Here is a 109812-nt window from a genome sequence, read left to right on the forward strand (position 1 = left end):
GGTTCATCCTGCGGGAGATTCTCTGCCTTGTCGTGCCGAGAAGCTCGGCGAGCTCCTTGTATGTGAGGCGAGCGTTCTTTGAGAGAAGCTTAAGGATGCGAAGGTCAACGGGATTTATTTTATCCGCCATCACAGCCACCCCCTAACGTTTGTTTGAGTTGTTTACAAATGCATATAAAAATGTTTCGTTTTTGGATGTACTTCGGCATAATCCAGTTATTGATGGGTCGCCAAAAATCGCGGTTATTGCAGCATTAAACGTTCAAAAGTGTTATAATTGCGGGAGCTTACTACAGAAATACGATAATAAAAATAAAACCATCAGCTTCGCAAATCTCTCTTTCGGTATTTAAGCACGGTACTGTCAAGGGCCTGGAAGGCGTCAATTCCATAGTGGTTGGCTATACATAGGAGGGCGTAGAGAACGTCGCCGAGCTCCTCTTCAAGTTTCTCTTTCCCCCCATGTCCCTTAATGCCCTCAAAAGCAAGCATGGCATCGGCGAGTTCACCGACCTCCTCCACCAGCGCCGCGAGCATCTGGAAAGGGGGCCAGTAGCCCCCCTGCCTCTGGATCAGCTCATCGACCTTCCTCTGAAGTTCATTCATACCCAACGAGCACCCCTTCAACTTTCTTCAAGAGCTCTTCAATCCTCTCTGTGTTGGCCTTATAGAAGCGCATCCTACCTTCTCTGCGCTCCTTCACAAGGTCGAGCGTCTTCAGGGTGCGGAGGTGGTGGCTTATGAGGGTCTGGTCCTCACCGAGGACTTCAGAGAGCAGGCACACACAGAGCCAGTTGTCGCGGGTGAGCTTCAGAATCTTGAGCCTTATCGGGTTGGACAGGGCCTTTAAGAACTCAATGATTTCTCTATCAACTTCAGGCTCAAGCTCCGCTTCCATCTCGGGAAGTCCGCATTTCTCGTAGCACTTGAAGACGCTCTTTTTGGGCCTTTCGGGGAGTTTCTCCACTATGTCCCTTACCTTCATGTTCATCACCGAGGAAAATCCGACGAATCCCTAAATAAATCTTTTTCACATGAAATATTCAATCAATGATCTCAATAAGGACCTCCTCCCCCGAGGATGTGTATGCCCTCACATCGTCCTCGGTAAAGGGCCAGGGAATTATCAGGTGGACTCCCCCGAACTTTGAAAAGAACCTCAGATCGGCCTCAGAGGGCCAGAATGCTGGAGAGGGATGGGAGTGAACGGTTCCCTTTATGCTCTCGTCCAGAGGGAGCATCCAGTGGTTAAAAAATACCGAGTTTCTGCCGGGATACTGGTTGGGAGCTATCAGAACCTCCTCAAAAATTCCGTCCTTCTCCCTCAAAAAGCCAGCAAACTCGTTAGGATAGGCACTCCTGGCCAACTGAAGAAGGTATTCCAGAAGCTCCCTGCGGATTTTTATCGTTCTCATGGACGGCACCTCAAAAGGGAAAAGGTCAGCGAAGCGAAGAGTCATCACCGCTCAGGTGTCCTCGGCGTCATCACGCCTTCTCAAGGTACTTCTCGAGGCTCTTGGACGGGACGTCCAGAGGAAGTCCTATCTTCTCAAGGGCCACGCGAAGAGCGTAGACCCTCGCGTGCTCAAGGAACGGTTCATCGGCGTAGGCGGAAGGCTCGAACGCCTCGTAGGCTTCCACAACCTTCGGGATGTCGGACTTTTTAACCTTTTTGAACGCCGAGAACTCACCCTCTATACCCTCAACGTCTATGTGCGCATACGCGGGAAGCTTTAGGGTGACCGTCTCGTTGATGCTGGCCAAAAGCCTCGCAACGTCAAGCAGGGGCGTTTTCTCATCTATGATGAGCCTCTTGACGACTATCCACTTTCCGTGCTTGGCAGTAAAGTTCACGTGGTCTTCTTCATACGGAAATTCTACCTCAACTCCAGTAAGCTCACCTTCAGGGTAGTTGATGGGAACAACACCTTCGAGCGTCATCCTGACGAGAACTGCCTTTGCAGCATCAACCAAGAGCTTTTTCAGCTTTTTGTCGTTCTCTCTGACCAGTCCGCCCAGTTTCCTCGATGTTCCAGGGGACTTGAGCGCGACTATTGTGTCGCTGAGGGTGTCTTTCCTGACTTCTTCTGCCAGTTTTCTTATGCCATCTATGTCTATCTTTTCCCCCATGTAGCCGGGTATCCTGGAGTTCACAGAGTTCGCTATTCCTGCAAGGAAGTGGGCAACGTTCTCATCCTCAAGCTCCGTGAGCTTCTTGGCGACCCGCCAGTCGTTATGCTTTGCTGTGAATGCAACGTGCTCCTCTATCCTCATGCTCTCACCGAAGGGAGTTTTGACGTTGGGCTTTTAGCTTTTTTGTGGCGCTGCCCATACCCTCAAAAAAGGTTATAAATCGGGTCAATCCACTCAGTCCTAGAGCTGAGAGAGGGAAGAAAGATGGACGAGGAGTCCACCAAGGAGAGGCTGATTCCCCGCGAGTACGGAGAAAGTCTTGATCTAGGAATCGATTTCAAGACCACCGAAGAAATCCCGGTACCGGAAAAGCTCATCGATCAGGTCATCGGTCAGGAACACGCAGTTGAGGTCATAAAGACGGCCGCAAACCAGAGGAGGCACGTTCTCCTCATAGGCGAGCCTGGAACTGGTAAGTCAATGCTCGGCCAAGCAATGGCGGAGCTCCTTCCAACGGAGAACCTTGAGGACATCCTGGTCTTTCCGAATCCCGAAGACGAGAACATGCCAAAAATAAAGACTGTTCCAGCATGCCAGGGAAGGCGTATCGTGGAGAACTACCGCAGAAAAGCAAAGGAACAGGAAGGAATCAAGAACTACCTCCTCATGTTCGTCATATTCACGGTGATACTGGCAATCATCATGGAGCCAACGGCCACCACACTCCTAATGGGAATGTTCGTGGTGCTCCTCAGCATGATGGTGCTCTCCAACATGCGCTTCAGGAACACGGTTCTTGTGCCAAAGTTACTCGTTGACAACTGTGGAAGGAAGAAGGCTCCCTTCGTTGACGCCACAGGAGCGCACGCTGGAGCACTGCTCGGTGACGTCAGGCACGACCCCTTCCAGAGCGGTGGTCTGGGAACGCCCGCCCACGAGCGCGTTGAGCCGGGCATGATACACCGCGCCCACAAAGGCGTCCTGTTCATAGACGAGATAGCAACGCTCTCACTCAAAATGCAGCAGAGCCTCCTCACGGCGATGCAGGAGAAGAAGTTCCCAATAACCGGTCAGAGCGAGATGTCGAGCGGTGCGATGGTGAGGACGGAGCCTGTCCCATGTGACTTCATCCTAGTTGCCGCCGGAAACCTGGACACCATAGACAAGATGCACCCGGCTTTACGCTCCCGTATCAGGGGCTACGGTTACGAGGTCTACATGAGGACAACGATGCCAGACACCATTGAGAACAGGAGAAAGCTCGTCCAGTTCGTCGCTCAGGAAGTCAAGAGGGACGGCAAGATACCACACTTCACAAGGGAAGCCGTTGAGGAGATAGTGAGAGAGGCCCAGAAGAGGGCGGGAAGGAAGGGCCACCTCACGCTCCGCCTCAGGGATCTCGGTGGTATAGTCAGGGCGGCTGGAGACATAGCCATCAAAAAGGGCAAGAAGTACGTTGAGAGAGAAGACGTCCTTGAGGCAATGAGAATGGCAAAACCGCTGGAGAAACAGCTCGCCGACTGGTACATAGAGAACAAGAAGGAGTACCAGGTCATAAAGACCGAGGGCGGTGAGATAGGCAGGGTAAACGGTCTCGCAGTTATAGGCGAGCAGAGCGGTATAGTCCTGCCGATAGAGGCCGTCGTTGCCCCCGCGGCCAGCAAGGAGGAGGGCAAAATCATAGTCACCGGAAAGCTCGGTGAGATAGCAAAGGAAGCTGTCCAGAACGTCTCGGCAATAATCAAGCGCTACAAGGGTGAGGACATCAGCAGGTACGACATCCACGTCCAGTTCCTCCAGACTTATGAAGGCGTCGAAGGTGACTCGGCGAGCATAAGTGTAGCAACGGCCGTTATCTCGGCCCTCGAAAACATACCGATAAGGCAGGACGTTGCGATGACAGGCTCCCTCAGTGTCCGTGGAGAAGTGCTCCCAATAGGTGGGGCGACACCGAAGATAGAGGCTGCCATAGAGGCGGGCATAAAGAAGGTCATAATACCCAAGGCCAACGAGAAGGACGTGTTCCTGAGTCCCGACAAAGCAGAGAAGATTGAAATCTACCCGGTCGAGACCATAGACCAGGTGCTGGAAATAGCACTCCAGGACGGGCCGGAGAAGGACGAGCTTCTCAGGAGAATACGCGAGGCCCTTCCGCTTTACGGGTCTTCCTAACTTCTTTGGGGTTTCATTTTCTTTCCTTGAACCTTAGAACGAAGAAGAGAACTACCATGAAAACCGTTACGACCTCGCTGACCTCAAAGGGCAGGATGCCGACGACTCCCAGTGTATAGAGAACTGCCAGAAGAATTACAATGACAAGAAGAATGCGATAGGCCTGTTTTTTCTCCACTTCAGACACCTTCCATTACTCCCTAGATAGAGTCTTTCCGAGTCTGAACAGATCAACCCTAGTTATTATGCCAACGATCTTTCCGGCCTTATCCTGAACAAGAACTGCAGGGTGATCCTCAAGGAGGTACTTGACAACCTCAAGGTCTTCATCCTCGTTAACGATTGGGAAAGGTTCTTCCATGACTTCCACAACCTTGTGCCCGTAAATGTCGTCGTACTCAAGGCTCTGGCGCACGAGCGTCCTCTCGGTGATTGAACCAACGACCTTGTTTCCAGAGATGACGGGAATCTGGGATATGTTGTGTTCATTCATAAGTCTGATAACCTTCTCCACGCTATCGTAGGGCTTGACCGATATGACTGGAGATGACATGACATCCCTGGCCTTCGGCTGGGCCTTTTTGCACTCAAGGAGGGCCTGGAGAATTCGGTTGAGGGTCGAGAGCCTCGGGTCAACCTTCCCGGCTTCAAGCTTGGCTATGTAGGCCTGAGTCACTCCAGCCTTCTTCGCAAGCTCTTCCTGTGTTATGCCAAGCTCCTTGCGGATTTTCCTGATCTCCCTGGGGTCTATGGGCCGGGGTATGGTCACCATCAATAACCACCAGTTATTGGACGGTGGTGGGTATTATAAGGCTTTCTTGAGAAGGGCATCGAAATGTGGGCCGGGTACAGAGGCCCGCGGTCACTGCTCCCGCGGGTGGATGCTCCCGGCCCTGTGGGCTCGGCGTGAGCACGCTCCGCTCACGGAACCCGATACCTTGCGGAGGCGGTTGTACCGAGCCCTGCGAGGAGACTGACTGTCCCCTCGCTGTCGGCGTTGTAATGTAGTCAGAGAAGTTTAAAAACATAGCTCAACCTGTGGAGATTAAGATAATGCCCGCAACCGCAAGGGCAAGCCCCTCGAATATTCTCCTGTTGGGTTTCTCACCGAGGAGGAGCACAGCCAGAAGTGATGATATAATCGGGTTTATCGCCGAAACGGGCGCCGCTATCGGGGAACCAACGCTTGAGACGGAGTACACAAAGAGGTACTGGCCGAGAATAAGTCCGAGCACAGCGGCACCGCTTATCGTTAGAAATTCTCCGATGGTAATGCTCCTGATTTCTCCATAGTATTTCGGAAGAAGGATTGAGATGCCAATTGCCGCAAACATCATTCTAATGCCGGCGAGTTGGAGTACGGGGACATCGGAGCTCAGGTAGTCCAGCAGGGTTATTGCCACACTCCAGGATATCGGTGCCAACAGGGCGTATATAAAACCGAGTCCATCAACTTGCTCCTCTTCTTCTGCCCTTCTGACTATTATTATGGCAGTTACAACAAGCAGGGCCCCGATAACCACCTGGGGACTGACTTTTCTGTCCAAAAAGAGAACAGCCCACAGTATTGCCCAGAGTGGGTATGTGGAGGTAATCGGTACAGTCCTCGACACTCCCATCCTTTTTAAGGCAGAGAAGTAGAAGTAATCGCCGATTACGAAACCGAACTGGGCGGAGATGAACGCCACTAGAAGAAGCCTTGGGGAAAGTCTAAAAACCCCCATATTGTTTGTAGCGAGGAAAATTACCAGGAAGGTCAGTGCCGCAACGTAGAGCCGCAGAATATTCGCACTTATAGGAGACAGCCTTTTTAAGCCCATTCTCACAAGGATAGTCGCTGACGCCCATGAAAACGCCGAAACCAGTGCCGCAAGGATTCCAATTATCAATGAGTTCATGGTGCTCACTTGAAGAGACGCCTTAAAAAATTATTGGCTTAGCGTTTAGATGTTCGTAGAAGAGATGTTTTATTAGCCCCTCCCGAAGAGCAATTTGAAGTGATGAGCCAGGCTAGGCTGACCTTAGGGATGATGAGGATCTTGAGTGCTGAACAAAAAAGGAATGAGTCAGCGGAGGATTATGTTGAGCTTCCTCAACCTGATTGAGACGCTGTACTCGCTGGACACCTCTTTGATAACCCTGTTTATGGTCTCTGCAACATCCTGCTTTATTTTTTCGTCCGAGATTCCCGAGTATGCACCGAAGAGACCTCCAACTTCTTCCTTTGCGAAGCTGGCCTCTATATCAACATACACAGTGGAACCCTGAACCTCGTGGTTGAGCTTTAACCACTTAAAGGTAGCACGGGGCACAAGTTTCAGCTCCGCGTGAATTCTGGCTTTAAGGGTTTCAATCGCCGGCTCAATCCTGCTCTTAAGAAGCGTCTGTTCCGCTTCCTTTTTCTTTTCTTCGGTGAGGAACGCGAGCTCGTCTATTCCTGCCTCCTGGAGAAGCTTTTCCACTTCTTTCTCAAGGAGTTCTTTCTTTGCCAGGATTTCTGAGGCCTTCGCTGACGTTGGTTTCACGGAGGGCTTAGTAGGCACAACACCTTCAGGACGAATCACCTCAACAGTGACGGTGTGAATTGAAATGTAGCGCTCTATGGCCTTAGAGAGCTCACGAGCATGGCGAGCCAGCACGGCTCTAACAGCTCTCTCTGCAGTGTCCTTATCGTATTCTCCCTTCACAGCAATGGAGAGGTTTATCTCAAACTCTCTTCTTCCTTTTATATCGAAGTACGCACTCTCCACCAGCATTCCCGAGGTTTCAATTTCCCTGATAACAGTCTTGGCAAAGTTACTGAAATACGGCCACATATCCTCGAGTACTGACAGCCGGATTTTCTTGCTCTTATCTATGTAGTCAGTTCTCTTTTTGTCCTTTTCAGTGATTTCCCTGGGTCTGGCTTCTTCACCGTCGAGAACTACTCTTATATCCTTGAGACGGGGTTTGTACTCAGAGACCCTGAATATTATTGGGGCGTTCTTGCTCACTATGTGGAAAATCCTTCTCTCCGAAATCTCTATATCCCTGCGGTTTTTGCTTTCCGAGCTTCCGTATACGGTAACGTTGAGATCAACAACCCCTCCCTCTGCATTGCCGGTGAATTCAATCTTTTTTATTTTGATACCGCGGATTTTTTCAGAGTCCCTCTGTATGGCCTCAGCGTATTTCATAAAGGCCTCCTCGGGGATTTTCTCACCCCTGAGCTTTATGGAAATCTCAGGCCCAGTTGTTGTCTCCGCTTTCTTGGGTGCAATCTCTGGGAGTTTCTCAGCTTTCTTGGGGGCGGTCCGTTCCCTTTCAGGAGCGGCTGCCTTTGTAGGCTGAGGCTTTTCAACTATCCCAACTTTTGGCTCCTCACTAATCTCTTCAAAGAGCTCGTTGATGGGCACTTTTGGGGTTTCTGAGTATGTCTCAAGGTTTTCCGCTATAGCAAGCTTTAGTTCAATTTCATCTAACGAATAAACATCAACGATCATTGGCTTGTCGAGGAGAGCCTTGAATAGCTCGACTGTCTTGTCACCGCTGTATCTCTCTTTTGTATCTACCACAATACCTTCAGCCGCAAGGACTTTACTGCTGTCAAGCAGGAGTGTTATGTAATATTTGTTACGGCTATCCTTAGAGAATATCTTCAAGAATACCCCACTTCCTTGAGAGAGGGCCTCTTGGATTAAATTACTCAGTTCCATTTTAGAGGTAACGACCGCGTTCTCTACCATGGGAGTCTTTGTTGGAAGCTCCATGGGCACCACCATTAGCTATATATATTGCCTCGCCAACAGAACCAAATGGCAAATTCACTTCATAGTGTACCAGGGTAACTATTTAAACATTATTGTCCGACTAGGGTGATGCTGATGAGGATACTAATACTTGGAGGGGGCATCCTGGGGCGTCTGATAGCAGAGGCACTCCGCGGTGAATTTGAGGTTACTATCATAGAGAAAGACGAGCTAAGAGCTCAAACTCTGAGCGAAGGCGGGTTAAATGTAGTCCACGGAGACTTCTCATACACTGCCACACTACTGAAGGCAGGCATCGACAAAGCGGACCTGCTCGTAATAACTACGATGGATCTCGAAACCATCAAAAAAACTGTTTATGTCGTGAGAAGCAACAGCAAGAACATCCCAATCGTTACAGTTTTACCCGATGGCACAACTATTGAGAGCATTAAAGAGGACTTAAAAGCCTCTTTCGAGGCCGATTTAAACATTGACTACGCAATAACCCCCATGGATGCCATTAGGGATGCCCTCCTGGCTGTCATACACCGCATTGGTGAAAAGAAGAACCTGAACCTTCTCCTCAAAAAGTTAAGGGAGCTTAGAGAGTCCGCCGATACACTGGGAATAATAATGCACGACAACCCGGATCCAGATTCAATAGCGAGCGCCACGGCCCTGGCAGCTATTGCCCAGACTCTCGGGTTTAAAACAAAGATTTTCCACGGTGGTGAGATAACCCACCACGAAAACAGAGCTTTCATAAACCTACTTGGAATTGAACTCACCAAAGTTTCACGGGGATCGTATGAGATAAAGAGGATGCCTTTCCTTGCCCTCGTTGACTGCCAGCCAAACGGCAATCTGACCATTCTCGAAGAAGCTGACCTTGAGAGAATCAAGATAGTGATAGACCACCACCAGGTTCTCCAGCATTTGAGTGAGTTATTGCCCGAAGATGCGTTCACGGATATCCGTCCAGAAGTAAATTCGGCATCCTCTATCCTTGTAGAGTACCTCAGGGGCATGAACTATCCTTTGACTCCGGCTTTAGCTACCGCCCTATTCTACGGAATATACGTGGACACAAAGAAGTTCTCCAAGCTCAGCCCGGTTGATTTAAAAGCTATCGAGTTCCTCGCAGGAAAGGTCGATTATGAGATTCTCGATAAAATAGAGCACCCCGACATAAGCACCGAAACAGCTGAAATACTCGCGAGGGCAATACTGAACCGCAGGATGTACAAGAACGTCGTTATCAGCAACGTTGGCTTCATAAAGAACAGAGACGCCCTGGCAGAAGCGGCGGACTTCCTCCTTAGGCTGGAAGGGATAACAACAGTTCTGGTCTTTGGCATAGTTGAGGACTACATAGAGATGTCGGCCAGGACTCGGGATGTCCGCGTTAACATAGGGAAAGTCATGAAAGAGGCATTTGGGGAAATCGGCAGCGGTGGCGGCCATGCCCGCGCAGGGGGCGCAAGAATTCCGCTCGGACTTTTCAAGCTGGCCAAAGACAAGAACTCCCTCCTTAGGCTCGCAGAGGAAGCTATAACGGAAAAATTCCTTGAGGCACTGAACATAAAGGAAGGCTAAAGGAAGAGAGAACAACCCTTTTCATTTATTTGATTCCAAGGATCACTCCTCTTTTGCCCTTACGAGTATTATATCCCCAATGGCAGTAACGCGGTCGTAGGGAACCCCAACTTTTTCACCAGGAAGCACAAGTGCCAGCACCCTGCCGCAGCCCTGGTCTATCTCTATTAGAACCTCATCAACGTAACCGACGTAGTTGCCCTTTGTATTATATATCTGCTTGCCGTATATTGCTGAAAGCCTCATCACCATTGCAATCACCAGGGCAGGTTAGCAATGGACGTATTTAAACGTTGTCTTTTGGAATGCCCCTAAACCCCATCGCATCATAGAACCCAACACCAAGAAGAGCGCCACACGTCCACTACTCTTTATCACCGAGAAGAGGCCGCCCTCGACCCCCTGAAAAGGCTCAAAACTCCTGAATAAAAAGAGAACAACCGCAAATCCGCCCGCATAATTGGAAAAACCCAACAGTGCATCGTTTAAATCGGAGGGCTTTATCACAAAGGCAGCCATCAAAGCCAGAACCGCAAGAATGTAGTCAAAGCTTTTCACTCCGCCCCCATAAGCCCAGGAAAGTACGAGCACGGCAGTGAAAACCACCCCCCATTAAGGAAGCCGCGGGAGCGACCCTAAATCCCGCTGGCCCGAGGTACATCCCAAGCACAACACCCACAGCCGCACCCAGAAGTATGGAGTAGGCCATGTAATCCCTGCTTGCAGCGTATCCAAAGAAAACAACCAAGAATCCAAAAAGGCCCCCCAACCCAGAGTAGGCCAGAACAGCGTTCAACCTTGCGTTCATTGGATTACCTCAAGTCTTACCCTGTCCCCGTCCTTAAGCTTCAGCGCCTCCCTCAAATTCACCGGTGCAATTATCTCGGCTATCCTGGGGGGATGTATGGTTCGAGAAGGAACGACTATAGCCCCCTTGATCCCACCTATCATAACGGGATACGCCTTAACATCACCAAAAGTCCGGCCATCTTTGACGAAGCCAGGGATTATTACCGGCCTAATATTGCAAACTGCATCAAGCACAGTCTTGGGAAACAGAATTTTAACGTTCAAAGTGCCTGGAAACGGCTTAAATCCAAGGTACTCCTCGATAAGGGGTTCGTACTGCCTTACATAATAAGCACCTTCCCCAAGTCCCGACACGACTTCACCCACTATCACTCCCTTTGATAGTGCGTTTGATATTTTGTCGCAGATATCCTGAAGGAAATCTAGACCCTTTGGGAGAATCTCAATATATGTTCTCCTTCCCTCCGTCTTTCGCTCTATCAGTCCCTCATCCTCAAGCTCCGCAAGGAGACGGAGAACAGTCTGGGGGGACGTATTAAGGGCATCAGCAAGTTCTCTTATCGTAATTCGAACGGGTCGTCCTATCGCGTTTCTCTCAGATAATTCGATGAGCATCAATATTTTCTTCATTCTTCTGCCACCGCCACAACCTCTGTTGTTACGTTTTAAAATGTTTCGTAACAACCTAGCTCCAAAGTTAGATGTTATCCATGAGCATGTATTTTTTCTCTGATCACATGACCATCATAGTATTCAGCAAAAAGAAAAGCGGATTTGGACTTAGATCTGAGGGTGAAAATTTAATATTCGAACTATCCTTCACCTCTTGGTGGTCTACGTGCACGAGCTCTACACGGTGCTAGCTGAATACTACGACACAATCTACAAAAGTAGAGCCGAGAGGGTTAAGGAAGAGATTGACTTCGTCGAGGAAATCTTTAGGGAGGACGCGAAGAGAGAGGTAAAGCGCGTTCTCGACCTGGCCTGCGGGACTGGGATCCCAACGCTCGAACTTGCCGAGAGGGGCTACGAGGTCCTCGGTCTCGACCTGCACGAGGAGATGTTGAGGGTTGCGAGGCGGAAGGCAGAGGCTCGGGGTTTGAACGTCAAGTTCATCCGGGGCAACGCCCTGGATATAAGCTTTGAGGAAGAGTTCGACGCTGTTACGATGTTCTTCTCTTCAATCATGTATTTCGATGATTCTGCAATTCGGGAATTATTTAATTCTGTAAGGAGGACGCTGAGGCCAGGAGGGGTCTTCATAGCTGACTTCCCATGCTGGTTCTACGGCGGGAACGATGGCCCGATAGTGTGGGACGAAAGGAGGGGAGATGAAAGGCTCGTGATAACCGACTGGCGGGAGGTTGAGCCGGCCGTTCAAAAGCTCCGCTTCAAGAGACTCGTGCAAATAATCATGCCGAACGGAGAGACAAAGGCGTTTTTCGTCGATGACGAACTCAATATCTACACGCCGAGGGAGATGAGGCTTCTGGCAGAGCAGTACTTCAGCGAGGTCAAAATCTACGGGAACCTGAGGAGGGACATCGCCCCCAGCGACAGGAGGTACTGGCTGGTGGCCGTGAAGTGACCCAAACTTTTTTAAATACGCTGGCCATTTCTATACCCTGGTGGTGCCTATCGTCCACCGTAACACCTATTTCAACCCCTGAATTCCAGGCGTTCCGCCCTTCTGGGTTAGCTCAAGCTCTGGCACCACCGCGGCTAAGGTTTTTAAAAGGCCCTTCTGAGGTTATCCCATCTTCAGAAAAACCAAAGGGTGATGCCCATGCTTCCTAAAAACTACGACCCCAACGAGATTGAGCCCAAGTGGCAGAAGTTCTGGCTCGATGAGAAGATATACAAGTACGAGCTCGACGAAAAGAAGCCGAGCTACGCGATTGATACGCCCCCACCGTTCACGAGCGGAACGCTCCACCTCGGCCACGTTCTCAGCCACACCTGGATCGACATCATAGCCAGATACAAGAGGATGACCGGCTACAACGTGCTCTTCCCGCAGGGCTTCGACAACCACGGCCTTCCAACAGAGCTGAAGGTCGAGAAGGAGTTCGGCATAAGCAAGGACCAGCCAGAGAAGTTCCTCCAGAAGTGTATCGAATGGACCTGGCAGGCCATAGAGGCGATGAGGAACCAGTTCATAAGGATAGGCTATTCCGCCGACTGGGACCTCGAGTACCACACGATGGACGACTGGTACAAGGCAGCTGTCCAGAAGTCCCTCATCGAGTTCTACAAGAAGGGAATGCTCTACCAGGCGGAGCACCCAGTCTATTGGTGCCCGCGCTGCAGGACGAGTCTTGCCAAGGCAGAGGTCGGCTATGTGGAAGAGGATGGCTTCCTCTACTACATCAAGCTCCCGCTCGCCGATGGAAGCGGTCACGTGCCGATAGCCACCACCAGGCCAGAACTCATGCCCGCCTGTGTGGCAGTTTTCGTCCACCCTGAGGACGAGCGCTACAAGCATGTTGTCGGCAAGAAAGTGAAGCTCCCGATATTCGAGAGGGAAGTTCCCGTTCTGGCCGACGAGGACGTTGACCCGAGCTTTGGAACTGGTGCTGTCTACAACTGTACCTACGGCGACGAGCAGGACGTCGTCTGGCAGAAGCGCTACAACCTTCCGGTCATCATAGCTATCAACGAGGACGGAACGATGAACGAGAACGCCGGGCCCTATGCAGGGCTTAAGACAGAGGAAGCCAGGAAGAAGATAGCCGAAGACCTTGAAAAGATGGGTCTCCTCTACAAGAAGGAGAAGATAAGGCACAGGGTCCTCCGCCACACCGAGAGGAGCTCCTGTATGGCTCCCATCGAGCTCCTGCCGAAGAAGCAGTGGTTCATCAAGGTGAAAGATTTCACGGATGAAATCGTCAAGGTTGCCGAGCAGATAAACTGGTACCCACCGGACATGTTCCTCCGCCTGAAGGACTGGGCGGAGTCAATGGACTGGGACTGGGTCATCAGCAGGCAGAGGGTCTTTGGAACGCCGATACCATTCTGGGTCTGCGATAACGGCGAGATAATCCTGCCGAACGAGGAAGATCTGCCAGTTGACCCGCGCTTTGAGAAGCCCCCGAGGAAGTGCTCCGACGGGAGCGAGCCAAAGCCTGTAACTGACGTCCTCGACTGCTGGGTCGACTCGAGCATAACCCCGCTCATAATCACCAAGTGGCACGAGGCCATTAAGGGCGACGAAGAGGGTAAGAAGTGGTTCGAGCACAACTTCCCAACGGCTCTGAGGCCGCAGGGAACGGACATCATAAGAACGTGGGCGTTCTACACAATATTCAGAACGTGGGTTCTCACCGGCGAGAAGCCCTGGCACGACATCCTCATCAACGGTATGGTCGCCGGACCGGACGGAAGGAAGATGAGCAAGAGCTATGGCAACGTGGTTGCCCCGGACGAGGTCATTCCAAAGTACGGCGCTGACGCTCTAAGGCTCTGGACGGCTTTAGCGCCGCCCGGAGAGGACCACCCGTTCAAATGGGAGACCGTTGACTACAACTACCGCTTCCTCCAGAAGGTCTGGAACATCTATCGCTTCGCCGAGAGGCACCTTGAGAACTTTGACCCGGCGAGCGCCCCAGAAGAGCTCGAACCGCTCGACCGCTGGATACTCAGCAGGCTCCACAGGCTTATCAAGTTCGCGACCGAGGAGATGGAGAAGTACCGCTTCAACCTCCTCACCAGGGAGCTGATAACCTTCGTCTGGCACGAGGTCGCGGATGACTACATTGAGATGATCAAGTACAGGCTCTACGGCGACGACGAGGAGAGCAAGCTGAAGGCGAAGGCTGCCCTCTACGAGCTGCTCTACAACGTGATGCTCCTGCTGGCCCCGTTCGTGCCGCACATCACGGAGGAGCTCTACCAGAACCTCTTCCGCGAGAGGATTGGAGCCAAGAGCGTCCACCTACTCGAGTGGCCGAAGTACAGCGAGGCCAGGATTGACGAGGAGGCTGAAAAGCTCGGAGAGCTCGCTCGCGAGATCGTCGGCGCCATGAGACGCTACAAGAACAGCCACGGCCTCTCGCTCAACGCCAAGCTCAAGCACGTGGCAATCTACACCACCGATTCCTACGAGGTGCTCAAGACCATAGAGAAAGACATAGCTGGAACCATGAACATCGAGAAGCTTGAGATAATCAAGGGCGAGCCCGAGCTTGAAGAGAGGATAATCGAGATAAAGCCGAACTTCAAGACGGTAGGACCGCGCTATGGAAAGCTCGTGCCGAAGATCACCGCCTACCTCAAAGAGAACGCGGAAGAGGTGGCAAAGGCACTCAAGGAGAGCGGAAAGATCGAGTTCGAGGTCGATGGCCAGAAGGTAGAACTTACCAAGGACGACATCGTGCTCAGGAAGGCCGTCTTCAGCGAGGGAGAAGAGGTCGAGACGGCGGTCGTTGGAGACGCTGTGATACTCTTCTTCTGAGCTTGCCTTCTTTACATTTCCTTGTTACCCAGGGTCAACCTTTTTAAAGCCATTTCCAAAGAGGGTGGAAGGTGAGAGACTATGAAGAGACTACCTGGTAGCGTGAGAAGAGCCATCCGCGCGAGATACTATGACATAGAGCCGCGAGCGTGGATTGGGAAGAAAGGGTTAGCCGAGAGTGTCATCGAGGAGATAAACACCCAGCTTGAAAAGGATGGGATCCTGAAAGTTGAGATAAGGAAGGGCGCGCTCATCTCAACCGGAATGGACAGAAAAGCCATAGCAGAGAGGGTCGCGGAGCTCACCGACAGCGAGCTTATAGACGTCAGGGGCAAAAGGTTTATATTGTTCAAACCGAGGGAAGGCTGGGAAAGGTATTTAAGGCGCCTTGAAAGAAAGGCGTCCGCTGAGAGGCGGGAGGAGAAACCCGTCCAGAAAGTCAGGCTCGATATCGCTAACTTCAGAAAGAAGTTTAAGAAGGGGAGGGATTGAAAGATGGCGACTGTCTATGACGTTCCCGGTGACCTGCTCGTCGAGAGGGTTGCCAAGGCTCTGAAGGAGGTTCCCGAGATAAAGCCGCCCGAGTGGGCCCCGTTCGTCAAGACCGGAAGGCACAAGGAGAGACTTCCCGAGCAGGAGGACTGGTGGTACTACCGCGTTGCCAGCGTCTTCAGGAAGGTCTACATTGATGGCCCGGTCGGAATCGAGAGGCTCAGGACTTGGTACGGCGGCAGGAAGAACCGCGGCCACGCTCCGGAGCACTTCTACAAGGCCGGCGGAAGCATCATCAGGAAGGCACTCCAGCAGCTTGAGGCCGCTGGCTTCGTCCAGAAGGTTCCGGGCGAGGGAAGAATCGTTACCCCGAAGGGCCAGAGCTTCCTCGACAAGATCGCCACAGAGCTCAAGAAGGAGCTTGAGGAGCAGATTCCCGAGCTCAAGAAGTACTGAGCTCTCTTCTCATATGTTTTTTGAGAGTCCAAGTACTGAATTTGGATAGCTCATGCTCATCTAGTTTCCAACCTCCAGAGAATTATGCCAACCAGAATCACAGCTACCACCGCTAGAACCGATATCTTAGGGATGTTCTCTCTCATTCCCGTGTTTAGATCTGAGCAAAGCGGGAGGCCGAGCACGCTAAGGGGTTCATAATACGGTGGGACGATGTAGGCATCTCTCCAGGTGATAAGGAGAAACGTGTTGTTACCCACGACAACGGCTTCGGTTTTATCCGCAAGGGCGTAGCTAATGGGTATCCTTCTGCCGTTGTTTATGATGAATGCAGTATTATTCTCGTGATCAATTTGAAGGGTTCCAGTTTCGTTATTCGGGATGTATTCGCCATTCACGGGAATATATCTAGGGGGGATCAGGTTCTTTCCCAGCTCCCTCTCATCCGTCGTGTTGAAGATTTTGAAGCCCTCATCGGTCAGCTCGTAGGCAGTGAAGCCCTCGGTAGTGGTCCCGTTCTGTCGTATCTCCCACAAGAAGGCAACAAGGGGGTGGTCGTTCTTTCTGTAAACTTGAACCCAAACGTGATGGTACACGTTTTCATCTTCCTGGTAGTCCAGCCAGTAGTAGGTTTTCCTCGGGGTTTCAACGGTGTAGTTTCTCCAGGAGAGGGTTCCGTTTCCCAGGAGGACGTAGGAATCGTTGTATTCAGCGATGGGGAGACCATCTATATAGAGGGCTTCTCTGCACTTTCCGCTAACCCTGTACACAACTGGAAGGTTGTACATCCTGAACGAGACCACCCACTCGTTTTTCTCCCACGACCAGAAACCGTAGAGGGACTTCAGCGGTCTCGACGAGTACGCCAACTTTAGCACTTCCTTTGTGATGTCCCTCTTCGTGCCGTTTGCGATCAAGAAATACCTCGTGGGAGTGTATTCCGGAAGGAAAGAGAGCGGCTCGTACCTGATTCCATCCTCAACCGCAATATCGAAGGGCGCTTTAACCTCAGGAATGTGGAATCCCTCAGGGGTCTCGTTTTTAAGCTCGAAGTCTCCGTTGTGGTAGAGGTAGTAAACGGTAGTGTTCGGAAAGATCATATCTACGCGGGCCCACAGGCGGTTTTTGTTGTCCAGTCCGAGGTTGACCCACGCGTAGGGGGTAATGCCCGCGTTCTCGGGGGCTATCGTGTCCCTCGCCTCCCACGAGAGGCCCCACTCCCCGGTAACGTTCAGTGTTTTTGGGTCGAGCCTGAAAACGCTGTCGCTGGCTGAGTGAGGAACACTCCCATAGTTAACAACGAGAAAAATGCTCCCGTTGTAGAACAGAAAATCGCGGGCATAGCCGACGTAATTGGGGAGCACCGGCCTTAGGGTTATGGGAACACTTCCGTTGTACACCCCCATGTAGAGTTCGTCGTACGGGTAAGAGTAGATAAGGGTTAGGTTTCCGGCATTGGCAACCTCCAGAGTGTCCACAATGGATAAAAAGTCTCCATCTTCGTATGGCAGCTCCTCCGCTTCAAGCTTCCATGTTAGATCTTGGAATTCGCTCCCATTGTACGCAAAAAGCCCGTCGTTCTCAACAAGCAACTGGTGACAGCTTTCACACCAGGCTGTACTGTAGGCACTCACGCAGGGCGATGAGAGTACAATCAAAACAGATATGAGAGCGAGTAATTTTCTATAGTGATTCATTTTAATCACCACATCAAGGGTTTATTACATTCTTGAGTTGTTATTCTCCCTTTAAGCTTTTCGTCCCAATACCTTTTTAACGGGACTTCCAATTTTAACCTGGAGGTGAGAACATGGCGGAGGACATAGAGGAGATCAGGAAGCGCAAGCTCATGGAGCTCCAGAAGAAGTACCTCGAACAGCAGAAGGCCCAGGAAGAAGCCCTTAAGCGGGAGATGGAGCTGGAAGCGCAGCTGGAGGCAATAATGAGAAAAATCCTCACACCCGAAGCAAGGGAGAGGCTTGGAAGGGTCAAACTAGTCAAACCCGAACTGGCGAGACAGGTTGAGCTTCTCCTGGTTCAGCTCTACCAGGCGGGGCAGATAAGGGAGAGAATAGACGACGCAAAGCTGAAGAGGATTCTGGCCGAGATAGACGCCAGAACGAGGAGAGACTTTAAGATCAAGTGGTAAAGGGATCGCATATGGACGCTTCCCTGATCATCAAAATCCTCGACGAAAAGGGAGAGGTAAGTCTGGACACATGGAAGGTCGTCTCCATAAAGGAGAACGACGATGGGACTGCCGATATACTCTACAAGAACAAGCACGTCGGCAGTGATGGTGATCCCGTCTTCCTGTGGATCTATGCCAACATAGTTGAGGAAGACGACGATGTTCGCGTTCTTGAGAGGATAACCTTCAAGAAGGAGGATATCCTCTGGTTGGTTAGGTACGTCTTTCCGAAGGTTAAGGTTATAAGGGGTTTGCCCAACAGCCCGCCGGCCGGGGGTGTTTGAGTGAGCGGGAAGAGAGTCTGTCCCGTGTGCGGCTCAACGGAGTTCATATACGACCCCAGCAGGGGTGAAATAGTCTGTAAGGTTTGCGGTTACGTTATCGAGGAGAACGTGGTCGATGAGGGCCCCGAGTGGAGGGCCTTTGATCCGGGCCAGAGAGAGAAGAGGGCGCGCGTCGGTGCTCCCGAGAGCATACTGCTCCACGACAAGGGACTTTCCACCGACATTGGAATAGACAGGTCGCTAACTGGCTTAATGCGCGAGAAGATGTACAGGCTGAGGAAGTGGCAGTCCCGTCTCAGGGTCAGCGACGCCGCTGAGAGAAACCTCGCCTTCGCCCTCAGCGAACTTGATAGGCTCGCGAGCAATCTAAGCCTCCCGAAGCACGTCGAGGAAGAGGCCGCAAGGCTCTACCGTGAAGCAGTGAGGAAAGGACTCATAAGGGGACGCTCCATAGAAGCCGTCATAGCCGCCTGTGTTTACGCCGCCTGCAGGCTTCTGAAGGTCCCGAGAACCCTTGATGAGATTGCCGACGTCTCTCGCGTTGATAAGAAGGAGATTGGAAGGAGCTTCCGCTTCATAGCGAGGCACCTGAACCTCACTCCAAAGAAGCTCTTCGTCAAGCCCACGGATTACGTGAACAAGTTCGCCGATGAGCTGGGTCTCAGCGAGAAGGTCAGGAGGAGGGCCATAGAGATCCTCGAAGAGGCCTACCAGAGAGGCCTCACTAGCGGAAAGAGTCCAGCAGGATTGGTGGCAGCCGCCCTCTATATCGCGAGCCTCATGGAAGGGGAGAAGAGGACCCAGAGGGAAGTGGCGGAGGTTGCCAGGGTCACCGAGGTTACCGTGAGGAACAGGTATAAAGAGCTGGTAGAAAAGCTGAACCTCAAGGTTCCGATAGCCTGACTATCGACCGAACCAGCTCTCTAGGGTTCTCTGCTTTCCCGCTTTTACCGCTTTTTTCAGCCTTTCGAGGCCGTTCTTAACGCGCTCCTCGCTGAAGTCGTGCTCGTCGCAGAGGAACTTTAGGATCCCTTCCTCGTCCGGCTCGCGCCACTTAAGCTCGTAGTCGTCAGTAACAGGGGGATTTAGGAAGAACTCCTTTATGGCGTAGAGGTCAACGTCGCTCTCCTTCTGGTACTTGGCCAGCGGGTCTTTCGTTCTCTTAACGATTGTTAAGGCTTTCTTCGGCCCTATCCCCTTTATTCCGCCAGGGTTGTAGTCAGTCCCGACCAGAATGGCCAGCTCGATGAGCTTCTCCCTGTCTATCCCGAGCTCCTTAAGAACCTCTTCCAGAACCACCAGCTCCGGCTTGACCTCGACGTAAACGTTCTTTCCGGGAAGTTTTCTCCTCCCAGTTATCGTGAGGTTCCTTACGAGCCTCGGCGCACCGAAGAGGAGTGAGTCGTAGTCCTGGCTTGCAGAGGCATAGACAGCTTTTTTGGCGGCCATGTAAGCCGCTTGAGCTTCTCCCTCACTCGGGGCCTGAACGACTGGAATACCCATGAGCTCAAGGAGCTTTTTGGCGTCGTTTATCAGCTCCTCGTTCACCCTCGTGGCGCGCATCGCGTACTTCTTGGCCTCCTCAAGGTCACCCTTCTCAAGGGCCTCGTACCACTTCTCCTCTGCTTCTTCCCTTGCCTCACGCCTCTTTTCAAGCTCCCTCTTCTTGAAATCCGGTGGCTTGCCGTCGAAGACGTAGGCCGGCTTTATACCAGCTTCCATCAGGTTGATGGTTCTGTAGAAGAAGCCGCTGAGGTGAGAAGTGATCCTGCCCTGTGAGTCCATTAGTGGAGTTCCATCGCGCTGCCTTATGGTTGAGAGGAACTGGTACATGGCGTTGAAGGCGTCTATGGCAACCTTCTTGCCGTAGAGACTTTCCAGCTCGATTTCCTTTCTCGGTATCAGCTCACCTATCTGGACTCCCATTCTCACCACCGGAAAAGATGAGAAAAAGAAGTATTTAGGCTTTGCCTCAGCCTGCCAGTTGTACAGTATCTCCAAAGTGTAGAGAGTCACCCAAACAGCGTGACCTCAACCTCTTCCCCAGCTTCGAGGATTTCAACGGTCTCTGGAACTTCTATGAATCCATCAGCATCCACAAAGCTTGTCACCGCGCCGCTGCCCTTCAAAATGGGCACTGCTTTCTCCCCTTCAATCCTGACCGGAAGGAACTGTCTCCTTCCCTTGACGGAAAATACCTTGTGGGCGAGCCTCTTCTTGACCTTTCTGACTTCAGAACTCCTTCCAATCAGCTTTCTCAGGAGCGGTGCCACGAGGAGCGTGAAGTTTGTCAGACAGCTCGTTGGGTAGCCTGGAAGCCCGAAGATCGGCTTGCCGTTGATTTCCCCAATGATAGTTGGCTTTCCGGGCTGTATTGCTATCCCGTGGATGTAAACCCTGCCAAGCTCCTCAATTATTGAGCTCGTAAGATCCCTTATTCCCCCGCTTGCCCCACCGCTGAGGAGGACGACATCACAGCACTCAAGTCCCTCGAGTATCAGGCTCTTCAAGCTCTCGCGGTCGTCCCTTGCTATGCCGAGGAAGAGCGCCTCCCCTCCAAGCTCCCTGACGGCATCGGTTATGGCCCTTCCGTTGATGTCGTATATCTTGCCCGGTTTGAGCTCTTCTCCTGGTGGGATTATCTCATTTCCGGTGCTTATCACGGCAACTTTTGGTTTTTTAAACACCGGCACTTCGGAGATACCAACCGCCGAAAGGAGGGCAGTTTCCTTGAAGCCGAGCCTGGTTCCTTTCTTCAGCAGAAGCTTGCCCTTTGGAATGTCCGCCCCTGCCTTCATAACTCCGAGGCCAGGATAGGCAGGCTTGTAGATGATGACGGTGTCCCCATCCCTGTCAACGTCCTCGAACTGAATGACCGCATCGGCGCCCTCTGGAAGGGGTGCACCAGTGGATATATAGACTGCTTCCCCTTCCTTCAGCTGGATTGAAGGGGTATCTCCCGCGTTTATCTCACCCACGACCTTCAGCTTAACAGGTTCGCTCTCGCTCGCCATGAAGGTATCCTGAGCGCGAACTGCGTAGCCATCAACGGTGGCCCTGTCAAAGGGGGGAACGTCTATTGGGGACACAACGTCCTCTGCAAGAACCCGACCAAGGGCCTGTTCAAGCGAAACTTTCTCGACTTTCGGTTCAAGGTTAAAGGACTCGATGACCTTTACTGCCTCCTCGAGCGGAACAACCTTAAGGAACGCCATTTCCACCACCGAAGTTAATGGTTCCATCGCCTATAAATCGATTGCGTAAACGGAATGGCTTAACAGAACCGCTAAAAAACGACGGCATAAGTGGAAAGAGGTGAGATGATGAAGGTATACCACCTCTACTCGGGCGGCAAGGACTCCAGCTTGGCGGCGTGGATTTTAGCAAAGCTGGGCTATGAGGTCAGGCTTGTTACCGTAACTTTCGGAACGCTCGATAACTGGAAGTACGCGGAGGAAACGGCCAGAAGACTTGGCTTCGAGCATGAAATTCTCAAGCTCTCAGGGGAGATCCTTGAGCGGGCCGCCGAAATGGCAGTTGAAGACGGAAGACCCGGAAGGGCGATTCAGTTCATCCACGAAAAGGCTCTTGAGGCCCTGGCCTCGAAACCTGATGTTGAGAGGGTTAGTGACGGAACGAGAAGGGACGACAGAGTTCCATACCTCGACCTGCCAAAGGCACGTTCACTTGAGGATCGGTTCGGGGTGGCGTACATAAGGCCTCTCCTCGGCCTCGGCTACAGGACGATAAACGAGCTCGTTGGAAGGCTCTTTGAGGTCGAGATAAGGGAGAGCGAGGAGCTTGAGAAGAGCGACTACGAGGTCGAGCTTAGGCACCTCTTAAGGAAGAGAGGAATTGACCCGCTGTCAATATTCCCGAAAATGCACTATCAGTCCAGGGTTCTTGGATGGAAGGAAGAAAAGCTGACCTCCTCCCCATCGCGAACGGCCAGGGTTCCAAAGAACTGACCCCACTACCGGCGGAAAGGTATAACAGTTCCCCACCACTTGCCTACCTGTCTTCAGTAACAGCTAAGGAAAAGAATTGAATCAGAAAGAAAAAATTCACCTAAGAAGCTTGACGAACTCTCTCATCCAGGCGTACAGGTCCCCTGGGTGCCTTGAACTGACCCAGTTTCCGTCAACGACGACCTCCGCGTCAATCCACTCGGCGCCAGCGTTCTTCACGTCGTCCCTGATGGTTACCGTGCTCGTGCCCTTCCTTCCCTTCAACACGCCGGCGGAGATGAGTATCTGCGGCCCGTGGCAGATGCTTGCAACTGGCTTTCCGTCCTCGAACATCTTCTTCGTTATCGCGACGGCCTTTTCGTTCAGCCTGACGATCTCCGGTGCCCTTCCTCCAGGGAGAACCAGCGCGTCGAACTCGTCCGGATCAACCTCGTCAAAGGCAAGGTCAACGTTGACCGTGTAGCCGTGCTTGCCCGTTATCTTGCCCCTCTGGAAGCTGGCGACATAGACTTCATGGCCCTCTTCCTTGATCCTGTGGAGAGGATATATCAGCTCAAGGTCTTCAAAACCGTCAGCACTCAGAATCAAGACCTTCATCTCAATCACCCCCATAACATTCAGATAAAGATTGAAACTCGACATTTATAACCCTTGCTGGACAGAAATGACGAACACGTGTAAACATTAAAAAGAAAGTTCAGAGCGGCAGTTCGGTGGTCTCCTTGTGAACCTTGAGGACGACCATCGTGTGCGTTGCATCAACTCCTTCAATGCTTCCCATCTTGTCGAGGAACTCGTTGAGCTCTGAGCTGCTTCTAGTCCTGATTTTCACGATCATGTCGTAGTCGCCGGTGGTCTCATAGACCTCGCATATCTCGGGGTACTTCTTAAGCTGGTCAGCGACGTGGCCGTACATCCCAGCCTTGGCCTTTATGAGGATGAACGCGAGTATGCTGAAACCTAGAGCGTTTGGATCCAGGATGACCGTGAACTTCTTTATTATTCCCTTCTCCTTAAGCTTCTTTATGCGCTCGTATATCGTGGACTCGGCAAGTCCCACTTCCTTTGATATTTCTCGAAGGGGAGTTCGGCTGTTCTTCTGGAGAATCATGAGGATTTTCTTATCGACTTCGTCAAGACCTCCTCTAGCCATAAACATCACCACACGGGGAAAATTTTTCGGAAGAGCTTATAAATTTGCCGACTATAGGATACCATACGTTTATAAAAACCCGTTCGTCTTTGCGGAAGGGGGTGACAGGAATGCCAACGAACGTAACAGCGGAATACCTTGCCGCGGAAGAGGAGTACAGGAACGCCAAGACCATTCCAGAGAAGATCCGCGCCCTGGAAAAGATGTACGCAACAGTCCCGAAGCACAAGGGTACGGAAAAGCTTAGACTCCAGATCAAGAGGAAACTCGCGGAGCTCAGGAAGGAACTTGAAAAACAGAGGCAGATGCGCAAGGGCGGTGGCGGCCCCTCAATGGCAGTAAGGAAGGAAGGTGCAGCTCAGATCGTCCTAGCCGGTCTCCCAAACGTCGGTAAGAGCTCCCTGATGAGGGCGCTGACGAACGTGGATGCCGACGTTGCCGACTACGCTTTCACAACCGTCGAGCCGATTCCGGGAATGATGCACCACAAGGACGTTCAGATACAGCTGGTCGAAGTCCCTGGATTAGTGGAGGGTGCGGCACTAGGAAAGGGAATGGGCCCCCAGCTGTTGAGCGTTATCAGGAACGCCGATGCGATAGCCATCGTTGTTGACCTTTCCCAGGACCCGGTTAAACAGATGGAGATCCTCCTGAGGGAGTTTGAGAGGGCGGGCATCAAGGTGAACAAGAGGAAGCCAAAGGTGGAGATAAAGAGGACGGCCAGCGGCGGTATCGTCATCAACGGTCAGGAGAACATAAAGGGCGACATCCAGGAAGTCATGAAGATGCTCAGAGAGGAAAGGATACACTCTGCGGAGATAACCGTTAAGGAACCTGTGACCCTAGAGGAGTTTGCTGACGCGCTCGATGAAAGCCTCGTCTGGAGAAGGGCGATCATCATAGCGAACAAGGGCGACGCTCCTGGAAGCAAGGAGAACTACGAGAAGCTTGTCAAAGCCTACGGCGACCGCTTCAAGATAGTGCCGGTCTCGGCGAGGAGAAAGATTAACCTCGACAAGCTAAAGGACGAGCTTTATGAGCTGGCTGGGATTATCAGGGTTTTCACCAAGAGCCCCGGAGAAGAGCCCGCTTATCCGCCGGTGGCGCTCAAGAAGGGTTCAACGGTTATGGATCTAGCTGAAAGAATCCACAAGGACTTCGCCAAGAACTTCCGCTACGCGAGGGTCTGGGGCAAGAGCGTCAAGTTCCCCGGTCAGCGCGTTGGGGCCGACCACGTGCTCGAAGATGGAGACATAGTGGAAATACACGCAAGGTAGTGTTGTCCATTATTTTTAGATCTTCTCTGGATATTAGCCTACCTTTCCCAAACTCCCTTTGGAAGTGATTCTAGAGGAACCAAGAACTTGGCGAACCCAACGGAACTACCGTTCCGTGCGTTGAAGCAGAGCTTCAACGTCGCGCAGGAAGCTTTTAGAAAAAGCTTCACCAATGAAACTTTGCAAGCAAAGTTTCATCAAAGTGCGTGGTTCGTGTTTGACGGAGCATTTTGGGCGGATTTTCCTTTTGAACGCTGTTGGGAGTGGCGAATTCTATTTTTAATTTGCCCGATCTGTGTGAGTTTGCTTTTTAATTGACGCCCCACGGGCGTCAAGGTGTTAGAAACTCCTTTTAGAGGGCTGAAATTGGGAATTCACTAATGCTAGCTTGTGTATCTTGAAAATCCTTTTGAATCAGCCAATTGAAAGTAAACCCCTCATAAAACGAGCCTGTTTAAAAGAGCATATCAACTTTCCGCCATCCGTTAAGGACGCTTGAACGACAGTGAAAGCGGCGCTGAAGCTTTTAGAAAAAGCTTCACCAAAAGTTTGAATGTCTTCGTGATATTGGCTGAGAATTGGAATTCTCATGACAAATTTGCAGATGAATAGGGGTTTTCTTATTTTTAACGCCTTTCGGGCGTTATACTGCGAGCAAACCCCTTGAGGATTTCCAATTTATGGTGAGAATCACTGAAAAGCTGGGCACTCAAAAAGGACATTCCATCTTTGATGAAACTTTGCCCACAAGCTTTTGGAAAAAGCTTGACCAAAAGTTTGTAGCTCTTCTTCAAGGAGAGTTTTATTTTAGGATTTTAGACTGCAAGTGCTCATTTTTGAGTGAGAACCTTTTAGGAAGCTTCTTGAAGAGGGTGTTTTCTTTTCTTTGACGCCCTTTGGGCGTCGATTTTGAGTTAAACACGCACTAACAGGAGAGTTTAGAAGTTCTCTCTTTTGAACACAATTGCTCGACGAGAAAAATCACATGAAATTGGCATTCTGGAAAAGAGCTACGAGCCTTGATCAAACTTCGCCTGCGCGAAGTTTGTACTGGTGGGCCCGGGGGGCTTTGAACCCCCGACCACGCGGTTATGAGCCGCGCGCTCTGACCAGGCTGAGCTACGGGCCCACCTGATGGCGCCGCCGCCCGGATTCGAACCGGGGACCGCCGGATTAACAGTCCGGCGCTCTACCAACTAAGCTACGGCGGCTCGACCCAATGTAGGGAATGAGAGGTTGATTTATAAATTTTGCGGTTTTGAGAAAAGAAAAATTTATAACTACTCATTCAACTCTTATCCCGTGCCCCGGTAGCCTAGCCTGGCGGGGCGGCGGACTTGTAATCCGCAGGTCGCGGGTTCAAATCCCGCCCGGGGCTCCATCTTCAAACCTTATCGGTTCTCCGAACGCTCTATCTCCGGCGTCTCCGAGGCCCGGAAGTATGTATCCGTGATCGTTGAGCTCTCTATCTATTGCCGCCACGAACATTTCGACATCCGGGTGAGCTTCCTTTATCCGGGTTATTCCCTCTGGGGCTGCTAGAACGCCGACTACCACGTAGCGCTTGGCGTTACCGTACTTTTTAACCTCATCCAGGACTTTGATGAGCGTTGAGCCGGTTGCTATCATCGGGTCGGCTATTATGACGGTGTCTTCCGCCTTTATCCTGGGCACTTTGACGTACTTCATCTCAATCTCGAACTTTGGCGCCTTTCCACGGGATGCGGAGACTATTCCAACCCTGGCGTGCTCGAAAACTTTAATGAGGCCCTCCATTAATGGAATCGCAGCCCTAAGAACGGTGATTATCACGACGTTTCTGCGGTCCTTCACGATTATGCCCTCTGTTTCTTCCAGCGGCGTTCTGATGGGGACTTTTTCGGTCGCCATAGTCTTGGTTATTTCGTATGCCATGTAACGTCCAAGTTTGACGAGGCCCTTTCTGAACGCTATCGGGCCAGTGCTTTCGTCCCTCAACTCCGTGAGAATCTCCATTATGAAGGGGCTGTCCTCAAAAGAGTACACACCTTCCCAGCGCTCGTCCCTCTTCATGGACTTCACCGTTGGGAGTTGGGGCCTGGGTTTATTAGACTTCCGTTTGCCGATTTTTGGTAAGGAAGTGCTACTCTTTTGATTCCTCCTCGATAATGCGCCTCATCCACGTTCCCCTGCTGAACCATATGAATGCCACTATCGCCGCCAAAAAGTTGCTCATGCCCATTCCGAAGAACACGCCCTTTGGGCTCATCCCGAAGAGCTCCGCGAGCGGAACTCTAAGCCCGAAAACCGTCACAGCCGCGACGTAGCCGAAGACGTAGCTCAGGGGTATCCTGAAGCCCCAGAGGCGAAGCATGCTGAGAACCATACTCTTCTTGGTGTGTCCAGCTGAGCTAAAAGTCCTCGTAACAACGACGAAGATTCCATTAAAGAACGGAACGGAAATCAGGAAGTATTTGAGGACGTACTCGCTCTGGGCTATGACCTTAGGGTCGTCAAGGAAGACCTTGAATACTGGAACCCTGAAGAGTCCGATTATCAGGATCGCTGAAGAGGCTATGAGGAAGTTTATAACCATTGCCCTCTCGGCTATCCTCTTGGCCCTCTCGTACCTCTCCGCCCCAATGTTCTGGGCTATCATGGTTCCCATAGCCATGCTGACGCCCCTTGCTATGCTCGTGATGAAGTTCACGAGGCGGGTGGTTATTGTGTAGGCCGCGTAGGTCACATCTCCGTACCCGTAGATGATCCTCGTGAGGACGACAAAGCCGAAGCTGTTGGCTGACTGGCCGACGGCTGAGGGAAGGCCAACACGAAAAATCCTCGAGTAGAACTCCATATCCGGCCTGAGCGTTTCCCTCGTGAGGTGAAGGCCGGCCCTTCCGCTCGTTAAGAGACGAGCACCTATGAGGGCTCCGGTGGCGTTTGAGAGGACAGTTGCTATGGCCGCCCCAGCAACACCCCACTCGGGGAAGGGCCCAATTCCGAAGATCAGGAGAGGGTCGAGCAGGATGTTCATGGCAACTGTGAGCATGCTTATCTTCACGGGTGTTTTTGTATCGCCAGAGGCTCTCATAAGGGCGGAGAACGCCATGAACGTGAAGGAGAAGGGAACACCAGCGAAAACGACGGTGGCGTAGGCCTTGGCGTAGGGGTAGACGTTTGGAGTGACCTTCATGAAGTGGAGCGCGTAGGGCAGGATTGCCAGGCTTATCAAAGCGGTAGCGGTGGAGAAGAAGAGCATAAGGGAGTAGAGAGCCCCCGCTGAACGGTTAGCCCTCTCGTAGTTTCCAGCCCCGATGTACTGCCCTACGAAGGCGAAGCCCGCTGTTGCAAATCCCATGCCGAGGGCCATGAGGGTTCCTATTATCGGCCAGCTCGTTCCCGGAGCGGCCAGGGCTTCCCTGCCAAGCTTGCCGAGCCAGAAGGTGTCGGTTATGTTGTAGAGAACCTGCACGAGGTTGCTGACGATTAGAGGGTAGGCTAACTTGAGGAGGGTCTTCTCTATCGGCCCGTTGAGAATTTCCTGCCTCATTGCCTGAATCTTTCCGCGCTCCATCCCTACCACAGTAAGACGGGCATCGAAGCGGGGATATAAAAAGTTAATGGATGTGGAGTTAAAACTAATGTTTCTCGATTATCGCCCTCATCCAGCTTCCCCTGAGGAACCATGCGAGCGCTATGACCGCTCCAAGAACGTTGCTCAGACCCATTCCAAGCCACATTCCTGCCGTATCTCTCATCAAAACCCCGAGGCCGTAGCTGAGCGGGAGTCTTATACCCCAGAGGCGGATCATCCCGATGACCATGCTCTTCTTTGTGTGCCCCGCGCTGTTGAACGTGTTGTTCACGGCCGAGAATATTCCGAAGAACGGAAGCGAGGCGGAGAAGTAAAGGACAACCTTCCTGCTCTCGGCTATTATTGCCGGGTCGTTAATGAAGAACCTGAATATCGGGACGCGGAAGGCTGCGAAGAGGATCGTCCCAGCGCTCAGGATAGCGAAGTTTATGAGCATCGTCTTCTCCGCTATTTTCTTAGCCCTCTCGTAGAGGCCCGCTCCAATGCTCTGGCCCACCATAGTCCCCATCGCCATGCTTATGCCGTCGGAGAAGGCGAACATGAAGTTGGTGAGCCTGTTGGTTATGCTGTATGTTGCGAAAGCCACGTCTTCATAGTGGGGAAGCCCATGTGCCTCTCCGTAGAGCCTTCCAACGGTGAAGATAACCCTCGTGAGGATGACGAAGCCGAGTGCAGTGGTTGATGAGCCGATGCTTGAAGGCAGGCCAACGCGGAAAATCCTCGAGTAGAAGTGGAAGTCGGGCTTGAGAGTCTCGGGCGTGAGGTGTATGCCCACTTTGCCCGTGAACAGGAGATAACCTCCAATGAGGGAGCCGAGGCTGTTGGAGAGCATGGTTGCCACTGCCGCACCAACGACACCAAGCTGTGGAAACGGCCCCCACCCGAATATGAAGAACGGGTCGAGGACGAGGTTGAGGAGAACCGTGCCGATGTTTATCTTAACCGGCGTCCTCGTGTCGCCAACCGCCCTCAGGAGGAAGTTGAAGGCGAAGAGCGTGAAGGAAAAGGGTATGCCCGCGAAAATTACCCTCGTGTAGCGGAGGGCGTAGGGGAATATCGTGTCGCTGACACCCATCAGGCGGAGGAGGTAGGGAGCGAGTATTACACCAGATACCCCAACAGCAGTCGCAAAGAGGAGCATGAGCGAATATAAAGCCCCAGCGTAGCGGTTGGCCCTATCGTAGTCCTTCGCCCCAACATACTGGCTCACGAAGGCGAAGCCAGCGGTGGCGAATCCCATCCCTATGCTCATGAAGAACCACACGAGGGGCCACGCCGTTCCGGGAGCCGAGAGCTCAAGCCTTCCGAGCTTCCCGAGCCAGAAAGTATCGGTGAGGTTATAGAGCACCTGGACGAGCTGGTTGATGATTAGGGGATAAGCTAGAATGAGGAGTGTCTTGACTATCGGCCCATTGAGTATCTGCTCGCGCATCCGCTCTACTTTCTCGCTCCGCATGATCGATCAGATGGAAATCTAAACGTTGGTATAAAAGGTTTATCGTGGATAAAAGAACCAGCTACTCTTCCACGATTTTGACATCGAGGTTCAGAAAGTGTCTGTCAAAGGTGTATATTTCATTTATGTCAAGTTCTCTCATTTTCAGGTAAGCTAAAGCGTCGTTCACGCTCACCCCTTTATCCCGAGCTATGAGAATAGCTTTGAGATAATCCTCAGTAGCAACGGGGAGGACAATGACGTTCTCAGCGGTTAGGAGGTCTTCAATGAATTCAAGGGCAATGGTTAGGTTTAATTTAGCCTCAAGGATGTTGGCCACCTCGCTGAGGTGGACTACTGTGGTTGCCACTTCTTCGCCGTTTTCAATTCTGGTAAGGATTTCTCTTGCCTTTTTCTTTCGTTCCAGCACCGAGGAGGGTACTTCTCCCTTTGGTTTAATGACCGCATACAAAAAGACGTTGGCATCGATGAACCTCATAGAGATCCCTCACTGAGGATTTATGTCCTTGAGAAGCTCCTTCTCGATGTCTTCTCCCTTCAGCTCGACTTCGAGGATGTCGAAGAACCTTGAAAGCCTGGGCTTCTTCCTGGGAAGTATCTCTATCCTGTCCTCGAGTTCGACGACTATAACCTCGTTTCCCCACCTCTCACGCCAGGACTTCGGCAAAACCAGCCTTCCCTGGGGATCGACTCTCTTAACTTCCACAGCACCCATAGAATCACCATTAAGGGATTTAGAATGGAACTAAATAAACCTTTTGCCAAGTGGAGAAAACGAAGTAGAAAAGAGGAGAGGACTTCAGAACTCAAGCTCGTCCTCTTCCTCGAAGAGCCTCTTCCTGGCGGCCTCGAGGAGGATCTTCTGCTCCTCCTGGGCAACGGTCTTCCTGATGAGCTCGACGGCATCCGGGTTAGCGGAGATGCTGTCGATGCCGAGCCTGACGAGGATCTTGGCCATCTTCGGGTCACTTCCGGCCTGTCCGCAGATGCTGGTTTCAACGCCGTGCTTCTTGGCGACCTTAATTACGTGCTTGATGAGCTTGAGCACGGCCGGGTGGGTCTCGTCGTAGAGGTGGGCGATCCTGTCGTTGTCCCTGTCGATGGCGAGGGTGTACTGAGTGAGGTCGTTGGTACCGAAGCTGACGAAGTCGATGCCCTCCTTGATGAGGTCCTCGATGATGAGGGCCGCTGCTGGAACCTCGATCATGATGCCCCACTCGACGTCCTTGTGCGGCTCAAGGCCGACTGAGCGGGCGATCTCCTTGGCCTTCCTGATCTGCTCTGGGTGGCCGACGAGCGGGAGCATGACGCCGATGTTGTTGTAGCCCTCCTCGACGACCTTCTTGATGGCGGTGAACTCGGCCTTGAGGAGCTCCGGCTGGTCGAGACCGCGCCTGATTCCGCGCCATCCGAGCATCGGGTTCCTCTCGTCCGGCTCGTCCTCTCCACCGGGCATCTCCTTGAACTCGTTGGTCGGGGCGTCGAGGGTCCTGTACCAGACCGGCCTCGGGTAGAAGGCAGCGGCAACGGTCCTGATACCGTCGGCGAGCTTCTCAACGAGCTCGTCGAACTTGCCCTCCTTGATGAACTTGATCGGGTGCTGGCCGATGCTGAGGATCATGTGCTCAGCCCTGAGAAGACCGACACCGTCGGCGCCGGTGGCGGCAGCCCTCTCGGCGACCTCGGGCATTGAGACGTTGACCTTGACCTTGGTCGCGGTGATGAGCGGAGCTCCAGCAACGACGACCTGACCGCCAGCGGCTCCAGCGGCCTTCTCCTCCTTCTTCTCGACGAGGCTCTTGACTATGCCCTTGTAGACGACACCGCGGGTACCGTCAACGGTGACGTAGTCGCCAGTCTTGAGCTTCTTGGTGGCCTCCTTGGTACCGACGACGGCCGGAATACCGAGCTCACGGCTGACGATGGCAGCGTGGCTGGTCCTTCCACCCTCGTCGGTGACGATAGCGGAGGCCCTCTTCATTGCCGGAACCATGTCCGGGTTGGTCATGGTAGTGACGAGGACGTCGCCCTCCTTGACCTTGTCGATCTCGCTGGCGTCGAAGATGACGACGACCCTACCGGCACCGATGCCCGGTGAGGCACCGAGACCCTTGAGGATGACCTCGGCCTCCTCAGTGCCCTCGACCTCCTCGGCCTTGGTCTCTTCCTTGAGGGTGGTGATCGGCCTGCTCTGGACGATGTAGAGCTTGCCGTCGTCCTTGTCGTAGGCCCACTCGATGTCCTGCGGCCAGCCGTAGTGCTCCTCGATCTTGGCACCCATCTTGGCGACCTCGATTATCTGCTCGTCGGTGAGAACCTGCTTCTCAACCCACTCCGGACCGAGGTAGTCGGCGACCTTGACGTAGACGGTGCCCTTGCCGGTCTCGGGGTTCCTGACGACCATGACTTCCTTCTTGGCGATGAACTTCTCCTTGATCTTCCAGGTGCCCTTCTCGACGATGTACTCGTCCGGGGTGACGCTGCCGCTGACGACGGCCTCACCGAGGCCCCAGCTGGCGTTGATCATGATCTCGTTCCTGTTGTTGGTGACCGGGTTGGCGGTGAACATAACACCGCTCTTCTCGCTGTTGACCATCTTCTGGACGACGGCTGAGAGGTAGACCTTGCTGTGGTCGAAGCCCTGCTTGGCCCTGTAGAAGGTAGCCCTGGCAGTCCAGAGTGAGGCCCAGCACTTCTTGACCTTGTCTATGACGTCATCAACGCCGTAGACGTCGAGGTAGGTCTCCTGCTGGCCGGCGAAGGAAGCCTCCGGGAGGTCCTCAGCGGTAGCGGATGAACGGACGGCGACGTAAACGGCATCCTTGTTAAAGCGGGCGCTGAGCTCCTTGTAAGCCCTCTCGATCTCCTCGGCTATCTCCGGGAGCATCGGAAGCTCGATGATCTTCTGCCTGATCTTGGCGGTGTTCTCCTGGAGCTGCTTGGAGTCGTCAACGTTGGTCTGGCTGATGATCTCCATAATCCACTCCTGGAGGGTCTTACCGTCCTCAAGCTTAACGTTCTCGACAAAGTACTTGTAGGCCTCTGCAGTCACACAGAATCCGGGCGGAACCGGAATTCCGGCCTTGGTGAGTTCACCAAGGTTGGCACCCTTTCCACCGACAAGGGGAACATCTTCCTTGCCGAGCTCCTCAAACCACTTTATAAACCTGTATTCGCTCATGGCGATCCCTCCAAATTAATTACTGCGGGTGATATATCAACCGGCCGCTTTTAAAATTAACTATCCAGACCTGTTCTTTGGTGTATAGGGATGAAAAAAGAGGAAAAAATGTCCATTAAAGCCCGTATGTCACGGAAGGAACTTTGGGAGGGGGTGCTGCTCGAGGAGGGAGTTCAGGAACTCGATTGCTTTCTCGCTTCCGTATGCGTACGTCATGTAGCGGTATATTGAAACCGCCGCATCGAGCGGGTGCGTCTCTTTGGTTGGGTCGAAGGTTTTCATGATGAAATCGAGCGTTTTCTGTGCCTGTTCTTCAAAGCCCGCCACGTGGTAAATATAAGCCATCTGAACGTAGCTTGTCCTCGAGTACGCGTAGGGGTAATTCTCTGCCTTAAGTCTACCTTCCTCGTCCTGCTGGTCTTTGAGCCATGTGGCGGCTTTTTTAACAGACTCTAACACCGTTTCGTCCCCTGTGAGCTGGTAATACCTTGCCAGAGCGGATGCTATCGCAAGTGTGGTACCGATGTTATCTCTCCAGTCTCCCGTTTTACCCTGCTCGTTCAATATCTCTCTAAGAACGTTTTTCTCCGTCGTGGCGTTCAAGATGCCGAGTTCCTTGTAGAGCGGAAGCAGCAGGGCGTTTACAACAAAGCTTCCCGATTTGTCCTTTGGGGTGGTCATGAAGTAATCTTCTTTCTCTCTGGACTTCAATAGACTGAGCGCTTTCTTGGTTCCGTTGAACTGGAACTTCCTGATGGGCTCCAGTGTGTACGCCGTGTACAGCGTGAAGTCGTTGGGAGGAACACCCCAAGGGAATGCCCCGTTCTCCATTTGCTTGTACTCTAGCCACTTTAGTAGCCAGTCTGCCCTCTCCTTAAACTTCCCATCTCCGGTTTTGTTGTACAGGTTGTAGTACAGATCAACCATCCATCCGTTTAAGTTGAAATAGGCCTTGTATCCTGTGTCGAAGTCGGCGTAGTTGTAGCCCGTCCAGAACCTCTCGAAAAAGTTCACCAGAGGGGAGTAGTCCCCATGGTACTCTATGGGGAGAGGCTGTTCTATTCTGAGTTCGGGCTCTGGGATGAACTTGTATATCACGGAACCACCATTGCAGAACTCTAGCTTAAAGTGGGTGTCATACGGGGCATATTCCATGAGGCCATACCTTATCAGTCCGTAGGAGTAGCGCGGTCTGTCAACGAATATGTAGCTCACGTTGTATTTTTTCATAAGATAGTAAACGAGACTCCTCTGGTTGGAGCTGAACATTATGACATGGTCCGTGTAAGCCCGCGCCGCTTCCTTTACCGTTGGGGCCTCACCGAAGAACCCCTGATAAACCTTTTTCCACACGACAACGTCCTTTCTGTGGGTGTTTCCAATCAAGAGGTATCCCATATCCCACCAAACGAGTATCGTGGCGTTTTCAGGGGTATTCTGAGATATCCACTCATAGGCCTCTTTGTCCGTTATGCTCGGAATCGATATATAATGGTACGCCCCATAGACCCCCTGGAATGTGGGAGTTAAGATTAAGACCGCTATTATGAGGACTTGGACTGCCCTCTTCTCAGGAAGGGTCTTTACAAGAGCGGAACCGAATCCCCGCACGTCATTTAGGACCCTCTTCAAAACGGGGCCAATTGATGGGAAAACGACATCTATAAAATAGTCCGAGGCGATTGCCGCAAGGGGAATTGTGGCGTAGGGATCCCTAAAGCGGAAGGAGACTCCACCCGCCAGCAGGAATGTCCAGGCCCACAGTACAAGTCCCCTCTGGAGGGGTCCTTTTTTGAAGTAATATGAACTCCCAAGAACCCCGAAGACGAGCTGGACAATTCCAACCCACTTGAAATATCCAAGGAAACTTACCTCGCTCCTCTGAAGCCGTAAAAATAGTTCTCCAAAAGTTGATTTTACCTGGGGCAGGCCAAGGTATGCCAGAAGTCCAGCAAGGACCAGGATGATTACATAGTGGACGTTGCGCTTTATGGTGGGCTCCAAATAAGACAGCAAGACTATCGCTGCCGCAAAGGCAAAGAATATCCATCCCCTGTGGGTTATGGTGTAGAGCCCAAAGGTCACTGCAAAGGGGATAAAGCTCGATACTGTCTTATTTTTAAGGAACCTTACACCAAAAAACATACTTAAAGAGAACAGAAGCAGCCCCATGTTTTCGGGTATGTAGAGGCTTGTTCTGTATATGAAGTTTGGGGCAAACGCCAGCAATAATGTCGCCAGGAGCGCCTTTTTTTCGTCCTCAAAGAGCTCTTTGTAGGCAAAGTAAAACCCCAGGACTGCAAACGTGCCGTAAACGGCTGGTATGGCGAGGAAGAAATAGTCCGAGTGGAATATTCTGTAGAGGAAGGCACCGACTATGTGAAAGAGGGGCGGATAACTGTAGGCACGGAGGCCGAGGAGGGACGGTAGATCCCGGGACACTGCCCCTATTCCACCTTCAGCAATTCTCAGGGTGAGGTCCCTATGAAGGTACTCATCATAAGCCGCCAGTAAGAGGTTTCTGTGCGGAATCAGTCTGATTATGAACGACACAATAATGAGCAACAATAGGTATATCATTGAAACGTATGTTCTCTTTCGCTCCACGGCCAACACCTCTAAAAGCTTTTAAGCGCAGCCATCAGCTTTTACTGGTGGTGTTGTGAGGGGGTTAAAAATATTTGGCCTTGCTTTTTTTGGATATCTATTTCTTGCACTCTACTCCAATTATTTGGATGAAGACCTTCGCGCCGTTGTCTATCAGAGGGGCTTTGAGCCCTCATCCGTCTTGCTTGGTTTCTTAGTTGCCCTGGTTTTTTTTATGGCGTTTGCCGCGGGCTATCTTTCGGGACTTCAGCTTCCACCATCATTCCTCATTGCACTGTTTCTCATACTCTCCCTTCACGACTTCCCGAATGCATTTTTAATCGCATTTGTGGCCGTGATTGGATACTATCTCAAGATTGACGTCTTTGAAAAGTTCTCCACTTTGGCCCTCTGGATCTCAATTCTCGGCCCCATCATCTTTTACTTAAGCATGGGCATTCCCCTTTTCCAGTGGGGACTCAGGTACAAAATCGTTGGTCCCCTCGTCCTTTTCGCCCTATTGGGAGCAGGGGGGCTAACATACTCGAAGTTTTCCACCAGAGCAAAAACACTCTTTCTCTTGGCTTATTCTGTCGTATACTTTCTCGGGACTTTCCGCTCCCTGCTTCTCCTCGGATACATCCCGTATCTGCTGGACTACACTCTGAGTCGTGAAAGAAAATGGCATGTTGTAATTTTTGGCTCGGCACTCCTTGGAATGGTGCTCATCATGAGCGGGAGCATCTCTGCTCTGCTTGTAAGAATTGGATTTACGTTTCTGGTTTTCCATAACCTGGTTCGCATCTCCCTTCCCTGGGGTTATTTTCACGGCTCGGTTCTCTTCAGTGAAGGCCCCAGAGCCCTGGTCTCACAGCTCTTTGGCGCATCAACTAACTACACGTACTTCTTTTTCGGTCAAGCGGTGGCTGATTTTGGCATATTTGGTCTTCTTGAGGCGTTTCTCCTCGGCCTCTTCCTTAGAGAGAGCGAAAGGGAGCATGAAACCTTTGTCTTTGTCTGTTCCCTCATGATATATGCCCTCGATTCTGGAATAGATGCGCTCATCCTGATGTTTATCATTGGAGCGTTGATTTTCCAGGATTTGAGGCTGACCATTATCGGGACGAGGACCACACCCAGAACAGGTTCAAGCTGATTCTTTTCTGCCCTAGGGACGAGGCTTTTGATAAGGAAAAGCAATGCTATCGCCGAAGTGATCCGGTTGAAGTTAATCCAACGCTAATCTTTGTTTGTTAGAGCTAAACCAATAATACCCGCATATGTCTCGGACTCACTCTGTCTTTGCGGTTTAGTGACCAATGACTATCCTGTGTAGTGTGGGCTCTTTTGATGATTATCTACCCCCAATGCCCTATATTCACCATTAGTGATAAGATGCGTTTACTCTCGGCGAAATCTTTATATCACTGCTGACATCTAGTTTCCAATGCCAAACAACGGAGGTGTTGCTATGAATCGAAAGGTGTTGAGCCTGCTAATCGTGGCAGTAATGGTGCTGTCGGTAGTGCCAGCAGTGCTTCCGGGGACGCTGGCAGCTCAGAACTCTCCAGAGAATCACAGTGTGATAAGGACACTAGAGGACACACTTGACAAGAGTCTGCTTCTTAGCTCATATAAAACGGGACTTAGATGGGTTTCGCCAGAGGAATACTCGAAAATTACGGGCATAAAATTTAAGCCCCTAACAGAGTCTGCCTTTAAAGAGGCTCTAATGAACGCTCCGTACTATCCGGGTAGGGAAACAATGGCAATATTGCCCTCTACCACAGGATACAAGGTGTCCTCAGGTTTGTCTCTTCCGCCAATGGTGTTCAACAATCTGTATCTCCCACCTATAGGGGATCAAGGTTACATTGGCTCGTGCAACGCCTGGAGTTCAACCTACTACGTCTGGACGTACATGATGAACTGGTGGAGGGACAATCCATATCCTCGCACGCCAGACGTCATCATGAACCCGAGCTTTACCTACAACCTGATTAACGGTGGCGTTGATGAAGGAAGTAACCCCTGGGATGCCATGACCCTTATATCTACAGTCGGTGCCGTTCCACTGGACGCGTTTCCACTCTATACATATCCTCCAAAGGAAGCATTTACAAATGGTACCCTTACAAATTACACTCTCTATTACGAGTGGTACAACGAAGCTATCTCCAGGTGGCCCAACATCACCCAGTGGATGATAGCACCGCGTAACAGCGGTAACGACTACATGTGGCAGGCCTCATTGTATGAGTACCAAGTTCCGGGTCAGTGGTACATAATAGACCTGTCCAACGACACCCAGTGGCAGTACCTCAAGCAACTGCTCGCTGCCGGTTACGTTGTGCAGTATGCTTATGGGGTAAGCTTTCCATTCGATGCGGTCAATATCTTTGACAGCGCGGATGAGATACTGCAGGCCCTTGATTACTGGGCAAGTTACGTCGCCACTGCGACGAACAACGAGACCTATTATCAGTGGGTCAACGAGACATATTTGAGCAACGAGACCTTCATACAGGGTCTGAAGCAGACCTTTATGCCCTACACTGAGACCAAAGCGTTTTATGACTTCACCAAGGAAACCGGCTGGTGGGAAGTTTGGTCCAAGTACATTGAGGTCAAGTATGGAAGGACATATTCGTTAATTAAAGGTGGCCACGCTGTAACCATCGTGGGCTACGATGACAGAGTCAAAACCGCAGACGGATATGGCGTTGTTAGGATAGCGAACTCTTGGGGCCAGAACTGGGGAGATGGGGGATACTTCTACATGAGCTACGAGGACATTCGGTTTGGAGAGGAATCGTTCCAACTGGCATGGGTATACGTTCCTAAGGCGGCCAACTACCAGCCGAAGCTCATGAGCGTCGTCGGCATAGCTCACCCCTTAAGAGGAGAGGTCATTGATGGGACCTACGATCCAAGCACGTATATGCCAGTTCACGAAGCTGGTATCCCGATAGTTGCAGAAGTAAATGGAACTCCAGTGTGGGGCATGAACTTTTTGGACTTCTACCATGATTACCTCCCTGAAAACGTCATTCCGTACCTTGCCAACAACCGTACTCTCCTTTATCGGAAACTTCCACAGGCTCACCCGTTCCCGAACAGCCCGATGGCATTCGACGTAAGTGGGCTTGGTGAAGGGTTAGCTTATTACATGGAAGAAACGGGTGATGCGCCAACTTACATGACTATCTACACAAACGTAAGCGATATAATCCCAGACAACATAACAGGTGAAATCTACAATTTCACACTTCTCTACCAGGGCCCGACCGGCGACTACATGCTTCTCGCCTCGGCTGATATAACCAATGGAACCATTCCCGACGGCGGATGGAAAGTTATCCCCATCGAGGTTCCGATAGTGCAGTACGGAAGCCTCACACTTTCAAATAGCTCAACAATAAACTTCGGCAACTTCAGCGTTGACGTGCTCAGCCTCGTCCCGCTCAAGGGCGCCTACGTCAGCATTGACGGAAAGGAGTACCAGCTCAGCGAGGAGAACGGTGGCTACTACTTCTACGGTACGGAAATAGACCAGAAGCTTAAGCTCCCTGCTGGAACATACAACTACACAGTCGTCGTCGTTTACCCGAATGGTAAGGAGGTCGCTCTTCCGACCAGAACAGTTACCATCGAAGGCCCAACGGTTGACATCCTATCCCCAGTTAACACAGTTTACAACACCTCAACCGTTGAGGTAGTTGTTAACGTTACCGACCCGTACGCCACCGTGACAAACGTTAAGGCCTACCTCAATGGGAAGCCCCTGAACCTGACGGCAAGCGGATCACTCTACGTTGCTACCCTCACTAACCTAACCAATGGAGAGTACAAACTAACTGTGATTGCAAACGACACGACTGGGGCATATGGAATTGCCACCAGGTTATTCGTCGTCCACACAAGCGCCAAGGTAACCGAGGTTATCGTAAACAACGAGACCAACGTTACCATCGGCGTCGTCGGCGGAAGCGCCAACGTGACGGCCGAGAACAACACCATCGTTGCTAACGTTTCCACCTCCTCCGGCGAGTTCACCGTTGAGATCCCAGTTGTGAACAACATACCCGCAGTCGTTGTGAACGCCTCCTCCGTTGACACCGTTGTAGCCGGAGGCAGCAACGCCACCCTGGTTGCCGGCTGGAACGCAACGTTGACTGAAGTTTCGACGAAGACAACCCCTGTAGATACCAAAGGCAACAAGAAGGTATACTCCGTGACCATAACAGCAAACGTTAGCATTGGCGAGAACGGTGTGGCAGTGGTGGCTCTCAGGGATGTCAACATAAGCAAGGTCTATGTTATAAAGAACGGGCAGAAGGTTCAGCTTACCACAAACAAGAGCAACTCACTCGGTTACTATTACAAGGAGGGCAATGTTATATTCGTAGTACTCAAAGAGGACCCGATCATTGTGGCGCAGGGAACAAAGGAAGTAACTGTACCATCAGAGAGCGGCATCTCCATCACGACCCTCAACTTCCTCGGCTACCGCTGGTACAACATATACCACGAGGAGTTCAACGAGACCTACCAGAAGGCCCTCGAACTCGGTGTGGACAACGAAACCCTCCAGAAGGCCCTAGAGCTCCACAAGGAGGCCGAGAAGTACTACGAAGAGGCCATTGAGATCACCGACGGCAACATACTCGCGTACCTCAGCGACCCGAGACTCATAAGGCCACTGCGCCTGGCGTACCTCAACGAGATGAAGGCAGTGAAGCTGCTCCTTGAAGCCATCGAGGAGCTTGAGGCCCAGGGCTGAAACCTTTTTAACCTCTTTTCTTCCTTTTCTCCCGGTGGTCAAATGATATATGTGAAGGTCTATCGCGTTCAGGGGGAGGTTCTTCTCGCCGCTTGCGATGAGGAGCTGCTTGGGAAGACATTCAGGGAGGGGGAGTTGAAGCTTGAGGTCAAGGAGCGCTTTTATAGGGGCGAACTCGTCGAGGAAGATCGCTTGAAAGAGCTTTTGGACGAGGCAACGATAGCAAACCTTACCGGCGAACGCTGCGTCTCGAAGGCGATAGAGCTCGGGTATGTCGATCCTGAAAGAGTCCTGAGAATCCAGGGTGTCCCGCATGCCCAGATGGCGAGGCTCTTCTTCTGAGTTAGGTTTTTAACTTCTCGTCTGGCACTCTCTCCGGTGAGAGCTGTGAGCGAGCGCTTTTGTTATAGATGTGGGATAAGCGAGAGAGAAGGTGGGCCCCTCATTGAGGGTCTCTGTCAGGTGTGCTACCGGAAGGAAAATCCCGTCCTTCTTATCGAGAACGAAATAAACACGGAGCTCTGCCAGAACTGCGGGAGCTACAAGAAGAGAGGAGTGTGGGTTGATCCCCACAGCTACGAACTTGAGGAGCTCATCTTTGAGGTTGCCGAAAACGCCCTGCTTGAAGCCCTTGAGGATTCCTTCAGCGACAAAATCCGCGAGTACGAGGTCGTATCACCTGAGGAGCTTGAAGAAACGGAGGAAATCCCCGTCGGCAGAGCAATCGTTTCATTTGAGCCCGTGGATTACCATATAGAGTACTTCCCGGCGATAATAACGTACGAAGTTCGTGTTAAGGCCAGAACCCACGAGCTTCAGCGAGAGCTACACGACGAGCGGAAGAAAGTTACAGTATACGTTCGCCAGACCGTCTGCCCGCGCTGTCAGAAGTTCCTCGGTGGTTATTTCGAGGCGATACTTCAGGTCAGGGCAGAGGACAGACCTCTAACGGAGGAAGAAAGAAAGGCCATCGGGAAGCTCGTCGAGGAGAAAGTGGATGAGATAATGCGCAAGGACAGGATGGGCTTCATACAGGACACGATAGAGAAGGAGGAAGGACTGGACTTCTATATGGGATCAACCAGCGCCGCGAGGAAGCTGGCCCAGGCCATAAAGGAGCGCTTCGGTGGAAAGATAAGCGAGGCCTACGAGCTAGTGGGCATGGACAGGCAGACGAGCAGAGAGGTTTACAGGACGAGCGTCAGCGTCAGAATACCCAAGTTCCAGAGAGGAGATATAGTCACGGACAAGCGGGGAACCGTTTACGAAGTCGAGAGGGTTGACGGCAAGGGCATGACCCTGCGCAATCTCTCCACGGGGGAGAGCGAGCACAAGGACTGGAAGACCCTCAGCAGGGAGGGAGTTGATACAGTCGAGCACGAGGAGAGCGAGGCGATGGTTACGAGCATAGGGAGGGACGAAGTCCAGCTCATGGATATGGAGAGCTATGAGACCTACGAAATTGAAAAGCCAGGAGTTGAGCTTACCGAGGGCGATGTTTACAGAGTTGTCTCTGTAAAGGGGAAGCGCTACATCCGTGGAAGAAAGGAGGGGGAGTAATGAGGGTTATAGGCGTCGACCCCGGAACCAAGAGCTTCGACGTGATAGGGCTTGAAGATGGGAGGATAAAGCTCGACCTCAGCTATCCGAGCGAGGTCGTTGCAGAGGATCCTGGAAGGATAGTGAAAGCCATTGAGGAGTTCAACGCGGACATAATCATCGGGCCGAGCGGCTACGGCGTCCCGCTCAAGCACATAAGCGAGCTCACCGATAGAGACCGCTTTGAGATGACCCTAGTTAGGGAGGAGGAGATGAAGGAAATACCCGTCCTCATCGGCCTCCAGGAGATGGTAAGCCAGATGGCCGAGAAGGGCATGAACGTCTGGTTCATCCCTGGCGTTATACACCTCCCAACGGTGCCAGAGTGGAGGAAGTACAACAAGATTGACATGGGAACAGCCGACAAGATGGCCATAACTGTCCTTGGAATCCACGACCAGGCAAAGAGGCTCGGTATCGATTACGCCGATGTCTCCTTCGTTCTTCTTGAGGTCGGCTTTGGCTACAACTACGCTGGAGCTGTTAAGGGCGGAAAGATAGTGGACGGCATTGGTGGTACAATTTTCCCGGGGCCGGCCTATGTGAACAGTGGAGCCCTCGACGGCGAGGTTGCCTATCTGATGGGCAGCATAAAGAAGTGGCATCTCTTCTGGGGCGGGGCGAGCGTAATAGCGGCCGAAAAGATACTCCCTCCAGAAGAGTTCGCCAAGAGGCTTGATGAAGAGCCCTTTGCGAAGGCCTGGGAGGCCATGAAGGACGGCTTTGTAAAGGCGGTTGCAAGCGAGCTGGCGGTCGTTGGAGATGCGAGGGAAATAATCCTCTCCGGCAGGCTGATGCGCATAGACGAGCTTAGAAAAGACGTTGAAGACCTCTTCGAGGAGCACTTTGACCTCCCAGTGGTCAAGCAGAGGGGCCTTGAGGGCAAGGCGAAGGAGGCCGCCCAGGGAAGCGCGATAATCGGAGACGGTCTGGCAGGGGGCCAGTTCAAGGAACTCGTTGAGCACGTTGAGATAAAGAAGAGCTATGGAAGCGTTCTAGACTGGGTGAAGCTCCCTCTGGCCCTTTAAGGTTTCTCTTTTCTGTCCACCAACATTTTTAACCAAAGGTTTTGAACCTTTCCCGGTGATGGTGATGGAGAGAAAGACGGTCGTTGTTATAGGTGGTGGAGCCGCTGGAATGAGTACCGCCTCGCGCGTCAAGAGGTTGAAGCCCGAATGGGACGTCAAGGTCTTCGAGGCAACGGAGTGGGTGAGCCACGCCCCATGCGGTATTCCCTACGTTGTTGAGGGCATCTCGCCCAAGGAGAAGCTCATGCACTATCCCCCCGAGGTCTTCATCAAGAAGCGCGGCATAGACCTTCACCTGAAGGCCGAGGTAATCGAGGTCGAGCAGGGCAGAGTTAGGGTGAGGGAGGAGGATGGTGAGAAGACCTATGAGTGGGACTACCTCGTCTTCGCCAACGGCGCTTCACCGCAGGTTCCCGCAATTGAGGGCATCGACCTGCCTGGAGTCTTCACGGCAGACCTGCCGCCAGATGCCGTTGCAATAACCGAGTACCTTGAGAAAAACCCCGTCGAAAACGTCGTCGTTATTGGAACCGGTTACATAGCCATTGAGATGGCCGAGGCCTTCGTCGAGAGGGGCAAGAACGTTACACTCATCGGGAGGAGCGAGAGAGTCCTCAGGAAGACCTTCGACAAGGAGATAACAGATATAGTTGAGGAAAAGCTCAGAAACCACCTCAACCTCCGCCTTGAAGAGGTCACGCTCAGGATTGAAGGAAAGGAAAGGGTTGAGAGGGTTGTTACCGATGCCGGCGAGTATCCAGCCGACCTCGTGATAGTGGCGACGGGAATAAAGCCCAACACCGAACTTGCCAGAGGGCTCGGCGTCAGAATAGGTGAGACCGGTGCCATATGGACAAATGACAGGATGCAGACGAGCGTCGAGAACGTCTATGCCGCTGGAGACGTTGCCGAGACGAAGCACCTGATAACGGGGAGGCGCGTATGGATGCCCCTCGCTCCAGCAGGAAACAAGATGGGCTACGTGGCTGGAAGCAACATCGCTGGAAAGGAGATTCACTTCCCAGGAGTTCTTGGCACAAGCATAACCAAGTTCCTCGACCTTGAGATTGGAAAGACTGGTCTCACCGAGGCGGAGGCAATGAAGGAGGGCTACGACGTCAGGACGGCCTTTATAAAGGCGGGAACGAGGCCCCACTACTATCCTGGCTCAAAGACTATATGGCTCAAGGGTGTCGTTGACAACGAAACCAACAGGCTCCTTGGAGTTCAGGCAGTTGGAGGAGATATTCTTCCGAGAATTGATACAGCGGCGGCAATGATTACGGCGGGCTTCACTACTAAGGACGTCTTCTTCACGGATTTAGCGTACGCACCGCCCTTTGCGCCGGTCTGGGACCCGCTTATAGTCCTTGCCAGGGTCCTCAAGTTCTGACTTTCTTTTTTGCTCTTCTTTTGTACGGTGATATTGAAGTGGAAAGCTTTAAAGCGAGTGGTGTCGGTTTTTCTGTGATGTGCGAGTATACCTATGAGAACGGGAAAAAGTGCAGGCTGAAACCGCTGGAAGGCTCAAAGTACTGTGCCCTCCACATCCCTAGGGAAGAGGGAGAGGCCGTATACGGTGAGAGACTGAAAGAGATCAAGAAAGAGGCCTTTGAGAAAAGGTTGAAAGTTGGCCAGACATATTTTGAGGGCGTTGATCTCTACGATGTAGCGATAAGGGACTTCACAACTGAAAAAGTTCTTGTTTTCAAAAACTCGCGGGTTACAAACCTTATCATGGATGCTTCCTCGGTTAGGGGTCTTATCCTGATTAACTCAAAAGTTGAGAGAGTTGTTATTTTCGAAAGCACCCTTGAGACGATTCTTGTAAAAAATTCCACGGTTTTCGGTCTCAACATTCTTAGGACGGAGTTTTCAAGTCACATCTCAATAAGAGACTCGGAAGTTAGGTACCTTATGATAAACTCGACGCGCTACACGCCCAAGGGGGAAGTCGGTGAAGAGAAAGCCTATGGGGAGACCGAGAGGATTGTCGGCAACATAGAGATTTCAAACCTTACAGGCGTTAGGAGGATAGGAATAAACACCCGCTACCCGCTCCTCAGGGAGATCCTTAAGGAACACGGGATAAACGTATCAGAAAGCAAGGAGCGGAGCGTTAGGGCGCGGAATCTGATAATAAGGGATGTCTCCTTTGACGTGTCCCCTCGCTATAAGAGAAGGGTGAGGCTTACCGTTGCAGGTTTTCATGGCAGGCTGCACCTTGAGAACCTCGAGGTTTTTGGCCACATTGAAATCCGGAAGAGCTACCTGGTCTCCCCGGAGTTCGTCCACGTCAAAGTTGAGAGTAACCTAGTGCTAAGGGGCACCTCGATCCACACCGACTCTACTTGGGGCATGACAGTTCTTCCCAACCTTCCGATAGAGCTTGAAGTGGGTGGTTTCATTATAGTAGAGGACTGTAGGTTCAACAATCCCCGTGCGGAGGAACTTTTCTACCGTCTCGCGAGGACGAGCTGGGAAAAGAGTGGAGACTTTGACAGGGCTGACGAGTACTACTACCTTGAGATGCTGGCGAAGAGAAAGGCCAAGCTCCAGTCGAGGAAAAAGGGGTTGAAAAGGATCATCAACACAGCAGAGGTTTGGTTTGAATGGCTCTTCGCAGATCTAACCTGCAAATATGGAACGGACTGGAAAAGACCTATTCTCCTCTGGCTGGGAGCCGTTAACGTCATTTTTCCCCTACTGTTCTGGGCGACGAAGAGTGTTGAGGGTCTCTCAAGCTCTCTCAGCTTCCTCGACTACGAGTACTTCAGCATCGTTACTGCCACAACCCTCGGCTACGGCGACTACCATCCCTTCGGCGTTGGCAGGATTATAGCGTCGGTCGAGGCACTCTTTGGAATGTTCATGTGGGCCGTCTTCCTCACAGTCTTCGCTAGGAAGTACATGAGGTAGGGCAAGCTTTAAGCACACATCCCTCTACCTTTATCGGGGGTAGAAATGAGGAAGCTCAGAGTTGGGTTCATAGTCAATCCGATAGCCGGAATGGGCGGTAGAGTAGCGCTGAAGGGGACCGATGGTGTTGTTGATGAGGCGATAAGGAGGGGGGCGAGGCCAGTAGCTCCTGAAGTTGCCCGCCTGTTCCTGAGTGAGCTGAAGCACTACAAGGAGGCTGAGAGTTTTGAATTTCTAACAGGGCCCGGCCCTCTTGGGGAGGACTACCTTAGAGAGTTTGGGTTCGTCTTTGATGTAATCAGGCACAGGGAGATTGGCTACCGTGAGATTGAAGGAGTGAAAATCCCGGACACCACTTCGGAAGACACGAAAATCCTCGCCCGTGAAATGCTCGAAAAAGTTGATATAATAGTCTTCGCCGGCGGTGACGGCACTGCGAGGGACGTTCATTCCGTCCTTGGCAAAAAAGTCCCAATCCTAGGCGTGCCCACTGGCGTGAAGATGTTCTCCGGTGTTTTCGCGGCCTCGCCTGAAAGTGCCGCCAGAGTTCTCGTAGAATTTGCCAGCGGGAGGGCCAGACTGGAAGAGAGGGACGTCATGGACCTCGACGAAGACGCATATAGGAGGGATGAGGTCAGGCCAAAGCACTACGGGAAGGCCCTGACGCCCGTCGTTGAGCTGCTTGTCCAGGGGGCAAAGGAGCCGCAGAAAGTCGATGAGAGCGAGACCCTTGAGGCCATAGCCGATGCGGTGGCTGAGGAGATTTTGAGCGGGGACGGAATCTACTTTCTTGGGGCAGGTTCGACAATAAAAAGAATAAAGGACAGGCTGGGGGTAAACGGGACGTTGCTCGGGGTTGACGTTGTGGAAGTAAAGGACGGAAAGGCCAGGCTCCTCGTGAAGGACGCGGCTGAAAAAGACCTCCTACGCTTTGTCGATAAAAACCCGAGGATAGTCGTTACGGTGATAGGCGGTCTTAACTTCCTCTTCGGCAGGGGAAACCAGCAGTTCTCCGCTGAGGTTTTGAGAAGGATTCCGAAGGAGAACATCATCGTCGTTGCTACTCCATCGAAGGTGGAAAACGGAGTTATCCGTGTGTACACGGGAGATAAAGAGGTTGATGAAAAACTCAGGGGCTACATCAGGGTCAGGGTCTCTCCCTGGATGGAGAAGATGGTAAAGGTTATCTGACCTTTTAATTTTCTTGCTGGAATGTGTTTGAGAATATGAGTCCCTCTTGATTAAAATTCTCACGAAAACATTTTAAAGCACTTCTTATCGAAAGTTTTACCGGGTGGTAAATGTGGTTTACTTCGAACATGCAACTGACCCGGTGACATTTGGCCTCTTCATGGTGCTCTACTACGCATCGATTCCCCTTGCGATCATCGTGTGGGCCTTTAAGTACTACCCGTATATACAGAAAAGAGAATACCATCTCAAAGAGCTTGGAGCTTTCCTCCTCCTTGCCTTTATGGTGACGTCTTTCTCCGGGTACTCTCTCCTTAACCAGTACCTATACCTCCACTCGCCTTTCGATTCAATATCCTGCTACACCTCCTCATGTGTACTGTCATCCGCACTAACTAGTGAGTACGGCTTCTCTGAGGAGGAGCTCAAAAGCTACGGCCTCCCCTCAGTGGGAGTGATGACTGTCTTCAGGATATCTGACGTTGTAGTCAGCAAAAGTTTGCTTAAGCCCAAGAGATTAAACAACATTGTAATTACGAGGGCATGGCTCATACTGCCGGTCGTTGATGTTTACGTGTACCACGTGTCGACTGGTCCCACCAAGAGAATAGTGGGAAAAGAGAGGTTTTACTTTGTGTGGCCATTATCTCCAGGGTCTTTCCTGAGCGAGAAATTTGACGCGGACTTCACCGTTTTGATCACAGGAAATAGTGGAGCCGGGGCATGACTGCTTTTGTCTCTTTTCTCTGCATCATCTTTGTCCCCCTCAGCTCTTTTACCAGTTCTTCCATAACGCCCAGGAACGTCTCTACTTCTTCGATGCTGTTGTAGACGTGGAAGGATCCCTCAACCTGAAAATCCGTGCCCCCGCACAGGGAACACCTAAGCTGCCTTCTCTCCATGAGAATCACCGATGTTACCATCTGCTTGGAGTATAAATATGTTGCGCCTGGTAAAATGATCGAAGTTGCCATACAGTCCGGACTTGTTTTTAAGCAAAATTTAAAAATCTCGTTTATTACTCTTATTGGTGATGGGGTTATGGTGAAAAGAGTATCAAAGCTAAAACGTATTGATGGAATAACTCACGGGAGCCATATAGACACGGTTTATCCCGACCCTGCTGTGGCTCTGAACTTGCTGATGGAGGGAATTAAAGATAATGAGCCTCGGATTGCGACTGTGGAGTTAAATGTTGGTAAAATCCTGCCCCGCAAAAAGACCGTCAATGTGTGGATATACGACGTGTCCTTTGGCGACGATGTGTTCATGAGATCACTTCTGATTGAGGATTCCAAGAAGAAGATCCTCCAGTTTGCAACGGCTTTTCCCGTTCTCAACTCGGAAACGAGTGTTGAGTTTGAGGTGAACGAGATTCTCGAGTGGGCTAACAGGCTGGAAGCGAACGTCTCGGGTAAGGTCATCGGAGAGGAGACTCCCTATGTGAGCTTCTTTGCAGTTGATTACATCGAGAGAAAAGCCGACTACCTGGAGCTTGACACTGCCAGGGCAAAGCTGGCCTTCCTCGCTTACTGGGCCAAGGTTGGGCCGATAGGGGATAAAATCTCCGTCAGCCCGCAGAATGGAGAGCCTGTGCAGATTAACTTGGAAGATGCCGAGCTGCTCCTCCCAGCCTCGTTCAAGGGCGCATTCATGGACGACTACGCCATAACCGGCAGGGTGCTGAGGGTCAAGCCCAGCAGGACGTTATACGGCGATGGATACCTTATAAGACTGAAGAGTCTCCCCTTGGGCGAGATAGACCTCTTCGTTCTCAGAGAACACCTGAAAGGAGAGAACAAGGAGATAAAAGAAGGGGAAATGCTTACCGCCGTTGGATGGCTCCAGGGAGGGCTCGTTTAGACCGCCCTCCAGAACGGGTCTTCTTTCGCCTTTACCTTTGCCGTCATCTTGAGGGCCTTTATGTCTGTCTCTTCAAGCTCGTCCTTGAGCTGCTTGGCGAGAATTATGACGTCGTTCTTGCTGAGGTCAACGTAGAGGGTCTCCCCGGGGTGTATGTGCCTGCCGACTATCGCGCCCTCGATGGCTATTGCCACCGCGTCCCCCTTCTTCGCCTCCTGGACGAAGTCGTTCTTGTTCTTTATCGACTTGATGACGCCGACCTTCTCGCCGGTCTCCTTGATCAGAGTCACACCCGGCCTTATCCTGCCCTCGAGGACTTCGACGCCGACTATGGCCGGCTTGCTCCTTCTGAAGACGTAGCGCTCGTCCGGGTAGAGCCTGATAACGCCTGGGAAGGTGACGTTCTTGAGGAGCTCGCGCTTCCTCTTCTCCTCCTCTTCCTTCACCCAGGCCTCGTAGTCCTCGATGAGCTTGTAGATAATGTTGCCAACGAAGATTGGGACGCCCTTTGCGTTCGCAACCTCTTCTGCATCTTCGTTGACCTTGACGTTAAAGCCGAGGACGACCCCGTACTTCGGCTCCTCCTCCTTAACGCTCAGGGCCTCCATAACGTCGGTCTTGCTGATGTTGCCAACATCTGCCTTTCTGATGGGGATTCCCTTCTCCTGGAGCTCCTTGCTGAGGGCCTCAAGGCTTCCAAGTGTGTCGGCCTTGACTATGACACCGATCTTGCCGGTGTTTATGACGACGCTCTGAATCTGGCTGAGTATCTCCTGCTTTGCCTTTTCAATCTCCTCCTCGGAGCGCGCCGCTATGACTGGTGAACCAGCTAACGCCTCCTCAAGGCCCGGAGCCGCTATCTTGACACCCGCCGCCGCTGTTACCTCATCAACCTGGTCGAAGCGGAACCTCGGGTCCCTGATCTCGTCGAGGGGTTTTGGCTTCAGGAGCGCGCGGATTTTGGTAACTATCGCCTTGTCCTTTCCGCCAACCACTATCGTGTCGTCCTTTCTCAGAGTTCCATCGTAGATGATGACGTCGATGGTTGTCCCGAGGCCAACCTCTTCTCTGACCTCGAGGATGGTACCGCGTGCGGGGCCTTCAACCTCTATCTTCAGCTTCTCCTCAAGGTACTTCTGGGAGAGGCCTGCTATGAGGACGAGAAGTTCTGGAATGCCTATGCCGTACTTGGCTGAGATTGGGACGATCGCAAGCTCCCTGGTGAAGTCCTGAACGCGGTCGAAGCGGTTGGCGTTGAATCCCATCTCGTAGAACTTTCCTATCAGTTCCCAGAGCTTGGTTTCCAGCTCCTGTATTGCTCTCTGATCCTGCTTCTTAATGTTGACGAGGAAAGGCTCGTCCTCCTCGATGACCCAGCCCTTTATCCTGTCTATCTTGTTGGCGGCAACTATAAAGGGCGTTCTATACCGCCTCAGGATTTCGATGCTCTCTATCGTCTGCGGCTGGAAGCCCTCGTTTATGTCAACAACGAGGACCGCCAAATCGGCGAGGCTTCCTCCCCTAGCCCTGAGGCTCGTAAAGGCCTCGTGGCCGGGAGTGTCGATGAAGAGCAGTCCGGGGAGCTTTATCTCGCCCTTCCAGAGCTTGATGAGCGGGCCGGCGAGCTGTTTGACAACATCTATCGGAACCTCAGTTGCACCTATGTGCTGGGTTATTCCCCCCGCTTCCTTTCCAGCCACGTTCGTGTGCCTGATGCGGTCGAGGAGGGTGGTGTTGTGGACGAGGATGCCGTTGGCCACGAAGTTGTGGGTCTCAGTTGTGACATCATAGACGTAACCCTCGTATTCGAACTCTTCTATGTCCTCAACCGGAATGAACACGAGGTTTTCAGCGAGGTTCCTGATGTAGTCAACGTCACTTGAGTCAAACTCCCTGTTGCGCCAGACTTCGAGGAGCTCTCTTCCAAGCTCTGTGAGCTTTCCGTCCTTTATCAGCCCATCCTTTTCGAAGGCTTTAATGTAGTTGTGATCCCTTATCCTACCCTCGAGGACGGCGATTTTTTTGTCGAGGTTAATTGAGCCTTTCTCGATGGCGTCGAGAATTCTCATTAGAGTCTCGTAGCTCGGGGCTTCTTCGGATTCGTATTTTCCGTAGAACGGAACGTTTGAGTTAAGCTCCGTCCTTGTGAAGCCGAAGAGGAGCCTCAGGCGCTTCAGTTCCTCGAAAATCGGATAGCTTTCGCTCCTCCTGCTCTTTTTAATTGCCTTTTCAAGAGCCTCCGCCTTGTTCTTCACCGAGAAACCTATGTACCTTCTGAATAGGTCGAGGTTTCTCCTGCCAGATATAACGAGGGTCGTGTAGTCCGAGCGGTAGATCTTTGAGACTATTCCAAAGCGGAGAAGGAGCAATGAAAGGTCCTCAAGGAACTCCTGGGATGCGCTCGTCACTTCAATCCTCGCGTCCTTAAGGCTGACGTGCCCGTCGGCATCAAAGTACCCCCTGAGGAAGCGGGAGACGTACTTTCTGGGGGCAATGAAGAGTATCCTTGGGACTCTAATGCTCTTCGCCTTCTGTCTCTCGGGGTATTCAAACAGGACTCTGAGAAGCCTCAGCAGGGCGTTTTTGCCGTTGGTGAGTTCAATCTCGTAAGATGTGGTGCGCTCCACTCTCTTCACTGCCACCCCGAGGACTGAAAGCTTCTTCAGCTCCTCGTAGACCTCAACATCGTTGTTGGCTATCTTGTCCTGGCTTCCGTCTCCGAACATAACGCCCGCGAAGTAGAAGAACGCCTCCCATTCCTCCGGAGAGCGCGGAAGCTTTACGTAGTGGAGCGGCTTCCCTGAGCGGTGCATCCTTGGGGTGAAGGCCACCCTTTCCACTTCGTCCCACAGGTTGAGCCTCTCTATGTCCTCCCACCTGAAAACGTTCCTCTCAACTTTGTACGCCCTGTCGCCCTTAAACTCGCTGGAGATTTTGCTGAGTACTTCTCCCCTGAGCTTTGCGATTAGCTCATCGTTCTTGAGCTTCTCATAAACGAAGGAGACGAATCTCTCATCACTCTCGTTCCCGTGGATTACCCTCGGAACGGCGACGTAGTCCCCCGGCTTGAGCTGGTCTGCGCGTACCCATCCCCTCGTTGTCAGGAAAGGATGTTCTGGCGTAACCGAAACCGAGTGCCAGTTCTTGAGCTTGACTCTGAGCATTTTGCCCCTATGCCTCACCTTCCAGACGTACGGGCTTTCGAGAACTCTTAACCTTCCATCTTCGCCCACTATTGTGAGTTTCGCTCCGAGCTTTCTGATTTCCTTCTCGTTGTCAGCGACTACGGTTTCTTTAGCTAAATCGAACAGTCCCTTAAGTGTTATCGGGCCGTGCTCGGGCAGTATCACTTTCTCATCTGGCAACAGGCACTTGCCGTGGTCAACGTGGCCGAGAACCGCGATGATTGGCTGTCTAATTCTCTTCGTCATTTTTCTCACCTGAGCTAAAGTCCGGCGTGGGCTTTTAAAGGTTAGCCGGGGGAAGGATTAAAAATCCATGCAGTAAATCCTGACGGTGGTGAGATGATAGGACTTGTGGTTGGAACTCTACTCGGCATTCTATTGGCTCTCATCGCGGGCAGACTGAGGGGAAGGGGTAGCGAGATCTTCATGTCGCTGCTGGGAATACCGGTCTTTACCTACGCATTCTCGGTTCCGTTTGCGGAGACTTGGCCGCGGAATACCTACATCTGCGCTGGAACGTGCCTCACTCCTACCCAATGGGCGGGGGTATGGGTGTTTTTGTCGTTTCTGGTTGCGGTTGTCTATTCCTACTTCCGGGCGAGGGAGAGCCTGAGCATTGACGAGTACGTTCAGGTCTCGTACCTGGCGTTGGGGATATTTGCGGGGGCGGTCGTACTTTCGTCAACACTGCTTCCCGCTTTGATCGTTCCGGGCATTCTGGCCTACGCCCTCCTTGTCTGGCCGAGGGAAGAAAGTTCTATAAAGTTCCTTAAAGTTGAAAGGACGGACTTCCTTGAAGGAGCTGAGGTTTACACCGACGAGAATAGCATGATGGCCTTTAAGAATGGTAGAACGCTCTTCATCGGGGGAGCAGTCCTCAAAGAATTTCCTCGCTCCAGGGAGCTTGCGGAATGCACTTTGAAGGCTCCAAATCCAAGTCCAGGGATGAAGCTTGCGATTTTAATCGTTGGGTTCCTCCCGGCAACGCTTCTCTTCCTTGTTCCAAGGGGTGTTCTTGCAATAGCCGCCTACGGTATCGTTGTCTTGATGACCTTCCTGCTACTCGGAAAGGTTGCAGTCAGCAGAACGAATAAAAGGCTTCCCGAGGAATGTCGCGAGGTTCTGAAGGAGTACTCGGACTTCATAAGGAAAAAGAAGGGGAAGCTCGACATTGTAATAGACTAAATCAGCGCTCCAGACAGTCCATGCTGTCCAGGTATTCCTTCTTTGACCTCGCGTGGGTGTGGTAGAACCAGTCTGCGGCCTTGCAGTACTCGAAGAGTTCCTCGGGCTTGAAGTAGAGGTTTATCTCCCTCTCGGCGCTCTCCGGGCTGTCGCTGGCGTGGATCACGTTGTAGATTGCATCTCCAACGTCGAGGCCGTAGTCGCCCCTTATACTCCCTGGCTCGGCGTCCTTCGGGTCGGTGGCTCCTGCCATCTTCCTGACGACGCTTATGGCGTATCTTCCCTCAACGACCATAACGACGCTCGGAGCCTTGGTTATGTAGTCGATGAGCGGCTCGAAGAAGGGCTTACCCTTGTGCTCCGCGTAGTGCTTCTCGGCAAGCTTCCTGTCAATCCATATCATCTTCATTCCGACGATCTTGAGACCGCGCTTCTCAAAACGGCTGATGATTTCCCCCATGAGGCCCCTAACGACGGCGTCGGGCTTCAAAATAATGAGGGTTCTTTCAATCTGTTTGTCTGCCATTGGCAACACCGAAGTTGATACTCGGGGGGGTTAATAGGTTTTGTGTAATGGTGGATGGGAATAAAAAATATTGAGAAACAGCACAAACCATCAGCCGACTTTTACATACCAGGTGACGGCCCCCCAGGTATCGTGTTTGTACGGGGTGGATGACCATTCTATATGAGGCCCTGAATATGAGTAAGTGCCCCCTCCCACGTCATAGTACTTGAATGTCGCTTGGAACTTTACATTTACTATGGCATGCCATTGTCCATCGTGGAGTGCATTTTCATTCACGTGTCCTTCGGATGCAACGTTGGTTTTAAACGAATACTTAGCGTCCTCAGAGTACATGTTGAAATCCAAGAGCCATGTGGCTGTTTCAGTTGATCTGTCAACGGCAGGAAGTATTTTCGAATCTGGTATTGTCACGGTAAACGTAACAGCAGGTGGATAACCCACGGTGACTTGAGTGGTTGTATGACCACCTAAAGACCCCACGGGATCGGCTCTATCCAACTGTGGATCAAGATTGGGTTCGAGGTTCCAATTGTGGATTATCTTAGAGGAATCAGCCACATAACGCTTGTAGTTTTTATTTCCCTCAACTTCCAAAAGCCCATATCCTGGATCTATTTCGTATCGTCCCTCCCCGTTTTCATCAGGAGCAACTAGAAAGTACTCCCTGCTGGGGTCATCGTCATTCCAGAGACCGTATGCATAGAATTTTGCATAGATGTTTCCGTATGGGGGATCGTTGACTTCAATAGTTAAGGCGCCGAAGTTGTGCCAGTATGGCGAGCTCTCACCACTGTAAACCTTCACATTGCCGTTGCTGTCCACTGCTTTAACTTTCCATCCTTCTGGAACGCCAATCTTCTCTTTGGGGATTATGTCTGGCTTGAACTTTGGTGCCTTTTTGCTCCACTGCAGAAGCTCGTCCTTAATTTTGTCAGATAGTATTGGAGCTCCACTTCTTGTTGCAGTGATAAGAATATCTACTCTCCCCTCTTCGGTTACCTTTATCCCATAACCGGTTATGACTAAGCTTTTTGGCAGTTCTGGAACCGCGTAGACGTGCCACTTGGCGTTTGGAGCGCTCTCTTCGACAAGCGTCTGGACAGTGCTTTTGAGAACATCACTGTCCAGTGGAAAACTGTTCTCGCTATAAAGGAGGTATGCAGTGTAGTTGCTTTCTGTGATCTTCTGTATCGCTGGGATACTGTACTGGACGCTCTCGTTCGTTGGGTATGCCGAAGCAACAAACAGACTCCCAACCAAAACTCCAAGTAGGAACCATACCATCTTCTGTCGCATCTGAGCCCCCCAACGGGGTTGTCAATTAAGAAAACGCATTCATGACATTTAACTGTTTCGCTCTCCCAAAATTAGAGATTGTCAAGGAATAGCATTGAACCAAAATTACTAAAGAAAAATGGAAAAGTTCACTTCCTCTTGGCCCTCTGGAGCCTGGCCTCCTGGAAGGCCTTGGTCCACTTGAGCTTTCTGGGATTTCTACCCATGAAGTAGTACTTCTCGCACTTGCTTGAGCAGAAGAACAGGACTCTGCCATCGTTCCTGACGAACATCTTGCCCGTTCCCGGCTCGAACTCCCTTCCGCAGTAGGAGCAGACGTTCCAGCGGGCCATCTTCATCTCCTCCTCCTGATCTCTCTGGCCTCACGCTCGGTTTCTCTGAGTATGACTATGTCACCGACGCGGACCGGCCCCTTAACGTTCCTCCTTATGACCCTACCCTTGTCGCGGCCTTCGAGGATTCTGACCTTGACCTGGGTAACGCCACCGGTAACGCCGGTCCTGCCGACGATCTCAATAACCTCAGCAGGGTATCCTTCGTCGCTCATACCTCACACCCCTAAATCTAAAATCCCCTCGCAGAGATGACCTTAAACATTTCGTGAATGTTAAGGAAGGAAAAGGAGCTCACTTCATGAGCTCCTTGACCTTCATGGCGATGTCCTCAACGAGCTCGCGGGCCTTGCCCGGCTCGATGATAGCAACGCTGGCAGCTGGGACTTCAAGGCCAGCGGCCGCTCCAAGCTCCTTCTTGCTCGGGACGTAGACGTACGGGATCTCCTTCTCCTCGCAGAGCGGCGGGAGGTGGGCAACGATCTCTTCAGGGTCAACGTCCTCGGCTATGATAACGAGCTTGGCCTGGCCCCTCTCGACGGCCTTGGTGGTCTCGTTGGTGCCCTTCCTTATCCTTCCGGTGTCCCTTGCGATCTCAACGGCCTCAAGGGCCTTCTCGGCAAGCTCCTGTGGAACCTCAAACTTCACGTAGCTCGGCTTCGCCATCTTCATCCCTCCGAAACCTCATCGTTCATCTGTTTGCACCACCGACTCGGGCTGACCGCTTAAAAGGGTTTCGCTACTCAACTGGCCAGAACACAAACTCGCAGTGATCTGCGCCCATGGCCTCGCACTTGGTTTCCTTGCCCTCCCATCTCTTTCCCGTGAACTCCGTTAGGAACTGGGCTATTGAACCCGCGTAGTGGACATGATATGGCAGGGATGAACCCTTCCCTCCTGGAAAGAGGTTTTTGCCCGTTATCAATATTAGGTCGTCTTTGATGTCCACGATCTCCAGGGTGCCGCCCCCACTGGAGCGCGTTAGGAGCGCTATTTCTTCGAGTGCGGCCCTCAGGCTGTCGGTGCGCATTCTCGCGTCTTTTCCGAGCCCAATAAACTGCTTCTTGCCCCAGAGATAAAGGAACTCTTTGCCCTTCTCAGGCCCTAGGAACTCATAAGCAGTCTCTATAGTAGCCCTTTCGCTGTCTTCGGTGATTATTTCCACCCTATCCCAGTCAAGCCACAGAGTTCCATCGGATTCTGCTCTAAGCCTCTTTTTGATACCTTCCAAGGTAGCGTATTCTTCAAGTACGAGTTTTATCCCCTCTGAAGACCTTACGTATGGAAAGATCAGGTTTGCAGTCTTTAGTGGCTGAATGGAGCGTGCTATGTGAATCCTTCCACGGGACACTTCAAAGACATAGTCAAATGGTATCAAAGTAGCAGCTAGATCAACTTTCTCAAACACATTCCCGCAGAGAGCGGCCATGGCGGTTACTCCAGTTGACTTCACGGAGTTTATCAGACGTACCAGCGTTTTTATGTAGCCCTTTGGATTGGGCTGGAGGGTGTACTGGGCCGTTAAATCATCCACAACAAGAACGTCAAAATCTCCTTTTGAGAGGCGATCCCTAATTACGGCCGTTGTGATTCCTATATCGAGGGGGTTGGAGAGGATGTTCTCACCCTGCTTCTGGTCGGGAGCGTAGAGGTTGGTGTACCCGTCCAGGATAACCAGAGAACCGTTCTCTATGAAGGGGAGGTAGTTGATCCCATTGTGCTCAGCTTCTTTGATGAGAGTGTCAGGTGCTTCTCTAAACGCTACTAGAAGGACTTTTTTCCCGTCTTTAAGAGCGTTTAGAGCGACCTGATGCATGAGAATTATGTTGTCGTATTCGAGTGAACCAACGAAGGCAACGGCGGAACTCTCTATTATGCCGCCGTCAAGGGCATCGTCAACCTGCCTTATTCCCGTCTTTAGCATTTTTCTCACCCTCGCGGAGTTTGTTTGTAGAACTTATAATCTTTTGGTTAACGCTTGAGACATTTTGGGAAAACTATCAAATTAAATTGGATAAAAAATTTCAAAGCTCAGGAGCGGCCAAGCTCATCATCCAACTCAGGTTAAGACTCCTCATCATAGCCCCGATATATCTCGAGGCTCCTTCTGGCTCTCGCCTTCGGAATCTGGTGGCCCATTATGGCCACGATTTCATCTGCCCTGGCCTTCCCGTGGTGGAGCATTTTTCTTTCCGTCTTTATCTTCTCCACCCTGAAGGTGTAGCCCCCGACCTCGATGACTTCCCCAACGACGAACTCCTCGCTCCTTGGTACCTTCACCTTAAAGGCCTGGGTGATGCCCTTTGGAAGGTAGATAGAGACCTTTATGACCTTCGGGTAAGTTAAGCTCTCGCCCCAGAGGGTCTTGACTTCTTCCACCTTAGCCTTGTTGACCCTCTTGTCCCCCTCCAGCTCTATCCCTGTTATTCTGACCTCATCGTCCTCCGTCTCGACGATGTCCCCCACTTTTATTTCTTCACCCTCCGGAAGCTCGGCTTCGCTCTTGAAGCTCCTCTCGTGCTTGCTGACAATGAGAGGAACCTTCCTGAACTTCGGAAGGGTAACGTGCCAGACGTGGCCGCAGTCGTTACAGCGAAGGGTAAGCTCTCTCCCCCTCTCCCTGATGACCTCAACGTTCTCGCTACCACATTCAGGACATACGAACAGCTCTTCCATTTCTCTCACCGGAATGGGAGAAGGGAAAACGGTTTATAAACCTGCCCCAAGGAGCCACTTCCAAAGGGGTATGAATTCAATATTCTTTCCATCAACGGTTTCCGCGGCCTCGTAATCCCACGTGATCGCCTTTAGATTCCCGCATCTAAGATGCCTGGAAGCAGAGATCAGAGCCTTTACTTCACGTCTCATCGTCTCTGGGTCGTCAACGCTCCAGCTGACCTGGATCAGCTCAGAAACCTTTGGCCCCCTCGAAACCACGAAGTCAACTTCTCCTTCACGTCCTTCCCAGTAATGAACCTCGATTAATGGGTCGGAGTAGTGCTTTCTCCTCAAGAGCTCAACAGCAACGATGTTCTCCAATCTGAAGCCGAAGTCCTCCACACCCAGAGCCTCCGCGAATCCAATATCAGCCAGATAGAGCTTTGGAGCGCTCCGAAGGGATTCAACGGTGTTGCCATGATACTTCCGAACGGGAACGACGAACCCGACGTCCTCAAGGTAGGAGAAGTACTCGTAGACGGTCGGCTTACTTAGTTTAACCCCCATGGATGACAGAAATCCGTGGAGCTTTCTAACCGAGGTTTTCCTGGCGAAGTTCCTTGTTATGACCCGTATTAGGGCCTTCATAGCGGAGCTTTTTTCAACACCATATCTCTCGATCAAGTCCTTGTAGACTATCAGGTCGAGGTACTCCTGGAGCGTTCTGATCTTGAGGAGGGGAGGGTAGTCCACTATTCCTGGGAAACCTCCGTATCTGACGTATTCGTCGAGGAAAGCAAAAAGCCGGCCCCTTCTGGCTTCGGTTAACGGAGAGGTCAGCTTAAACTCCTTGAACTCCAGGAATTCTCTAAAAGACAGTGGAAAGAGCTGAAACGACAGCGTTCTTCCCCTAAGGGAAGTTGCAATCTCCTTCGAGAGTAGTTTTGAAGAGGAGCCCGTTAGAAAAACTCTGGCGTTTCCCCTCTCCACCATCCGTCTCACGAATTTTTCCCATCCCTCTACAGCCTGCACCTCGTCAAGGAAAAGGTAGAGAACCCTGGCTCCGGGGTTGTGCTTATGATAGAGCTCAACTATGCTGGAGAGATCTTTGGCCGTCATTCCAACAAGCCTCTCGTCCTCGAAGTTAACGTAAAAAAGCCTTCTGAAGGGGAGCCCAGAACCCATGAGTCTCTTCATCGTCGCATAGAGGAAGTGAGTTTTGCCAACCCTCCTGAGGCCAAAGATAGAGAGGGCAGTGTCAAGGTTCGTGGGCAGGGCGAGCTCCCTCTCCTTCACCTCTGGGAGTCCAAGCTCCCAAAACTCTGCTATGACCTCTTCGAGCACCTCTCTCATCATATGTACAACTCAATTTTACCATATTTAAGTGTTTTTGTCAAACTCAACTTTACCATCAGAGCTGGCTACCCTCCTCGGGGTTCTTGATCTTCAACAGCGGGCAGACGTCCATGCACTCGCGACAGTGGACGCAGGAGTCCCAGTCAACGACTATCTTCTTGCTCCTTTCGTCGATGCTCAGCGCGTTCTCTGGGCATTTGCCGACGCAGAACCCGCAGCCAAAGCACTCGTAGGCCCTCTTGACGAGGTAGTAGGCGCTCCAGGCCTCTTCCTCATTCGGAGCTCTGGCGGTTCTTGTGCCGGTTAGGAACTCAACCTGCCCCGCCTTGATAACGTCGCCATCGACTTCTACCTCACCGAGGATTGGGGCCACCTCAAGGAGCCTCTTCTTGTTGAGGACGGTGTTGAAGGTCAGCTCGTAGCCATCGTCGGTCTCTTCAATCTGGACTTTTACCGGCTCCCATGAGCGCTCCTCTGGAATATCAACACCCAGCTTCCGCGCTATTGACTTTTCACCCTTGCTGAGCTTCTTCCAGCGCCAGAAGCCGTAGGTTACCCACTCCTCTGGAAGGTCAAAGCGCTCCCTCCAGTACTCCAGCGCCTTCTTCCACTTCTCCCAGAGTTCGGGCTTCTCCCTCTTCAGCCTCTCGAACTCAGCCAGAGAAGCGCTTGGACAGAGGAAACAGCCTATTCTATCAAAACCGCGAGCGTAGAGCGGGTTGTACTTCAGCTTCCTGCTGAATATGTAGAGCCAGACCTCTATGGCCCTCCAGTGGAAGATTGGCGATGCGCCTATCTCGTTCGGCACCCACTCGTTCCTCCACACGCGCGGCTGCTTGAACCTCTTTATGCTCTCGTACTTCCTCTGGCCGACGAACATCAGGACGCCCTTTGGGTAGTTCTCCTTTATGGCCATCGTAATCGGCCCGAGCTTCGTTACCTTACAGCACCAGCGGTAGTCCCTCCCCGGCGGTGAGAAGACATACAAAGCCCTCCAGAAGGCGTCGCCGGCGTCGGCCACTATGAACCTGACTCCCTTAGGCTCAAGCTCCTTTCTCAGCTCTTCAACGTATTGAACCGTTTCAGGGAACTCGATGCCCGTGTTGTTGAAGAAGACCGTAAAGTCAGTTCCAAACTCCTCCAGCGCCAGACCGAGAACCGCCAAACTGTCCTTTCCGCCCGAGAAAGCGACCGCCTTCGGAAGGTCTGAGTACTTGTTAGCTACTCTCCTCATGAACTCCCTGCTCTTCACGACCTTCTCTTCAAGCGCTATACTGTTCGCCCGCAGAACATCCTCCATGGTGGCCTTCTTGCCCTCGCGGTAGTTTACTGCCTTCTGCCTCTTCGGCTTTACGCCGGTTCCCCTTTCGCCCCTCATCAGGGCATCGTAGTCCTTCTTTGCTATCCCAGTGGCGAAAACCTCTCCGTCTTCGGTAACGAGTATGACCTCATCCCCAACCCTTATGCTCGGATCCGCTTCGAGGACGCCAACTGCCATCAGGTTTGCGCCCTTCTTTATCGGCCCTACAGCTCCCTTGTCAACGACTATCCATTTCTTCATCTTCTTTCCGAAGCGCTTCCAGAGGGCGATGGCCCCCTCAACTTTCAGTCCGGCGTGCCACTTCAGCTCGAGCGGGTTGTACTTGACGTAGCCGAAGACGTAGCCGTCGAGGATTATCTCGTAGGCATCATCCTCGCTCGGGAGCTTGTTGAGGAGGACGATTTTTCCCTCCAAAATTTCGCCGATGTCAACGCCGTAGTGCTCCATGAACACTGAGCGGATGAACTCAATGTCCTTCTCAAAGGCGAAGCGCAGGTCTCCCGGCGGAGTGATGTTTAGCCTGAACACTCCTTCCTTTCCGTGAACTGCGCAGGAGTCGCCGATGAGCGGGACGTTGCACTTCTCGCACCAGTTTATGTAAGCCTTTCCAAGGAAGACGGGTCTTCCCATTTTTCCCACCTGCTCACACATACGCTCGGGGTTTAAAAAGTAGACCCCACAAACCTGAGAAAGGCTTATAAGGAACTCAACATAGAAGAAGTCTAGAAATTTCGGGAGGTAGTAGTAATGGCTGGCTTTGCCGCCTTTGTAATATTCGTCCTGGGTCTGTTCTTACTCCTGCTGTTGCTACTGGGCGTCAAGATAATCCGGCCCTACGAGAAAGGTCTGGTGGAGAGGCTCGGAAAGTTCAACAGAATCCTCGACCCCGGTGTACACTTCATAATCCCTTTCATGGAGCACGTCAAAAAGGTCGACATGAGGGAGCACGTCATTGATGTCCCCCCTCAGGAAGTCATCTGTAAGGACAACGTCGTCGTAACCGTTGACGCCGTGGTGTATTATCAGATAATCGACCCGATAAAGGCCGTCTACAACGTGAGCAACTTCCTGATGGCCATCGTCAAGCTCGCCCAAACCAACCTGCGTGCCATAATCGGTGAGATGGAGCTCGATGAGACTCTCTCTGGTAGGGACATAATCAACGCCCGCCTGAGGGAAGAACTGGACAAGATAACCGACCGCTGGGGCGTTAAGATAACCCGCGTCGAGATACAGAGGATAGACCCGCCGAAGGACATCCAGGAGGCGATGGCCAAGCAGATGACGGCGGAGAGGGAGAAGAGGGCCATGATACTCCTGGCGGAAGGTAAGAAGGAGAGCGCCATAAGGGAGGCCGAGGGCCAGAAGCAGGCGGCCATTCTGAAGGCCGAAGGTGAGAAGCAGAGGCAGATACTCATCGCTGAGGGCCAGGCAGAGGCAATCAGGAAGGTGCTTGAGGCCCTCAGGATGGCGGACGAGAAGTACCTCACGCTCCAGTACATCGAGAAGCTTCCCGACCTTGCCAAGTACGGCAACCTCATAGTCCCGTACGACACAGAGGCTCTCATCGGCCTGCTGAGAATCCTCCAGAAGGTCAAGGACATGCCGCTCCCTCAGCCGCCGAAGAACGAGAAGGAAGAGCCCCAGGGAAGTGGTGAGAACAGCGAAGAGCTTGAAAAGCCTAAAGACATGACGGAGTGAGGGGCCATGGACCCCTTCCCGATTTTTCTCCTCATCCTTGGACTGCTCATAATCCTGCTCGACATGATGGTTACGGCATTCATAACACCCATAGGGGTTACCTTTGCCGTTCTTGGGATTCTCTTAGGCTTCGGCTGGAACTTCACGGAGAGCTTTGTCGTTGCGTTGATCTTCGGCGTCCTCGCCTACATCCTCGTCGGCAGGTACATCAGAAAGGACGTCGTGGACATTGGAGAAAAGGAGAAGAAGTACACCTTCGAGCTGGTAGGGAAGAGGGGGAGAGTCGTTAAAGTAGCGGAAGACCACTACCTCGTTGAGCTTGAGGGGGACAACTGGATAGCGCTCAGTGATGATAAGCTCGAAGTCGGGGACACGGTTGAAGTGGTCAAGGTTGATGGGGTCAAGCTGATCGTGAAGAAAGTCTGAGCCCAAACCGTTTTAACCCTTCTTTTTCACCTTCCTCGGTGAAACCGATGCACCCGGGCGGTTTTCTTGAGGTCATAACTGGCCCAATGTTTGCCGGAAAGACTACCGAGCTGATCAAAAGGGTCGAGAGACAGATTTTCGCCAAGAGAAAGGCAGCCTTATTCAAACCGGCCATAGACAATCGCTATTCCGAAAGGGAAGTCGTTGCACACAACGGGCTCAGGTACGAGGCCTTCGTAGTGCCGACCACAGAAAAAGGAGTTGAAAGGATAAAGGAGATAACGCTCAATGAGGGCTACGAGGTCATTGGAATAGACGAAGTTCAGTTCTTTCCGATGTCAGTTGTGGAGGCCTTAAACGAGCTCGCCGATCAGGGAATTTACGTCATAGCCAGCGGGCTCAACCTCGACTTCAAGGGCGACCCGTTCCCTGTGACGAAAGAACTCCTCGTGAGGGCGGACAACATCGTCTATCTGACGGCGGTCTGTACGGTCTGCGGAAAGCCCGCGACGAGGAGTCAGAGATTGATAGACGGGAAGCCCGCTCCAAGGAATTCGCCGGTCATCCTCGTTGGGGGAAGGGAAAGCTACGAAGCAAGATGCAGGGAGCATCACCTGGTTCCCGACGAATGAGATATTTAAATGGTAAACACAAAAAAGCTTAAAAACGAATTTCCAAAGCATGAACAGGCAAAAGGAGGGGGTGTAACTATGGCCAGGAACAAGCCGTTTGCGAAGAAGCTCAGGCTCGCCAAGGCTGCAAAGCAGAACAGGCGCGTCCCTGTTTGGGTTATTGTGAAGACCAACAGGAAAGTTATCACTCACCCGAAGAGGAGACACTGGAGGAGGACAAAGCTTAAGGAGTGAGGTGATGTAAATGCCGATCAAGCCCGGTGAAGAGGTCATATTCGTCGTCCCGATAAACAAGATCAAGAAGAGGGTTCCCCGCTGGAAGAGGGCACCGAGGGCTGCCCGCTTCGTCCGCGAGTGGATAGCCAGGCACGCCAAGGCTGACGAGGTCATAATAGGCACCGACGTCAACGAGAAGATCTGGGAGCGCGGCGCTGAGAAGCCGCCAGGAAAGCTCCGCGTCAAGGTTGTCGTTGAGGAGAGCGAGGGGAAGAGGATAGCAAGGGTCTCCCTCGCCTGATTTTAACCACTTTTTAGAGGTGACGAGATGCACATAGAGAGACTCGATTTTGAGAACTCCCCATATCTCGGTGTTTACGGGCGCGCAACTGACAGGGTTCTTCTCCTGAGAGAGGGACTGGGTGAGAAGAAGCTGGAAGTCCTGAGAGAAGTTCTCAAAGTCCCGATCATCGAAACCAGCATCATGAAGTCGAGGATAGTTGGAATATTCGCCGCCGGCAACTCCAACGCAATCATCGTCCCTTGGTACATCTGGGACGCTGAGCTTGAGAGAATCAAAACTGCTCTCAACGAGTTCGGTATTGACATGGACGTTGTCCCCTTTAAGAGCAGGCTCACAGCCCTTGGCAACCTCATCCTGACCAACGATAAGGCCGCCCTCGTCAGCAAGGAGTTCACGAGGGAGGAGGCAAACGCGATAGGCGAGATACTGGGCGTTGATGAGGTCGAGAGGGGAATGATAGCCAGCTACCGCTCAGTCGGCAGCGTTGGCGTCGTCACGAACAAGGGCGGGCTCGTCCATCCCGAGGCAACTGACGAGGAGCTTGAGTGGCTGAGCGACCTCTTTGGCGTTGATATCTACGTCGGCACAGCCAACATGGGCGTTCCATTCGTTGGCTCTTGCATGCTGGCCAACTCGTATGGTGTCGTTGTCGGGCACCTGACGACTGGTCCTGAGATAGTGAAGATCGAGGAAGCCCTCGGCTTCCTTGGTTGAAGCAAAGCTTAAAAAATGGCCTGAGTAGTGGCGGAGGAAGGAGGTGTGAAAAATGGAGGTCAAGGTTTTCCGCGTCAAGGGTACCTTTGAGAGGCTCGGAAAGAAGCAGCCTTTCACCAAGGAGTACAGGGCCCTCAAGGAGGAGCACGTAAGGGAGCTCGTTTACTCTGACATCGGGAGCAAGCACAGGGTTCCGAGAACAAAGATATGGATTGAGAGCATCGAGGAGATAAAGCCAGAAGAGGCCGAGGACCCGGTCGTCAGAAGGCTCAGCCTCGAGCTTTGACCTTTTCTCTTTAAGAATAGGCCATCATTTTAAAGGGACTGTTCATTGGATAAAGCTTGGGCTCGAGACTTCAGAAAATTCGAAGAAATCTTCGAAGGGAAAGAAGTGAGCTCGGCTCTTTTTCTTCATCATTATCAATCAGATACCCTAGAGCTCGTCATCGCTCGTTTTACTCTCCAAACCGAAAGTTAAAAGGATAGCGGCTCGGCCAGTATGCCCCTCATCACCCTTCAGCTATCGTGAGGTTCGTCATCGCCGCGTTGCCTGCCTACAACTCGCTTAAAACCTCTTCGTACACTTTTTCTATCTCGCCCGCAACAACCTTCCAGGAGTAGCACGTTTCAACGGCTTTTCTCCCGGCTTCTCCAAACTTTTTGGCAAGCCCTTTGTCGGAGAGGAGCTTTAAGACTGCCTCGGCAAGTGCCGCTTCGTCGCCAGGGGGGACGAGTATGCCGCTTTCACTTTCTTTAACGACTTCAGGGATCCCACCAACCGTTGTCGTGACAACTGGAATTCCAGAGGCCATCGCCTCAAGCACTACTATCCCAAAGGCCTCTGCCGTTGTTGATGACAGGACAAAAACATCTGCGGAAGCATAGAGCTTCGGAAGAAGTCCATCAGGGACATAGCCCATAAACCTCACGTGGTCTTCAATGCCCAGGAATTTTGCCTGCGCTTTCAGGAAGGGAAGCATCTCGCCAGAGCCGACCATAACAAGTGTGACATCTTCCTTTTCCCTTGCTATGTTCTGGAAGGCGTTGAGGAGCACGTGGGGCCCTTTCCTGAAGGACATCCTGCTAACGTAGAGAATTAAGTCTCCGTTTATTCCAAGCTCTTCTCTCACCAGTTCTCTCTCTTTATTGCTCAGTGGTCTGAAGCGCTCGTCATCGACGCCGTTCGGAATAACTCTAACTGGAGAATCCGTGAAGTGTTCTACGAACGCCTTCGCAGCCTTGCTAACGGCTATTATTTCATGGGGGTATTTTAGATAGTGGTTGAGGAGTGGAAAAGTCAACCCAAGGGCCTTCCATAGGGAAGACTCGTGGGAGAAGGATATGCTGTGGGTTGTGAGGAGTGTTGCCTTTTCGAGAGTTCTCCCGGCCTTAACCGCCTTCAGCGAGAGTGGAGTGAAGGCGTGGTGGGCGTGGACAACATCAAAATCCACGAGAAACTCGCCTAGTTCTCTGTTCGACTTCAGCCCGTAGGTTATGTTTATCCCGAGCACCGGACTGATGACACCCGGGACTTTAACCAATCCTACCCCCAGCTCTTCAAGCTCTTTTTCCTTTCCCGTTTTTAGATCATTAGTCACTATTGAAACGTCGTGGCCGAGCTTTTTCAGATAGATTGCAAGCTGGTGCATATGAGTGGCGACGCCGCCGATCTTTGGGTAGTACCAGTCGCTGACGAGGGCTATTTTCATTTTCCTGCACCCCTAAGACATCATCCACCGAGCACCAACCTGGCGGTGTGTGCAACCAATAAAGCCAGCATGAGAGCGTCCAACGTCCGGTAGTTTATCCTAAGCTTCACTGCCACTGCCCCAAGTGCTCCAAGGGGGGTAAATCCCACCACCAGCAGGACAATTGAGGCCCAAGAGAATACCACAACAAGCGTTTCAGAGGCCTTTTTTCCAAGCGCTATCGGCGTCGTTTTGAGGCCCGCCTTAAGGTCGCTCTCATAGTCGCCGAGGTGGTTCCTGAGCTCGAGGGCAAAGGAGTAGAGGGTAACGCTGAGTGCTATAAGCGCCTCGATGCCTGAGATTCTCCCGTCCATTGAAGCGCCGTAGAGGAAGGGAAGCCCGCCGAAAAAGAGGCCATGAGAGAGCACATCAACCACCGGCCTCGCCTTCAGCCTCGGCGGTGCGGAGTAGATGGTCGCGAGGAGAGTCATGAGAAGGTAAAAGATGAACATTAGGGTGTTCGTTCTGGAGGCGATAGCCGTTCCAAGCAGGGCAAGAACCACAGAGATTGCCACGCCTTCCCAAAAACTGAGCTCCCCGCTGGCTATTGGATTCCTCTTAACCTTATCTGGGTTCAGTGAGTCGGTGTCCACGTCGAAGCAGTTGTTTATTGAGAATGCGTACCAAACGAAGAACACCCCAGCTATAAAGGCCAGCAACGCCTCATCACGACTAACCCACTTTGCATTCATCAGTATCGCCAGACCAATGAGACCGATGTATGCCCGGCCCTCAAGCGGCCGGAAATTCCTTATAACAGCTGAAACAGATGCCATGGTATCACTCAATAGCTCCCAAAATAGGACATTATAAGTCTTTTCACCGCCAGGTTTTCCAGACATAAAAAGCATACGGTACCACAAAGGGGAAGAAAAGAAATCAGGCGTTCGCCTTTTCCTGCCTCTTCTTCGTGAGGTACTCGTGGATGGCCTTCGCGGCCTTCCTCCCATCACCCATCGCCAGGATGACGGTTGCCTCTCCCCTTATGGCATCTCCACCGGCGAAAACGCCCGGAATGCTGGTCATGAGGTTCTCATCAACGACGATCTTTCCGCGCTCGACCTTGAGGCCAGGTGTGTTGATGATGAGCCTGTTCGGGTGCTTTCCAATGGCGATAATGACGGTGTCCGCTTCGAGGGTTACGTACTCGCCGGTACCGACTATCTTCCTCTTGCCCCTGGCGTCCCTCTCATCGAGAGCCTTCATCTTCTCGAACTTGACTGCCTTGACCCTGCCATTCTCGTCGCCTATGAACTCGACCGGGTTGACGAAGTAGACGAACTTGATGCCCTCCTCCTTGGCGTGCTCGACCTCTTCCTCCCTGGCCGAGACGTCCTCCTCACCGCGGCGGTAGGCTATGGTCACCTCTGCACCGAAGCGCCTGGCGCTCCTAGCGGCGTCCATTGCGGTGTTTCCAGCGCCGATAACGATGACCTTCTTGCCAACGTAAACCGGTGTGTCGTATTCAGGGAAGAGATAGGCCTTCATGAGGTTGACCCTCGTGAGGAACTCGTTGGCGGTGTAGATTCCGTTGAGGTTGATTCCCGGGGCGTTGATTAGCCTCGGAGTTCCAGCACCGGAACCAATGAAGACAGCATCGTACTCTTGGAGGAGCTCTTCGATGGTAACTGTCCTGCCAACAACGTGGTCGGTGAGTATCTTGACGCCGAGCTTTCTGAGCTTCTCAATCTCCTTGTTCACAATCTCCTTCGGAAGTCTGAACTCGGGGATACCGTACATCAGGACTCCTCCGGGCTCGTGGAGGGCCTCGTAGATGGTAACATCGTAGCCGAGCTTCGCCAGCTCTCCGGCGGCGGTGAGGCCAGCTGGCCCAGCTCCGATGATAGCGACCTTCTGGCCCTTCTTCTCGATCTTCGGGATTATCTCAAAGAGAAGCTCCTCATCAATGCCCTTCTCGCGGGCGTAGTCAGCAACAAAGCGCTCAAGCTTGCCGATGTTTATCTTGTCGCCGACCTTGCCCATGACACAGTTCATTTCACACTGGTCTTCCTGCGGGCAGACACGACCGGTCGTAGCTGGGAGTGAGTTGCAGGCCCAGATGACGTTGAGGGCTTCCTTAACGGCCTTGTCAGGATCGTCGCGGTACTCAACGAGCTTGCTTATGAATCCAGGAATGTTGATGTGAACCGGACAGCCCTTGATACAGGGTGCATACTCGTAGGGGCACTGCAGACAGCGCTCGGCTTCCTTAACGGCCAGTTCGAAGGTGTAGCCGAGGTTTACTTCCTTGAAGTCCTTAATCCTCTCCTCCGGGGGCCTCTCGGGGGTCGGAACCCTCTCCTTGATGAGCTTCCTTCTCGGCATCACTGCTCACCTCCCTGGGCCTGGAGTTGCTTTAGATAGTGCTCAAGGGCGAGCCTCTCAAGCGGGGCGTAGAAACCCGTCCTGTGTATCAGCTCGTCCCAGTCGACCTTATAGGCGTCGAACCCAGGCCCGTCGATGCAGGCGAACTTCACCTCTCCTCCAACGGTAACACGGCATGCTCCGCACATTCCGGTTGCATCAACCATGATTGGGTGAAGGTCGGCGTGCATCGGGATTCCATACTCCTTAACGACGTTGAATATCGCCTTCTGGCCGCCAGCAGGGCCGACGGTGAGCACCATATCAAAGTGCTCGTTCTCAAGGAGCTCCCTGACCTTGGCTGTGGCTCTCTTCACAAGCTCCTGCGCTATCTCGTTCATCCCCCAGCCGGGCTGAAGGTCAAAGCCCTCGACGATGTGCCTGGAGACGCTCTGCTCAAACTCTTCCCTCAGGATTACCATTGGGTTCGGGGAGACGTGAAGAGTGGTAACCTCGTTTCCTATCTCCTGCCAGGCCCTGGCTATCGGGAAAACTTCAACGATACCCGTTATGAGACCTATAGCCAAAACCCTTCCGAACTTCTCCATCGGGGCGGGGTTTCCGAGCGGACCGGCGACGTTGAGGATCTCATCTCCGGGCTTGAGCTCGTTGGCCATCCTCATGGTCGTTTTTCCGCGGACAAAGGTAATGAGGGTTATCCAGCCCTCCTCCCTGTCCCATGTGACGGGAGTTAGGGGGATCCTCTCTCCGTTGGGAAATGCCCTGACGATAACAAACTGGCCGGGCTGAACCTTTTTAGCGACGTGGGGAGCGTGTATCTTGTACCACACCTCATTCATGGCCAGCTCCTTTTTGTCGAGTATCTTGTAAGGCATAATGAACACCTCCGTACATGAGTCCAAACTTGGACATCTAAAGGTTCACAACTTTAAGTGCTTATAAACCTGTTGTTAACCAAAGGTTTAGGACGGCGAAGGTTTTTCAGCCCGACGGAAGGATAATGGAAGAAACGTTTTTAATTGACCATGAGAAGTGGGCTGGGGGTACGTATGAAGAAGGTTGCCTACACTTTCGCTGTAATAATGGCCGCCTTTGGCATGTTCCTTCCGCTGATCTATGGTGCAGTGCCAGCCCTCCAGAGGCTCCTGGGTGAGAACCCGCTCCTGAAATCGCTTGGAATATCGGTTATCTTCTGGGTTCTGGCATACGTTCTATTTGAGGAAGAAGAGAAGAGTGCCGACTTCACAGCTTCCTGAGGAAGGTTATGTAGCCCGTGTGTGCCAGCATCGTCGTCTTCGGCCTCATGCACTCTCTTTTGACTTCCTGCTCCCTAACGAGGACTTCCACAACCCTTGGCCTCATGAACTCTCCTTTGAACTCTTCAAGCGCCCTGAAAAAGCGGTGCACCTGGTTCATGCATGGGGTATAGGCAACAAAATATCCTCCCGGTCTGAGGACATCAACTGCATGCGGCAGGACGTTCTCAGGCTGGGGAAGGTCAAGGACTATGTGGTCGGCTTCTTTCTCATCTATCCCGTCGTAAATGCTCTTATTTTTCAGGACTACCCGATCGGAAAAGCCTGCTAACTCCACGTTCTTCTTTGCTATCTCGTAGAAGTCCTTTCTCACCTCGTAGCTTATTACCTTTCCCGTCGGCCCAACAGCGTTTGCCAAGAATATTGTGAGCGCTCCGCTTCCTGCCCCTGCCTCGATGACCGTGTCGCCCGGTGAAATTCCAGCGTAGGCTATGATTATTCCAGCGTCCTTAGGGTGGACTATCTGGGGACCTCTTCTCATTTTTGCTATGATGTCGTTGATGTCCGGCTTGAGAGCCGTGAAAGTCTCCCCTCTGTGGCTCTGAATTTTAGCGCCGTAGGGCTTTCCTATAAGCTCGCCCAAGTTCAAGATGCCAAGGTCAGTGTGGAACTCTTTATCCTCAACTTTCACAAGATACCGTTTCCCCCGTGGATCAACGAGAAGAACTCTATCTCCGACTGATATCATATTCTCTCTCCTCCGGCCACGATAATCTTCCCCCCAGAAACCTCGGCAACTTTTGTGCTAAGCTCTTCGAGGATTCCAATGTGTGCCTCGTTTAGTATGCTGGTGTTAACGAAGCTGATAATGGCAAGATCTCCCGCCGGTATTGTACCAACTGCAGTCAATATTGATTTCAGGGCTTTTTCAGGATTGAAGTATATGTAATGGGAGAGTCCAAAGACCACTGCGTACTTGGGCTTCCGAGGAAGTCTGGAAATTCTGCTGAGTATGGAATGGTAATTCCTTAAGAAGTTCTGCGGCTCATACGTGGGGACTATGTCCTCAAGCACTTCACCGTACGAGGCTGCTCCAGGTCCGATTTTAATGATCTTTATTTCCCTTATAACGTCGAGGATTTTCGTATACTCAACCCCGCTGGTCTTTGCAAACTTTCTCATGAGTATGTCACCAATACCCCAGAAATCTATTGACACGATTCCGTGGTCGTGGATGGAAGGTATTATCTCACCCCACGCTATTTTCTCCACGGGTGCATTGGAAGAGTACTTGATTAAAACAATGTCACCCGGCACTATAGCCCTGATAAAGTCATGAAGTGCTCCTTCATTAGACATTATTTATCACCAGAAGGGTTTTTAACGGCTCAACTTTTAAATCTTGCCGGGTGAAAGGAATGAAGTTCGTAGTGTGGCCGAGCGAGATAGATTCGCGGTTGCCTCGAAAATACGGCAGGCTAGTTAAAAAAGAGGTCGCCCTTGAAGCCCCCACCCCAGAGGAAATACGCGATGCCGCTGAAATTCTCGGTATGAAGGTCATTGAGTTCGAACCTGAAAAGCTGAATCCCAGACTGTCGGGCATCGATGAGGAGCTCAGGACAAAGGGAATGCTACGGATCGAGAGCCCATACCCCAAGGGCAAAAGTCTCAGAATGATTTGTGAGAAAATCAGAGAACTCAGGGCAAAGAAGCGCAAAGCCCACGGCAAGAGAAAGAAGAGGTAATCACTCCTCTTCTGTCTCCACTACTATTGCAGTGGTTGTGTCGATAACGCCGTCAATGTTGTGTATGTCGTGGAGTATCTTTCTGGTCAGCTCGCCGAGGTCCTTGGCCTCGATGTGGACTATCGCATCGTAGGGGCCGGTGACGGCGTCTGCCTTCGTAACTCCCGGCATCTTCCTGAGAGCCTCTATAACGCTCTCGACCTTTCCAATTTCAACAGTAAGCAACACGTAGGCCCTAACCATGGGAACCACCTCGGAGTTTTACGATATTATTTCAACGGGCGTTAATTTAAGCTTTTCGTACAAAGTTCCGGTCGGGTTTTCTAAAGTCCCCCAACATAGAACTAATAATTCCGAATTAAGCATTGACTTCTGGTTCTTCAGGCAAACGTCAACGGACCTCCAAATAGAACGCTCAGGCGGTAGGCATATAAAACCACTTTCCTCACTCCATCGGGATGTGAGAGGAGATGAAGGTTGATGAGCTTCCCATTGACGAGAGGATAAAACGCGTCATAAAGGAGAGAGGGATCGAGGAGCTTTACCCACCCCAGGCAGAGGCGCTGAAGAGCGGCGTTCTTGAGGGGAAGAATCTAGTGTTAGCTATTCCAACGGCGAGCGGAAAGACCCTCGTGAGCGAGATAGTGATGGTTAACAAACTTCTGAGCGAGGGTGGGAAAGCCGTCTATCTGGTTCCCCTTAAGGCACTGGCGGAAGAGAAATACCGTGAGTTCAAGGAGTGGGAAGTTCTTGGCCTCAGGGTTGCTGCAACGACAGGAGACTACGATTCAACCGACGAATGGCTCGGAAGGTACGACATAATAGTGGCCACAGCCGAGAAGTTCGACTCCCTCTTGAGGCACGGGGCGAGCTGGATCAAGGACGTTAAGCTGGTAGTTGCCGATGAAGTCCACCTCATAGGCTCCTACGACAGGGGCGCGACGCTTGAGATGATACTCACCCACATGCTTGGAAAGGCCCAGATTTTGGCCTTAAGTGCCACCGTCGGAAATGCTGAAGAGCTCGCGGAGTGGCTGGACGCTTCTCTTGTTGTGAGCGATTGGCGCCCGGTGGAGCTGAGGAAAGGTGTCTTCCACCTCGGCCAGCTCTTCTGGGAAGATGGGAAAATCGACCACTACCCCGAGAACTGGGAAAGTCTCGTACTGGACGCCGTAAAGAAGGGAAAGCAGGCCTTAGTTTTCGTCAACACGCGCAGGAGTGCCGAGAAGGAGGCAATCTCGCTTTCATCCAAAGTTTCAAAGCTCCTCACAAAACCCGAGACCAGAAGGCTTGAGGAGCTGATCTCCTCCATAGAGGACAACCCAACCACTGAAAAGCTCAAGAGGGCGCTGAAGGGCGGGGTTGCCTTCCATCACGCCGGCCTGAGTAGGGCAGAGAGGACGCTGATAGAGGACGCCTTCAGGAACGGCTTGATAAAGGTGATAACGGCGACGCCGACGCTCTGCATGCATCCCGATACATATGTGGTCACCAAAAGCGGTGCAAAAAAGGTCTCAGAGCTGACTGAAGGCGACGAAGTCTTGACGCACACTGGGACGTTTAAGAAGGTGATCCAACCTCTGAGAAGGGAGCACAAGGGAAGACTCCTTGTTATAAAGGCCTACGGGACAGTTCCAGTTAAGATCACTCCTGAGCACATGGTCTGGGTGGTAAAACAGATACGGCACAAGTCCCACTACTCCGACGGAAGGCAGGTTATATGGTGGGAGTTCGAGGGGCCCGAGTGGATGACCGCCCAGGAGCTGAAGGAGAGGCTTGAATCTGAGACTGACCCAAAGGTTTCCTACATGCTTCTCCAGCCGATTCCAGAGCCCTCTGTTGATGCGGACAAAATTCCCCTGAGAAAGGAAGTCTACGTTGTCAACCAGCACGGAAAAACGGACAAGCTCCATCCTTCCGTAAAGAGGACGCCCGAATACCTCCCACTGAACTTTGAAACTGCCCGCCTAATCGGCCTGTGGATAGCCGAGGGTTCTACCTCAAAGAATGGTGTGATAAAGTTCGACATCAGCTCCAACGAGGAAGATCTTACAGAGTTCATAACCGGAACGATACGGAAATATTTCCCTCACGCCAAAATAGTTGTCAAAGACCACGAAAGAAACCGGCGGACTGTGAGGTTCTGCAACAAGCGCTTTGCAGAGTGGCTTCGCGAGAATATAGGACATGGGGCGGACAACAAGTCAATACCGCCACTCCTCCTTTTGAACAAGAACAGAGAGGTAAGGTTGGGGCTTCTTAGGGGGCTAATTGAGGGCGATGGATACGTGAGGAGAGAGTCCCAGAGGAGAGCCAACTACATATCATACTCCACTGTCTCCCCTTCCCTCGCCTACCAGCTCCAGCTCCTTGTGGCATCACTTGGATACACTTCCTCGATCCACAGGAGCATAAGAACTGAGGGCATAGGCAAGACCAGGAAACCAATCTACGACGTAAAGGTCAGCGGAAAAAGCTACTACTCCCTCCTTGAAGAGCTTGGGTTCGAAGTCCCCCAAAGGGGAAACAGGACGTACAACGTCAACAGGACTTGGAAGAACTACCTCCTCTTAAAAGTCCGCTCCATTGAAGAAGAAGAGTACGAAGGAGACGTCTACAACCTTGAGGTTGAAGGGGACGAGAGCTACAGCGTCGGCTTCATCGTTCACAACTCGGCTGGGATAAATCTCCCTGCATTCCGCGTAATAATCCGCGATACGAAGAGATACGCCAACTTCGGCTGGACTGACATTCCCGTTTTAGAGATACAGCAGATGATGGGAAGGGCCGGAAGGCCGAAGTACGACAAGGTCGGTGAGGCCATCATCGTCGCGAGAACCGAAGACCCCAAGAAGTTAATTGACAGGTACATCCATGGAAAACCCGAGAAGCTCTTCTCGATGCTGGCCAACGAGCAGGCCTTCAGGAGCCAGGTTTTAGCTTTGATAACCAACTTCGGCGTCGAGGACTTTAGAGAGCTGGTTGACTTCCTTTCAAGGACTTTCTACGCCCACCAGAGGGGTGATACTTCATCGCTCGAGTACAAGGCCAAGGACATCGTCTACTTCCTCATAGAGAACGAGTTCATAGACATGGATGTGGAGAACCGCTTCATAGCCCTCCCCTTCGGAAGGAGAACTTCCCAGCTCTACATAGATCCACTCACGGCGAAGAAGTTCAAAGATGCTTTTCCAGCTATCGAGAGAAATCCGAACCCCTTCGGCATATTCCAGCTCCTCGCATCAACCCCGGACATGGCCACTCTAACGGCCAGAAGGCGGGAGATGGAGGACTATCTCGATCTGGCCTACGAAATGGAAGAGCATCTGTACTCAAGCATCCCCTACTACGAGGACTCTCGCTTCCAGGGGTTCCTGGGGCAAGTGAAAACGGCTAAAGTCCTTCTCGACTGGATAAACGAAGTCCCAGAGGCTAGGATATACGAGACCTACAACATAGACCCCGGCGATCTCTACAGAATCCTTGAGCTTGCGGACTGGCTGATGTACTCCCTCATCGAGCTCTACAAGCTCTTCGAGCCAAAGGAAGACGTCCTTCAGTACCTCCGCGACCTCCACCTCCGCCTGAGGCACGGTGTAAGGGAGGAGCTCCTTGAGCTGGTTAAGCTGCCCAACATTGGACGGAGAAGGGCGAGGGCGCTCTACAACGCCGGTTTCAGGAGCGTTGAGGACATACTGAGGGCTAAGCCGAAGGATCTCCTCCAGGTTGAGGGAATCGGTCTGAAAATCATTGAGGGGATTTACAGACACCTCGGTGTCGAGTACACTATCTCAGAAAAGGAGAAGCCAAAGAAGAGGAAGGGAAACCTCTACGACTTCCTCAAATAGCCTCTCCTTCTTTTCCCCTAATGGCGAGCAGATTGAAAATGTTCCTCCCGGGTTCAAAACCGTTCTCGACTGCCCTGTTGTATAGCTTTCCTCCTGTTCTCTGGCCTAGGAAATAGGCCAGGACAAAGATGAGGATGAACGGAATTCCCGAGGCATTCCAGCTCAGCCCCGCGAGCCTTCTCAAGACTATCACAAGTGGGACGGGGAGATGCACTGCCAGCGCCCACTCCAGCCTGCTTCCACTTCTCTTCGCGTGTGTCCTCCAGAAGCCGAACGGGATGTTTACGAGGAACGTAATTATCAGGCCAGCAATGAACCATATCATGTTCATAGATACCACCTTTCCAGTTTTTAAACTGAACCTTAAAAAATTTTGTCCACCTAACTACCCATCAGGTTTTTAAGCGGGTTTCCAGCTACTTCGGGTGGGCGCGATGATAGTCATAGTCACTGGAATGCCTGGTTCTGGAAAGAGTAAAATCGTAAAGGAGTTTGAGAAGAGAGGTTTTCCAAGCGTTTCTCTCGGGGACATCGTCAGGGAGGAAACCCTAAAGCGCGGTCTTGAGCTTACCAAGGAGAACGTTGCCAAGGTCAGCATACGGTTGAGGCAGGAACTCGGGCAGAACGCCGTTGCAAAGCTCGCCGTCGAGAAAGTGAGAGCGCTTTTAAAAGGTTCGCAGGTCGTCGTTATAGACGGCGTCCGCTCCCTTGATGAGGTGGGGACCTTTAGGGGGGCTTTTCCGGAAGAGAACATCATTATAGTTGCAGTCCACACACCACCGAGGCAGCGCTTTGAGAGGCTCAAAGCTAGGGGCAGACACGACGACCCGCAGACCTGGGAGGACTTTGAGGAGAGGGACTGGAAGGAGCTCCGCTTTGGCATCGGAGGAGTTATAGCGATGGCCGACTACATGCTGGTGAACAACGGCTCCAGAGAAGAGTACGAAGCTGAAGTGAAAAAGCTCGTTGATGAAATTATCTCGAAGCTTTGAGAAGCTTTTTAATCCCCTTCCCCAATCCAGGCAGGGTGAGACCATGAGCGAGCTGTTTGAGGAAGTTGAGGTTGAGGCTTATGTTTACCCGACGGAGGATATTGAGAAAGTTAAGAAGGCGATGCTGAACCTTATCCCAGATTTGGAGTTCGAGGCCTTTGACAGGGGGGACTATATAATCCTCACCGCGAAGACTAGGAGCAGGAAGGCCCTCAGCAGGCTCTATGAACTCTTCAGGGGGCAGGCGATACTTGATACTGCGAGGAGCTTCCTTGAGGAGGGCTACTTCGGCGAGGAGATTATCATCAAGGTGAACAAGCAGGCCGCTTATGCAGGTGTCGTGAACTTCAACGAGGAAAGCCCGCTCGGCCCGATAACGATAATCATAAGGACGAAAGACCCGCAGAGGCTTATGAAGTGGCTCGCGCCGAGGACTAAGGATGGCGTTCCGATAGAGTGAAAAAGAAAGAGATTACCTCCTCTTCTTCCCCCAGCTTATCTTTGCCGTCAGAACCTTTTCGCTTGAGAAGACCCTCGCCGTCAGGTAGAGGGTTATGAGTGCCACCACTGCAAGGTAAGCGACGCTGAATAGCATTGGGGCGTACTCGCCGGTTATGGCGTACCTGTAGGCCGCTATCGGGTGGGTGAACGGAATCGCCAGCAGCCCGTAGCGGGCAAAGACCGGAAGCTGGGAGAGGTCAACGAACATCAGCAGGAAGGCCGGAAAGGCCAGCGGCAGGATAACCGAACTTACAACCGTGTTGGCGCTCTGAACGTCCTCAGCGTAAACAGCTAGTAGCATAGCTAGAGAGAGCGCGAAGACTATCGTTAGGAACACCACGAGAGCGAATAGGAGCATCCCTTCGGGAGTAACCCCAAGGCCAAGGTCGCTTAGGCTTATCCCCGTCTCGGTCTGGAAGGTTCCGAGATAGCTTCTCAAACCGACCATGTAAGCTAAAGCCGCAATGAGGCCCATAACCGCCGTCCCAGTTATCTTCGACGCCACTATCGTTGTTCTCTTCACCGGAAGGGTCAGCAGAGTCTCCAAGGTTTTGTTCTCCTTCTCGGCCGCCACCGCTCCAGCCGACATCTGGGCGGTTATTGTGACCATCAGGAACACTATGAGTGGAAGGCTGGTGGACTGGGAGGCGAGGACGGACGAAACGAGTGAGGGTGAAACGTCCACCACCCTGCCGCGAATAACCGACCTGCTGACGGCTTCAATGGGCTTCAAAACGGCATCGGGGTTCTCAAAGCCCGCGTTCTTTATTTTTATCTTTGCAAGCTCTTCTGAAAGCACGTCAAGGACAACCTTTATCCTAGCCTCGCTGACGCTCTCTCTGATTCCCGTTCCGATGGTGTTGAATATGCCGTATATCTCCACCTCAGCCTTCTGGTTGTTTTCTATCGCCGTGCTGAAGTTGTGTGGGATAACGACAAGGACGTTTTGTTCCATGGCCGAGGCTTTTTCGAGGGCTTCTTCTGGCGAGGACGCGCTTATAACGGTGACCGTCACGTTTGGAGTAACGTTGAGGGCCCGTATCAAGAGCTCGCCGTACTTTCCGTCGTCGAAGTTGGCTATCGCGACGTGGGTTTCCTTCTGAGCCTGTTCTATCCCAACCTGCATCATTTTTCCTAGAGCAGGATAAAGCACGAGGGGAACAATGATTAGGCCGAAGAGGAGCTTCTTGTCCCTGATGAGGTTCATTATCTCCTTCTTAGCCAGCACCCAGAAGTCGCTCATGAACCTTCACCTCCAACTGGCTCTGGAATCTCGACGCCAACTGCCCTCATGAAGACCTCCTCGAGGTTCTCGGCGTCGTACTTCTCCTTCAGCTCGGCTGGAGTTCCTGACTCGACTATCCTTCCCTCGTTTATCAGGGCGACTCTGTCGCAGAGGAACTCGACTTCGAGCATATTGTGGCTTGAGACAAGGAAGGTAACGCCCTCCTCCCTGGCGAAGCTCTTTATCGTCTTCCTTATCGTGTAGGCGTTGACTATGTCTAGGCCGCTCGCTGGCTCGTCGAGGATGGCCAACTTCGGCATGACCATGAGCGCTCTCGCGAGGAGAAGCTTCCTCGTCATTCCCTTGGAGTACGTCGAGACCTTGTCCCTGAGTCTGTCTCCGAGGCCTGCTATCTGGACTCCACGCTTGACCATCTCTTCCGCTTTCTTCTCGTCCTTCGCGTAGAGCCTCGCCATAAAGCGGAGGTACTCAAGTCCGGTCAGGTTCTTGTAGGCTCCCGCCTCCTCGGGCAGGTAGCTTATCAGCGCCCTTACTTCCTCCGCTTCCTCAACGACGTCGTGGCCAAAGACTTCCGCTTTTCCACCGGTGGGGCGGAGAAGTGTGGCAAGTATCTTGAGCGTGGTGCTCTTCCCAGCGCCGTTTGGGCCTATGAGTCCGAATATTTCCCCTTCTTTAATCTCGAAACTTATCCCCTTCAGGGCCTTGACCTTTCCGTAGTCCTTTTCAAGGCCCTCAACGAGGACTGCCTTCATTTGGATCCCCCCAGTTTGTAAAGGAGCAGACCAAGAGTCGCGAGCAAAGCGCCGAATATGACAACCTCATTCAGTCCCGAAAAACCTCCGATTATGGCGATGCCGAGCCCGCTTGAGACTCCAAGCCAGCCGTTCCGTGTGCGGGCATTTTTGAAGGAGTGGCCGAGAGCAATCAGGAGAGACCCAAACATCACAAGCCCTATGTAGAGTGCGAAAAAGAAAGGATTGATCGTCGTGCAAGCCTCTCCACTGGGGAGCACCGTGCAGGCCAACCTATCTACTGGAGGCCGGATAACTGAAAGAACCAAAGCTAGAGTGTAGAGCACCCCTCCAGCCAGTTTCTCGCTGACATTCATTCTAATCACCTTCGTAAATGAATATGTCCTCAATATTGAGCCCAAAAAACCTTGCTATCTTAAAGGCGAGCTTGAGGGATGGGTCGTACTTTCCCTTTTCAATGGCGATTATCGTTTGTCTCGTGACGCCGAGGGCCTTTGCGAGCTCCTCCTGGGTCAGGCCCCTTTCCTCCCTCAGCTCGCGGAGGCGGTTCTTCACTCACATCACCCGTTCGTACCAGTGCTGGGAGACAAGGAGCACGAATGCACCCACGACCAGGGGGATGAGGAGCATAGTTGCTGTTCCAGTGTTCCCGTTGCTGTACTCCCAGAGGTATTCGGCAAAGAGGAGGGGCTCATCAGGGCGTAGGCGTTCCTCGTGCTCCTGGCGTTTATCATCTCAGTTCTCTCGTCCTCTATCCTCTCCACACGGGAATTGTAGTACCAGTTAAGGGCGTAGGTCAGCAGGATGCCTAGGAGGAATATCCCAACCGCAAGCAAGCCCTTCCCGGACTTCACGGAATAGGCCAAGCCGATCACAATACCGGTTACCAAAACCACGAGCAGCTCTTCGTACTTCAGCATCACATCACCTCCTCGTAGTGCGCCCTCGCGAAGAGCGGGAGGAGGGCGTAGACGAACATGAAGAGGCCGCTGACAATGGAGGCACTCTTCCAGAATGGGTCGCGCTGGGAGATGATACTCGTTGAGACGAAGGTGAGGGCTATTGTAAAGCCGAGGACACGCATGCTCAGGGCGTAGCTCTTCTCACTAATGCGTTCTATTCTCTCATCAACGATTACCTCTCCGATTCTTTCGAGGTAGCGTTCGTAGGCCGTGGCAATTAGCACACCAATGAAGATGCTTCCAACACCCAGAGTCACACTGCCCCGGTTAGAGGCCGCAATGAACAGTCCGAGAACAATGGCAAATATCACTCCCCAGCCAAGCCAGTAGCGAACCTTCATCCACATCACCGATGTAAAGTTCCCTTTACGTAAAGCTTCCTTTACATCATTATAAACTTTTCCCCAAAATTTTTAAATCCCATCGGAGAAGAGTAAGACGGAGCGGGGGTTGCCGAGCCTGGTCAAAGGCGGTGGACTCAAGATGCTCTTCTTTCGCCAAATGAAGGCCTCTCCAGTCAGAATGACAACAAAGAAGAGCCGAACACCGATAACATTTTTACAAGAAAGGCTTTGGTGGACTCAACGGCCAAGATCCACTATGGTCGTGATAGACAGAAGTACGCTGAATGGGTGAAGAGGCGCACGCCGAGCATGGCTAAAAAGTATATCCCTCTACTGGACAAATACCTTTGGGGAAAGAAAGCTAACACTCCTGAAGAACTGAGGAAAATAATTGAGTCAATACCACCAACAAAGAAAGGCAATCCCAACCGGCACGCCTACCTCGCAATAAGGAGCTACATAAACTTCCTTGTAGATACAGGAAGAATCAGAAAGAGCGAGGCTATTGACTTCAAGGCAGTCATCCCGAACATCAAGACCAACGCAAGAGCCGAGTCGGCCAAGGTGATAACCTCCGAAGACATCAGGGAGATGTTCAGCCAGTTAAAGGGGAAGAATGAGACGATTCTGAGAGCACGAAAACTCTACCTCAAGCTTCTCGCCTTTACAGGCCTCCGCGGTGATGAGGTTAGAGAGCTGATGAACCAGTTTGATCCAAGGGTTGTCGAAGAGACCTTCAAAGCCTTTGGCCTACCCGAGGAGTGGAGGAAGAAGATAGCAGTTTACGACATGGAGAGGGTCAAACTTCCGACCAGAAGGCATGGAACTAAGAGGGGATACGTGGCGGTGTTCCCTGCGGAGCTAGTTAGAGAGCTAGAGTGGTTCGCTAGCACAGGCTATAAACTGACGGCCGATAATTCCGACAAACACAAGCTTTTCAGGGATTATACAAAGGTGAAGGACCTCGCCTTGTTGAGGAAGTTCTGGCAGAACTTCATGAACGACAACGTGATGAGCACGGTTCCAAACCCGCCGGCCGATGCTTTTCACTTGATAGAATTCCTCCAGGGAAGAGCACCAAAGACGGTTGGAGGCAGGAATTACCGCTGGAACGTCAGGAATGCGGTGAGGATCTACTACTACATGGTGGACAGATTAAAAGAAGAGCTGGGGATTTTGGAACTGTGATAGGCATATTTTCCCCAACTAACTCTTCTTTCTCTTTTTCTTGCATTTCTCTGCGATCTTTGGGTATGCTGAGCTTAAATAACTCTGGAATTCCCTTGCAGTCATAACATTGAAGTAATGTTGCCGTATCTTTGCCTTACCCGTCTTACCTCCCGATACAACAAAATTTCCAAAGTGGCCGGTGTTCTGGGTGAGGAGAAACTTCGCCTTTGCAGAGTAAACAACATTGAGGAACTTAATATCCGACTCATCCTTAATAATCCTGATAACCGACTGATCCCGTGAGAAGTCCACCTTAGGCACGATCTTCTTAGAATTCCGCTGTATAAGTTCTATAAGCTCGTCAGCAAGAGCTAAGACGCCTTTTCGGTTCGTTTTTGAAGCCACTTCTATGGCAATGATGGCAAGGGTAAACTTCATTTCTTCAATAATCTCACTGGAAACGTAGTTCTCAAGGAACTTTTCCTTAAGGCACGTGAGACAGAACCAGGCTGGACTCTTTGAGGGGGATCTGGATTTAAGAGCACTCACCAAAATAGACGTATCAAATACTGTCCTGATTTTACCCCTCGGCATGGACTACACCAGTCCGGCCTTTTTCATTTTGGCTTCAATCCGCTTAAACTTCTTGTATGACTTCCTAACTTCATCCATCAGCTCTCGAACGCTCTTTGAAGTTTTTAAGGGTTCTGGTTTTGCATTCTTGGAGAACTCGCCGGTTCCAAGTTTATCCATTACTGCTTTGACCTCGATAAACCACGCTACATCTTCAGGCTTTTCATGAATTTTATTCGCTATTAGAGTGATGAGATCAGTTGCAACCTCCTCACCCGAGAGGAATCTAAACCTAATGCTTGTGGCCACTTTTCCCACCATCCTTACCTTTGTCTTCTTGCTCTTAAGATTAACTCTCGACGCCATAAGACAACCACCGAAATTTGGATATAGCGTGGATTATATTGCAAAAAAGAAAGAATCACGGAAGCGGATTAAACGCTATTAACCCGTCTAGGATATAGCGTATGTAAACATCCGTTACTTCATACGAATATGACGAGTAGATATATATGTAGAATCTAAGACGTTTCTCGAACTCTGATGGGAACCACACTAACTTAAAGACAGAAGGGACGGTAGTTGTAGAATAAAAAGCACCTGCACCTGTGAATTCAGCGTATATTCTCGTCGTTGGAGTATTCCCACCTGACCAGTCCCTCGAAGTCCAATTAATAATTCCAGCGAGGAAAACATTGTTTGCTTCAGCTCCGGACAGAGGTACACTTACATTCCAAGTTTTACTACCCTTACTGGTGTGGTACCATCCCACGGAAAGTAATAGTTGTGGTGCAAGAGATGAAACAATACCCTGTGTATCACTCTCTTTTTTTGTTGAATTCATTGTAAGTGTGAGATTTCCGAGTTTTCCGGTAGCAGGCTGGCCTGTACTTGTGGAAAAGCACGTATTGTCCCAGTAATCAACGATAAATGCGCTGTCGTCTGGGTAATCGCTACTAACCCATGTTAAATCTGAATTCTGGATATAATAATTAACGGTTATTTGTATTGTATCAGTCCCAAATAACCCGGTGTAATTTGAGTTTGAATAATAGCTAACTTTAAGAGTTACTGAATCTTTCATTGTCCCAGATGGGTTAGTTCCCGGCAGTAAATTTTCAGAAACTACAAATGTAGTATTTGCGTTTATTGAGTACTGCTTTACTGTTGTCCCGTCTGCAAAAGTAAAGTTTAGATTCCCGGCGTCAATGATTTCTACCTGTGCATAAATTGTTTTTGGTTTTGGGTTTGCTATACTGAATCTAACCGGGACTTCGTATGAATCTACCTTTTCATTATGATACTTTACCATACCCGTGTTAAGCTGATACATAATCACCACCCTCCCCAATTACGAGTAGATAAAGAATAGCTCCCGAGGTCGTACCTCCTGAGGCGTTTTCAATAAACATTATCCCTGACTCTATGTTCCCGCTGGGTGTTATGCTCACTAAGTTATGTTTAAGCACACGACTTCCACCAGTCCCCTTCATTAACAAGGTCATAATCCTCACCTCAAATATAGCTAATGTTTATCAAAACGCTATCCGACGCCGTAGTCCCCGCTTTCGGCTCGATCTCGACAACAATTTTTCTAACCGGCTCTTTTGGAATCGGTTGAATAAACACCTGTCCGTTCAATCCCGGCATAAACTTATGCTCCCAGAACGGTTTAGTATCACCGAAACGGTAGAGTCTAACGATAACATAGTCATCATTTCCGTGTGAAACCGTAATAGCGCAAAGCCTAACCGGTGTTCCAAAATCCCATTCCTTTGAAGGCTCGTCGGCTGTGAGTTCAATCGGTATATTATCGGCGGGTTCAAAATACGCATTAACTCGGACTTCTCCCGTCATTTCTTCCTCCCCCCTATGAACAACCCGATTAGGACGATAACGACCGCTAGAATTCCCACCATCCTAACGAACTTCAGAAGTCCGTCCGTGTCCGGCTGTGTTTTCGTAGCGTTCTCGATCCTCTTGATCTCCTTCTCTTCAGGCTTTTTGGGGACAATCAGCTTATACCCGCCAACTCTTTTTGTTTCATGTTCGGTCTTTTTCGCTCCCCCTCCAGCTCCCGGAAGTGCCGTCATCTCAAAGTCAATGAGGTTCACACCCTCGACCTGTCCGCTGTCCTGTTTTGGCTGTGGTTTCGGTAATGATTCGCTCTTTGGCTTTGAGATTGGATTTAGCATAGGGGTAGGTTTGGTTTTGTCCTGCTTAGCTCTCTGTTCTCTCAACTTGGAGATTAGTCTCATCTTATCCAGCGGAATTCCCGGCTTAAATGGACGAATTACCAAGTCATCTGGCTCAAACCCGTATTTCTCTCTCGGGTCGAGCCTGATAATTCCAGGCTTGGCAAACACCATCTTTTATCACCCCTTAACTTCCTCCATAGCTTTCTTTATCCTCCTTCTAATCCTCTGAAGCGTTGAATTAGACAAATGGCGAATCTTTGAATTGTTCTTCTTAAACGAAAGCCTGTACAGTAAAAGCAACCTTCCCCGTGCCGTCTTCCCCGTAATCCTCCCCGCCTTGTAATCACGTAGAATGGCCTTGATAATGTCGTAAAACTCCCGTGCGCTGTCTAACCCCTTCTGTCCCCTGTCCTTAACACGCCTTCCCAGATACTTATATTTCGCCGTCATATCCTCACACTCCCGTTAAGCTTCCCCTCGATTCTCGAAAGCCTATTTTCGTGATTGTAAAGACGCTTCTCCATCTCGTCTAACTTCTTTGAAATAATGCTCAACTGCTTCTGATTGACTTTAGAGGTTACGTAAGCTGTTGAAATAGCAGTAAACAACGCCGTAACCCCAGCGCTGAGAATCTCATACTCCAGCATCTCACCTCACCCTGTCTAGCCACTTTTTGAACTGGATTTGAAAAGCGACCCACAACACAAAAAGGATAAGCGCCTGAACTATCGTGTCCTTATCCAGCTTCATCATTCACCACCTCTCAAATTGGAATCGCTATTGGTTCGGGAGTGCGGGGTTTCGGAAGAGGAATCGGCTTTGGAAGGTCTTTGCGCTTTGGTATAACCTCCGTACGACCTCCAGTTATCCAGTCGTTCAGCTTCCTGTAAAGCTCGTCATCAGCTTCATAGGGTTTCAAATGGTCAGGAACGTCCGGCTTCCAAACGTCCAGCGTTGGCGTTGCCTTCTCGGGGTTCTGCTTCTCCCACTCCCTCTTCTTCCGCTCAAGCTCCCGACCATACTTAACTAACTGGTCGAGAGTCATAGCGTTCGGGTCTTTCCCCTCCGCTTTCAGCGCCGCCTTAACACCCTCCAACCATGCCTTAAAGTTCGCATAACTCACGAAACCATACTTATGCGCTAAAGCGTCTTCCCTCGTTGCATAACCTCCCCAAGGGTCTTTCACCATGTTGTTTACGTCCGTCTCAGTGTAGTACCCTCCGTGAAAAGTCTTAGACTCCCCCGGTTTTACCTGCTGGCCATACCTCCCCAGAACTGGATTATTCGGGTTCACCGGCGGTGCAGTCCCCGGCGTCCACTCATCCCCACCATAGTGTAATATGTTCATAGCCTCATTATATTCTGGAGAGTCCGTTTTACCCTCCAGCACTCCTTTTATAATCGTCTTTGTTGCCTCAACGTTCGTTTTTGCCTTTTCTGAGAAATCAGAAGGGTTCAAGTACTCCCCAGCCTGTTTTAGCTTTTTCTCTATCTTCTCTCCCCAGTCCTTGAACATCCCGAACAGTTTATAGAGAGTGTAGATTATCATAATGAACGCTAAGAAGTAAAGGATTATTTGAAGAATTGACCCGATGTTATCCCTGTTCTTTACCATCACGACCGCTGGAACTGTCATTCCCCTCACCTCTTCCTCGTGAAGTAATAGAGAACCCCAGCGCCGACCAAAAGGCCGAGAACCAAAAGACCCTTGTTAATACCCCTCTTTGTGGGTTCAACGCTGGTGGCCTTAATCACCGGTTCAGGCTGTGGCTTTGGAACACTCACCGGCTTAATCGGTGGCTTTTCGGGTGGCTTAGGTGCTGGAACGGTCTTAATCCCGGTATTCATCTCAAGCTTTGGCTTTAACTGTCCATTCTCGACAACCCAGCCTTTTTCATTCCGCACGACAAGGCTCTTTTTAAGGCTCTCAAGCTGTCTCTGAATATCACCCTCGAAAGGCGCTCCCTTGAACTCCTTAGCCTCGAACATCTTTGTAGCAAGAACCTCAACGTCGTGGAATTTTGGGTCGTACTTTGTAGAACCTGTTAGCTTTTTCCTCAACTTCATTATAAGCTCCGGCTGGGATTTGGACTCAGAAACGAGCCTCTTTAATTCATCCTCAGAGAGGCCATACTTCCTTAGAACATCGTTCACGTCCGGTGGCTTTATGTCCGCTTTCCCGTACTTCTTGAGAAGGCGATTCCTAACCTCTTCAAACTCCCGACCATCTTTAACCGTATAAACGGCTTTGTGGCCGCCTCCAATATCAAAAGTTACGACCTGAACCATTTTACCCACCTCGTTAAGTTCTCAGAGAATAGAGAGAAAAGAAAGACTGATTTAAGCCTCTGATTTAAAGGCTTATGACCTGCGGAACTATTTCGTGACTAATGTACCTCAGCTTTCCGGCGCTAGTGGTCTTAAGCGCAATCTTGAAAGTTCCCGAACTCTCCTCACGGAGGTCGAGTCCACCGATGACGACCTCACGGTCGTAATCAAACATAGTCATACCGGTCGGGACGCTGGAAAGCTTATACTGTACCTTGTCCAGCTCACGGCTGGTGTTGTAGTCAATCTTGTAAAGCTGAATCCTAGCCGGCCTAGTCCTAACGAGTGCGTACTTATCTACGATGTCAGCTCTCGCTCCGGTGTCGTCGTAGAAGACCATAAGCGCACGCTTAAGGACTGAACCAACCGGAAGCTCAAAGACTTCCGTAAGCTCTCCGAGCTGGTTAAACGCCTTCTCGATAGCGTAAACTTTCGGCTCTTCGATGAATATCTCGCCGTAATCACCCGCCGAATAGACGGCGACGTATTCACTCCCGCTCTCATAAACCTCCTTATCGAGAGTTATCTTAACCTCTGCATCGCTAAGGCTAACGTTAGTGGCTACGCTGGTGTTCCACTCGGCCTTAATCTGAAGCTGGTCTTTTATGAGTGCGTGAATCTTCCCAGCATCGAGAACCATGAGGAACTGGACATCCTGAGTCCCACCAGCCGGAACGCTAACCGTATCGTTGAGGCTAAGCGCCTTCCCGTGAGTGTCGTAAATGTTCAGGTAACCGATGTCAGTTCCCTTAAGTGCGTAGTGAACAACATTACCGTTGCTAACAACTCTTATTTCATTAATCGCCTTAAGTACGTCCTCCATAGTAACGTTAGTGTCAGAAGCTCCGCTGTTGGAAAGCGTAAGCTTTGTAAGAAGCGCTATGCTGTCAATAACCCCGTTGCGGGGAATATCAACGCTCTTAACCGTCAGGTTAAGAACGTCATCAAGGGTTTCTTTCACCTTATACACGGTTCACACCTCCCTGATTTCACTACCCCGCCTTCAGAACTTCCCCTTCAGGAACTTGTTGTAAACTATCAGGCCGATTATAACACCCAGAACGTTCATGGCAAAGTCCACACTCATTATCTTCTTCCAGTCCTCCATACCTACCACCTCTCGCACTTTTGAGGCCTAACGGCCTCGAGGGAGAATAAGGCTCAATGACTTTTAAGTACTGAACCAAAAAAATGGAGAAATCTCCCGAAACGGGAAAAACAGTTCGATTAAACCGTTTTCTCCAGCTTATAGCTCCTGTGATAGAGGTGCTTGATCACCATGCTCACCGACACGTCCCGTGGAGAAACGCCAAGCTCTCTCGCCAGCCTCTCACGAACCCTCAACACAATCTCCCTCGCCTCTTGGTCAAGGTAAACCCCCACCGGTCTCACCACCCACTTATCGATGTTTAGACATAAAACCCTAACGCCAGCCAGACCACGACAGCCAACCCATAAATGTAGCCGACCAGGAACTCGACCACGTCCCCTAGAGTAGCAGCCGGTTTCTCCGATTCACTGATCTCATACAGAGTGAACATAACCAAAACTACTAAGCTCCATGCCAAAAGGAACGCCGAAGCAAAGCCAAGGAGAGCATGGAACACCGAACGCCAGTCATCAAACAGGTACTCCCTCGCCATAGCATCACCCGTAGTGCCTCGTCCTCCTGATGACCAATTCGCGCTTGATCACCCTCACCTTATCCGGCGGAACAAACTCCACCAAATCGTGCTTTCTCAACTGATCGTTCAACTCAGAAAACCCCGGAATCATCCTGTTGAGGTAAATGATGTCATTCGGAACGTAGTGCTGGAAGATAAAATGCCGCTGCGCCTGACGAAAGAGGAGCTTTGGAAAATCCGCTATCGACTGAGTAATCGCCACCGTGTAGAGCCTCCCATCACGACCCTCCCTAAACAACTGCTCCAACTCCTTCCCCGGCCTCCTCGAGGACGGATTATACCTATGAGCCTCCTCCACCACAATAATCCTATCTCGATCCCGCCTGAACAGCTCATCCAGAAGAGGCTTATAGTACTGCTCCACAAGGCCGTCCACGCCAATCCTGCTGATAGTCCCCCTCGTAGGGACCACGAGGACCTGATCAAAATCAATGAGCTTTTTCCAGTTGTACCTCGCACCCACCTTTACCTTGAGCAGCTTAACCCCAGGAAGGGTAACCAGACCGATGTGGTTCTTAACCTTCGTATCCAGCACGATGAACCTCCTACCCCTCTCATAAGCCTGCTCAATAAGCCACCCAGCGAAAAAGCTCTTCCCGCTCCCCGTGTTCCCATAGATTAAATCAATGCTCCACGGCGGAATATCCACGTCCAGAATCGCCACGATCCCACCTCCAAAAAGAGAAATCAAGAACCAAGGTTCTTCTGAATCTTATTCAAAAGCTCGCTTTTAGGAGGCTCAGGCTCCTTCGGCTTCGCCTTCTCCCTCAAGGCCTCGGCCTCAGTCTTAACCGGCTTCTCAGGCTCACCCGTCCTCTTCTCACCCCCAGCAGCCGGACCCTTATCGGCCTTCTCTTTACCCTTCTTCTTCAAAGCACTCCTATACATCCACGTCAGGAGAAGCAAACTCCCAGCACCGACTAGAAGGCCAAACTTCCCGCTCACCTGGAGACTCTGACCCTCGACCTTCTCCATGTACCAGAGGCCAGCATTGAACGAAGGCCGGCCAACGTCCCACCACAGGGAAAAGTCCACATCCAACCCCTGCTCCCTCGCCTTCCTCTCAAGGTTCTTCACGTAAAAATTGGCAAAGATGGTAAGGCTGTGATCCTTCTCCTGGAACTCATCAATCCTCGCGTTGAACTCCTCCTCAGTCATTAAGCCTGAAGTCCCGGCAACCTCTTCAACCTCGGCCTCCCCCTCATTCAGTAGCTCCTCAACCTCCTCGAGGTCCTTATCAACATCCTCGACGAGAGAGGTAATGTCCTTCTCGTCCAGGACGACCTCTTGAGCAACGGCTTCCTCACTCATCACCCTCACCCTTAATGACCATTTTCATATCAGGTTCAATGGCCTCCTCAAGGTCGAGGAGATACCGCTTAGCTTTCTCAAGGTAAAGAACCGCCAACCCAATCTGCCGTAACGTAGCCTCAGCCTGTCCAATGACTTCAAACACACAGTCCCCTGTCTCAGAAATCGTTACAATCACCCGCAAATCACTCATCACCAATCACCTTAAAGCTCGCAACAAGCCTAAGCTTCCTCTTCTTACCCAGCTCAATCACCAGGGAATTCCGGTCCTCCAGGTGTTTCACCTTCGCCTTGCTGAGGAGAGTCATGACGGCATCCTGAAAGTCCTCGCTCTCCGGCGGTTCAACGTCAGTCTCATCCAACGCTTCCACCAGGGAATCAACCCAATCACTGAGCCTCTTCACTTTCACGGCAGTAACAGGGTTTGCCATCGCCATGGCAAGTTTCGCCTTATCAAACACCCTCAACCCCTCCTCAGGTTCTCCTCAATCTTCCCCAGAACAGGACTCGACCGGACGACCGGCTTGTCCTCCTCATCCTCCTTAGCGTCCTTCAACGCTCCAAGCCTCTTCAAGTGCCTGAACAGCTCATCGAACCAGCCAACCTTATAGAGATAGTACGCAAAAGCCAGGCCAATGCCAATAGCGTAAACCTTCCACGACAGCTTAGGCCTCGGCAGAGAAAACCGCTTCACCCTTTCACCCTTCACCTTCTCCCCTTTCGTATCCCCCGAGTTCACCTGGGGGATTTTGGGTGAATCACCCTTTTTCACCTGGGGATTCTTGGTGATTTCGGGGGATTCACCCATTTTCACCCTATCTCCCCCACTTTCACCCGGGGATTCTGAGGGATTCCCCTCAACATCCCCCGAAACCACCTTAGAATCACCCTGAGAATCCCCCGATTTCACCCTTTCTCCCTGCTCATCCCCATGTACCTGCTGAACCTTAAAGCCTCCAAGAAGCTTCTGCTTCTCCTCTTCAGGAAGCTTCAGAAAGTCCTCGTAAAGCATGACCCTCTTAGACCTGCAAACCGAGCACTGAGGCTTCTTAGCCCTGCTCCAGAACCTATGACCACACCTCAAACAGATGTAGTACTTCCTCTCGCCATCACCCACCGGTCTCACCACCAGAATCCCCCAATTTCACCGGGGGATTTTGAGGGATTCACCCTTTTTCACCCGGGGATCCTGGGTGAATCCCCCTCAATCACCCATTTTCACCCTGGTGATTTAAACACTGAACCAGAAAAATGGAGAAATCTCCCGAAACGGGAGATCACCCCACCAACTTCAATCTATTAGCCTCAACCTCCGCAACTCTCCCATGAGTCATAAGATCCCGTAGGACCTGCACCACCTTCTCCTTTGGATAACCCTTCTCCACCATAGCATCCACCACAGTCCCCCAAGGAACCCCATTCGGGAACCAAGAAGAGGCTTCCCTCAGAAAACCAATCACCCTCTCCTGAAGGTCCAGCACATCACTCGGCACCCCAACCTCGAGGATGGCCAAGTCATACTGATCCGTCTCAGGATCATACGCAATCATCCTGATCGAAGACTCAAAGAGGTTCACCGCTCTCTCAACATCAACAGGCTCCACCGTCTCACTCAACCTCAGCTTAGCAAAGGCCTCCGCGATCCTCATAAGGCCATTGAAATAACGCAGATTCAGCGCGATTTTCCCGCTCTTATACTTCTTCCTTAACTCCTTGAAGCCAGCCTTAATGGCCTCCTTAGCCTCCTCCGAGAACCTCGGCCTCAAACTCCTCGCATAAACAAAGAACTTCCTCAGCAGGTCCTCAGGTATAGGTCCCGCTGCTCCAGCATCGTTCACCTCCATCACGTAGTCCAGGACATCATCCCCCTCCTGGTAATCGTCCAGGACGACAAAAGCCAGGTCAAAGCGATTAAGAAGCGTCGGCGGAAAGTCAATCTGCTCAATCACCGTCTTATCCCGGTCAAACTTCCCACCCTTTGGGTTAGCAGTCGCCATGATCGTCGTGTCAATCTTGAGGACCACGTTAATCCCAGCCTTATTGATCGGGATAAGCTGCTGCTCCATGGCCGTGTGTAAAGCCTTCCGCTCATCCTCTTTCATCTTCTCCAGCTCATCAATAAGGCATACTCCCCCACTCGCCAGGACCAGCGCACCGCCAACGATCATCCAGTCCCCCTTACTGACCTCGTTCCTCTTAACCGTCGCCGTAAGGCCAACGCCACTCGACCCGGGACCAGAGGTAAAGATCGCCTTAGGCGCAACCCTCTCCACGGCCCCCAACAGCTCAGTCTTACCACACCCAGGATCACCAACGAGCAAGAGGTGAATATGACCCCTCGGCTTCGCCTGAGTCGGGACGCCACCAACAATAGACACAGCCGCACCCAACTTCTCCCTCTCCAAGCCGTAGAGATTCGGCGCAATCGAAGAAGCCACCACAAAAGGCAGCTTATCCCCATGCACCCTCGCCAGCTCCCTGACCCTCCTCAGGTCCTCCTCGCTCAGCTCCTCAACCGACATGGCCTTGTCCAGAACCTCCACATGATTCACCTCCAGAACCCGCTCATAGACCGGAAGATCATCCTTCTTGTAAACACGCTCCCGAACAATAGCGCTCAACCGAACCCGCATACCACCCTTCAGAATCCCAGCCTGAGGACCAATCACGTAAGCCAGCCTCTCCGACGGCTCACCACCACTCAAATCCTCAGGCGAATCCTGCACTTTGAAAAACTGGAAGTCCAGCTTATCACTCTCCTCCTCGAGCAGTTCAACGTTCCTCGAACCACAGGCCTCACACCTCTTCGGCCTTACCAGAGGCTTCAAAGGCTGCTGCAGCCTCGCCATCCTCGCGCCACAGTCCAAACACACGAACACCGCCTTCCTGTAAAACGACCGGACATTACTCACCCCAGTAACTAGACCCTTGATCTCAACCAGCTTCCCAACATGCTCCGCCCTAACATCCTCAGGCTTCAGCTTATCCCTAAGATTCGTGAAGTGAACCGACCACTCCCCCCTGACCTCGACCATCAGGTCCTCCTCAACGAACCGCCTCAAGGCATCGTTGAAGGCCTTGATGGCAACAACAGGACGCTCGACAACGGCCTCCGCCAGCTGAGGCAGGACAGCATTAAGCTCCATCCAGTCCACAACAATAAACCGATCCCTCGAACCCGTCAAAGCCTCCGCGATCCTATCCCTGTAAAACTCCCTGAAGAACTCACGAGCGAGATTCACCAAGTCCTCATGATCCTTAGCCTTGGCCTCCTCCAGCTCCCTGAGCTTAGCCTCAACCTGAAGAACATTCAGAATCTCCTCCACTGCCTCAGGCTTCAGCTCATAGTAGGTAATGCCGAGCTCCTTGTCCTTCACCTCGAGGACGTTGGTCTTATCACGGCGAAGAACGGATAAAGCTACTTTTAAGGAACTGTGAGTATATGGCTTAGGTAAATGGCTGTTGTATTCTTCCATTATCTCCTTCAACTTTGTTAAGCTGAGTCTCCCATTGGTCCAGAGAACATAATAGGGTAGGGCTTCAACAGTTCTTTGTAGATTAAACGCTTTCTGGATTAGGTTTAGAAACTCGATTACATTCCGATACTTTTCGGTTACCTCAGTTACATTCCGATACATCTCATTTGTAACGCCAGAATTGTCTTTATTTTCCGAAATCTCGCCTGTAACGTCTGTAACTTTTGTTAACATCTCACCCTCTCTCTCTCACTCATTCTCTCTCCCTCCCGCATGATTTTGAAAGATTTTTGCAAAGAAAAGAAAGCATGGTCAGGACCTCTTCATCTCGTCCCTGAGCAGGATCCCGAAGGAGATCCCTATCATGCTCCCGAGCATGAAGCCGAAGAGGAAGAACACCCAGTCCATACCCTATCACCTCCGAAAGGGTTAAGTCCGCAAAAACCGAAAGGGTGTCGGGTGGTAGAATGGCCGAGGATAAGGTTGATTTTGAGATACCTGAGACTCCCAAGGAGTCTCCAAAGGCCGTTGATAGGGAGTTACTGGAGACTTTGAATAAGGCGATAAAGGCTGTTGAGCGGCTTGGGGACAGGTATTTTGATGTTAGGGAGAAAGATATTACCTCCCGAAAGGAGCTTGAGCTGGAGAAGTACCGATACTGGAGCAGGACGGTTATCACTTTATCAATTCTTGCGATAACTCTGATTAGTGGGGTTCTGTACCTTGGTAATGAGAAGGTTCTGAGTAACGAGGGTGTTTCGTTTCTTCTTGGCACTATAGCTGGGTACCTGTTCAGCATCCTTGGCGGGCTTATCAGCGGCGGGGTTGTGAGGGAGAAGCGAGCTGAGGAGTGATTCACAGTTCCTCTAGGCATCTCTCTATCACCTTTATTGGAGTTAGGATAGTAGTTTTGACGGCCTTTCCTGTGGCCTCAACGGCTCCTGGAGCATATTTCTCTATCAGAATCCCGAGCAAGAGGCCGAGGCCTACCTTTTTGATGTCGTCCATTCTCTCACCTCTCCATCAGCCTCTTCAGAAACCTGTGAACCATCTCGCCGTGGTTGTAGCGTTCGGCCTTGTCCAGTGGAAGGAGAACTATCTTCCTCCCGTCGGCGAGCTTTCTCCTCACGGCGAGGCCTCTCTCGACCTTCCAGACGAGCCACTTCACCCGCGTCTTGACCACGTAGAAGACGGGAACGCCGAGGTAGTTGCCGAGGTCCTCGAGGAAGGTGTATTGAGGCTCATCAAAGATGGCGTAGCCGTCGCTCTCCTGGAGCTGGTGGCGGTTTTTGACTTCGAGGAGCGCTATTGGCATGGCGTTCTTGAAGTCCCAGATGATCATGTCCACGTCGAAGACGCCGATCCTGGTGATGCCATACTTCTCCTTGGCCTCCTGGACGAGGTCTGAGAACTCTTCGTGTGCGCTGAATCCCTGAAGCTGGTTGAAGATGGCGCTTATGGTCTGCCTCCTTACTTTCCTGATCTCTCTGCTGGTCGTGATAAGGTTCCTCCTGTCGCCGTCGTTGGTCATTCGACATCCCTCCTTTCCGGCCTGAGCATGGTCGTGATTTCGTACCGGTAATGTAGTACGCTACCAGCCTGCGAGCGGAGATACTCTAAAAGTAGCTCATCAGAACCGAGGATTGTCACTCCGTCGTACTCCCAGCACTTTGTTATTTCGTTGAACTTGTATCTGATGACAACCCACTCCGTCATGCTACCACCACCGCCGACGGGAGAGCATTTTTGACAAGCTCGATGGAGTCCTCGGGGACGTTGAGGATGACCGCGATGTCGTCCTCGATTGTAGTGATTTTCTCGACTTCAACGGGGACGATGATTCTAAGCTCCTCGATTCTCTGGAGAGCCTTGGAGAATTCCGAGAGCTGGGAAACATCAAAATAGAGAACGGCGCGGGTCATGCTCTCACCCCTGTTTCTTCTGGAAAGTTCCTGAGCTGTTCAAGCTCTGAGAAGCTGAAGCGCCTCACTCCAGTCTCCTCAACCGCGAGAATGCTTAAATCACTCTTTCCAGCCTTACTCCTCCTGACCTCGAGGTTGAGGTCCCTGACGATCTTCTCGATGTCGGCAGAGGTCGGAAGATCTCTCACGTGAACCTTCTCCCCACCCCTGAGGAGAAGATCCACCTCGATGTGTTCTCCGCCGCCGTAGAGGCTGTTCATGATGACGATCTGTTGAACTTCAGAGAGATCTACGAGCCTGATCTCAAACTCCTCCGCGAACCTGCCGAGAACCGCCAGCCAGCTCATTCCCTCACCCTCCCGAGGTTTTTGAGAGAGTAGCTCGAAAAAGGAAAGCTCTGTTTGACGATGAAGCGAGCCGTTCTCTCGGCTTCCTCCCGCGTCTTGGCTTGGATTATTATCTCGCGGTTTTCTCTCCCGTGTATTCTCACAAGCCATGCCTTGAGAACGGGTTTTCTCCCGCGCCTGCTCATGGTCTCACCTCCTCGAGAATGGCCGTTATCATCCTGACCAGCTCTTTCACATCTTCAATCTCTTCATCAAGCACCTCCGCCTTGAGGGCGTCTTCAAACAGCTCCGGAGGGTACATAGTGTCATTGTAGCCATACTTCCCTTCCTCTATAGCCACGTCTGCAACGAATTCCCTGGCTTCCCTCAGCCACTCCTCAAGCTCAGCCTTTTGCGATTGCAAGAGTTTCCTGAGCTTTTCCTCAAGGTCAGCAGTCATGCCCTCACCTCCTCACCAGTCCCCACCGACGTGTTTTGTGTCGTAGAACTCGATTTCGAGGAGTCCGTGCCTTATGTCGATGAGGACCTCCAGGTTGCGCTCCTTTGCGAATGTGAGGATTCTTTCCAGGTCCTCCCGGTACAGCTTTGAGGCATGTACCCTCAGCACGTAGCTGTCGTCAGCAGGCCAGTAGTTGTTGCCAACGCAGGGAGTCAGACCCATATCACCGAGGTAGCGGTGTAGATCCTTCATCAACTCCAGAACCTCCTCACGCCTCATGGTCTCACCCTCCTGTAGTAGTTGCGCGGCCTCTTAGGGTGTGAGGCAGTTTTCTCCCGTTTCGGGAGATTTCTCCAGTTGTTGGCGGGGATGAATTCCCTGTACAGGTCGGCCGGGTAGAAGAGGCTGTCCTCGTCCAGGACCCAGTCGGCTTCGTCGAGCTTCTTCATGGCTTCCTCGAGGGGAAGCTCCCTCAACTCAAACACCGAGACAACGCGCATTGGCGACACCTTGACATTTTTGTCAAAAATGTCATTAATGTCATCGCAAATAAGGTTTGTGGTAAAAATGTCGTCATTGTTTTTGATGTCATAATGTCATATATGTCAAAAATACAAAACCGTTAGGTATTTATGTCAAAAATGGCAAAATGTCTTAGGTGGTGCTCGTGGCGAAGGTGGACAACGTCGAGATTGTTGGAAGGGTCAGCGCGAATGGGAGGGTTGTAATCCCGAAGGATATCCGGGATCTTTTGAACATAGAAGATGGAGACTTTGTGAGGCTGGTGATCACAGAAGTCATAAAAGTGCCAAAATCTGCTAAAACAGGATCAAACAACAAGAAGAAGCGATGAGGCCAAAGTCTTGAGGTTGTTCCGGTGGAGGGTTAGGTTTATTTTTCTTTTGTGAGTGCGTAGAGTAGGCCGAGGAGGAGGATTATCGCGAGGAGTGCGTTGAAGTCTTTTTGTTCTTCGGCGATTTTCTTTTCTTTTTCGAGGATTTGTGCGAGTTCTATGGCTTCGTCTCTGGTTATGGTTCCTGCTCGGAGTTTTTCGGTTAGTTCTCTTCTTCTTTGGACTTCTTCGAGTGTTAGTTTAGTCATGATGCTCACCTCTTATGATGCGGTTTTCGAGGTTTGCCAATTCTTTTTCGAGGGTTGTGAGAATTAGGGTGGGGAGGTCGTCTAAGCCTTTTTCTACTTTGCTCATTCTTTCTTTTAGGTCGAGGATGTTCTTGTTTATGTTTTCTATTGTCTTGTTCATTTTGTCGAATTGTTCGGTGTTTTCTTTTATTTTCTCTTCGTTCCTTGCTGAGCGTTCTCCGAGCTGGTAAACCCGTATGATCAGGAAGGAGATTATTATGCCGAGAACTGTGTTTGCTATTTGGGAGATGTCAATGTTTATTGTCGTCATTTTTGGCACCGTTCATTATTTGGTGCTTCTTAAGAAAAACTTTTATCCAAGAATTCTCAATGAATTTTGGCGAGGTGATGAATTGTGGTTGGTATAGTCTCGTATTGGCAAGAGAGGTGGTGGGTTCTTGAACTTGTGGGAATGGTCTCATTGCCTGGTGTCATCTCGGGAGCGGTGGGAGCGTCTTTGTGGATGCTGACTGGGAACTTCTGGGTTTCAGTCCTTGTTGCTGGTGCTCTGTTGTTTTTCTTGACGCCTCCCTTCGAGGAGGAGGCCGTGAGATTCTTAAATAAGAGAACGAGAGGGATTGCAAGGGAAAAGGTTTCTAGTGTTCAATCCAGCATTCAAGATGTGGTTAGGTCTGTAAAGGAGGAAAGGCCTGAGAACGATCCTGAGCGTAGGGAGTTGGAAGAGCTTCTTCGAAAGTTTAGGCGGTATGGTCCTGAGGCCTTGACTTGTAATGAATTCATGAGGTTGAAGTATTTGTTGGGAAAATACCGGCCGGGGGATGAAGATGTACTTCTCTTGGCGATGTATGCTGTGGGAATGTTAGTTGGGTACAGGTGTTTTGGGAAGGGGTCTAAGACTTGAGAGTTGTTCTGGTGGGGGGTTAGGTTTGCAGTAATTTTTTATTTTCGACAGATTTTTAATGTTCTTTGTTGAGTTTTTATTGGTGGGAGAAGTGGGGAAGAGGAAGAAGCGTGCTGTTGTTCCTGCTGCTGTTCATCCGAGTGTTCCGGGTATGGGGACGATTACGGTTCAGCGTACTACGTCGGTTGAGATTGTTATTTCTGGTCCTCGGCCTTCTCCTGAGGAGGTGGATAAGTTGATTAAGGAGAAGACTCTTTCTCGTGAGGATGCTCTTGAGTTCTATGAGTCTTTGGTTGAGGATATTCGTGAGATGTATGGGACTGCCGATCTTGAGGAGCTTGAGAAGATGGCTATGGAAAGCGAGGATTTGTGGCTTGAGGAGCATGTTTGGGATCTGAGGATGTACCACGCGCTCAAGGGATGAGCTATGGATTCTGTTTTTGAGGTTCATTCTCGGCCGTTAGAGTCAGATGAGGATGTGTCCTCTTGGATTCGGGGGAAGGTTAGGGAGATTGTTGCTGATGTGGAGATGTTTAAGCGTAGTGGTGTTGTGAGGGATTATTGGATTGTTAGTGCTGATGGTATGTTGGATGTGAGGGGTGTTTTTCGGGATGGGACTGTTTTCGCTCTTCGTGTGAGTTTTATGGTTGAGGATGTAAGCTTGGGGAAGATTGTGTTTTGTGATGTTAGTTTTTCGTGGGTTTCTCCTCATGAGAAGACGCGTAGGGTGCTTAGGAATGTGAGGGATTTGGGGAGGGAGTTTAGGTCTGTTAAGTTTAATCGTGCTTTTTCGGAGAAGGAGGGTGCTTCTATTTTGGTTCGGTGGGACAATAAGCCGTATCATTCTGAGGCTGGGAGTTGGCCTTTTCACAAGCATTTTGGTGGGAGGAAGGTTCCTGCGAGTAGGTCTCAGGAGCAGTCGGTTGGCGGGTTTTTCGAGTTTGTGAAGGTTCATTTGGGTAGGTAATGGGGTTGTTCTGGCGGTGGGTTTCACGTTCTTTTCGTCATGTGTCGTTCCTGGTCGGAGGTCCTGCTGCCGAGCTGCTGCAGGACCAGGACAAAAAGAAGGCACGAGCGGGCTTTTTTGGTGTTCTTTTCTGTACTTTACGACGGGTGTCGGGTTAAAGTTGTTCAATTCGTAAGGCTTTTAGGCTAAAAATTTATAAAGTCTGGTGGGTGTTTTCGTCATGGTAAAATCGTCTGGTGTGTCTGGACACTCCTATGCTGGGGAGCGGGAGCAGGCTGGAGCGCGGAAGCGGAGGAAGCCGAGGCGCCTTTCACCGCGTCTGCACATTACGCTACCGCCAGAGATATACTGGAAGGCCAAGGAGCGCTGGGATAACGTGAGCCGCGTGGTTGCGAGCTTGCTTGAGGTGGCTTTGTCTGAGGATTTGACGGTTGAGGAGGTCGTGACGGCGGTTACGCTTATTAGGAGCGGCGCTTTGGTGGTGAATTCGCCTTTGGGTGCGGGGGTTGCCGAGCCTGGTCAAAGGCGGTGGACTCAAGATCCACTCCCGCAGGGGTTCCGGGGTTCAAATCCCCGCCCCCGCACCACAGAAACTTTGCAGTGCAAAGTTTCATCAAAGAGTGAATGTCCTTTTTAAACTGCTGAGTTTCAGTGATTCTCAATTGCCAATTGGCAATTCTCAAGGGGTTTGCTCACAATATAACGCCCAAAGGGCGTTAAAAAAGAAGAAAACCAGTATTTCTTTGCTTGTTCATCAGGAGAATCTACTTCTCAACCAATTTCACAAAGACATTCAATCTTTTGGTGAAGCTTTTTCTAAAAGCTTCAGCGCTGGCGGAAAATTACGTGCCTCCCATACAAGGTTCAGATTCTAAAAGGGTTTTTTACCCGCTTGCTTCTTTAGTGAGTGTTTCACTGTCTAAGGCGCCTTCGGGCGCCAATAATAAAGTTGAAACTAATTGAAGAGGGATGATTTTAAGATAAAACCCATCGAAACTTGCCCCTTGAATAGGGCACAACTGGCTTTTTGCTCTTCACAAAGAAAGGGAACACTTTTGGTCAAGCTTTTTCCAAAAGCTTGTTCGCCTGCGCGAAGTTTGATCAAGGTTTGTGGTTTCTTTTAGAATTGCCCCACTACAAGGATTTTCACAATATAAGAGCTAAAAGTGAGTGAATTCTTCAGACATGCCAACTGGGAAGGAGTTTCTAACACCCTGACGCCCTACGGGCGTCGATTAAAAAGCAAACTCACACCGAGAACTCTTACTAAAATCGAATTCGCACTCATACAGCGAGCTCCTGAATGAAAATCTCCCCAGAACCGCCTTCTAATCAAGAACCACGAACTTTGATGAAACTTTGCTTTGCAAAGTTTCAGCGCCGCTTTCACTGTCGTTCAAGCGTCCTTGAAGGATGGCGGAAGAGTAGTATGCGTTTTTAGCGAGCTGACTTTTGAGTGGGTTTACTTATCGAGTTGCCAGACTTACAGGATTTTCTCACCGTATAGCGCTCGAAGAGCGCTAAAAAGAAAGTTCGAAATCACAATTAACGAGAGATTTTTAAGAGCAAACCCACACGCGAACCTGCTTTCTAGGGGAGCATACGCTTACAAGAGAGGCAAATTCAAAGAGAAAGATAAAACTAAAACGAAAAGCTCAGTAGTCTATCTCTCCCCTCTCCTTCAGCTCTCTGTACATCCTCCAGGTGATCACGGGCTTCTTTGCAGCCAAAACGTCATCAACTCTCCTGACGGCGGTGTTGTGGGGTGCGCTCGTGACAACTTCCGGATTGCTGTATGCCTCCTCGCTGATCCTCTTGAGAGCCTCAACGTATGCATCAAGCTCCTCCTTGCTGACGGTCTCAGTCGGCTCTATCATAAGCGCTTCATGGACTATCAGCGGGAAGTAGATGGTCGGCGCGTGCATGCAGAAGTCGAGTAGCCTCTTCGCAACGTCAAGGGCCTTAACGCCCGTCTCCTTCTTCATCGGCTCTGCTGAAAAGACAGTCTCGTGCTTTCTAAGCTCTTTGCCTGGGAGTTCGTAACCGCGAGTTCCCTTGAGCTTCTGGGTAAGGTAGTTGGCGTTGAGAACGGCGACTTCACTGACCTCTTTGAGCCCCTCCCTTCCCATTATCTTGAGGTAGGTCAGGGCCCTAACAATAACCGCAAAGTTGCCGTAGAGCTCCTTTACCTTGCCTATGCTCCTCGGAACGTTGTAGTCGAGGTAGTAGCGGTCGTTCTCTGCATCGTAGCTTACGAGCGGGACGGGGAGGTAGTCCTTGAGGAAGTCCTTCACTCCAACGGGCCCGCTTCCCGGGCCGCCGCCACCGTGGGGAGTCGAGAAGGTTTTGTGAAGGTTGAGGTGAACGACGTCGAAGCCCATGTCCCCCGGCCTTATCTTTCCGAGGACGGCGTTAAGGTTGGCACCGTCGTAGTAGAGCAGACCACCTGCTTTGTGGACTATCTTCGCTATCTCAAGTATCTCGTCCTCGAAGATGCCCAATGTGTTCGGGTTCGTTAGCATTAACCCTGCCGTCCTCTCGCTGACGGCGTTCTCAAGGGCCTCAAGGTCAACCGTTCCGTTCTCGTTTGAGGGTATCTCTATGACCTTGAAGCCGGCCATGGCTGCGCTTGCAGGGTTCGTTCCGTGGGCGGAATCAGGAACGAGCATCTCCGTCCTCTGGGTCTCACCGCGGTCAATGTGATAGGCGCGGATTATGGAAACTCCAGTGAACTCGCCGTTCGCTCCGGCAGCCGGCTGGAGGGTGAAGCGGTCCATTCCAGTTATTTCCTTAAGCCACTGCTCAAGCTCCCACATTATCTTGAGCGCTCCCTGGACGGTTCCTTCGTCCTGATACGGGTGCACATAGGCAACACCTGGATGGGAGGCTATCTCTTCATTGATCTTGGGGTTGTACTTCATGGTGCACGAACCGAGCGGGTAGATACCTGAATCAACGCCGTAGTTCATCTCGCTCAGTCTGGTGTAGTGTTTAACAACCTCGGGCTCGCTCAGCTCCGGGAGGTTGAGTGGGCTCTTCCTCCTCAGCTTCTCAGGAATATCGACATCAACGTCCTCGATGGGCTTGGGTAGGGTGTATCCAATCCTTCCGGGACGGGAAAGCTCAAATATAGTAGGTTCATCCCATTTTGCCTGGTGGAACATCTTCATCACCTCACAGCTCGGCCTCTCCTATTATCTCCCGAAGGGCATCAACGAGACCATCGACCCATTCCTTCCTCGTGGTTTCGGTAGCGGCGAAGAGAGCGGTCTCCCCAAGCTCCTGGAAGTGTTTTCCGATGTAGTAACCGCCGTGAATGTTCCTCTCAAGGAGCCTCTCGTGGATCACGCTGTACGGAACCTCAAACCTTACCGGCACGTCCTTGAAGTTCACTCCGTCAAAGACTATCTCCCCGACCTCAGCCAGGCGCTTCTTCAGGTAGGCAGTGTTCTTGAGTATGACCTCGCCGAGCTCCCTAACGCCCTTCGGGCCAAGTGTAGCGAGGTGTATGGCCGCTGCGACGGCAACGAGGGCCTCGTTGGAACAGATATTGGAGGTGGCCTTAGCGCGCCTTATGTGCTGCTCCCTCGTCTGGAGGGTCATCACGAAAGCCCTCTTTCCGTCCGCGTCCTTTGTCATGCCTATTATCCTTCCTGGCATCTGCCTAATCAGCTTCCTGTCGTTTCTGACCGCAAAAATTCCAGCCCTCGGGCCTCCGAAGTTCATCGGGTTGCCGAAGTAAGCAGCCTCGCCAACGACTATATCAGCCCCAAGCTCTCCAGGTGCCTCGACAATTCCGAGGATCGTGGGGTCAACGCCAACCACGAACAAAGCGCCAGCATCGTGGGCTATCTCACCGATTTCCCTTATGTTCTCCTCAAGCAGGCCGAAGAAGTTCGGCATCTCGATGTAAACGCCGGCGGCACCTTCAACCGCTTCCTTGAGCTTCTCGATATCCATCTGCCCCCTCTCGTCCCAGGGAACCTCAACCGTCTCAAGGCCCGGGCCGGCGGTGTAGGTCTTGAGGACAAGCTTCTTCTCGGGGCTGAGGTGCTTCGGAACGACGAACTTGTTCCTCTTCGTCACGCGGGCTGACATCAGGGCGGCTTCAGCCATTGCTGTTCCCCAATCGTACATCGAGGAGTTAACAATGGGAAGGCCGACGAGTTCAGCTATGAGGCTCTGGTACTCAAAGAGGGCCTGAAGCATACCCTGGCTTATCTCCGGCTGGTAGGGAGTATAAGCGGTGAGGAACTCGCTTCTCTCGATAAGGTACTTCACGTGGGCCGGGACATAGTGGAAGTATGTTCCCGCTCCAAGGAAGCTCGGCATCTCAAGGACTGTCTTGTTTTTGCTCAGCGTCTCATTGAGCTCCGTGAAAACCTCGTACTCGCTCTTACCCTCGGGAAGGTTGAACTCCTTTACCATTCCTTTTGGAACGTCCGAGAACAGGTCTTCAATCGAGGAAAAGCCGATTTCCTTCAGCATTTCATCTTTATGGGCTGAGTTCGGGATGTAGTGTTTGCCCATACTTATCACCTTCTAAGCTTTTAAATGCTCATTGAAAGTTGGTGCAGGATAATATATGCTTTGTGGCATGATGGACTGAATTAGGGATATGGACAAAAAGCGACATCAACATTACCCTATCCACACCAAAATAGTTTCAAAAAAGTTAAATCAAAATCGAAAGATCACCCGCTGACACCAACGTCCTCGAAGAACTTCTCCATGAGACCAGCGACGGCCCTGATGTCGTACTGCATGGTCTCGTAAACCGCCCACTGAACCTTGCTGTACTCCCTTCCGTCGAGGGTCTTGAAGCCGCTCGGAGCGTTGACGTCGAAGTTGGCATGGAGTTCGATGTTCCTGATGGCCCAGCCGTCAACGTCGTCGTCAAGCCAGTCGTCCTTATCAACGTGGGTGTAGATATAGACGGTATCCCCTGGAACGGTGACGCTCGTATCCACCAGCGGGTTTGGATCCTGAGCGTAGCGCGCTATGAGGTTCCAGTTCTTGTCGTATATCTCGACGTAGCCGAGGGTCTTGAAGTAGGCGTTCTGCATGTCTATGTCCTTGAAGACAATGGTTATCGAACTCGCTCCAAGGAACTGGAGCTTGAGTATGCTCCAATCACCCTTCTTAAGCTCCTTCGTCCAGAAGTAGCTTCCGAGATGGCCGCGCTCGCTCCAGAGATTGATGTCCTTCCCTGTGGAATAGAGCATGTAGCGCCAGGCGTTGTGGGCTATCATGTCCGCGTAGGCCCAGGCGACGCCGTGGGAAAGATCCATATGACCGTTCTCGTTGTCTGCAACGTAGATGTCCTCACCGATTATAAACCTCTGCTTCTCCTGGGGTATCTGCCACCACTTTATGGGCGTGAGGTCGAGGGGAACGCGGTTGTTAAGGATGTCATCGGCGACCGTCGGAGAAATATCGTTTTCAACGAAGTCGTGGGCCTCTTCCGCGTAGCTGAACTCGTCGAGGGTCTCAAAGAGGTGCGGAGTAGTATGGGCTATGAGCATGCTCATGTCCTCAAGGATGTGGACGGCCCTTCCGAGGTAGAGCATGGCCTCTTCCTTCTTTCCCTGCTTCCAGAGCTGAACGGCCTGATCGTAGAGCTGCTGGGCCATGTCGGCGGCGGAAGACTTTCCGTCGCCAAAGAGGTCAACGGTTATCAGCTCGGCGTGATCCATAGGATCCAAGAAGTGGTACTGGCTCTGGAGGGTGTACACTTTCCCGTTGAACGTTATGTTCCCACCGCGCCAGTCCTCGTCGTAGGCGCCGTAGAGGAGCTGATCCTTGTACTGCATGAGGATAGCGCCGAGCCCCGGGTTGTCTGCATAGACCGCCTCGATGGCCTTGTATGTCAGCTTCTGGTGGACGTTCATCGGGTCGTCGAGGGTTGGGCCGTTGGTCGGCCACGCACTTACAAAGCCTAGATTACCGAGGAGTAAAGCCAGAACCGCCAGGGCTTTAACGGCCTTCATTTTATCACCTCGAGATTTTATGCATGGCGGATACAGGAGATAGGCCTAAAAAATTAACGGCGCTCGAAATACTTTTAAAAGTGGCTGGCCCTTCCAAGATGTTATGAACAGGAAGAGGGTCACCGTGATCGCGATAGTTAGTCTTATCCTAACAATAGCCCATCTTTCCTTGGGATGCCTGGGAACTTCCAAAAACAACCCTCATCCCCAGACTGAACAAGTACAGTGGATAGCTGATGGCAAAATAAGCAGAGGCGAATACACAGTAGAAAAGAACGTTGGTGAAATGTCCCTTCACTTCCGCGTTGAGAACGACACACTCTACGTCGGAATTTCCGCGGAAACCCATGGCTGGGTGGCAATTGGTTTCGGCGGCGGACCTGGAATGAGGAACACAGACATAGTGATAGCATATGTTCTCCCCAACGGGACTGGTGAAATAAGCGACTCGTACTCGACGGGCTTCTCTGGACCGCATAATCCCGACACGTTCCTTGGGGGACACACCGACATACTATCTTACGGCGGACGCGAGGACGAGAACGGAACCGTTGTTGAGTTCTCAAGACCGTTGAATACTGGTGACGGGTATGACTACGTTATACCCACAGAAGAGTCTTTCAGGATCATCTGGGCCTACGGGCCGACAGACGACTTTCAATCGATGCACATAAAAGCAGGTCACATTTACGTAACGCTGGAGGAGGATGGGAAATGATAATCGCCTTCGACTTCGACGGGACTCTTGCCGATACTTATTCATGCATCGAAGATGCTTTTAAGCGTGCTCTAGAAAAGCGCTACCGCTGGCTCCCCGGAAAAGCCCTCTGGGCGAAGCTGCTCACCAAAATAGAGTTTCAGTTCGAGAGGCCAACCTTTGGAAAGCACAAGGGCAAAATTAAGTCCCCATTCTTCATGAGAACGAAGTTCTTTGAGACCTGGTTTGAGGAAAGGGCCAAGCTTAGCAAGCCGATTGACGACGCACCGGAACTCCTGAAGAAGCTTAAGGAGCAGGGTCACACTGTAATTTCCTTCTCGGCCGAAGACTTCATTGACGGAATGAAGGTCAAAAGGCTGAAGGCGATGGGGATATACGACCTCTTTGATGACGTCATTGTATTCGGAAGGGATTTGACGATAGAGGAGGCATTCAAGCTGGTGCGCGAGAAGTATGGCGACGATATCTTTATCTGGGTTGACGACAAGCCGTGGCGCTTCATAGGGCACGGCGATGAGAACACGGAATACGTCTGGTACTACTTCCCCATTACGGCGAAGTTCGTGGAGAAGAAGCGAGAGATGCTGGCTCTAATACCCCACCTCCACGTGATAAGGGATCTGTGGAGTCTGTTCGATGTAATCAAAAACGTCGAGAGGCAGAGGAGAAGTGCCAAAGAAAAAGCATAAAGTATTTTATTCTCTTTTTCCTACTTATTCCTAGGAGATGCCCATGACCAATCCTCTAAAAAACAGGGTATTGATCCTCCTGCTGGTGCTGTTCGTGGTGATTACAGTACTATCAACAACCCCCTGGATGAACAAGATATCAGAGAGCATAAGATCAGCGGAACCAAATGTAACAGCCGTTTACATTGGAACCACAGCCCCCAACGGAACGTGGCAGTTCAAAGTAGAGGATAGGGTACTGACTGACTGTGTAGTGGCTTACGTTTACAACTACACCCCCCCTGGGAAGCTTGTTGTTTATGAGCTGGATTCTAAAGCACTCAAAGTAATTAACCCCTCCGAAGAAATACCTTCGTCCGAGTGCAAGGGAGAGCTGATATATGGATACCTCACTGCGAACTTCACGAAACTTCCTGAAACGTTAACCATAGACGTTTGGGTCGGAACAACCTCAACAAACGATGGGTACATATACTTCCGCCAGATTGGCGACTGGATGTTCATAAACGGCTCATACGTTGGATATAAAGCTCCCTCCCTAAGCAACAACTACATGCTGATGCCCATCAAAGAACTGGGAAAAATAACGAACTCGACCGGGATTCACGTGGTCAATCGCCGCTGAGGTACTCCAGAGTGTCTTCAACAAACTCGTCATAATCTTCTTTTTCAGTTTCCTCAAGTCTCAGACGAAACTCCTTACCCAGCGACCATCTTATAGCAACGTCCCCCTTGTTTGTCTCAGCAATGATAAGTCCAAACGGGGCGTCACCCATCCAGTGATGCTTTGAAAAACCCACTTCAAACCCCCGCCTTCTCAGTTCCTCAAGTATCGTCTCATAAGTTTTTGAAGGATTGTAAGGACTTCGAGCGAACCCAATGTAGGCCATCTTTACTCACCCCTGTGAAATACTGGTCAGAAGTTAAAACCTTTTCGGTTCCCCTAACAAAACTTAAAAGCCAAAGCACAAACTTTCTACCATGAAACCAAAACCTCTACCAGAGAAAGCACTAAAACTGGGAAAGAACGTTATCATAGCCGACGTTCACCTCGGCTACGAAATAGCGATGGCCAAAGAGGGGTTCTATCTCCCCAGGGTCTTTCACGACGTTGTTAGGAATTTGAAAAACATCATACAAAGGGAAAAGCCGAAGGGGCTGATAATAAACGGGGACTTCAAGCACTCATTTGTTCCTGAGTGGCGGGAAAAAACAGAGCTCAGAACTTTTCTCGAAGAGGTGTCTCCCCTGGTATCAGAGATAGTCTTAGTGAGGGGCAACCACGACGTTGGCGTTCTTTGGCTGAAGGAACTTGGGGTTGAGATTGTGGATGAACTTGAAATTGGAAGATGGAAGCTCGTTCATGGGCACAAACTCGTGGAGGGTGAGAACTTCATAATCGGGCACGAACACCCCGCAATAAGACTGAGGGACGAGGTTGGGGCCGTTATCAAAGTGCCTGCGTTTCTAATGGGGAAACATCTGATAGTCCTGCCAGCGTTCAGCCCTTGGGCCTACGGCAACGATGTTTTGAGGGAGATCGTGTCCCCTTTTTTGAAGTACAGACGAGAGGACTTTAGAGTTTTAGTACCTGTGGGCAGGGAGGTTCTCGACTTTGGAACTCTATCAAAACTTCAGGAAGCCCTAAAAAGGCTGTAGCAAAAGGTTTAAACATCGAAGGGCAGAATAAAATGGAGGTCGCGAAGATGAGTCTCATAACGTATATCGCGTTCTTCGCCTACGCCCCGACACTCGCCATACTATGGTACTTTTACCACAAGGACAAATATGAGCCAGAGCCAAAGAGATACGTAGTGGCAACGTTCCTACTCGGAGCCACTCTGTCAGTCGGAATCTCATATATTCTTGAAAGCGTGCTCACTATAGGGGGGATAATAAAGCCGATCCTACCTGCAACGGCCTTTTACGTTGCGCTAGTGGCGGGGATTGTAGAAGAGCCCGCAAAGGCACTCGCAATAAGGTACCCCTTCGCGGCGGGCCAGATAGACGGCATTATGGACGGGCTTGTCTACGGTGTCGCGGCAGGCCTTGGGTTCGCCGCCACTGAGAACTTCCTCTACGGACTCGGCTGGGGAGTGGGAGTCACAATAGCGAGGGCTTTCTTAACACCATTTGCTCACGCCACGTGGAGTGCCATAGTAGGCGTGGGGTACGGGCTGGTGTCCGAGGGAAAAGCGTATTCAACGGGAAGCTTTCTGATCCTGGCAATGTTCCTGCACGCGATCTGGGACTATTTCGCGTTCCTCAGCGCTGGAATCCCTGCCTACAATCTAGTACTTATATTCCTTATCCTGCTCAACGCTGCAATACTGCGCTACTTCCTCATGCTAGCCGAGATGGAGGAGAGAAGCAAACTCTGGTACTACCTGTTCAGGAGGGGTATGCGGTGAAGGGGAAGGAAGTCCTAGATGAAGCACTCTTCGAGGCGAGGCCTTACGTCGAGTACTGGGATCGGCTTAAAGAGCTAGTTGAAAAACTGTGGGAAGAGGCCACTGATGAAAAGAACTTCATCGAGCTTCTCAATGAGGAAATGGAGAGGGCAAAGGAGCCGTTCAAGACTGACCTCAAAATATTCCTTCAGAAATTTACGGCGTTGATAAGCGGATGAACGGAGGTGAGCCCAAATGAAGGGCTCACGAGCGGTTCTAGGGGCTCTCATAATTGGATTAGTTGTCCTTGGGGGCTACCTCTACACCCAGAGGGCCAGTGACCACTCGCCTCAAGTAGACACCAGTAGAGCACAGATTTTAGCCTATCTCGGCGGTTTGGACTGCTATTCCTATCATGAAAACATCACCACAATCATCGGGGACGAAACCATTGAGTCCTCAATAAATGGGAGCAGGATAAACGGGACGTACTACTTTGAGGGCCAGCGCTCCGGACTGCACTGGTACGCCGTTGTCATCAACAACACGCTGAAGGAGCGTATCATGACAAACGGGACCACGAAGGACGTTAACATCACTCTCTCAAAGGACGAAAGGGCCATGTTCTTATCGGTTGATCCAGTTAAAATGGGTCTTCAGGCCGTCGGGGTGGGAAAACTTGTGGAAAAGAATAAGGACAAAATTACATACGCCTTTGAGATAACTCTGTCACCGAGCACAGACTTCAAAATGAACGGCACTGTTACCGTCCTCTGGGATGGTGGAAGGGTCACCAAACTTATATTCAACGTGGAAGTGTGGACACAGGGAAGACAGAGTGAAAATAGAACAATTATCGCAGCAATAAAAGAGAACTGTGTACAGCCCAAATGGCTCAAAGAACTATCCCCATAGTTTCTTCTGGATTGTCAAAGACCATTACATTATCTCACCTTTTCCCAATCTAGTGTTTTCGCATGTTTAAATATCAAACTAATTGCAATAACTCAGTATTCCAAAAAGTATTTAAACTCATATTCAAGGTTTATTATGAAACAACATACGGAGGTAATAATATGAGAAAAATCCTAACAACATTCCTCCTAGCTATAATAGTAGTTATGAGCGGCTGTA

The 109812-nt window shown here is 51.4% G+C and carries 129 protein-coding genes, 4 tRNA genes and 3 pseudogenes (2 of these 136 only partly in view); 52 read left to right on the plus strand and 84 right to left on the minus strand.

Annotated elements, in window-relative coordinates; all coding sequences use genetic code 11:
• The 5 genes from TK_RS06220 to TK_RS06240 form a co-directional block, all read right to left on the minus strand.
• On the minus strand, window positions 1–130 hold the start of the coding sequence (locus TK_RS06220) for an Lrp/AsnC family transcriptional regulator (protein WP_048053714.1). Its footprint begins 320 nt before the window's first position; the window shows 130 of its 450 coding nt (coding positions 1–130); its start codon is at window positions 128–130; its stop codon lies beyond the left edge, outside the window.
• A gap of 191 nt (window positions 131–321) precedes the next feature.
• Window positions 322–606, minus strand: coding sequence for a MazG nucleotide pyrophosphohydrolase domain-containing protein (locus TK_RS06225; RefSeq protein ID WP_011250211.1), 285 nt, complete (start codon window positions 604–606; stop codon window positions 322–324).
• Complete coding sequence (locus TK_RS06230; RefSeq protein ID WP_332370041.1) at window positions 599–991, minus strand: ArsR/SmtB family transcription factor; 393 nt, start codon at window positions 989–991, stop codon at window positions 599–601. Before TK_RS06230 ends, TK_RS06225 begins: the two co-directional genes overlap by 8 nt.
• Before the next feature lie 52 nt (window positions 992–1043).
• Complete coding sequence (locus TK_RS06235; protein WP_011250213.1) at window positions 1044–1415, minus strand: Mov34/MPN/PAD-1 family protein; 372 nt, start codon at window positions 1413–1415, stop codon at window positions 1044–1046.
• 70 nt (window positions 1416–1485) lie between these two features.
• Complete coding sequence (locus TK_RS06240) at window positions 1486–2274, minus strand: DUF2666 domain-containing protein (protein WP_011250214.1); 789 nt, start codon at window positions 2272–2274, stop codon at window positions 1486–1488.
• A gap of 123 nt (window positions 2275–2397) precedes the next feature.
• On the opposite strand from TK_RS06240, the gene lonB reads away from it, so the two are divergent.
• Window positions 2398–4305 (plus strand): ATP-dependent protease LonB, encoded by a 1908-nt coding sequence (lonB, locus tag TK_RS06245; RefSeq protein ID WP_011250215.1) that lies wholly within the window; start codon window positions 2398–2400, stop codon window positions 4303–4305.
• 13 nt (window positions 4306–4318) lie between these two features.
• On the opposite strand, the gene TK_RS12120 is transcribed toward lonB, so the two are convergent.
• From TK_RS12120 to TK_RS06265, 4 genes are all read right to left on the minus strand, one after another.
• Window positions 4319–4483 carry a hypothetical protein gene (locus TK_RS12120; protein WP_048053715.1) on the minus strand — a complete coding sequence of 55 codons (165 nt, stop codon included), beginning with the start codon at window positions 4481–4483 and terminating at the stop codon, window positions 4319–4321.
• A gap of 15 nt (window positions 4484–4498) precedes the next feature.
• Window positions 4499–5077, minus strand: a complete 579-nt coding sequence (locus tag TK_RS06255) for a CBS domain-containing protein (RefSeq protein WP_011250217.1) — start codon at window positions 5075–5077, stop codon at window positions 4499–4501.
• A gap of 259 nt (window positions 5078–5336) precedes the next feature.
• Entirely contained in the window at window positions 5337–6203 is an 867-nt protein-coding gene (locus tag TK_RS06260) for a DMT family transporter (RefSeq protein WP_011250218.1), read from the minus strand.
• Between the two features lie 168 nt (window positions 6204–6371).
• Entirely contained in the window at window positions 6372–8054 is a 1683-nt protein-coding gene (locus TK_RS06265; RefSeq protein ID WP_011250219.1) for a hypothetical protein, read from the minus strand.
• A gap of 114 nt (window positions 8055–8168) precedes the next feature.
• Between TK_RS06265 and TK_RS06270 the strand changes: the two genes are divergently transcribed.
• Window positions 8169–9632 (plus strand): DHH family phosphoesterase, encoded by a 1464-nt coding sequence (locus TK_RS06270; protein ID WP_011250220.1) that lies wholly within the window; start codon window positions 8169–8171, stop codon window positions 9630–9632.
• 42 nt (window positions 9633–9674) lie between these two features.
• Here the strand turns inward: TK_RS06270 and TK_RS06275 are convergent, their stop codons facing one another.
• The 3 genes from TK_RS06275 to TK_RS06290 all read right to left on the minus strand — a co-directional run bounded on the left by TK_RS06275 (window position 9675) and on the right by TK_RS06290 (window position 11072).
• Window positions 9675–9884 (minus strand): PRC-barrel domain-containing protein, encoded by a 210-nt coding sequence (locus TK_RS06275; RefSeq protein ID WP_011250221.1) that lies wholly within the window; start codon window positions 9882–9884, stop codon window positions 9675–9677.
• Between the two features lie 18 nt (window positions 9885–9902).
• On the minus strand, window positions 9903–10223 hold the full coding sequence (locus TK_RS06280; protein ID WP_143598690.1) for a hypothetical protein: 321 nt from the start codon (window positions 10221–10223) through the stop codon (window positions 9903–9905).
• A 213-nt stretch (window positions 10224–10436) separates the two neighbouring features.
• On the minus strand, window positions 10437–11072 hold the full coding sequence (locus TK_RS06290; protein WP_011250223.1) for a DUF120 domain-containing protein: 636 nt from the start codon (window positions 11070–11072) through the stop codon (window positions 10437–10439).
• Window positions 11073–11280: 208 nt separating this feature from the next.
• Here TK_RS06290 and TK_RS06295 point away from each other — a divergent pair, with 208 nt between their 5' ends.
• From TK_RS06295 to TK_RS06310, 4 genes are all read left to right on the plus strand, one after another.
• Window positions 11281–12030: a class I SAM-dependent methyltransferase gene (locus tag TK_RS06295; protein ID WP_011250224.1), complete on the plus strand. Its 750-nt coding sequence runs from the start codon at window positions 11281–11283 to the stop codon at window positions 12028–12030.
• Window positions 12031–12228: 198 nt separating this feature from the next.
• Window positions 12229–14895 (plus strand): valine--tRNA ligase, encoded by a 2667-nt coding sequence (locus TK_RS06300; RefSeq protein WP_011250225.1) that lies wholly within the window; start codon window positions 12229–12231, stop codon window positions 14893–14895.
• An 81-nt stretch (window positions 14896–14976) separates the two neighbouring features.
• Complete coding sequence (locus TK_RS06305; RefSeq protein ID WP_011250226.1) at window positions 14977–15387, plus strand: YhbY family RNA-binding protein; 411 nt, start codon at window positions 14977–14979, stop codon at window positions 15385–15387.
• Between the two features lie 3 nt (window positions 15388–15390).
• The gene (locus TK_RS06310; RefSeq protein WP_011250227.1) at window positions 15391–15843 is read left to right on the plus strand and encodes a 30S ribosomal protein S19e; all 453 of its coding nucleotides are present in this window, start codon (window positions 15391–15393) and stop codon (window positions 15841–15843) included.
• 56 nt (window positions 15844–15899) lie between these two features.
• On the opposite strand, the gene TK_RS06315 is transcribed toward TK_RS06310, so the two are convergent.
• Window positions 15900–17435, minus strand: a complete 1536-nt coding sequence (locus TK_RS06315; protein WP_052273629.1) for a hypothetical protein — start codon at window positions 17433–17435, stop codon at window positions 15900–15902.
• A 218-nt stretch (window positions 17436–17653) separates the two neighbouring features.
• On the opposite strand from TK_RS06315, the gene TK_RS06320 reads away from it, so the two are divergent.
• From TK_RS06320 to TK_RS06330, 3 genes are read left to right on the plus strand one after another with little or no spacing between them, the layout of a single operon-like run.
• Window positions 17654–17992 carry a DNA-binding protein gene (locus tag TK_RS06320; RefSeq protein ID WP_011250229.1) on the plus strand — a complete coding sequence of 113 codons (339 nt, stop codon included), beginning with the start codon at window positions 17654–17656 and terminating at the stop codon, window positions 17990–17992.
• Between the two features lie 11 nt (window positions 17993–18003).
• Window positions 18004–18318: a hypothetical protein gene (locus TK_RS06325; RefSeq protein ID WP_048053717.1), complete on the plus strand. Its 315-nt coding sequence runs from the start codon at window positions 18004–18006 to the stop codon at window positions 18316–18318.
• Entirely contained in the window at window positions 18319–19221 is a 903-nt protein-coding gene (locus TK_RS06330; protein WP_011250231.1) for a transcription initiation factor IIB, read from the plus strand.
• Here the strand turns inward: TK_RS06330 and fen are convergent, their stop codons facing one another.
• Both fen and glp read right to left on the minus strand, forming a co-directional pair.
• A complete protein-coding gene (gene fen, locus TK_RS06335) occupies window positions 19222–20244 on the minus strand; it encodes a flap endonuclease-1 (RefSeq protein ID WP_011250232.1) in 1023 nt (340 codons plus the stop codon). It lies immediately after the preceding gene.
• Between the two features lie 86 nt (window positions 20245–20330).
• Complete coding sequence (gene glp, locus TK_RS06340; protein WP_011250233.1) at window positions 20331–21533, minus strand: molybdenum cofactor synthesis domain-containing protein; 1203 nt, start codon at window positions 21531–21533, stop codon at window positions 20331–20333.
• A 108-nt stretch (window positions 21534–21641) separates the two neighbouring features.
• Between glp and TK_RS06345 the strand changes: the two genes are divergently transcribed.
• Window positions 21642–22286, plus strand: a complete 645-nt coding sequence (locus TK_RS06345; protein ID WP_048053718.1) for a DUF7411 family protein — start codon at window positions 21642–21644, stop codon at window positions 22284–22286.
• A 96-nt stretch (window positions 22287–22382) separates the two neighbouring features.
• Here the strand turns inward: TK_RS06345 and pfpI are convergent, their stop codons facing one another.
• Both pfpI and TK_RS06355 read right to left on the minus strand, forming a co-directional pair.
• Window positions 22383–22883, minus strand: a complete 501-nt coding sequence (pfpI, locus tag TK_RS06350) for a deglycase PfpI (protein ID WP_011250235.1) — start codon at window positions 22881–22883, stop codon at window positions 22383–22385.
• 100 nt (window positions 22884–22983) lie between these two features.
• Window positions 22984–23439 (minus strand): Lrp/AsnC family transcriptional regulator, encoded by a 456-nt coding sequence (locus TK_RS06355; protein WP_011250236.1) that lies wholly within the window; start codon window positions 23437–23439, stop codon window positions 22984–22986.
• 110 nt (window positions 23440–23549) lie between these two features.
• Here TK_RS06355 and TK_RS06360 point away from each other — a divergent pair, with 110 nt between their 5' ends.
• Window positions 23550–24716, plus strand: coding sequence for an OBG GTPase family GTP-binding protein (locus TK_RS06360; RefSeq protein ID WP_011250237.1), 1167 nt, complete (start codon window positions 23550–23552; stop codon window positions 24714–24716).
• 1051 nt (window positions 24717–25767) lie between these two features.
• Here the strand turns inward: TK_RS06360 and TK_RS06370 are convergent.
• Window positions 25768–25845 (minus strand) — tRNA-Ile (locus tag TK_RS06370).
• A 6-nt stretch (window positions 25846–25851) separates the two neighbouring features.
• A tRNA-Asn gene (locus TK_RS06375) sits at window positions 25852–25927 on the minus strand.
• A 93-nt stretch (window positions 25928–26020) separates the two neighbouring features.
• Here TK_RS06375 and TK_RS06380 point away from each other — a divergent pair.
• Window positions 26021–26097 (plus strand) — tRNA-Thr (locus TK_RS06380).
• Here the strand turns inward: TK_RS06380 and upp are convergent.
• The 7 genes from upp to TK_RS06415 form a co-directional block, all read right to left on the minus strand.
• The gene (gene upp / locus TK_RS11745; protein ID WP_011250238.1) at window positions 26076–26768 is read right to left on the minus strand and encodes a uracil phosphoribosyltransferase; all 693 of its coding nucleotides are present in this window, start codon (window positions 26766–26768) and stop codon (window positions 26076–26078) included. The genes TK_RS06380 and upp overlap by 22 nt on opposite strands.
• Before the next feature lie 70 nt (window positions 26769–26838).
• A complete protein-coding gene (locus TK_RS06390; protein ID WP_011250239.1) occupies window positions 26839–28272 on the minus strand; it encodes an MATE family efflux transporter in 1434 nt (477 codons plus the stop codon).
• A gap of 64 nt (window positions 28273–28336) precedes the next feature.
• Window positions 28337–29749 carry an MATE family efflux transporter gene (locus tag TK_RS06395; RefSeq protein WP_011250240.1) on the minus strand — a complete coding sequence of 471 codons (1413 nt, stop codon included), beginning with the start codon at window positions 29747–29749 and terminating at the stop codon, window positions 28337–28339.
• A 61-nt stretch (window positions 29750–29810) separates the two neighbouring features.
• Window positions 29811–30227 carry a type II toxin-antitoxin system VapC family toxin gene (locus TK_RS06400; protein ID WP_011250241.1) on the minus strand — a complete coding sequence of 139 codons (417 nt, stop codon included), beginning with the start codon at window positions 30225–30227 and terminating at the stop codon, window positions 29811–29813.
• Window positions 30228–30236: 9 nt separating this feature from the next.
• Entirely contained in the window at window positions 30237–30464 is a 228-nt protein-coding gene (locus TK_RS06405; protein ID WP_011250242.1) for an AbrB/MazE/SpoVT family DNA-binding domain-containing protein, read from the minus strand.
• An 84-nt stretch (window positions 30465–30548) separates the two neighbouring features.
• Entirely contained in the window at window positions 30549–32930 is a 2382-nt protein-coding gene (ppsA, locus tag TK_RS06410; protein WP_011250243.1) for a phosphoenolpyruvate synthase, read from the minus strand.
• Window positions 32931–33059: 129 nt separating this feature from the next.
• A complete protein-coding gene (locus TK_RS06415; protein WP_011250244.1) occupies window positions 33060–35537 on the minus strand; it encodes a glycosyltransferase family 39 protein in 2478 nt (825 codons plus the stop codon).
• Between the two features lie 55 nt (window positions 35538–35592).
• On the opposite strand from TK_RS06415, the gene TK_RS06420 reads away from it, so the two are divergent.
• From TK_RS06420 to TK_RS06460, 9 genes are all read left to right on the plus strand, one after another.
• The gene (locus TK_RS06420; protein WP_011250245.1) at window positions 35593–36672 is read left to right on the plus strand and encodes a membrane protein; all 1080 of its coding nucleotides are present in this window, start codon (window positions 35593–35595) and stop codon (window positions 36670–36672) included.
• A gap of 315 nt (window positions 36673–36987) precedes the next feature.
• On the plus strand, window positions 36988–40299 hold the full coding sequence (locus tag TK_RS06425; RefSeq protein WP_011250246.1) for a C1 family peptidase: 3312 nt from the start codon (window positions 36988–36990) through the stop codon (window positions 40297–40299).
• 42 nt (window positions 40300–40341) lie between these two features.
• The gene (locus TK_RS06430) at window positions 40342–40641 is read left to right on the plus strand and encodes a DUF424 domain-containing protein (protein WP_011250247.1); all 300 of its coding nucleotides are present in this window, start codon (window positions 40342–40344) and stop codon (window positions 40639–40641) included.
• 45 nt (window positions 40642–40686) lie between these two features.
• Window positions 40687–41859 (plus strand): 60S ribosomal export protein NMD3, encoded by a 1173-nt coding sequence (locus TK_RS06435; RefSeq protein ID WP_011250248.1) that lies wholly within the window; start codon window positions 40687–40689, stop codon window positions 41857–41859.
• Window positions 41859–42926 carry a DUF1464 family protein gene (locus TK_RS06440; protein WP_011250249.1) on the plus strand — a complete coding sequence of 356 codons (1068 nt, stop codon included), beginning with the start codon at window positions 41859–41861 and terminating at the stop codon, window positions 42924–42926. The genes TK_RS06435 and TK_RS06440 overlap by 1 nt, the downstream gene beginning before the upstream one ends.
• A gap of 64 nt (window positions 42927–42990) precedes the next feature.
• A complete protein-coding gene (cdr, locus tag TK_RS06445; protein ID WP_011250250.1) occupies window positions 42991–44319 on the plus strand; it encodes a CoA-disulfide reductase in 1329 nt (442 codons plus the stop codon).
• Between the two features lie 77 nt (window positions 44320–44396).
• Window positions 44397–45845, plus strand: coding sequence for a potassium channel family protein (locus TK_RS06450; RefSeq protein WP_011250251.1), 1449 nt, complete (start codon window positions 44397–44399; stop codon window positions 45843–45845).
• Between the two features lie 45 nt (window positions 45846–45890).
• Window positions 45891–47036, plus strand: a complete 1146-nt coding sequence (locus TK_RS06455) for an ATP-NAD kinase family protein (RefSeq protein WP_011250252.1) — start codon at window positions 45891–45893, stop codon at window positions 47034–47036.
• Window positions 47037–47139: 103 nt separating this feature from the next.
• Window positions 47140–47763: a hypothetical protein gene (locus tag TK_RS06460; protein WP_232500566.1), complete on the plus strand. Its 624-nt coding sequence runs from the start codon at window positions 47140–47142 to the stop codon at window positions 47761–47763.
• On the opposite strand, the gene TK_RS06465 is transcribed toward TK_RS06460, so the two are convergent.
• Complete coding sequence (locus TK_RS06465; protein WP_143598691.1) at window positions 47735–47947, minus strand: hypothetical protein; 213 nt, start codon at window positions 47945–47947, stop codon at window positions 47735–47737. The two genes, TK_RS06460 and TK_RS06465, sit on opposite strands and share 29 nt — an antisense overlap.
• A 130-nt stretch (window positions 47948–48077) precedes the next feature.
• Here TK_RS06465 and TK_RS06470 point away from each other — a divergent pair, with 130 nt between their 5' ends.
• Window positions 48078–48899, plus strand: a complete 822-nt coding sequence (locus TK_RS06470) for a hypothetical protein (protein WP_011250255.1) — start codon at window positions 48078–48080, stop codon at window positions 48897–48899.
• On the opposite strand, the gene infB is transcribed toward TK_RS06470, so the two are convergent.
• Window positions 48896–52330, minus strand: a complete 3435-nt coding sequence (gene infB / locus TK_RS11825) for an intein-containing translation initiation factor aIF-2 (RefSeq protein WP_011250256.1) — start codon at window positions 52328–52330, stop codon at window positions 48896–48898. The genes TK_RS06470 and infB overlap by 4 nt on opposite strands.
• 93 nt (window positions 52331–52423) lie before the next feature.
• Between infB and TK_RS06480 the strand changes: the two genes are divergently transcribed.
• A complete protein-coding gene (locus TK_RS06480) occupies window positions 52424–53269 on the plus strand; it encodes a hypothetical protein (protein WP_011250257.1) in 846 nt (281 codons plus the stop codon).
• A 1-nt stretch (window position 53270) separates the two neighbouring features.
• On the opposite strand, the gene ndk is transcribed toward TK_RS06480, so the two are convergent.
• From ndk to TK_RS06525, 9 genes are all read right to left on the minus strand, one after another.
• Window positions 53271–53795 (minus strand): nucleoside-diphosphate kinase, encoded by a 525-nt coding sequence (ndk, locus tag TK_RS06485; protein ID WP_011250258.1) that lies wholly within the window; start codon window positions 53793–53795, stop codon window positions 53271–53273.
• A 90-nt stretch (window positions 53796–53885) separates the two neighbouring features.
• Window positions 53886–55094, minus strand: coding sequence for a hypothetical protein (locus TK_RS06490; protein WP_011250259.1), 1209 nt, complete (start codon window positions 55092–55094; stop codon window positions 53886–53888).
• Between the two features lie 128 nt (window positions 55095–55222).
• Window positions 55223–55426 carry a 50S ribosomal protein L24e gene (locus TK_RS06495; protein WP_011250260.1) on the minus strand — a complete coding sequence of 68 codons (204 nt, stop codon included), beginning with the start codon at window positions 55424–55426 and terminating at the stop codon, window positions 55223–55225.
• 2 nt (window positions 55427–55428) lie between these two features.
• Entirely contained in the window at window positions 55429–55641 is a 213-nt protein-coding gene (locus tag TK_RS06500) for a 30S ribosomal protein S28e (protein WP_011250261.1), read from the minus strand.
• A gap of 79 nt (window positions 55642–55720) precedes the next feature.
• Window positions 55721–56092 (minus strand): 50S ribosomal protein L7Ae, encoded by a 372-nt coding sequence (gene rpl7ae, locus TK_RS06505; RefSeq protein ID WP_048053845.1) that lies wholly within the window; start codon window positions 56090–56092, stop codon window positions 55721–55723.
• 73 nt (window positions 56093–56165) lie between these two features.
• Window positions 56166–57350, minus strand: a complete 1185-nt coding sequence (locus TK_RS06510; protein WP_011250263.1) for an ATPase domain-containing protein — start codon at window positions 57348–57350, stop codon at window positions 56166–56168.
• A gap of 140 nt (window positions 57351–57490) precedes the next feature.
• On the minus strand, window positions 57491–58102 hold the full coding sequence (locus TK_RS06515; RefSeq protein ID WP_011250264.1) for an HVO_0476 family zinc finger protein: 612 nt from the start codon (window positions 58100–58102) through the stop codon (window positions 57491–57493).
• Window positions 58103–58135: 33 nt separating this feature from the next.
• Window positions 58136–59440, minus strand: a complete 1305-nt coding sequence (locus TK_RS06520; RefSeq protein ID WP_011250265.1) for an ATP-binding protein — start codon at window positions 59438–59440, stop codon at window positions 58136–58138.
• 55 nt (window positions 59441–59495) lie between these two features.
• Window positions 59496–61391 (minus strand): phosphoadenosine phosphosulfate reductase family protein, encoded by a 1896-nt coding sequence (locus tag TK_RS06525; RefSeq protein WP_011250266.1) that lies wholly within the window; start codon window positions 61389–61391, stop codon window positions 59496–59498.
• A gap of 117 nt (window positions 61392–61508) precedes the next feature.
• Between TK_RS06525 and TK_RS06530 the strand changes: the two genes are divergently transcribed.
• The 7 genes from TK_RS06530 (at window position 61509) to rpl18a (ending at window position 65040) form a co-directional block, all read left to right on the plus strand.
• A complete protein-coding gene (locus TK_RS06530; RefSeq protein WP_011250267.1) occupies window positions 61509–62462 on the plus strand; it encodes an SPFH domain-containing protein in 954 nt (317 codons plus the stop codon).
• A 6-nt stretch (window positions 62463–62468) separates the two neighbouring features.
• Window positions 62469–62888, plus strand: a complete 420-nt coding sequence (locus TK_RS06535; protein ID WP_011250268.1) for an NfeD family protein — start codon at window positions 62469–62471, stop codon at window positions 62886–62888.
• A gap of 47 nt (window positions 62889–62935) precedes the next feature.
• Window positions 62936–63520 (plus strand): thymidine kinase, encoded by a 585-nt coding sequence (locus TK_RS06540; protein WP_048053721.1) that lies wholly within the window; start codon window positions 62936–62938, stop codon window positions 63518–63520.
• Between the two features lie 78 nt (window positions 63521–63598).
• Window positions 63599–63754, plus strand: coding sequence for a 50S ribosomal protein L39e (locus tag TK_RS06545; RefSeq protein ID WP_011250270.1), 156 nt, complete (start codon window positions 63599–63601; stop codon window positions 63752–63754).
• Between the two features lie 10 nt (window positions 63755–63764).
• Window positions 63765–64037 carry a 50S ribosomal protein L31e gene (locus TK_RS06550; protein ID WP_011250271.1) on the plus strand — a complete coding sequence of 91 codons (273 nt, stop codon included), beginning with the start codon at window positions 63765–63767 and terminating at the stop codon, window positions 64035–64037.
• Between the two features lie 27 nt (window positions 64038–64064).
• Window positions 64065–64754 (plus strand): translation initiation factor IF-6, encoded by a 690-nt coding sequence (locus tag TK_RS06555; RefSeq protein ID WP_011250272.1) that lies wholly within the window; start codon window positions 64065–64067, stop codon window positions 64752–64754.
• 52 nt (window positions 64755–64806) lie between these two features.
• Window positions 64807–65040, plus strand: coding sequence for a 50S ribosomal protein L18Ae (gene rpl18a, locus TK_RS06560; protein ID WP_011250273.1), 234 nt, complete (start codon window positions 64807–64809; stop codon window positions 65038–65040).
• Between the two features lie 268 nt (window positions 65041–65308).
• Here rpl18a and TK_RS06565 read toward each other — a convergent pair whose 3' ends face one another.
• From TK_RS06565 to TK_RS06580, 4 genes are all read right to left on the minus strand, one after another.
• Window positions 65309–66463, minus strand: coding sequence for a glycosyltransferase family 4 protein (locus TK_RS06565; protein WP_011250274.1), 1155 nt, complete (start codon window positions 66461–66463; stop codon window positions 65309–65311).
• 20 nt (window positions 66464–66483) lie between these two features.
• On the minus strand, window positions 66484–67278 hold the full coding sequence (locus TK_RS06570; protein ID WP_011250275.1) for a UbiA prenyltransferase family protein: 795 nt from the start codon (window positions 67276–67278) through the stop codon (window positions 66484–66486).
• 103 nt (window positions 67279–67381) lie between these two features.
• Entirely contained in the window at window positions 67382–68827 is a 1446-nt protein-coding gene (gene gltA, locus TK_RS06575; RefSeq protein ID WP_011250276.1) for an NADPH-dependent glutamate synthase, read from the minus strand.
• Entirely contained in the window at window positions 68827–69702 is an 876-nt protein-coding gene (locus tag TK_RS06580) for a sulfide/dihydroorotate dehydrogenase-like FAD/NAD-binding protein (protein WP_011250277.1), read from the minus strand. Before TK_RS06580 ends, gltA begins: the two co-directional genes overlap by 1 nt.
• Before the next feature lie 174 nt (window positions 69703–69876).
• Between TK_RS06580 and TK_RS06585 the strand changes: the two genes are divergently transcribed.
• Entirely contained in the window at window positions 69877–70083 is a 207-nt protein-coding gene (locus TK_RS06585; RefSeq protein WP_011250278.1) for a hypothetical protein, read from the plus strand.
• Here TK_RS06585 and TK_RS06590 read toward each other — a convergent pair.
• Complete coding sequence (locus tag TK_RS06590) at window positions 70070–70831, minus strand: tRNA (adenine-N1)-methyltransferase (protein ID WP_011250279.1); 762 nt, start codon at window positions 70829–70831, stop codon at window positions 70070–70072. The two genes, TK_RS06585 and TK_RS06590, sit on opposite strands and share 14 nt — an antisense overlap.
• Window positions 70828–71442 (minus strand): DUF257 family protein, encoded by a 615-nt coding sequence (locus TK_RS06595; protein ID WP_011250280.1) that lies wholly within the window; start codon window positions 71440–71442, stop codon window positions 70828–70830. Before TK_RS06595 ends, TK_RS06590 begins: the two co-directional genes overlap by 4 nt.
• A gap of 59 nt (window positions 71443–71501) precedes the next feature.
• Between TK_RS06595 and TK_RS06600 the strand changes: the two genes are divergently transcribed.
• Complete coding sequence (locus tag TK_RS06600) at window positions 71502–71828, plus strand: signal recognition particle protein Srp19 (RefSeq protein ID WP_011250281.1); 327 nt, start codon at window positions 71502–71504, stop codon at window positions 71826–71828.
• On the opposite strand, the gene TK_RS06605 is transcribed toward TK_RS06600, so the two are convergent.
• Entirely contained in the window at window positions 71829–72071 is a 243-nt protein-coding gene (locus TK_RS06605; protein ID WP_011250282.1) for an Lrp/AsnC family transcriptional regulator, read from the minus strand.
• Between the two features lie 227 nt (window positions 72072–72298).
• On the opposite strand from TK_RS06605, the pseudogene TK_RS12355 reads away from it, so the two are divergent.
• From TK_RS12355 to TK_RS12365, 3 pseudogenes are all read left to right on the plus strand, one after another.
• A pseudogene (locus TK_RS12355) lies at window positions 72299–73291 on the plus strand (DEAD/DEAH box helicase); the annotation flags it as partial.
• A 345-nt stretch (window positions 73292–73636) separates the two neighbouring features.
• A pseudogene (locus tag TK_RS12360) lies at window positions 73637–74272 on the plus strand (LAGLIDADG family homing endonuclease); the annotation flags it as partial.
• A gap of 228 nt (window positions 74273–74500) precedes the next feature.
• Window positions 74501–75676: pseudogene (locus TK_RS12365) on the plus strand (helix-hairpin-helix domain-containing protein); the annotation flags it as partial.
• Here the strand turns inward: TK_RS12365 and TK_RS06620 are convergent.
• Window positions 75669–76007 (minus strand): hypothetical protein, encoded by a 339-nt coding sequence (locus TK_RS06620; protein WP_011250284.1) that lies wholly within the window; start codon window positions 76005–76007, stop codon window positions 75669–75671. The pseudogene TK_RS12365 and the gene TK_RS06620 overlap by 8 nt on opposite strands.
• A gap of 103 nt (window positions 76008–76110) precedes the next feature.
• Between TK_RS06620 and TK_RS06625 the strand changes: the two genes are divergently transcribed.
• Both TK_RS06625 and TK_RS06630 read left to right on the plus strand, forming a co-directional pair.
• Entirely contained in the window at window positions 76111–76668 is a 558-nt protein-coding gene (locus tag TK_RS06625; RefSeq protein ID WP_011250285.1) for a dephospho-CoA kinase, read from the plus strand.
• 43 nt (window positions 76669–76711) lie between these two features.
• On the plus strand, window positions 76712–77128 hold the full coding sequence (locus TK_RS06630; RefSeq protein ID WP_011250286.1) for an RNA-binding domain-containing protein: 417 nt from the start codon (window positions 76712–76714) through the stop codon (window positions 77126–77128).
• A gap of 12 nt (window positions 77129–77140) precedes the next feature.
• On the opposite strand, the gene TK_RS06635 is transcribed toward TK_RS06630, so the two are convergent.
• From TK_RS06635 to TK_RS06660, 6 genes are read right to left on the minus strand one after another with little or no spacing between them, the layout of a single operon-like run.
• On the minus strand, window positions 77141–78412 hold the full coding sequence (locus TK_RS06635; protein ID WP_011250287.1) for an ABC transporter permease: 1272 nt from the start codon (window positions 78410–78412) through the stop codon (window positions 77141–77143).
• Window positions 78409–79167 (minus strand): ABC transporter ATP-binding protein, encoded by a 759-nt coding sequence (locus TK_RS06640; RefSeq protein ID WP_011250288.1) that lies wholly within the window; start codon window positions 79165–79167, stop codon window positions 78409–78411. Before TK_RS06640 ends, TK_RS06635 begins: the two co-directional genes overlap by 4 nt.
• The gene (locus TK_RS06645; protein WP_011250289.1) at window positions 79164–79523 is read right to left on the minus strand and encodes a hypothetical protein; all 360 of its coding nucleotides are present in this window, start codon (window positions 79521–79523) and stop codon (window positions 79164–79166) included. The genes TK_RS06640 and TK_RS06645 overlap by 4 nt, the downstream gene beginning before the upstream one ends.
• Window position 79524: 1 nt before the next feature.
• Window positions 79525–79722 carry a helix-turn-helix transcriptional regulator gene (locus TK_RS06650; RefSeq protein ID WP_011250290.1) on the minus strand — a complete coding sequence of 66 codons (198 nt, stop codon included), beginning with the start codon at window positions 79720–79722 and terminating at the stop codon, window positions 79525–79527.
• 5 nt (window positions 79723–79727) lie between these two features.
• A complete protein-coding gene (locus TK_RS06655; RefSeq protein ID WP_011250291.1) occupies window positions 79728–80087 on the minus strand; it encodes a DUF2178 domain-containing protein in 360 nt (119 codons plus the stop codon).
• Window positions 80087–80476 (minus strand): DUF2178 domain-containing protein, encoded by a 390-nt coding sequence (locus TK_RS06660; RefSeq protein WP_232500567.1) that lies wholly within the window; start codon window positions 80474–80476, stop codon window positions 80087–80089. The genes TK_RS06655 and TK_RS06660 overlap by 1 nt, the downstream gene beginning before the upstream one ends.
• A gap of 228 nt (window positions 80477–80704) precedes the next feature.
• Between TK_RS06660 and TK_RS06670 the strand changes: the two genes are divergently transcribed.
• Window positions 80705–81661 (plus strand): integrase, encoded by a 957-nt coding sequence (locus TK_RS06670; RefSeq protein ID WP_011250293.1) that lies wholly within the window; start codon window positions 80705–80707, stop codon window positions 81659–81661.
• Between the two features lie 18 nt (window positions 81662–81679).
• Here the strand turns inward: TK_RS06670 and TK_RS06675 are convergent, their stop codons facing one another.
• The 18 genes from TK_RS06675 to TK_RS06760 all read right to left on the minus strand — a co-directional run bounded on the left by TK_RS06675 (window position 81680) and on the right by TK_RS06760 (window position 93448).
• Window positions 81680–82237 carry a putative toxin-antitoxin system toxin component, PIN family gene (locus TK_RS06675; protein WP_011250294.1) on the minus strand — a complete coding sequence of 186 codons (558 nt, stop codon included), beginning with the start codon at window positions 82235–82237 and terminating at the stop codon, window positions 81680–81682.
• Window positions 82238–82240: 3 nt separating this feature from the next.
• Window positions 82241–82534 carry a hypothetical protein gene (locus TK_RS06680; RefSeq protein WP_143598694.1) on the minus strand — a complete coding sequence of 98 codons (294 nt, stop codon included), beginning with the start codon at window positions 82532–82534 and terminating at the stop codon, window positions 82241–82243.
• 103 nt (window positions 82535–82637) lie between these two features.
• Entirely contained in the window at window positions 82638–83549 is a 912-nt protein-coding gene (locus TK_RS06685) for a hypothetical protein (RefSeq protein ID WP_011250296.1), read from the minus strand.
• A 182-nt stretch (window positions 83550–83731) separates the two neighbouring features.
• Window positions 83732–84073 (minus strand): hypothetical protein, encoded by a 342-nt coding sequence (locus TK_RS06695; protein ID WP_011250298.1) that lies wholly within the window; start codon window positions 84071–84073, stop codon window positions 83732–83734.
• A complete protein-coding gene (locus TK_RS06700; protein ID WP_011250299.1) occupies window positions 84070–84585 on the minus strand; it encodes a hypothetical protein in 516 nt (171 codons plus the stop codon). Before TK_RS06700 ends, TK_RS06695 begins: the two co-directional genes overlap by 4 nt.
• Window positions 84586–84591: 6 nt before the next feature.
• Complete coding sequence (locus tag TK_RS06705; protein ID WP_011250300.1) at window positions 84592–84864, minus strand: hypothetical protein; 273 nt, start codon at window positions 84862–84864, stop codon at window positions 84592–84594.
• Window positions 84861–85061 (minus strand): hypothetical protein, encoded by a 201-nt coding sequence (locus TK_RS06710; RefSeq protein ID WP_011250301.1) that lies wholly within the window; start codon window positions 85059–85061, stop codon window positions 84861–84863. Before TK_RS06710 ends, TK_RS06705 begins: the two co-directional genes overlap by 4 nt.
• A 116-nt stretch (window positions 85062–85177) precedes the next feature.
• Window positions 85178–86050, minus strand: a complete 873-nt coding sequence (locus TK_RS06715; RefSeq protein ID WP_011250302.1) for a hypothetical protein — start codon at window positions 86048–86050, stop codon at window positions 85178–85180.
• Between the two features lie 5 nt (window positions 86051–86055).
• Window positions 86056–86703, minus strand: coding sequence for a hypothetical protein (locus tag TK_RS06720; RefSeq protein ID WP_011250303.1), 648 nt, complete (start codon window positions 86701–86703; stop codon window positions 86056–86058).
• Between the two features lie 64 nt (window positions 86704–86767).
• Entirely contained in the window at window positions 86768–87712 is a 945-nt protein-coding gene (locus TK_RS06725) for a hypothetical protein (protein ID WP_011250304.1), read from the minus strand.
• Between the two features lie 257 nt (window positions 87713–87969).
• Window positions 87970–88134, minus strand: coding sequence for a hypothetical protein (locus tag TK_RS12040; RefSeq protein ID WP_011250305.1), 165 nt, complete (start codon window positions 88132–88134; stop codon window positions 87970–87972).
• A 17-nt stretch (window positions 88135–88151) separates the two neighbouring features.
• A complete protein-coding gene (locus TK_RS06730; RefSeq protein ID WP_011250306.1) occupies window positions 88152–88385 on the minus strand; it encodes a hypothetical protein in 234 nt (77 codons plus the stop codon).
• Between the two features lie 4 nt (window positions 88386–88389).
• Complete coding sequence (locus tag TK_RS06735; protein ID WP_011250307.1) at window positions 88390–89091, minus strand: helicase HerA domain-containing protein; 702 nt, start codon at window positions 89089–89091, stop codon at window positions 88390–88392.
• A 23-nt stretch (window positions 89092–89114) separates the two neighbouring features.
• Window positions 89115–89738 carry a hypothetical protein gene (locus TK_RS06740; RefSeq protein WP_011250308.1) on the minus strand — a complete coding sequence of 208 codons (624 nt, stop codon included), beginning with the start codon at window positions 89736–89738 and terminating at the stop codon, window positions 89115–89117.
• Complete coding sequence (locus TK_RS06745; protein ID WP_011250309.1) at window positions 89731–89931, minus strand: hypothetical protein; 201 nt, start codon at window positions 89929–89931, stop codon at window positions 89731–89733. The genes TK_RS06740 and TK_RS06745 overlap by 8 nt, the downstream gene beginning before the upstream one ends.
• Window positions 89924–90199: a hypothetical protein gene (locus TK_RS06750; protein ID WP_011250310.1), complete on the minus strand. Its 276-nt coding sequence runs from the start codon at window positions 90197–90199 to the stop codon at window positions 89924–89926. The genes TK_RS06745 and TK_RS06750 overlap by 8 nt, the downstream gene beginning before the upstream one ends.
• Window positions 90200–90201: 2 nt before the next feature.
• Window positions 90202–90867 carry a hypothetical protein gene (locus TK_RS06755; RefSeq protein ID WP_011250311.1) on the minus strand — a complete coding sequence of 222 codons (666 nt, stop codon included), beginning with the start codon at window positions 90865–90867 and terminating at the stop codon, window positions 90202–90204.
• A 148-nt stretch (window positions 90868–91015) separates the two neighbouring features.
• Window positions 91016–93448: an AAA family ATPase gene (locus TK_RS06760; protein ID WP_011250312.1), complete on the minus strand. Its 2433-nt coding sequence runs from the start codon at window positions 93446–93448 to the stop codon at window positions 91016–91018.
• A gap of 233 nt (window positions 93449–93681) precedes the next feature.
• Between TK_RS06760 and TK_RS06765 the strand changes: the two genes are divergently transcribed.
• Window positions 93682–94068, plus strand: coding sequence for a hypothetical protein (locus TK_RS06765; RefSeq protein ID WP_011250313.1), 387 nt, complete (start codon window positions 93682–93684; stop codon window positions 94066–94068).
• 1 nt (window position 94069) lies between these two features.
• On the opposite strand, the gene TK_RS12045 is transcribed toward TK_RS06765, so the two are convergent.
• Genes TK_RS12045 through TK_RS06805 form a run of 9 tightly spaced genes read right to left on the minus strand, consistent with a single transcriptional unit; the run spans window position 94070 to window position 96422 of the window.
• A complete protein-coding gene (locus TK_RS12045; protein WP_011250314.1) occupies window positions 94070–94222 on the minus strand; it encodes a hypothetical protein in 153 nt (50 codons plus the stop codon).
• Window positions 94223–94226: 4 nt separating this feature from the next.
• Window positions 94227–94745 carry a hypothetical protein gene (locus tag TK_RS06770; protein ID WP_011250315.1) on the minus strand — a complete coding sequence of 173 codons (519 nt, stop codon included), beginning with the start codon at window positions 94743–94745 and terminating at the stop codon, window positions 94227–94229.
• Window positions 94742–94930 (minus strand): hypothetical protein, encoded by a 189-nt coding sequence (locus TK_RS06775; protein WP_011250316.1) that lies wholly within the window; start codon window positions 94928–94930, stop codon window positions 94742–94744. The genes TK_RS06770 and TK_RS06775 overlap by 4 nt, the downstream gene beginning before the upstream one ends.
• Window positions 94927–95136: a hypothetical protein gene (locus TK_RS06780; protein ID WP_011250317.1), complete on the minus strand. Its 210-nt coding sequence runs from the start codon at window positions 95134–95136 to the stop codon at window positions 94927–94929. The genes TK_RS06775 and TK_RS06780 overlap by 4 nt, the downstream gene beginning before the upstream one ends.
• On the minus strand, window positions 95133–95483 hold the full coding sequence (locus TK_RS06785; RefSeq protein WP_011250318.1) for a hypothetical protein: 351 nt from the start codon (window positions 95481–95483) through the stop codon (window positions 95133–95135). The genes TK_RS06780 and TK_RS06785 overlap by 4 nt, the downstream gene beginning before the upstream one ends.
• Window positions 95480–95668 carry a hypothetical protein gene (locus TK_RS06790; protein ID WP_011250319.1) on the minus strand — a complete coding sequence of 63 codons (189 nt, stop codon included), beginning with the start codon at window positions 95666–95668 and terminating at the stop codon, window positions 95480–95482. Before TK_RS06790 ends, TK_RS06785 begins: the two co-directional genes overlap by 4 nt.
• Window positions 95665–95922, minus strand: a complete 258-nt coding sequence (locus TK_RS06795; RefSeq protein ID WP_011250320.1) for a hypothetical protein — start codon at window positions 95920–95922, stop codon at window positions 95665–95667. The genes TK_RS06790 and TK_RS06795 overlap by 4 nt, the downstream gene beginning before the upstream one ends.
• Before the next feature lie 12 nt (window positions 95923–95934).
• Window positions 95935–96174: a hypothetical protein gene (locus tag TK_RS06800; RefSeq protein ID WP_143598696.1), complete on the minus strand. Its 240-nt coding sequence runs from the start codon at window positions 96172–96174 to the stop codon at window positions 95935–95937.
• Between the two features lie 23 nt (window positions 96175–96197).
• The gene (locus tag TK_RS06805; protein WP_048053723.1) at window positions 96198–96422 is read right to left on the minus strand and encodes a hypothetical protein; all 225 of its coding nucleotides are present in this window, start codon (window positions 96420–96422) and stop codon (window positions 96198–96200) included.
• 161 nt (window positions 96423–96583) lie between these two features.
• On the opposite strand from TK_RS06805, the gene TK_RS06810 reads away from it, so the two are divergent.
• Window positions 96584–96775 carry an AbrB/MazE/SpoVT family DNA-binding domain-containing protein gene (locus TK_RS06810; protein WP_198407735.1) on the plus strand — a complete coding sequence of 64 codons (192 nt, stop codon included), beginning with the start codon at window positions 96584–96586 and terminating at the stop codon, window positions 96773–96775.
• A 38-nt stretch (window positions 96776–96813) separates the two neighbouring features.
• Here TK_RS06810 and TK_RS06815 read toward each other — a convergent pair whose 3' ends face one another.
• Together TK_RS06815 and TK_RS06820 are read right to left on the minus strand one after the other, a co-directional pair.
• On the minus strand, window positions 96814–97023 hold the full coding sequence (locus TK_RS06815) for a hypothetical protein (RefSeq protein WP_011250324.1): 210 nt from the start codon (window positions 97021–97023) through the stop codon (window positions 96814–96816).
• Entirely contained in the window at window positions 97016–97333 is a 318-nt protein-coding gene (locus tag TK_RS06820; RefSeq protein ID WP_048053724.1) for a hypothetical protein, read from the minus strand. Before TK_RS06820 ends, TK_RS06815 begins: the two co-directional genes overlap by 8 nt.
• Window positions 97334–97417: 84 nt before the next feature.
• Between TK_RS06820 and TK_RS06825 the strand changes: the two genes are divergently transcribed.
• From TK_RS06825 to TK_RS06840, 4 genes are all read left to right on the plus strand, one after another.
• Window positions 97418–97924 carry a hypothetical protein gene (locus TK_RS06825; protein WP_011250326.1) on the plus strand — a complete coding sequence of 169 codons (507 nt, stop codon included), beginning with the start codon at window positions 97418–97420 and terminating at the stop codon, window positions 97922–97924.
• 82 nt (window positions 97925–98006) lie between these two features.
• Window positions 98007–98348: a hypothetical protein gene (locus tag TK_RS06830; protein WP_143598697.1), complete on the plus strand. Its 342-nt coding sequence runs from the start codon at window positions 98007–98009 to the stop codon at window positions 98346–98348.
• Between the two features lie 3 nt (window positions 98349–98351).
• Window positions 98352–98891, plus strand: coding sequence for a hypothetical protein (locus tag TK_RS06835; RefSeq protein ID WP_011250328.1), 540 nt, complete (start codon window positions 98352–98354; stop codon window positions 98889–98891).
• Between the two features lie 499 nt (window positions 98892–99390).
• Window positions 99391–99478: transfer RNA gene (locus TK_RS06840), tRNA-Leu, on the plus strand.
• A gap of 1068 nt (window positions 99479–100546) precedes the next feature.
• Here the strand turns inward: TK_RS06840 and gcvPB are convergent.
• The 3 genes from gcvPB to TK_RS06855 form a co-directional block, all read right to left on the minus strand.
• Complete coding sequence (gcvPB, locus tag TK_RS06845; RefSeq protein WP_011250330.1) at window positions 100547–102055, minus strand: aminomethyl-transferring glycine dehydrogenase subunit GcvPB; 1509 nt, start codon at window positions 102053–102055, stop codon at window positions 100547–100549.
• Window positions 102056–102065: 10 nt separating this feature from the next.
• Window positions 102066–103421 (minus strand): aminomethyl-transferring glycine dehydrogenase subunit GcvPA, encoded by a 1356-nt coding sequence (gene gcvPA, locus TK_RS06850; RefSeq protein ID WP_011250331.1) that lies wholly within the window; start codon window positions 103419–103421, stop codon window positions 102066–102068.
• A gap of 164 nt (window positions 103422–103585) precedes the next feature.
• A complete protein-coding gene (locus TK_RS06855) occupies window positions 103586–104881 on the minus strand; it encodes a phospholipase C (protein ID WP_011250332.1) in 1296 nt (431 codons plus the stop codon).
• A 103-nt stretch (window positions 104882–104984) separates the two neighbouring features.
• Here TK_RS06855 and TK_RS06860 point away from each other — a divergent pair, with 103 nt between their 5' ends.
• From TK_RS06860 to TK_RS06870, 3 genes are read left to right on the plus strand one after another with little or no spacing between them, the layout of a single operon-like run.
• Entirely contained in the window at window positions 104985–105599 is a 615-nt protein-coding gene (locus TK_RS06860) for a DOMON domain-containing protein (protein WP_011250333.1), read from the plus strand.
• Window positions 105596–106288 carry an HAD family hydrolase gene (locus TK_RS06865; protein ID WP_011250334.1) on the plus strand — a complete coding sequence of 231 codons (693 nt, stop codon included), beginning with the start codon at window positions 105596–105598 and terminating at the stop codon, window positions 106286–106288. The genes TK_RS06860 and TK_RS06865 overlap by 4 nt, the downstream gene beginning before the upstream one ends.
• 37 nt (window positions 106289–106325) lie before the next feature.
• Complete coding sequence (locus TK_RS06870) at window positions 106326–106913, plus strand: hypothetical protein (RefSeq protein ID WP_158298053.1); 588 nt, start codon at window positions 106326–106328, stop codon at window positions 106911–106913.
• On the opposite strand, the gene TK_RS06875 is transcribed toward TK_RS06870, so the two are convergent.
• Entirely contained in the window at window positions 106900–107178 is a 279-nt protein-coding gene (locus tag TK_RS06875; RefSeq protein ID WP_011250336.1) for a hypothetical protein, read from the minus strand. The two genes, TK_RS06870 and TK_RS06875, sit on opposite strands and share 14 nt — an antisense overlap.
• Before the next feature lie 91 nt (window positions 107179–107269).
• Between TK_RS06875 and TK_RS06880 the strand changes: the two genes are divergently transcribed.
• The 5 genes from TK_RS06880 to TK_RS06900 form a co-directional block, all read left to right on the plus strand.
• The gene (locus tag TK_RS06880) at window positions 107270–107947 is read left to right on the plus strand and encodes a metallophosphoesterase (protein ID WP_011250337.1); all 678 of its coding nucleotides are present in this window, start codon (window positions 107270–107272) and stop codon (window positions 107945–107947) included.
• 47 nt (window positions 107948–107994) lie between these two features.
• Complete coding sequence (locus TK_RS06885) at window positions 107995–108699, plus strand: PrsW family intramembrane metalloprotease (protein WP_011250338.1); 705 nt, start codon at window positions 107995–107997, stop codon at window positions 108697–108699.
• Window positions 108696–108917 (plus strand): hypothetical protein, encoded by a 222-nt coding sequence (locus TK_RS06890; protein WP_011250339.1) that lies wholly within the window; start codon window positions 108696–108698, stop codon window positions 108915–108917. Before TK_RS06885 ends, TK_RS06890 begins: the two co-directional genes overlap by 4 nt.
• Before the next feature lie 16 nt (window positions 108918–108933).
• Window positions 108934–109593, plus strand: a complete 660-nt coding sequence (locus TK_RS06895; protein WP_011250340.1) for a hypothetical protein — start codon at window positions 108934–108936, stop codon at window positions 109591–109593.
• Window positions 109594–109754: 161 nt separating this feature from the next.
• On the plus strand, window positions 109755–109812 hold the 5' end (the start) of the coding sequence (locus tag TK_RS06900) for a hypothetical protein (protein ID WP_011250341.1). 749 nt of this gene lie beyond the right edge of the window; 58 of the gene's 807 nt are visible here — the first part of the coding sequence; its start codon is at window positions 109755–109757; its stop codon lies beyond the right edge, outside the window.

The organism is Thermococcus kodakarensis KOD1, from assembly GCF_000009965.1.
Taxonomy (GTDB): domain Archaea; phylum Methanobacteriota_B; class Thermococci; order Thermococcales; family Thermococcaceae; genus Thermococcus; species Thermococcus kodakarensis.

What these genes read in the sequence shown, in the direction of transcription:
- TK_RS06225 (WP_011250211.1), bottom strand. Translation starts at nt 606, where the DNA reads ATGAATGAACTTCAGAGGAAGGTCGATGAGCTGATCCAGAGGCAGGGG.
- TK_RS06230 (WP_332370041.1), bottom strand. Translation starts at nt 991, where the DNA reads ATGAACATGAAGGTAAGGGACATAGTGGAGAAACTCCCCGAAAGGCCC.
- TK_RS06235 (WP_011250213.1), bottom strand. Translation starts at nt 1,415, where the DNA reads ATGAGAACGATAAAAATCCGCAGGGAGCTTCTGGAATACCTTCTTCAG.
- TK_RS06240 (WP_011250214.1), bottom strand. Translation starts at nt 2,274, where the DNA reads ATGAGGATAGAGGAGCACGTTGCATTCACAGCAAAGCATAACGACTGG.
- lonB (WP_011250215.1), top strand. Translation starts at nt 2,398, where the DNA reads ATGGACGAGGAGTCCACCAAGGAGAGGCTGATTCCCCGCGAGTACGGA.
- TK_RS06255 (WP_011250217.1), bottom strand. Translation starts at nt 5,077, where the DNA reads ATGGTGACCATACCCCGGCCCATAGACCCCAGGGAGATCAGGAAAATC.
- TK_RS06260 (WP_011250218.1), bottom strand. Translation starts at nt 6,203, where the DNA reads ATGAACTCATTGATAATTGGAATCCTTGCGGCACTGGTTTCGGCGTTT.
- TK_RS06265 (WP_011250219.1), bottom strand. Translation starts at nt 8,054, where the DNA reads ATGGAGCTTCCAACAAAGACTCCCATGGTAGAGAACGCGGTCGTTACC.
- TK_RS06270 (WP_011250220.1), top strand. Translation starts at nt 8,169, where the DNA reads ATGAGGATACTAATACTTGGAGGGGGCATCCTGGGGCGTCTGATAGCA.
- TK_RS06275 (WP_011250221.1), bottom strand. Translation starts at nt 9,884, where the DNA reads ATGGTGATGAGGCTTTCAGCAATATACGGCAAGCAGATATATAATACA.
- TK_RS06290 (WP_011250223.1), bottom strand. Translation starts at nt 11,072, where the DNA reads ATGAAGAAAATATTGATGCTCATCGAATTATCTGAGAGAAACGCGATA.
- TK_RS06300 (WP_011250225.1), top strand. Translation starts at nt 12,229, where the DNA reads ATGCTTCCTAAAAACTACGACCCCAACGAGATTGAGCCCAAGTGGCAG.
- TK_RS06305 (WP_011250226.1), top strand. Translation starts at nt 14,977, where the DNA reads ATGAAGAGACTACCTGGTAGCGTGAGAAGAGCCATCCGCGCGAGATAC.
- TK_RS06310 (WP_011250227.1), top strand. Translation starts at nt 15,391, where the DNA reads ATGGCGACTGTCTATGACGTTCCCGGTGACCTGCTCGTCGAGAGGGTT.
- TK_RS06320 (WP_011250229.1), top strand. Translation starts at nt 17,654, where the DNA reads ATGGCGGAGGACATAGAGGAGATCAGGAAGCGCAAGCTCATGGAGCTC.
- TK_RS06325 (WP_048053717.1), top strand. Translation starts at nt 18,004, where the DNA reads ATGGACGCTTCCCTGATCATCAAAATCCTCGACGAAAAGGGAGAGGTA.
- fen (WP_011250232.1), bottom strand. Translation starts at nt 20,244, where the DNA reads ATGGGAGTCCAGATAGGTGAGCTGATACCGAGAAAGGAAATCGAGCTG.
- glp (WP_011250233.1), bottom strand. Translation starts at nt 21,533, where the DNA reads ATGGCGTTCCTTAAGGTTGTTCCGCTCGAGGAGGCAGTAAAGGTCATC.
- TK_RS06345 (WP_048053718.1), top strand. Translation starts at nt 21,642, where the DNA reads ATGAAGGTATACCACCTCTACTCGGGCGGCAAGGACTCCAGCTTGGCG.
- pfpI (WP_011250235.1), bottom strand. Translation starts at nt 22,883, where the DNA reads ATGAAGGTCTTGATTCTGAGTGCTGACGGTTTTGAAGACCTTGAGCTG.
- TK_RS06355 (WP_011250236.1), bottom strand. Translation starts at nt 23,439, where the DNA reads ATGGCTAGAGGAGGTCTTGACGAAGTCGATAAGAAAATCCTCATGATT.
- TK_RS06360 (WP_011250237.1), top strand. Translation starts at nt 23,550, where the DNA reads ATGCCAACGAACGTAACAGCGGAATACCTTGCCGCGGAAGAGGAGTAC.
- upp (WP_011250238.1), bottom strand. Translation starts at nt 26,768, where the DNA reads ATGAAGAGGGACGAGCGCTGGGAAGGTGTGTACTCTTTTGAGGACAGC.
- TK_RS06390 (WP_011250239.1), bottom strand. Translation starts at nt 28,272, where the DNA reads ATGGAGCGCGGAAAGATTCAGGCAATGAGGCAGGAAATTCTCAACGGG.
- TK_RS06395 (WP_011250240.1), bottom strand. Translation starts at nt 29,749, where the DNA reads ATGCGGAGCGAGAAAGTAGAGCGGATGCGCGAGCAGATACTCAATGGG.
- TK_RS06400 (WP_011250241.1), bottom strand. Translation starts at nt 30,227, where the DNA reads ATGAGGTTCATCGATGCCAACGTCTTTTTGTATGCGGTCATTAAACCA.
- TK_RS06405 (WP_011250242.1), bottom strand. Translation starts at nt 30,464, where the DNA reads ATGGGTGCTGTGGAAGTTAAGAGAGTCGATCCCCAGGGAAGGCTGGTT.
- ppsA (WP_011250243.1), bottom strand. Translation starts at nt 32,930, where the DNA reads ATGAGCGAATACAGGTTTATAAAGTGGTTTGAGGAGCTCGGCAAGGAA.
- TK_RS06425 (WP_011250246.1), top strand. Translation starts at nt 36,988, where the DNA reads ATGAATCGAAAGGTGTTGAGCCTGCTAATCGTGGCAGTAATGGTGCTG.
- TK_RS06430 (WP_011250247.1), top strand. Translation starts at nt 40,342, where the DNA reads ATGATATATGTGAAGGTCTATCGCGTTCAGGGGGAGGTTCTTCTCGCC.
- TK_RS06440 (WP_011250249.1), top strand. Translation starts at nt 41,859, where the DNA reads ATGAGGGTTATAGGCGTCGACCCCGGAACCAAGAGCTTCGACGTGATA.
- cdr (WP_011250250.1), top strand. Translation starts at nt 42,991, where the DNA reads ATGGAGAGAAAGACGGTCGTTGTTATAGGTGGTGGAGCCGCTGGAATG.
- TK_RS06450 (WP_011250251.1), top strand. Translation starts at nt 44,397, where the DNA reads ATGTGCGAGTATACCTATGAGAACGGGAAAAAGTGCAGGCTGAAACCG.
- TK_RS06455 (WP_011250252.1), top strand. Translation starts at nt 45,891, where the DNA reads ATGAGGAAGCTCAGAGTTGGGTTCATAGTCAATCCGATAGCCGGAATG.
- TK_RS06470 (WP_011250255.1), top strand. Translation starts at nt 48,078, where the DNA reads ATGGTGAAAAGAGTATCAAAGCTAAAACGTATTGATGGAATAACTCAC.
- infB (WP_011250256.1), bottom strand. Translation starts at nt 52,330, where the DNA reads ATGACGAAGAGAATTAGACAGCCAATCATCGCGGTTCTCGGCCACGTT.
- TK_RS06480 (WP_011250257.1), top strand. Translation starts at nt 52,424, where the DNA reads ATGATAGGACTTGTGGTTGGAACTCTACTCGGCATTCTATTGGCTCTC.
- ndk (WP_011250258.1), bottom strand. Translation starts at nt 53,795, where the DNA reads ATGGCAGACAAACAGATTGAAAGAACCCTCATTATTTTGAAGCCCGAC.
- TK_RS06490 (WP_011250259.1), bottom strand. Translation starts at nt 55,094, where the DNA reads ATGCGACAGAAGATGGTATGGTTCCTACTTGGAGTTTTGGTTGGGAGT.
- TK_RS06495 (WP_011250260.1), bottom strand. Translation starts at nt 55,426, where the DNA reads ATGGCCCGCTGGAACGTCTGCTCCTACTGCGGAAGGGAGTTCGAGCCG.
- TK_RS06500 (WP_011250261.1), bottom strand. Translation starts at nt 55,641, where the DNA reads ATGAGCGACGAAGGATACCCTGCTGAGGTTATTGAGATCGTCGGCAGG.
- rpl7ae (WP_048053845.1), bottom strand. Translation starts at nt 56,092, where the DNA reads ATGGCGAAGCCGAGCTACGTGAAGTTTGAGGTTCCACAGGAGCTTGCC.
- TK_RS06510 (WP_011250263.1), bottom strand. Translation starts at nt 57,350, where the DNA reads ATGCTAAAGACGGGAATAAGGCAGGTTGACGATGCCCTTGACGGCGGC.
- TK_RS06515 (WP_011250264.1), bottom strand. Translation starts at nt 58,102, where the DNA reads ATGGAAGAGCTGTTCGTATGTCCTGAATGTGGTAGCGAGAACGTTGAG.
- TK_RS06520 (WP_011250265.1), bottom strand. Translation starts at nt 59,440, where the DNA reads ATGATGAGAGAGGTGCTCGAAGAGGTCATAGCAGAGTTTTGGGAGCTT.
- TK_RS06525 (WP_011250266.1), bottom strand. Translation starts at nt 61,391, where the DNA reads ATGGGAAGACCCGTCTTCCTTGGAAAGGCTTACATAAACTGGTGCGAG.
- TK_RS06530 (WP_011250267.1), top strand. Translation starts at nt 61,509, where the DNA reads ATGGCTGGCTTTGCCGCCTTTGTAATATTCGTCCTGGGTCTGTTCTTA.
- TK_RS06535 (WP_011250268.1), top strand. Translation starts at nt 62,469, where the DNA reads ATGGACCCCTTCCCGATTTTTCTCCTCATCCTTGGACTGCTCATAATC.
- TK_RS06540 (WP_048053721.1), top strand. Translation starts at nt 62,936, where the DNA reads ATGCACCCGGGCGGTTTTCTTGAGGTCATAACTGGCCCAATGTTTGCC.
- TK_RS06545 (WP_011250270.1), top strand. Translation starts at nt 63,599, where the DNA reads ATGGCCAGGAACAAGCCGTTTGCGAAGAAGCTCAGGCTCGCCAAGGCT.
- TK_RS06550 (WP_011250271.1), top strand. Translation starts at nt 63,765, where the DNA reads ATGCCGATCAAGCCCGGTGAAGAGGTCATATTCGTCGTCCCGATAAAC.
- TK_RS06555 (WP_011250272.1), top strand. Translation starts at nt 64,065, where the DNA reads ATGCACATAGAGAGACTCGATTTTGAGAACTCCCCATATCTCGGTGTT.
- rpl18a (WP_011250273.1), top strand. Translation starts at nt 64,807, where the DNA reads ATGGAGGTCAAGGTTTTCCGCGTCAAGGGTACCTTTGAGAGGCTCGGA.
- TK_RS06565 (WP_011250274.1), bottom strand. Translation starts at nt 66,463, where the DNA reads ATGAAAATAGCCCTCGTCAGCGACTGGTACTACCCAAAGATCGGCGGC.
- TK_RS06570 (WP_011250275.1), bottom strand. Translation starts at nt 67,278, where the DNA reads ATGGCATCTGTTTCAGCTGTTATAAGGAATTTCCGGCCGCTTGAGGGC.
- gltA (WP_011250276.1), bottom strand. Translation starts at nt 68,827, where the DNA reads ATGCCGAGAAGGAAGCTCATCAAGGAGAGGGTTCCGACCCCCGAGAGG.
- TK_RS06580 (WP_011250277.1), bottom strand. Translation starts at nt 69,702, where the DNA reads ATGCCTTACAAGATACTCGACAAAAAGGAGCTGGCCATGAATGAGGTG.
- TK_RS06585 (WP_011250278.1), top strand. Translation starts at nt 69,877, where the DNA reads ATGAAGAAGGTTGCCTACACTTTCGCTGTAATAATGGCCGCCTTTGGC.
- TK_RS06590 (WP_011250279.1), bottom strand. Translation starts at nt 70,831, where the DNA reads ATGATATCAGTCGGAGATAGAGTTCTTCTCGTTGATCCACGGGGGAAA.
- TK_RS06595 (WP_011250280.1), bottom strand. Translation starts at nt 71,442, where the DNA reads ATGTCTAATGAAGGAGCACTTCATGACTTTATCAGGGCTATAGTGCCG.
- TK_RS06600 (WP_011250281.1), top strand. Translation starts at nt 71,502, where the DNA reads ATGAAGTTCGTAGTGTGGCCGAGCGAGATAGATTCGCGGTTGCCTCGA.
- TK_RS06605 (WP_011250282.1), bottom strand. Translation starts at nt 72,071, where the DNA reads ATGGTTAGGGCCTACGTGTTGCTTACTGTTGAAATTGGAAAGGTCGAG.
- TK_RS06620 (WP_011250284.1), bottom strand. Translation starts at nt 76,007, where the DNA reads ATGAACATGATATGGTTCATTGCTGGCCTGATAATTACGTTCCTCGTA.
- TK_RS06625 (WP_011250285.1), top strand. Translation starts at nt 76,111, where the DNA reads ATGATAGTCATAGTCACTGGAATGCCTGGTTCTGGAAAGAGTAAAATC.
- TK_RS06630 (WP_011250286.1), top strand. Translation starts at nt 76,712, where the DNA reads ATGAGCGAGCTGTTTGAGGAAGTTGAGGTTGAGGCTTATGTTTACCCG.
- TK_RS06635 (WP_011250287.1), bottom strand. Translation starts at nt 78,412, where the DNA reads ATGAGCGACTTCTGGGTGCTGGCTAAGAAGGAGATAATGAACCTCATC.
- TK_RS06640 (WP_011250288.1), bottom strand. Translation starts at nt 79,167, where the DNA reads ATGAAGGCAGTCCTCGTTGAGGGCCTTGAAAAGGACTACGGAAAGGTC.
- TK_RS06645 (WP_011250289.1), bottom strand. Translation starts at nt 79,523, where the DNA reads ATGAATGTCAGCGAGAAACTGGCTGGAGGGGTGCTCTACACTCTAGCT.
- TK_RS06655 (WP_011250291.1), bottom strand. Translation starts at nt 80,087, where the DNA reads ATGCTGAAGTACGAAGAGCTGCTCGTGGTTTTGGTAACCGGTATTGTG.
- TK_RS06660 (WP_232500567.1), bottom strand. Translation starts at nt 80,476, where the DNA reads ATGTGGATGAAGGTTCGCTACTGGCTTGGCTGGGGAGTGATATTTGCC.
- TK_RS06675 (WP_011250294.1), bottom strand. Translation starts at nt 82,237, where the DNA reads ATGCCGAGGGGTAAAATCAGGACAGTATTTGATACGTCTATTTTGGTG.
- TK_RS06685 (WP_011250296.1), bottom strand. Translation starts at nt 83,549, where the DNA reads ATGTATCAGCTTAACACGGGTATGGTAAAGTATCATAATGAAAAGGTA.
- TK_RS06695 (WP_011250298.1), bottom strand. Translation starts at nt 84,073, where the DNA reads ATGACGGGAGAAGTCCGAGTTAATGCGTATTTTGAACCCGCCGATAAT.
- TK_RS06700 (WP_011250299.1), bottom strand. Translation starts at nt 84,585, where the DNA reads ATGGTGTTTGCCAAGCCTGGAATTATCAGGCTCGACCCGAGAGAGAAA.
- TK_RS06705 (WP_011250300.1), bottom strand. Translation starts at nt 84,864, where the DNA reads ATGACGGCGAAATATAAGTATCTGGGAAGGCGTGTTAAGGACAGGGGA.
- TK_RS06710 (WP_011250301.1), bottom strand. Translation starts at nt 85,061, where the DNA reads ATGCTGGAGTATGAGATTCTCAGCGCTGGGGTTACGGCGTTGTTTACT.
- TK_RS06715 (WP_011250302.1), bottom strand. Translation starts at nt 86,050, where the DNA reads ATGACAGTTCCAGCGGTCGTGATGGTAAAGAACAGGGATAACATCGGG.
- TK_RS06720 (WP_011250303.1), bottom strand. Translation starts at nt 86,703, where the DNA reads ATGGTTCAGGTCGTAACTTTTGATATTGGAGGCGGCCACAAAGCCGTT.
- TK_RS06730 (WP_011250306.1), bottom strand. Translation starts at nt 88,385, where the DNA reads ATGGCGAGGGAGTACCTGTTTGATGACTGGCGTTCGGTGTTCCATGCT.
- TK_RS06740 (WP_011250308.1), bottom strand. Translation starts at nt 89,738, where the DNA reads ATGAGTGAGGAAGCCGTTGCTCAAGAGGTCGTCCTGGACGAGAAGGAC.
- TK_RS06745 (WP_011250309.1), bottom strand. Translation starts at nt 89,931, where the DNA reads ATGAGTGATTTGCGGGTGATTGTAACGATTTCTGAGACAGGGGACTGT.
- TK_RS06760 (WP_011250312.1), bottom strand. Translation starts at nt 93,448, where the DNA reads ATGTTAACAAAAGTTACAGACGTTACAGGCGAGATTTCGGAAAATAAA.
- TK_RS06765 (WP_011250313.1), top strand. Translation starts at nt 93,682, where the DNA reads ATGGCCGAGGATAAGGTTGATTTTGAGATACCTGAGACTCCCAAGGAG.
- TK_RS12045 (WP_011250314.1), bottom strand. Translation starts at nt 94,222, where the DNA reads ATGGACGACATCAAAAAGGTAGGCCTCGGCCTCTTGCTCGGGATTCTG.
- TK_RS06770 (WP_011250315.1), bottom strand. Translation starts at nt 94,745, where the DNA reads ATGACCAACGACGGCGACAGGAGGAACCTTATCACGACCAGCAGAGAG.
- TK_RS06775 (WP_011250316.1), bottom strand. Translation starts at nt 94,930, where the DNA reads ATGACGGAGTGGGTTGTCATCAGATACAAGTTCAACGAAATAACAAAG.
- TK_RS06780 (WP_011250317.1), bottom strand. Translation starts at nt 95,136, where the DNA reads ATGACCCGCGCCGTTCTCTATTTTGATGTTTCCCAGCTCTCGGAATTC.
- TK_RS06785 (WP_011250318.1), bottom strand. Translation starts at nt 95,483, where the DNA reads ATGAGCTGGCTGGCGGTTCTCGGCAGGTTCGCGGAGGAGTTTGAGATC.
- TK_RS06790 (WP_011250319.1), bottom strand. Translation starts at nt 95,668, where the DNA reads ATGAGCAGGCGCGGGAGAAAACCCGTTCTCAAGGCATGGCTTGTGAGA.
- TK_RS06795 (WP_011250320.1), bottom strand. Translation starts at nt 95,922, where the DNA reads ATGACTGCTGACCTTGAGGAAAAGCTCAGGAAACTCTTGCAATCGCAA.
- TK_RS06800 (WP_143598696.1), bottom strand. Translation starts at nt 96,174, where the DNA reads ATGAAGGATCTACACCGCTACCTCGGTGATATGGGTCTGACTCCCTGC.
- TK_RS06805 (WP_048053723.1), bottom strand. Translation starts at nt 96,422, where the DNA reads ATGCGCGTTGTCTCGGTGTTTGAGTTGAGGGAGCTTCCCCTCGAGGAA.
- TK_RS06815 (WP_011250324.1), bottom strand. Translation starts at nt 97,023, where the DNA reads ATGACTAAACTAACACTCGAAGAAGTCCAAAGAAGAAGAGAACTAACC.
- TK_RS06820 (WP_048053724.1), bottom strand. Translation starts at nt 97,333, where the DNA reads ATGACGACAATAAACATTGACATCTCCCAAATAGCAAACACAGTTCTC.
- TK_RS06835 (WP_011250328.1), top strand. Translation starts at nt 98,352, where the DNA reads ATGGATTCTGTTTTTGAGGTTCATTCTCGGCCGTTAGAGTCAGATGAG.
- gcvPB (WP_011250330.1), bottom strand. Translation starts at nt 102,055, where the DNA reads ATGTTCCACCAGGCAAAATGGGATGAACCTACTATATTTGAGCTTTCC.
- gcvPA (WP_011250331.1), bottom strand. Translation starts at nt 103,421, where the DNA reads ATGGGCAAACACTACATCCCGAACTCAGCCCATAAAGATGAAATGCTG.
- TK_RS06855 (WP_011250332.1), bottom strand. Translation starts at nt 104,881, where the DNA reads ATGAAGGCCGTTAAAGCCCTGGCGGTTCTGGCTTTACTCCTCGGTAAT.
- TK_RS06860 (WP_011250333.1), top strand. Translation starts at nt 104,985, where the DNA reads ATGAACAGGAAGAGGGTCACCGTGATCGCGATAGTTAGTCTTATCCTA.
- TK_RS06865 (WP_011250334.1), top strand. Translation starts at nt 105,596, where the DNA reads ATGATAATCGCCTTCGACTTCGACGGGACTCTTGCCGATACTTATTCA.
- TK_RS06870 (WP_158298053.1), top strand. Translation starts at nt 106,326, where the DNA reads ATGCCCATGACCAATCCTCTAAAAAACAGGGTATTGATCCTCCTGCTG.
- TK_RS06875 (WP_011250336.1), bottom strand. Translation starts at nt 107,178, where the DNA reads ATGGCCTACATTGGGTTCGCTCGAAGTCCTTACAATCCTTCAAAAACT.
- TK_RS06880 (WP_011250337.1), top strand. Translation starts at nt 107,270, where the DNA reads ATGAAACCAAAACCTCTACCAGAGAAAGCACTAAAACTGGGAAAGAAC.
- TK_RS06885 (WP_011250338.1), top strand. Translation starts at nt 107,995, where the DNA reads ATGAGTCTCATAACGTATATCGCGTTCTTCGCCTACGCCCCGACACTC.
- TK_RS06895 (WP_011250340.1), top strand. Translation starts at nt 108,934, where the DNA reads ATGAAGGGCTCACGAGCGGTTCTAGGGGCTCTCATAATTGGATTAGTT.